Origin of the sequence: Pseudomonas sp. P7779 (assembly GCF_013386315.1) — a bacterium.
GTDB lineage: Bacteria > Pseudomonadota > Gammaproteobacteria > Pseudomonadales > Pseudomonadaceae > Aquipseudomonas.
Window position 1 is genome coordinate 1 of sequence record NZ_JACARZ010000089.1, and the last position, 104786, is coordinate 104786.

Genomic DNA, 104786 nt, shown 5'->3' on the forward strand with positions numbered 1-104786 from the left:
GCTGTTCAAAAGTGAGCCGCTGTAAGAGCGGAACCAATAGCGGCCGTTACCTAAATAACGGATATACACACCCACCCGGCTCCGCATCTTTGATAGGTGTATGTCAGGTGTGTACCCGGACCCAAACGCTGACCAAAATCGTAGCCGCCATCAACCACGCTACCGCCGCCACCGCCAGCGAAGCCTCCAGACGCATCCGGTCAACCATCACATACAACGTCGCCAGGTACACAAAGTACGGAATGATCGACCACATCCCGAACACGATGGTGGTCTTCAAATCCTCCACCGACCGACCCTTGCCGACAATGTAATGCGCAATCAACGCGAACGTGGGAAACAGCGGCACCAACCCGGCGATGTAGTAGTTCTTGGTCTTGGCCAGCGCCGCCAGAATAAGCACCACCCCCGCACCCAATGCCGCCTTCAACAATAAATCCACAATGCGCTCCTAGTGGCTCAGCCCGTACTTCTTGACCTTGTCGAACAACGTGGTCTTGGCCATCCCCAGTTCCTGGCTGGCCTGGGTCAGGTTGCCGCCGCTGCGTTGCAAGGCATCGTTGAGCAGGTTGCGCTCGAACGCCTCCACCGCTTCGGTAAAGGCCAGCCCATGGTTGCCGCTGCTGGCGCCGCTTTTCTTGAACGCCGGCAAACCGAGGGCAAACCGCTCGGCCACGTTGCGCAGTTCACGCACGTTGCCCGGCCAGTCATGGCTCATCAGGCTGGACAGGGTTTGGTTGTCGAGGTCCGGCGCGGTGCGGTCGAAACGCAGCGACGACTGCTGCAGGAAGTGTTCGAACAACTGCAGGATGTCTTCGCGGCGTTCACGCAGCGGCGGCAGTTCCAGGGTCACCACGTTAAGGCGGTAGTACAGGTCGCTGCGAAACTGGTTGGCGCGGCTCAGGTCGTCGAGGTCGGACTTGGTCGCGGCGATCACCCGGCAATCCACCGCCACGCTCTGGTTCGAGCCCAGGCGTTCCAGGGTGCGTTCCTGCAACACCCGCAGCAGCTTGATCTGCAGGTTCATCGGCATGCTTTCCACTTCGTCGAGGAACAGCGTGCCTTCGTGGGCGTGTTCGATCTTGCCGATGCGGCGCTTGCCGGCACCGGTGAACGCGTTGGCTTCGTGGCCGAAGATTTCGCTTTCGAACAGGTTCTCCGGCAGGCCGCCGCAGTTCAAGGCGACGAACTGGTGGGAGTGGCGCCGGCTGAAATCGTGCAGGCAGCGCGCGACCAATTCCTTGCCGGTGCCGGTCTCGCCCTCGATCAACACGTTGGCCGAGGTGTCGGCGACGTTGGCGATCAATTCCCGCAGGTTCTGCATGGCCGGGGAGCGACCGATGATCCGGCCTTCCAGCGAATTGCGCTCGGCCAGTTGCCGGCGCAGCGACCAGACTTCCCGGGCCAAACCGCGTTGTTCCAGGGCGCGGCGGGCTACGTCCACCAGGCGCTCGGGAGAGAAGGGTTTCTCCATGAAGTCATAGGCGCCGTTGCGCATCGCGCCCACGGCCATGGAGATATCGCCGTGGCCGGTGATCAGCACCACCGGCAGGCTTTTATCCAGGGCCTTGAGCCGGGTCAGCAACTCCAGGCCGTCGATGCCCGGCAGGCGAATATCGCTGATGACGATGCCGGCGAAGTTTTCACCGACGAGGGTCAGGGCCTCTTCGGCACTGCCCACGCCCACGCTGGGAATGTCTTCCAGGGCCAGGGCTTGCTGGCAGCCGAGCAATACATGGGGGTCGTCTTCGACGATCAGGACGGTCAGGTCGGTGGTTTTTTCTGCGTTCATTTCGACTCGACTTGTTGAGGGCTCGCCAGCGGCAAACTCAGGACAAAGGCAGTACCACCGCTGGCCGGATGCTCGACGGCGAGGTTGCCGCCGGTCGCCGCCGCGAGGCTGGCCGACAGCGTGAGGCCGAGGCCCAGGCCTTGTTCGCCGGGTTTGGTGGTAAAGAACGGTTCGAACAAATGCTTGCGGGTCTCGGGAGCAATCCCATGGCCGTTATCGCGTACCCGCAGGCGATATTTGCCGTCGGCGATGTCGCCTTCCAGCCACAGTTCGGGGGCCGGTTGCGCCTGCATCGCGTCCAGGGCGTTGCCCATCAGGTTGACCAGGATCTGCTCCAGGCGTGTCTGGTCGATCTGCAACTGCGCGCTGCTGAAGTGGCGGTGCACCGTCAGCGGCAGGGTCTCCAGGCGACTGCCGAGGATCTGGAACGTAGCGTCCACCGCCTTGCCCAGATTGGCTTCGCCCTGGTCATCGCCACGCCGGGCAAAGGAGCGCAGGCTGGCGGTGATGCGACCCATGCGGTCGATCAGTTCGTTGATGGTCTTGAGGTTGGCACTGGCGGTGTCCAGCGCCCCACGCTCAAGGAAGCGCACGGTGTTGCCCGACAGGGTACGCAGGGCGGCCAGTGGCTGGTTCAATTCATGGGCGATGCTGGTGGACATCTGGCCGATGGCCGCGAGTTTGCCGGCCTGCACCAGTTCGTCCTGGGCCCGGCGCAAGGTTTCCTCGGCCTGGCGCCGCTCGCGAATCTGGCTCTTGAGCCGCTCGTTGCTGGCCCGCAGGTCGGTGGTGCGTTCGGCAATCCGTCGCTCCAGCTGGTTATTGGCTTCCTGCAGGGCTTCCCGGGCGGCGAGGCGGGTGGCAATCACCTTGCGGCGCTCGTTCCAGGCAATCAGCAGGAATGCCACCAGCGCAAAGGCTACGGCCACCAGGATGCCCTGGTTGATGGCGGCCCGGCGCAGGTCGTTCAGCGGGGTGAGCAGGGTGAAATTCCAGGGGGTGTCGTTCAGCGGGCGGGTCTGGGCCAGGTAGCTGACCTCATGCTCGTCGGCCACCACTTCGCTGTTGGCCGGGAAGGTCAACTTCTCGGTGCCTTCGTTGAGGCGCTCGCGGGCCAGTGGTTCCAGCTCGTTGAGCGTCGCCCAGTAGTATTGCAGGCTGTGGGCAAGGCGGTCCTTGGTGTCATCGCTCAATGGCCGCACGGACTTGAGGCGACGGGCCGGGTCGCTGGAGAGAATGATGATGCCATTCTCGTCACTGACGAAGGCCTCCAGGCGCGCCCGCTGCCAGCGCTCTTCCAGCGCTTCCAGACGTACCTTGACCACGGCGACGCCGATGATCTTGCCGTGCTCTTCCAGACCATGGGCCAGGTAATAGCCGGGTTCGCCGTTGGTGCTGCCGATGCCGTAGAACCGGCCGGGCTGGCCGCGCACGGCATTCTGGAAATAGGCACGGAAGGACAGGTCTTCACCCTGGTAACTGTCGGCATCGCGCCAGTTGCTGGTCGCCAGCACACGGCCGGTGGTGTCCATCACGTAGATCGCCCGGCTGCGACTGCGCCGGTTCAGGCCTTCGAGGTAGTCGTTGACGGTTTTGCGGGTTTCTTGATTCGGGTCGGCCAACAGCCTGGAGACGCTGGATTCCAGCTCCAGGAGACTGGGCAGGTAGGTGTATTTGCTGAGTTCGCTCTCGACGGTGCGGGCGTGCAATTCCAGTTGGCGTTCGCCGGTATCGCTGAGGGTGCGGATCCCATAGAACTCGCTGATCCAGAAGCCGACGTAACCCAGTCCGATCATCAGGGCGATGATCAGCGGCGGCAGGAACAATTGGCGAATCAGACGAGGCTTCACGGCAAGTGATGGCGGCGCGGCGCGAAAGAGGTTGGGGTCGCATTTCATCACAGATGCCTTGGGTCAACCAGTTGTGGTGAGTGGGGTTGCCCGACCCACCACAACAGGGCAGTGCTTAGTGCTGCAGGATTTTCTCGAGGAAGTGCTGCGCACGCTCGGAGCGGGCGCTGATGTCGCCGAAGAATTCCTCTTTCGGGCAGTCTTCGATGATCTTGCCGGCGTCCATGAAGATCACCCGGTCGGCTACCTTGCGGGCGAAACCCATTTCGTGGGTCACGCACATCATGGTCATGCCTTCCTGGGCCAACTGCACCATCACGTCGAGCACTTCGTTGACCATTTCCGGGTCGAGGGCCGAGGTCGGTTCGTCGAACAGCATGACGATCGGGTCCATCGCCAGCGCACGGGCAATCGCCACACGCTGTTGCTGGCCGCCGGAAAGCTGGCCCGGGTGCTTGTGGGCGTGAGCCGACAGGCCGACGCGCTCCAGCAGTTGCAGGCCCTTCTTGGTGGCTTCTTCCTTGCTGCGGCCCAATACCTTGATCTGCGCGATGGTCAGGTTTTCGGTGATGGTCAGGTGCGGAAACAGCTCGAAGTGCTGGAACACCATGCCAACGCGCGAGCGCAGTTTCGGCAGGTTGGTCTTCGGGTCGGCAATGGAGGTGCCATCGACCACCACGTCGCCTTTCTGGAACGGTTCCAGGGCGTTGACGCACTTGATCAGGGTCGATTTGCCCGAGCCGGACGGCCCGCACACCACGATCACTTCGCCTTTTTTAACCTCGGTGCTGCAATCGGTCAGCACCTGGAAGTCGCCATACCACTTGTTGATATTCTTGATAGAGATCATACGGCAAACCTTTTTTGCAGACGCTTGACCAGCAGCGAGGCGGAAAAGCTGATGATGAAGTAGACGACACCGGCGAAGATCAGGAACTCATTGGAGCGGCCGATGATGTCGCCGTTGGAACGGGCGGAGTTGAGGAAGTCCACCAGGCCCACGGTGTAGACCAGCGAGGTGTCCTGGAACAGGATGATCGACTGTTGCAGCAGCAACGGGGTCATCTTGCGGAACGCCTGGGGCAGGATGATCAGGCGCATGGTCTGGCCGTAGGTCATGCCCATCGCTTGCGCCGCGGCCATCTGGCCCTTGGGGATCGACTGCACGCCGGCCCGCACGATTTCGCAGAAGTACGCCGCCTCGAACATCATGAAGGCCACGACGCAGGAGGTGAACGCACCGATCGGGGTGTCTTCGCCGGTGATCCAGCGCAGCACGAACGGCACCGCCAGGTAGAACCAGGTGATCACCAGCAGCAGCGGGATCGAGCGGAAGTAGTTCACGTAGGCGCCGGCCAGGCGCGACAGCAGTTTGCTGGACGACAGGCGCATCAGCGCGAGGATCGTACCCAGGATGATGCCGCCGACCACGCCCATGACCATCAACTGCAAGGTCATGACCATGCCGTTCCACAGGCCCGGGATGGCGGGGATGATGCCGCTGAAATCGAAGTCCATTATTTACCCCCCACGGAGATCAGGCCGGGCACGGCGACTTTCTTCTCGACCACGCGCATCAGCAGCATCAGGCTCATGTTCAGGGTGAAATAGATCAGCGTGGCCAGGGTGAAGGCCTCGAACAGGTTGGCCGAGAACTCGGCGGTCTGTTTGGTTTGCGCCAGCAGTTCCATCAAGCCGATCAGGGACGCCACGGAGGAGTTCTTGAAGACGTTGAGGAATTCCGAGGTAAGCGGCGGAATGATGATGCGGTAGGCCTGGGGCAGCAGCACGTTCCAGTAGATCTGCGGCAGCTTGAAGCCCATGGCGCGCGCGGCGGATTCCTGGCCCCGTGGCAGCGCCTGGATGCCGGTACGCACTTGTTCGCACACACGGGCAGCGGTGAACAGGCCCAGGCACACCACAACGCTCAGGTAGGCCGAGGTGGTCGGGTTGAGGTCTTGTTTGTACCAGTCCTGCAGGTTCTGCGGCAGCAGGTCGGGTATCAGGAAATACCAGATGAACAGCTGAACCAGCAGCGGTACGTTGCGAAACAGTTCCACGTAGCAGGTCGCGATGCCCGATACGATGCGGTTTGGCACGGTGCGCATGACGCCCAGAATGGACCCCAGCAGCAAGGCGATAATCCATGCCACGACGGCGATGGCAATGGTCCAGCCCAAGCCGGCGATGTACCAGTCGAGATAAGTCTCGCTGCCCACGCCGGTGGACTTGAAGAACACGCCCCAGTCCCAGTTGTAATTCATTAGGGTCTCCCCTCGAGATCGATCGATGTACAAGCACCCGCTTGGGGAAGATCCTTTCCCGCCCGACGGTGAACGCCAGGCACACGCGATCGGCTCGAAAACCGCCAGGTCGAGTGTTCCAAAATTAAAGCCAGCAGGTAGCAACAGACGCCTGAGGGAGGGTTGGCTCCCTCAGGACATAAGCTTAGTCAGGTATCAGATTTTTACGTCAGGCGCTGGCTTGTCGCTTGGGTTGGCGATCAGATCCTTGACCTTGTCGCTCATCGGGAAGTTGAGGTTCAGGCCTTTTGGTGGGATCGGGCTCTCGAACCACTTGCTGTAGATCTTGTTGATCTCGCCGGACTTGTACAGGCCGACGATCGCATCATCCACGGCCTTCTTGAAGGCTGGGTCGTCTTTGCGAACCATGCAGGCGTAGGCTTCGAAGGACTGTGGAGTACCGGTGATGACCCAGTCGTCCGGCTTCTTGGCCTTGGCTTCTTCACCGGCCAGCAGCGCGTCGTCCATCATGAAGGCAACGGCGCGGCCGCTTTCCAGCATCTGGAAGGACTCGCCGTGGTCCTTGGCGGAGATGACGTTCATGCCCATCTGCTTGTCGGCGTTCATCGCCTTGATGATGCGCTCGGACGTGGTGCCGGCGGTGGTCACGACGTTCTTGCCTTTCAGGTCGGCGAAATCGCTGTAGGACGGCTTGCCTTCCTTGTCTTTCTTGACCAGCAGGCGGGTGCCGATTTCGAAGATATTGACGGTGAAGTCAACCTGCTGGGCGCGTTCGGCGTTGTTGGTGGTGGAGCCGCACTCGATATCCGCGGTGCCGTTCTGGATCAGCGGGATACGGGTTTGCGAGGTGACCAGGTTGTACTTGGTCTTCAGGTCGGGTTTGTTCAGGTCTTTTTTCAGGGCTTCAACGATAGCCAGCTGAATGTCGTGGGAGTAGCCCACGGGTTTGCCCGAACCATCCGCGATATAGGAAAACGGAATGGAGCTGTCGCGGTGAGCGAGAGTGATCGTGCCGGAGTCGTTGATTTTCTTCAGTGTGCCGGTGAGTTCGGCGGCGAAAACTGGAGTGCTGATCAGAGCAGCAGCGATAGCTGCGCCCAGGATATGGGGAACGATGCGCATCAATACTTCCTCGACATTTGTTTTTTTTATGAGACCGGTTGGGACGGCCACGTTTTTATATAAACAGTACTGCGAAAGCCTGTGACGGCTCCTGAGGCGCCTCAGGCAATCGCCTACGAGTGTAGAGCATGAGTCGTGCCAGACCAGAAATAAAAGGTTAACCATATGATTTATATAGAGATTAACTTTGTGTTACGGGTTTTTTCTCCTGTTTTGGTCCGGCAAACCGAATAGGTTGAGCTATGGCGTTCGGAAAACCGAATGGCGGCGTGGGCCTGTATCGCCCATGAAAAAGCCCCGGGAGTGTGGCTCCCGGGGCTTTTGGGTGTGGCTCTGTCAGAACGTATAGTCGGCCGACACCACTGCCGCGCGGCCATCGCCGGGCACTGCCCAACCGTTGTTGCGGATACGGGTGAGGTACTCCTTGTCGAACAGGTTGTTGATGTTCAGCTGCAGGTTCAACTGTTTGTTGACCTTGTAACCAAGCATCGCACGCTGCACCGCATAGCCGGGGGAAGTCGGCGAGTTGGCGGCGCTGACCAGGTACTGCTTGGTTTGCGCCGTGATGCCGTAGCCCACCTGGAAGTCGTAGGGCAGGTCGTACACCGTCCAGATGCTGGCTGCATGTTTGGGGGTGAAGGTCAGCGGCTCGCCTTTCTGCACGTCGATGCCGGTGGTCGCCAGGGTGTAATCGCTGGCGCTGCGCAGCACACGAGTGTTCAGGTAGGTGTAGTTGGCGAAGACCTTCCAGCGGTCAGTAAGTTGGCCGCTCAGGCCCAGCGCCACACCGTCTGCACGTGCCTTGCCGTCGAGGGTCTGGGTGCCGCTCAGGTTGCTCGGGTCGTTGTCGGCGACTTTATAGTTGGTGCGGTCATTGCGGAAGATCGCGCCCGTCAGCGACAGGGCGTTGTCGAGCAGGTCCCATTTGGTGCCGATCTCATAGCTGACGGCGGTTTCCGGGGAAACATCGCAGTTGTTGGTGGCGATGCTTGAGCTTTTGGCCGGGGTGTAGCAACCCCCATTGACGCTGGCCTGGGACGGCGTCTTGCTGTTGCCGTAGGCGATATAGAAGCTGCCGTTTTCCACCGGTTTGTAGACCAGCGCCAGGCGGTAGGAGGTCAGGTCATCCGCCTGGCCGTAGCGAGTGCCGGGCGTTTCCACGCCAGTGCTGGAATAGGCATTGGTCACCGAGCTGCCGGCGTTGTGCTCGTAACGCAGGCCGCCGTTGATTTCCCACTGTGGGTTGAGCTTGAGCGTGTCGAAGGCATAGGCGGCGCGGTTGTTCAGCGCGCCGTCAATGTGGGCGGCCCGGGTGAAGTTGACGGGGCCGGACCATTCGGAGTTCGGATCGCTGTAGCTGACCGGTGGTGGGACGATGGTGCTGCCGTTGGCGTTGGTCAGCCATTTACCGGTATCCGCCTCGTATTCCTCGCGGCTGATGGCGATGCCGGTCACCAGCGTGTGGTCGATGAACCCGGTGCTGAAGTGGCTGGTGACGTCGGTCTGGTTGGTGAACATCTTGTTCTGGGTGTTGCGCTCGTTACCCAGTGAGCCGCCGCTTGGCTGGAAGTAGCCCGGCTGCAGGCCTGCGGCGCAAGGGGCGCCGGTGATCTGGGTGCCGCTGGCCAGGCAGCCGGTCAATGCACCTTCGGGGCCTGAGGCGCGCAGGTCCTGGCGCACCCGCTCGACGCGGGTGAAGTTGCGCACGGACACGGCGTCGTTGAAGTCGTGTTCGAGCTTCAGGCTGAACGAGTCCGAGGTGATTTGCTGGTCATTGATGTTGTGGTAGCCGTAGTAGTCACTCCAACCCACGCCCGGCATGGGCTTGCCGTTGTAGATCGGGATGCCGTACTGCGGCGTGTTGTTGTCTTTCTGGTGCTCGTAACTGACGGTGACGCGTGTCGGCGTGCCCAGGCCAAACGCGATGGAGGGCGCGATGCCCCAGCGTTCGTAATCTTCATAATCGCGGCCAGGCACGTCGTTACCATGGGCCATCAGGTTCAGGCGGAACGCGGTGGTGTCGTTCAGCGTCTGGTTGGTGTCCAGGGTGGTGCGCTTGTAGTTATCGGTGCCGATGCCCGCACTGATGGTGGTTTTGTCGCGTAATTCCGGCTGTTTGCTCACCAGGTTGATGGTGCCACCGACCGCGCCGGAGCCGGAATACACCGAACTTGCGCCGCTGACGACTTCGACCTGCTCCAGGTTGAACGGGTCGGTGCGGCTGTACTGCGCGCTGTCGCGCACGCCGTCCACGTAGATGTCGCCGCTGGCGGAGAAGCCGCGCAGGTTGATGCTGTCGCCATACCCGCTGCCGCCTTCGCCGGCCCCGAAGGTGATCCCCGGCACGGTGCTGAGCACGTCGCGCAGGGTCAGCAGGTTCTGGTCATGAATGACTTCCTTGGGCACCACCGTGATGGTCTGCGGCGTGTCGCGCAGGGCCTCGGTGTACTTGGGGGAAGAAGGCGCCACAGGGTTGTAGACGCTCTGGCTCGGGGCCTGGCCTTCGATGCTGGTCGCGCCGAGTTGGATGACCCCTGTGTTGTCTTCTGGTGCGGGCTCCGCCGCGTAACTGAATCCTCCTTGCGCAGCCACTGCCAGGCCCACTGCCGACGCGAGCAAATGCCGCGATGAGAGGGGGGCAGAACTGATGCCGGTAGCCATTGAGTAATCTCTTGTTAGTGTTAGTGAGATGCGATCGTAATTGATAAGCGATCTCAAATGTAATACTTTGTAACCAAATAAATCATGAAACTTTTTGCGGTCCTTGATCGCTACTCGGGGCAGGAATGCAGAGCGCACAGCCAGGCAGCGAGCCCTCGGATATCGGTGATAACCCGCGTGCCTATGTGCGCTGGGTGATGCATGCGGCACAGCTGGGAGATGCCGACGCACAGGCGACCCTGGCCCAGCTGCTGCTCGACGGTCGTGGCGTGCAGAAGGATGAGGCGCTGGGGTTGAGCTGGTTTCGCATCGCTGCGCGGCAGCGTCACCCCATGGCGATCAACATGATCGGGCGCTGCCTGGAGAATGGCTGGGGCTGCGAGGTCGACTTGGAAGACAGTGCGCGGCATTACCGCAAGGCCGCCGATCTGGGGCTGGATTGGGGTTTGTATAACTACGGCCAGTTGCTGACGCGTGGCCGTGGTGTGGAGCGTGACCTTGTCGCGGCATATGAACTGTTCCGCCAGGCTGCGGCCAAGGGGCACGCCAAGTCGATGAACCTGTTGGGTCGGTTCCACCATGAAGGCGTGGTGGTGCCCAAGGATGTTCAACTGGCGCGCCAGTGGTATCAGCGCTCAGCCGAGGCCGGGGATTTCCGCGGGCAATACAACCATGCTGCGGAGTTGGCTCACGACGGCGACGAAGTGCAAGCCTGCCTATGGTTGGAGCGGGCCCTCGCGACGGCCACACCGGGCTTTTTGCAGGCGACTTATCCCGTGTTGCTGGGCTCAGCCTTCAGCGGGATTCGTGAAATGGGCCTGCGCTATCAGCGTCATCTGCAGGCATGAAAAAGCCCCTGGACCTTTCGGTGCAGGGGCTTTTTTACGTCGGGCTGATCAGGCCGCTTCGATCTTGCCGCGGTTGTGCTCAACCTTGGACAGGTAACGCTGCACGTTCTCCTGCTCCTGCGGCGTGGTGAACAGGCCCAGCTTGCTGCGGCGCCACAGGATGTCCTGGGGCTGAGTGGCCCATTCTTCAGCGCACAGGTAATCGACTTCGCGGGTGTACAGGCCGCCACCGAGGTGGTCACCCATGTCCGCCAGCGATTGCACGCCTTCCAGCAGGCGCCAGGTGCGGCTGCCGTAAGTGGTGGACCAGCGACGGGCAATCTCGCTCGGCACCCAGTCGTATTTGCTACGGATTGCATCGGCCAGGGCTTCTGGCGTGCTCATGTTTTCGCCGCCGGGCAGGGTGGCTGTAGCCGTCCAGCTTGGGCGCATCTGCGTGAAGTAAGGCGCCAGTTGTGCCATCGCCGATTCGGCCAGCTTGCGGTAGGTGGTCAGCTTGCCGCCGAACACCGACAGCAACGGCGCCTCGTCCGAGGTGCCGGACAGCGCCAGGGTGTAGTCGCGGGTCACGGCCGACGGGTTGTCGGACTCGTCGTTGCACAACGGGCGCACGCCGGAATAGGTGTGCACGATGTCATCGCGGCTCAGCTGCTTCTTGAAGTGCGCGTTGACCACATTGAGCATGTAGTCGGTTTCACCTTCGGTAATCGCCACTTTCGCCGGGTCGCCGGTGTATTCGCGGTCGGTGGTGCCGATGATGGTCAGGTGATTCAGGTACGGAATGGTGAAGACGATACGCTGGTCTTCGTTCTGCAGGATGTGCGCGTGGGCGCCTTCATACAGCTTCGGTACGATCAGGTGGCTGCCCTGGATCAGACGGATGCCGTAGGGCGAATCCAGCTTCAAGTCATCCTTGATGAACTTGGCCACCCACGGGCCGGCGGCGTTCACCAGCGCTCGGGCGCGGATCGAGAACAGGCTGCCGTCGGCACGTTCCATGTTCATTTCCCACAGGCCTTTGCTGCGGTGTGCGCTGACGCAACGGGTCTGGGTGTGGATGTGCGCACCCTTTTCCCGCGCAGCCATGGCGTTGAGTACTACAAGGCGGGCGTCGTCGACCCAGCAATCGGAGTATTCGAAGCCTTTGGTGATTTCGCTTTTCAGCGGGCTGTCGGGGCCGAACTTGAGGCTCTTGGAGCCTTCGAGTTTTTCCCGCTTGCCCAGATGGTCATACAGGAACAGGCCGGCGCGAATCATCCATGCCGGACGCAGGTGCGGGCGGTGAGGCAATACAAAGCGCATCTGCTTGACGATGTGCGGGGCCTTGGCCAACAGCACCTCACGTTCAGCCAGGGCTTCGCGCACCAGGCGGAATTCGTAATGCTCCAGGTAGCGCAGGCCACCGTGGATCAGCTTGCTGCTCGCGGAGGAAGTGTGGCTGGCCAGGTCGTCCTTTTCGCAAAGGAATACCGACAAACCGCGACCGGCTGCGTCTGCTGCAATCCCGACGCCATTGATCCCGCCACCGATAACGGCGACGTCATAGACTTCGGCAAGCGGTGGGGCAGGCAAGGTAGAAGGGTTCATCGGCTGGCCTCGCAATCTTTTTCGTATTGGAATTCGAACATAAATGTTCATTTGCGAAAATGGTAGCTTATAAACGCAGGTACAGCCAGCCCGCTTCGATTGAAAATACTGATCGAAGGGCGAAGAAAGGAAAATTTGTGAACATCAGGGGGCAGGACTCCCCCTGTATAGGCTTACACCACTTCCAGTCGAATCTTGTGCTGATTCAACAGTTGCACCAGTGCCGGGACCGGCTGCTGATCGGTGACTAAACAATCGATCAAGCTGATCGGTCCCAGGCGAATCATGGCGTTGCGCCCGAATTTGCTGGAGTCCGCCGCCAGGATCACCTTGCGCGCATTGGCAATGATCGCCTGGGAAACCCGTACTTCCTGATAATCGAAGTCCAGAAGGCTGCCGTCTTCATCGATACCGCTGATGCCCACCAAGGCGAAATCGACCTTGAACTGGTTGATGAAGTCAACGCTGGCCTGGCCTACCACACCGCCATCCCGGCGCACGTTGCCGCCGGTCAGGAGTACGTCGAAGTCGTCTTTGGCACTCAGCATCATGGCGACGTTGAGGTTATTGGTGATGATTTTCAGGTGGCTGTGGTTAAGCAGCGCACGCGCGATCGATTCGGTGGTGGTACCGATGTTGATAAACAGCGAGGCGTGATCGGGGATTTGCGCGGCGATGGCTTCGCCGATGCGCTGTTTTTCGTCGCGCATCTGGTCGGCACGCATGGCGTACGCGGTGTTTTCAACGCTGGAATCATAGGCTGCGCCGCCATGGTAGCGGCGCAACAGATTGGCTTCCGCCAGTTGATTGATATCGCGGCGGATGGTTTGCGGGGTGACAACGAAGAGCTGCGCCATTTCCTCGATACTCACATAGCCGCGTTCGCGAACCAGTTCGAGGATTTGTTGCTGGCGGGGAGGCAGATTCATGGTGCGTCCTTTGGGCTGCCGTAAAAAGTGGCCCATGATGACGCAGGAATCTGCTCCCTGCCAGTTACAACCCTATGCGCGTCCGGCGCTTGGCTTATTCAGCGCCTTCGTGGGGTTCCCAGTCGCGGGTGCGGCTGACTGCTTTCTGCCAGCCGGCGTAGAGTTTTTCCTTCGCTGCTTCTTCCAGCTGCGGTTCGAATTGACGCTCGATTACCGCCTTGCCACGCAGTTCGTCCAGGCTGCCCCAGAAACCGCACGCCAGGCCGGCCAGGTAAGCGGCGCCCAACGCGGTGGTTTCGCGCATTTGTGGGCGTTCAACCTGGGTACCGAGGATGTCGGCCTGGAACTGCATCAGGAAGTTGTTGGCGACCGCGCCACCGTCTACCCGCAGGGATTTGAGGCGTTCGCCGGAATCCTGCTGCATGGCATCGAGTACGTCGCGGGTCTGGTAGGCAATCGACTCCAGGGCTGCACGAATGATGTGATCCACGCGTACACCACGGGTCAGGCCGAACAGCGCACCACGGGCATACGGGTCCCAGTACGGAGCGCCCAGGCCGGTGAAGGCTGGCACCAGGTACACGCCGTTGCTGTCCTTGACCTTGCCGGCGAAGTATTCGGTATCGGTGGCATCGGCGATGATCTTCAACTCATCACGCAGCCATTGCACGGTGGAACCGCCGTTGAACACGGCGCCTTCCAGGGCGTAGGCCACTTCGCCACGCGGGCCGCAGGCGATGGTGGTGAGCATGCCGTGTTTGGATTTCACCGCCTTGTCGCCGGTGTTCATCAGCAGGAAGCAGCCGGTGCCGTAGGTGTTTTTCGCCTGGCCCGGTTCTACGCACATTTGGCCAAACAGCGCCGCCTGCTGGTCACCGGCGATACCGCCGATGGCGATACCGCTTTTGGTGCGACCATAGATTTCCGAGGAAGACTTCACTTCCGGCAGCATTTCGCGCGGCACGTCGAGAATCTCCAGCATCTTGGCATCCCACTCCAGCGTGTGGATGTTGAAGAGCATGGTGCGCGAGGCGTTGGTGTAGTCGGTGACGTGGGTCTTGCCGCCGGTAAATTTCCAGATCAGCCAGCTGTCGATGGTGCCGAACAGCAGCTCGCCGTTACGCGCACGTTCGCGACTGCCTTCGACGTTGTCGAGGATCCACTTGAGCTTGGTGCCGGAGAAGTACGGATCGGTGACCAGGCCGGTGGTGTCGTTGATGTATTGTTCGTGGCCGTCGCGCTTGAGCTGCTGGCAGATCTCGGTGCTGCGGCGGCATTGCCAGACGATCGCGTTGTAGATCGGGCGGCCGGTGATTTTGTCCCAGACCACGGTGGTTTCACGCTGGTTGGTGATACCGATGGCCGCGACCTGGTCATGGTGCAGGCCGGCTTGTGCCAGGGCCTCGACCATCACCGCGCTCTGGGTGGCGAAAATCTCCATCGGGTCATGTTCGACCCAGCCGGCTTGCGGGTAATGCTGGGTGAATTCACGCTGGGCGGTGCAGACCACGTTGGCGTCACGATCGAAGATGATCGCCCGGGAACTGGTGGTGCCCTGATCGAGGGCAATGATGTAGTTCTTATTCTGAATGTCGGTCATGTCGATTGCCTTGGACGGAGAATAGGGAAGTCAGTAAACAGCCTGGGCCGCAAAAGGGCAGTACGGTCCAGGCTATCGCATCAGGAAGTACGGGTTTTGGCGGTGGCAGCCGCTTCGGTTGCATCAGTTGTAGCAGGTGCGGCGCTGGGCAGGTGACGGGCAATCAGCCCGCGATAGGCGGCAGCACCGAGGCAGGCGCCGACAATCGGCGCAAAGATCGGAATCAGGAAGTAAGGAATGTCGCGCCCGCCAGTGAAAGCCATTTCACCCCAACCGGCGAAAAAGGTCATCAGCTTGGGGCCGAAGTCACGGGCCGGGTTCATCGCAAAGCCGGTCAGCGGGCCCATGGCACTGCCGATCACGGCAATCAGCAAACCAATCAGCAGCGGCGCCAACGGGCCGCGGGGCAGGCCGTTGTTGTCATCGGTCAGGGCCATGATCACGCCCATCAGGATCGCGGTGATGACCATTTCCACCAGGAACGCCTGGGCCGTGCCCAGCAGCGGATGCGGGTAGGTGGAGAACACCGACGCCAGTTCCAGGCTGGCCTGGGTGCCGCGAATCATGTGGTGGGTTTGTTCGTAATCGAAAAACAGGTTGCTGTAGAGCGTGTAAACCAACGCGGCCGAACAGAAGGCCCCGGCGACCTGGGCGATGATGTAGAACGGCAGTTTGCGCTTGTCGAAATCGGCAAAGATACACAGCGCGATACTGACCGCCGGATTGAGGTGAGCCCCGGAAATACCGGCGCTCAGGTAGATCGCCATGCTGACGCCGATCCCCCAGATGATACTGATTTCCCACAACCCAAAGCTGGCACCCGCGACCTTGAGCGCAGCAACACATCCGGTACCGAAGAAGATCAGCAACGCAGTGCCCAGGAATTCGGCCATGCATTGACTTGAAAGTGAAGGCTGTTGAAGAGCAGTTGTCATGGAAAACCTCTGTTTTTGTTGTTGTCTGGCGTTTTGCCGCAACGGGCAATCGGCGATTTTCACCGTGGCGCGGATCCCCATCCTGTTCGCGGCTTACTGCTGTGAATCCGTAGGTGCATTCCTACAGTATTCGTAAACGAAAAAATATAGACAAGAATGACGGCTGTCAAAGGTCGAAAGTGAACGATCGGTCATTTTGTAATTATTGGTGTGATGAATGATCGTGCCGTGGGCGCGGGAAGCGGCAGGGAAGGTGCGCGTGAGGGCGTGGCAGAGGGCTTCGGACTAGAGCCTTTTGCTTGTTGTTGGCCTAGAATTGGCTGTCTGTTTTTTCACCTTTTTGCCAAGCCTGGAGCCCACATGACGCCCGCATTGGACCTGTTGAAAAAAGTTCGCGCCGAACATCGAATTCACAGTTACGAACATGACCCAAAGGCAGCGTCCTATGGTCTGGAGGCCGCGGAAAAATTGGGCCTGGACCCGGCGCAGGTGTTCAAGACCCTGCTGGCCAGCAGTGAAAAAGCCGAGCTGCTGGTGGCGGTTGTGCCGGTCGTCGGAAGTTTGGATTTAAAGGCGTTGGCGCAGGCGGCGGGGGTAAAAAAGGTCGAGATGGCAGACCCGGCAGCGGCGCAACGGGCCACCGGTTACTTGTTGGGCGGCATCAGCCCGCTGGGGCAGAAGAAACGCCTGCGCACCTTCATCGATGTGACGGCGCAGTCGTTTCCGACAATTTTTATCAGTGCGGGGAGAAGGGGGCTTGAGGTGGAGTTGGCAGCGACAGTGCTGGCCGAACACACCCAGGCCAAGTTCGCGGAAATTGGCCGGGCGTGATGCGTTGACGTCAGGAGGCGGTGTTGTAGCGTCGAACGCCTGACTCAACCTGAGGGATTTGTGCTGCGGTGCTGCCTGAGGCCTGGAACAACACCAGGTGCTCGGCTGCCACGCGAATGCCCACGTCGGCACCGACCTGGTGATCGGCGTGGCTGGGGAAGATCGACTCCAGCTGAGCGCCTGTCGGCAGCTGCAAGCGATACAGGGTCGACGCGCCGAGGAACGTCTTGCCGACAATCCGCGCCTTCAAGGCGCTGTCCGGTGCATAAACGATGTCGTCCGGGCGCAGCAACACATCCACCGCGCCGCCGGTTGGCCAGGTGTAGGCACGATTGCCGCGCAACTCCCCCAGTTCGGTGGTAACCGATTCCGGCGTGTTCAACTGCCCGCGAATGAAGTAACCCTGGCCAATGAAGCTGGCGACAAAGGGTGTCAGCGGTTCGTGATAGAGGTTGTAGGGCGTATCCCACTGCTCCAGGCGACCCTCCTTGAACACGCCGACATGGTCACTCACTGCGAAGGCTTCTTCCTGGTCGTGGGTCACCAGAATCGCACTGGTGCCCCGCGCCTTGAGGATATCGCGTACTTCGTGGCTGAGTTTGCGCCGCAGTTCGCCGTCGAGGTTGGAGAAGGGTTCGTCCAGCAGCAACAATTGCGGTTCCGGCGCCAGGGCGCGAGCCAGGGCGACGCGTTGCTGCTGGCCGCCCGAGAGTTCGTGGGGGAAGCGCTTGCCGAGGTTTTTCAGGTTCACCAGTTCCAGCAATTCAGCGACCACACGCTCTTTTTGCGGGTGCTTGCGAATGCCGAAGGCGATGTTGTCGGCCACGCTGAGGTGTGGAAACAGCGCGTAGTCCTGGAACACCATGCCGATCCGACGTTTCTCCGGAGCCAGTGTGAAACCGGCGCTGGAAATGACTTCGCCTGCCAGGCTGATCTCGCCTTCATGCACCGGCTCAAACCCGGCAATCGCTCGCAGGGTGGTGGTCTTGCCGCAGCCCGAGGAGCCCAGCAGGCAACCGATGTCGCCGGCGTTGAGGTGCAGATTGAGGTTCTGCACCACCCGTTGGTCTTGATAGCCGCATGCCAGATTGCGCAGGTTCAGCAGTAGTGGCTGGCTCATGCAGGACGGTACGCTGGGGCAACCAGAAACTCGAGCAGGGCTTTTTGTGCGTGCAGGCGGTTTTCCGCCTGGGCCCAGGCTACTGAACGTTGATCGTCCAGCAGGTCGAGACTGATTTCTTCGCCACGGTGGGCGGGCAGGCAGTGCATGAACAGCACGTCCGGCGCGGCCAGGTCGAGCAGGGCGCGGGTGACCTGGAACGGGGCGAAGAGCTTGAGGCGCTTGGCGGTTTCCTCTTCCTGGCCCATGGAGGTCCACACGTCGGTGCTCACCAGGTGTGCGCCGATGACCGCCTCACGCGGGTCGCGGACGATGGTCACGCGGTCGCCGGCCTCGGCCAGGAAACGTGCATCCGGCTCGTAGCCTTCAGGGCAGGCAACGCGCAATTTGAAGTCGAACTGGATCGCCGCTTCTATATAGCTGTTGCACATGTTGTTGCCGTCGCCGATCCAGGCCACGGTCTTGCCCTGGATCGAGCCGCGCTGTTCGAGGAAGGTTTGCATGTCGGCCAGCAACTGGCAGGGGTGCAGGTCATCGGACAGGCCGTTGATCACGGGCACTCGGGAGTTGGCGGCAAATTCGGTCAGGGTGCTGTGGGCGAAGGTACGGATCATCACCGCATCCAGCATGCTCGACATCACGATCGCGCAATCGCTGATCGGCTCGCCACGGCCCAGTTGGGTATCGCGAGGTGACAGGAAGATAGCCTGGCCGCCGAGCTGAATCATGCCGGCTTCGAAAGACACGCGGGTGCGGGTGGACGACTTCTCGAAAATCATCCCGAGCACGCGGTTTTTCAAAGGCTCGAACAGTACGCCGCGGTTACGCAGGTCTTTAAGCTCAATGCCTCGACGGAGCACGCTGACCAGCTCTTCGGGCGTGCAATCCATCAGGGAGAGAAAGTGCCTTGCGCTCATCATTAACTACCTTTTTGCAACAGACCGCAGATACTCAAAGCCTGGTTTATTTTGAAAACGGGCGAGACCTGCGGCGAAAGCCGCACGGGGCGACGAAATAGGGGAAGGCGCGATCTTATAATTAAATGTCGCGTCTTACCAATAGGGCTACAGTTTTTAGGGGAGTTCAAGGACGCGGGGAGGGCGCTTTTGAAGCCTGTTTCCTGACAGCAGCGGGTCATTTGTACACTGGCGCTGCGCCACATTGCAATGCGTGAGGGCGGGCTGAGGCCGGGCTGCGTCGGTTTCAGCGGGCTGCCGAAGGCTTCTGAAACATTTCCTGATGTTTCCTCATGGCCTGGCCTGATGCCCCTGGATTCACACGACGAACGTTGCTGGCGTTGCTGCCCCGGGCGGGCCATAGTTTTCGTCCGAAGTGCCTAGCCCACAATAAAAGAGACTGGCCATGACCAAGACTCTCCACCACCGTGCCTGCCATCTGTGCGAAGCCATCTGCGGCCTCACACTGGAAACTACCCAGGGCGAAGACGGAAGCCTGGCGATCACCTCGATCAAGGGCGACCCCCTGGATACGTTCAGCCGTGGCCATATCTGCCCCAAGGCCGTGGCCCTGCAAGACATCCAGAATGACCCGGACCGCCTGCACCAGCCCATGTTGCGGGTGGGCAGCGAATGGCAGCCGATCCCGTGGGAAGACGCCTTTGTACTTGTAGCCGAGCGCCTGGCCGCGATTCAGACGCGTCACGGGCAGAATGCGGTGGCGGTGTACCAGGGCAATCCGAGCGTGCACAACTATGGCCTGATGACCCACAGCAACTACTTCCTTGGCCAGCTGAAGACCCGCAATCGTTTTTCCGCCACCTCGGTGGACCAGTTACCCCACCACCTCACCAGCCACCTGATGTACGGCCACGGCCTGTTGCTGCCGATCCCGGACATCGACCATACCGATTTCATGCTGATCCTCGGCGGCAACCCGCTGGCGTCCAACGGCAGCATCATGACCGTGCCGGATGTAGAGAAGCGCCTGAAGGCCATCCAGGCTCGCGGCGGCAAAGTCGTGGTGGTTGATCCGCGCCGCAGCGAGACGGCGGCGATGGCCGACCAGCATCTGTTCGTGCGCCCGGGCGGTGATGCGGCGTTGTTGTTCGGATTGCTCAATACACTGTTTGCCGAGAACCTGACCCGTGACAGTCACCTGCCGGTGGACGGCCTGGATGACGTGCGCCACGCCGTGGCCGGATTCACCGCCGAGGCCATGAGCCGTCAATGTGCGGTGCCCGCCGAGCAGATCCGCCAGTTGGCCCGGGACTTCGCTGCGGCCGACACAGCGGTGTGTTATGGCCGCATGGGCGTTTCGACCCAGGCGTTCGGCACGCTGTGCCATTGGCTGGTGCAGTTGATCAACCTGGTGACCGGTAATCTGGATCGAGTCGGCGGGGCCTTGTGCACCACGCCGGCCGTCGACCTGGTGGCCTCGACTTCCGGCGGGCATTTCAATCGCTGGCAAAGCCGGGTTTCCGGGCGACCCGAGTACGGGGGCGAGTTGCCGGTGTCGGCGCTGGCTGAAGAAATGCTCACTGAGGGTGAAGGACAAATCCGTGCGCTGGTGACGGTGGCGGGCAATCCGGTGCTCTCCACGCCCAACGGCCGGCAACTGGAGCAGGCGCTGGATGGCCTGGAGTTCATGGTCAGCATCGACCTGTATATCAACGAGACCACGCGTTATGCCGACCTGATCCTGCCGTCCACCTCGGCCCTGGAAAACGATCACTACGACACCACCTTCAATATGTTCGCGGTGCGTAACGTCACCCGTTTCAATCGCGCCATCCTGCCGAAACCCGAGGGTGCGTTGCATGACTGGGAAATCTTCGTCGGCCTGGCCCGGGCGTTTGCCGAGAAGACGGGTAATACACTCAAACCGACGATGCCGCCTGCGCAGATGATCGACTTCGGGCTGCGGGCCGGGCCTTATGGTGACAGGTTGTCCATTGCCGCGCTGGCCGATCACCCTCATGGCCTGGACCTCGGGCCGCTGAAACCCAACCTCGCAGGCCGCCTGAAAACCGCCAATGGCCATCTGCAGGCCGCACCATCGGTAATCCTCGCCGACCTGGCGCGCTTTGCCGCGCAGCCGGTGCCCGAGGTGAATGAGTTGCTGCTGATCGGCCGCCGGCATGTGCGCAGCAACAACTCCTGGATGCATAACTACCACCGGCTGGTGAAGGGCAAGCCTCGCCATCAACTGCTGATGCATCCGGATGACCTTGCCCATCGCCAGTTGACTGACGGGCAGCGGGTACGGGTCAGCTCGCGGATCGGCATGATCGAGGTGGAAGTGTTGGCCAGTCTCGACATGATGCCCGGCGTGGTCAGCCTGCCCCACGGTTGGGGCCACGGCCGCCCTGGCGTGCAGATGACCATTGCCAGCGGGCAGCCGGGGGCGAGCGCGAATGACCTGACGGATGAGCGGCAACTGGATGAGCTGTCGGGCAACGCAGCGTTGAACGGCGTGCCGGTGCAGGTGGCGGCGGCGTAAGGATTGTCTGTCGGGGAGTCCGAGCGTCACGCTGGGGTTTGCGTTACAATGCGCCACCGTGCCGACCCATGAGTCGGAAAGTTCCAGCCGAGGTGTTCCATGGATATCATCGAAACGATCAAAGAGCAGATTGCCAACAACACTATTCTGCTTTACATGAAGGGCGCCCCTAACGCTCCCCAGTGTGGCTTCTCCGCAAAGGCTTCCCAGGCAATCATGCAATGTGGCGAGAAGTTCGCCTACGTGGATATCCTGCAGAACCCGGAAATCCGCGCCAACCTGCCGAAGTACGCCAACTGGCCAACCTTCCCGCAGCTGTGGGTTGCCGGTGAGCTGGTCGGCGGTAGCGACATCATCACCGAAATGGCGGCTGATGGTTCGTTGCAGGCACTGATCAAAGACGCAGCGGCCAAAGCAGCTGCGAAGACCGAAGCCTGATTTGTTTTAGGCCGCGGCAATAAAAAGCCCCGCTTCTCGAAAGAGAGCGGGGCTTTTTAGTGGCCGGGAATTGAAGGGTTATTCACCCATCTGCGATTGCAGGTAATTCTCGATAGTCACTTTGTCGATCAGGCCGATTTGGGTTTCCAGCCAGTCGATGTGTTCTTCCTGGTCTTCAAGGATATCTTCCAGCAGTTCACGGCTGCCGAAGTCGCCCTTGGATTCGCAATGAGCAATGGCGGCCTTCAGGTCGGTGTGGCTCTTGCGCTCGAAGTTCAGGTCGCAGTTGATCATTTCCTGGGTGTGCTCGCCGATGTTCAGCTTGCCCAGGTCCTGCACGTTCGGCAGGCCTTCCAGAAACAGGATGCGTTTGATCAGCGCGTCAGCGTCCTTCATGGCCTTGATGGATTCTTTGTATTCACGCTTGCCCAGCTTTTCCAGGCCCCAATCGTCATACATGCGCGCATGCAGGAAGTACTGATTGATCGCGACCAGTTCATTGGCAAGGATTTTGTTGAGTTGCTGGATGACTGTGATGTCGCCTTTCATGATTGGGGTCCTGCCCTGTATTCGCTGTATATAAGGCGGAGTTTGAGCTGCGCATTTACTACTGTCAAACCTAAGTTATTGAATAATAAATGAAAATTAATCGGAATAAGAATGTTTGTGTTCCGCGTCTTGGCGCTAACTGTTTGAATTTCGGGCATAAAAAAACCGGACACTAAGTCCGGTTCTTTAAAACACGCTGATTAAGCGTGTGTAAATTCTGCTGAGTAGGGGATCGCAGCCTGGGCAGTTTGCAGCTGCGTCAGGGTTTCCCGTACCACTTGCTTGGCGAGGCAGGCGCATTTGCCGCATTGGCTGGCAACGCCGGTGGTTTCACGTACTTCCTTGTAGCTGCAGCAACCTTCGTAGATTGCTTCGCGGATTTGTCCGTCGGTGACGCCAGTGCAAAGGCAGACATACATAAGGGAGAACCATCGCGGTTTAAGGCTTAAGTGCGACGGATCTTAATGTTAACGAGAATGATTGTCAAAGTAGTTTCTCAAGCCTTGGTGTTTGCGCGCGGCTTCACTGACGAACGGCTTTTTTCCGGTATGATGGTCGGTCTTCACGAAGCGTGATCACGTCACAGGCTTGTCGTTTAGCTGCGGCACACTGGGACGGATCCTTTTACTTCAGTCACCACCATCAGGAGATACCCAATGAGCGTACTCGTCGGCAAACAAGCCCCGGATTTCGACGTACCCGCCGTCCTCGGCAATGGCGAAATCGTAGACAGCTTCAAACTGTCTGAAGCCATCAAAGGCAAATACGGCCTGGTGTTCTTCTACCCGCTGGACTTCACCTTCGTCTGCCCATCGGAGCTGATCGCCCTGGATCACCGCATGGACGATTTCAAGGCGCGTAATGTTGAAGTGGTTGCCGTTTCCATCGACTCCCATTTCACCCACAACGCCTGGCGCAACACCGCCATCAATGATGGCGGCATCGGCAAAGTCAAATACACCATGGCTGCCGACATGAAGCACGACATCGCCAAGGCCTACGACGTTGAGTCCGAAGGCGGCGTGGCATTCCGTGGCGCGTTCCTGATCGACGACAAGGGCGTTGTACGCTCGCAGATCATCAACGACCTGCCGCTGGGCCGTAACATGGAAGAGCTGATCCGTCTGGTCGACGCCCTGCAATTCCACGAAGAGCACGGCGAAGTCTGCCCTGCCAACTGGAAAAAAGGCGACAAGGGCATGAACGCTTCGCCAGAAGGCGTTGCGGCTTACCTGACCGAGAACGCTGGCAAGCTGTAAGCCACGTTCGAAGCAAAAAAAACCGGCCTGAGAAGGCCGGTTTTTTTATGTGCGGGATTTGGCTTCAGTCGCCGAAGTCTTCCCAGCCGCCCATCTGTTTCCAACGGTTGACGATGCCGCAGAACAGCTCGGCCGTCTTCTCGGTGTCGTAGCGGGCCGAGTGGGCCTCACGACCGTCGAAGTCGATACCGGCAGCCTGGCAGGCCTTCGCCAGCACGGTCTGGCCATAGGCCAAACCGGCCAGGGTCGCAGTGTCGAAGCTGGAGAACGGGTGAAACGGGTTGCGTTTCATGTCCAGGCGCGCCACGGCGGCGTTGAGGAAGCCCAGGTCGAAGCTGCTGTTGTGGCCCACCAGGATCGCGCGTTTGCAGCCATTGGCCTTCAGGGCCTTGCGTACGCCACGGAAGATGTCGGTCAGCGCCGCTTCTTCACTGACGGCCATGCGCAGTGGGTGATCAAGCTTGATCCCGGTGAACTCCAGGGCCGCCGCTTCGATGTTGGCGCCTTCGAACGGCTCGACGCGGAAGAAGTGGGTGTGTTCCGGGAACACGAAACCCTGTTCATCCATGCCGATGGTCGTGGCGGCGATTTCCAGCAGCGCGTCAGTGGCGCAATTGAAGCCGCCGGTTTCTACGTCGATGACAACCGGCAGGTAGCCACGGAAACGCTCGGCCATCGGGTGACGGGAACCGCCACCACCGCCGCCGTGTTCCTGGTCGTCGTCGTAATGGTCTTCACTCACGGGTGTTCCTCCAGCAGGCGCCAGCGCAGTGTTTCACCGGCGCGCAGCGGGATAACGGTCAGCTCGCCAAACGGCAGGCTGGTGGGGGCGGTCCAGTCTTCACGGACCAGGGTAATGCGGTCGGTATTCGCCGGCAGGCCATAGAAACGCGGGCCGTTGAGGCTGGCGAACCCTTCAAGCTTGTCCAGGGCGTTGCGTTGTTCGAACGCTTCGGCATACAACTCGATTGCCGCATAGGCGGTATAGCAACCGGCACAACCACACGCGGCTTCCTTGGCGTGTTGGGCGTGAGGTGCAGAGTCGGTACCGAGGAAAAATTTCTCGCTGCCACTGGTGGCGGCATCGAGCAGCGCTACCTGGTGCGTGTTGCGCTTGAGAATCGGCAGGCAATAGAAGTGCGGCCGAATCCCGCCCACCAGCATGTGGTTGCGGTTGTACAGCAGGTGATGCGCGGTGATGGTCGCGCCGACGTTGGCCGAAGCCTCGGTGACGAACTGCACGGCATCGGCGGTGGTGATGTGCTCGAACACCACCTTGAGGGTCGGGAACAGCTCGACAACTCGGCGCATGTGCTCGTCGATGAAGATCTTTTCACGATCGAACACATCGACATCGCCACGGGTGACTTCACCGTGGATCAGCAACGGCATGCCCACTTCGGCCATGGCTTCGATGGCCGGCAGGATCTTGTCGATACTGGTGACGCCGGAATCGGAGTTGGTGGTCGCGCCGGCCGGGTACAGCTTGGCGGCGTGCACGAAACCACTGGCCTTGGCCTGGCGGATTTCTTCGGGCTGGGTGCGGTCGGTCAGGTACAGCACCATCAACGGTTCGAAGCGGCTGCCGGCCGGTCGTGCAGCGAGAATGCGCTGGCGATAGGCGTCGGCTTCCGCGGCGTTACGCACCGGAGGTACCAGGTTAGGCATGATTATGGCGCGGCCAAACGTGCGCGCTACATCGGCCACGGTTTGGGGCAACGCAGCACCATCGCGAAGATGAATATGCCAGTCGTCGGGACGCAGCAGGGTCAGGCGGTCGGACATTGGGGATTCCAGGCGGGTCAATCTGGTGGGAATGCTACCGGAAAAGACTCTTGCAGGCACTCGCTATCAAGTTTTGCAGGATGCGACCGATATCCCTGGGTATGCCTTAACGATGTATGACGCCTTGATGTGTTGTAGAAACCAGTGGAGCCTCCCGTGCGCCAGCATTATCTAGCCCTGCTCAGTGTGTTCGCCAGCCTGCCCGCGATGGCCCTCACGTTCCAGACACGTCTGGAGAATATTGAGTGGAAAGTGGAGGGCGATAAATTCGAGTGCCGCTTGACCCAGCCGATCACCGATTTCGGCTCGGGCGAGTTCGTGCGCCGGGCCGGCGAGCAGGCGACGTTTCGCCTGAAAGCCTTTAACGGCTCGTTGGGTGCCGGTTCCGCAACCCTGTTGGCGGCGGCTGCGCCGTGGCAGCCGGGGCGTGGCGATATCAACCTGGGGGCGGTGCGTGTCGGCAGTGGCGATGTGCTGTTCAACAGCTCCCAGGCCCAGGCCGGGCGTTTGTTTACCGGCCTGCTCGAAGGGCGCAGCCCGACGGTGCGCCACTATAGCCGCGACGGCGGTTACTCCGAGATCCGCCTGCTGCCGGCGAAATTCAGCAAGGCCTACAACGACTATCAACTCTGCACCACCAAGCTGCTGCCGATGAATTTCGAGCAGGTCAAACAGACCGAGGTGGGCTTCCCGGGTGGCGGCATCGAACTGGACGCGGCGGCCAGGAAAAAGCTCTCGGTGATTCTCGAGTTCATGAAAGCCGACCCGACGGTTAACCACGTCGAGTTGAATGGCCACTCCGACAACAGCGGCAATCGCCTGACCAATCGCGACGTTTCGCGGCGTCGTGCATTGGCGGTAATGGACTACTTCAAGGCCAATGGCATCCAGGAATCGCAGATTACCCTGCGCTTTCATGGCGAAAGCTATCCGCTGGCGCCGAACACCAACGCGGCCAACCGGGCGAAAAACCGCCGGGTGAATATTCAGCTCGAACGGGTGGCAGCCCCCGAGAAACCGGCGCCCCAGGCCAAGGCGCCAGGCAACGCTGCCGCCACCTCATAAGGTGCGGCGTTTCGTCGCCCGCTCGACATAATCTGTCGCTTTATCTTCATTTGCTGTCGCGCCTCTGTAATTTCACGGTTTTGGTCGGTAGAATCGACGCCTTTCCGTACAACCCCGTGGAGTGATGGCATGGCCGACGTAAACAAGGTCGTTCTCGCGTATTCCGGCGGCCTGGACACTTCGGTGATCCTCAAGTGGCTGCAGGATACTTATAACTGTGAAGTGGTGACCTTCACCGCTGACCTGGGTCAGGGCGAAGAGGTCGAACCTGCACGTGCCAAGGCGCAAGCCATGGGCGTGAAAGAGATCTACATTGACGACCTGCGCGAAGAGTTCGTCCGCGATTTCGTTTTCCCGATGTTTCGCGCCAACACTGTCTACGAAGGCGAGTACCTGCTGGGTACTTCCATCGCACGTCCGCTGATCGCCAAGCGCCTGATCGAAATCGCCAACGAAACCGGCGCCGACGCCATTTCCCATGGCGCCACCGGCAAGGGCAACGACCAGGTGCGTTTCGAACTGGGCGCCTACGCCTTGAAGCCAGGCGTAAAAGTGATTGCTCCGTGGCGTGAATGGGACCTGCTGTCCCGTGAAAAGCTGATGGACTACGCCGAAAAGCACGCGATCCCGATCGAGCGTCACGGCAAGAAGAAGTCCCCGTACTCGATGGACGCCAACTTGCTGCACATCTCCTATGAAGGCGGCGTGCTGGAAGACACCTGGACCGAGCACGAAGAAGACATGTGGAAATGGACCGTCTCCCCGGAGAACGCTCCTGACAAGGCCCAGTACCTGGAACTGACCTACCGCAACGGCGACATCGTCGCGCTGGACGGCGTCGAAATGACCCCGGCCACCGTACTGGCGACCTTGAACCGTATCGGTGGCGAACACGGTATCGGCCGCCTCGACATCGTCGAGAACCGTTACGTGGGCATGAAGTCCCGTGGTTGCTACGAAACTCCGGGCGGCACCATCATGCTGCGCGCTCACCGCGCCATTGAGTCCATCACCCTGGACCGTGAAGTGGCTCACCTCAAAGACGAGTTGATGCCCAAGTACGCCAGCCTGATCTACACCGGCTACTGGTGGAGCCCTGAGCGTCTGATGCTGCAACAGATGATCGACGCTTCCCAGGTCCACGTGAACGGCGTTGTGCGCCTGAAGCTGTACAAGGGCAACGTGATCGTGACCGGTCGCAAGTCCGATGAGTCGTTGTTCGACGCCAACATCGCCACTTTTGAAGAAGATGGCGGCGCCTACAACCAGGCAGACGCGGCAGGCTTCATCAAGCTGAACGCGTTGCGCATGCGCATTGCGGCCAACAAAGGTCGCAAGTTGTTCTGAGTGTTGTAAGTTGCAATGAAAAATGGCCCCTCAAGGGGCCATTTTTTTTGGTTGAAAATACATCCGGAATCATCGGGCGCGCGCCTGTGTTTATTGTTCGCTTCGAAAAAGTTCAGGTACTCCAGGAGATGATCTGGAGTGTTTATATTTTTACGGGGGCAATGTTTATTAATTTCGCTCGATAAGTGATGCATTGTTGAAAGTGAGATTTTTTCTTGTAGGCAGGAACTATGTACTACAGAAAATTCACTCAGAAATGTACCGCGAATATGTCAGATGCTGACATGCCTGTAGGATTTATGGAGCGTTAGTAATTATGTCGAATGGAACTTTTAAAAACCCGGTTTCCCTCCGGGTTCACAGGTCTTCTGACAGCGCACAAGGGGCATTTCCTGAAACTTGTGTACGGCGCGTTTACCCGGGCCCGCGTAATCCTGGGAATTTTCACTCAAAATATGTTTGTGCTCGGAAAGTTCTGAAAGCCCCAACAAAACTGGATAGCTCCGATCTGGCGTTTTTTTGTAGGTTAAATCCTATGTCTTTGTGGGTTAGGTCTCTGCTTGCTGTTGCTTGGGGGGGAGCGCTATGCCAAGCGAGAAACGACTAGGCTATTGTGCTTGCTCTTAATAATTCGAACAGCGAAATTGGACTTGCCCATGAATAAAGTGCTGATCGTGGATGATCATCCCGTCATTCGTCTTGCTGTACGTATGCTAATGGAACGTCATAGTTATGAGGTCGTTGCCGAGACCGATAACGGTGTCGATGCCTTGCAACTTGCGCGCGAGCATATGCCGGACATTGTCATACTGGATATTGGAATTCCCAAACTCGATGGCCTGGAAGTTATATGCCGGCTGTCATCAACCAAACAGGCACATCCCTTCAAGGTGCTGGTGCTGACGTCCCAGGCGCCCGGGCATTTCTCGATGCGGTGCATGCAGGCGGGTGCTGCCGGCTACGTGTGCAAGCAACAGGATCTCACCGAGCTGTTGAGCGCGGTCAAGGCGGTGCTGTGCGGGTACAGCTACTTCCCCAACCAGGCGTTGAACTCGGTGCGCTCCACAATGGGTAACGCCAGCGAAGCGGACATGGTCGAGCGCCTGTCCGGCCGGGAGATGATGGTGTTGCAGCAGTTGGCCCGCGGCAAGACCAACAAGGAGATCGCCGATGGCATGTTCCTGAGCAACAAGACTGTGAGCACCTACAAGACCCGCTTGCTGCTCAAGCTCAACGCCCGCTCGCTGGTGGACTTGATCGAGCTGGCCCAGCGAAACGGCCTGGTGTAGGCCGGCCTCACATTTACATCCAGTCAGAAAAAAGCCTCCGCAAGGGAGGCTTCTGTTTATCGTTGGATCGATTAGAGATCGAAGTCGTAATCGGCCAACTGTTTTTGCAAGCGCCGCTCTTCCAGAAGGTTGTCGATGGTGCGGCGTTTGCTCAAATTGGTCTTGGCCACCTCTACCGGTGCTTCTGCTGCATCATCGTCGGATTCAGCGCCAACAACGTCGTCTTCTACATCCAGTTGTTCTTTGCCAGTGCTCATAAGGTTAACTCCAGGCTAAGACTGCCGTTGGCGCTCCTTATAACGATAATCTCGGGCCTGGTAAAAAAGATTTTTTCAATCGACTCATCGATAAAAGCAATGATGGCTCAATCGTCGGAAGTCTTTTCCTTGTATTCGCACAGGTCTTCGATGCGGCAGCTGCCACAGCGCGGCTTGCGGGCTTGGCAGACATAGCGTCCGTGAAGGATCAACCAGTGATGCGAGTCCAGCAGATACGGCTTGGGCACGAACTTCATCAGCTGTTTTTCCACTTCCACCACATTTTTTCCGCGGGCAATACCGGTTCGGTTGCTGACCCGAAAGATGTGCGTGTCCACCGCCATGGTCAATTGGCGAAATGCCGTATTGAGCACCACATTGGCGGTTTTTCGGCCAACACCCGGAAGGGCTTCCAGGGCTTCGCGCGTTTGCGGTACTTCGCTGCCGTACAGTTCCACCAGTAGCCGGCAGGTCTCGATGACATTCTTCGCCTTGCTGTTGTACAGGCCGATGGTCTTGATGTATTCGGACAACCCCTCAACCCCCAGCGCGTAGATCGCCTCCGGGGTGTTCGCCACCGGATACAATTTAGCGGTGGCCTTGTTGACGCCGACGTCTGTGGACTGGGCCGAGAGAATCACGGCGATCAGCAACTCGAACGGCGAGGAGTAGGCCAGTTCGGTTTTCGGTTCCGGGTTGTCTTCGTGAAGCCGACGGAAAATTTCCAGGCGTTTTGCGGCGTTCATGGGGCGAGCGGTTCCTTGCGGACAGTCAGTGTGGTTACGAAAAACGGGCCCAATAACCCAAGCAGGATAAACGCGGCGTGCACCGGCAGTACACGCTTCATCACGTGGGGCCGGTGCTCAAGGGGTTCAGGTGCGGGCATCAGCCACCACCAGTGCTGCAAGCGCCTGCTCTGCCGTTTCGAAGTGCTGTTGCAGAATGATCAACTGCGACTGCTGTTCAAAGGTCGGCGGGTGGCCGAAAGCTTTCAGGGATTTGTGCAATTGGGCGCGGCTCATGGCCAGGTTGATCTTGGCCTTCTTCAAGGCGGCGTCCATGGCCGCGGCTTTTTGTGCACGAACCCGCTCAATGGCCGCCTGGACCGGGTTGACCGTGGCCGCAGCTACCGGGGCGGCGCGCTTGGAGCGTGCCTGGCGTTCGGCAAGTTTCTGTTCCTCTTCGCGTTGCAGCCGCGCGTTGCGCTGTTCAAACCGTCGCCGGGCCCGGTCGCGCTTGAGGCTGCGTGCCTCGCGTTCATGATCATTGGAGGCCAGCCCGCCGACAATCGGTACCACGGTGCTCAACGGACGCATTTCGATGCAATCAACCGGGCAGGGTGCTACACACAGGTCGCAACCCGTGCACTCGTCGACAATCACCGTGTGCATCAATTTGGCAGCACCGACGATAGCGTCCACCGGGCAGGCCTGGATGCATTTGGTACAGCCGATGCACTCCGCTTCACGGATAAACGCGATCTGTGCGGGCGCTTCCCCTCGAGATGTGTCCAACTCCAGCACCGGGAGCTTCAACAGCTGCGCCAGGCCTGCGATGGTTTCCTGGCCGCCCGGAGGGCACTTGTTGATCGCCTCGCCTTGGGCAATGCCTTCTGCGTAGGGCTTGCAGCCAGGATGCCCACATTTGCCACACTGGGTTTGCGGCAGCAGGGCGTCGATACGTTGAATCAGGCTCATGGTTTGATCATTGCGTTGGAACCCGGAAAAGCCACAGCCAACAACGGGCCGACAGCAAACAGAATCCGATTATCCGGCAAGCGAGGAGGGGGTACTAGCTGAAACCGCCCCATGGCCGAGACCATGAGGCAGTTAGCCATTGTTACTTGATGCGCTGACCCGGCTTGGCGCCGCTGTCCGGGCTCAACAGGTAGATCTCTTCACCGCCAGGGCCGGCCGCCATCACCATGCCTTCGGAGATACCGAACTTCATTTTCCGCGGCTTGAGGTTGGCGATCATCATGGTCAGGCGACCATCGAGCTTGGATGGGTCCGGATAGGCGCTCTTGATCCCCGAGAACACGTTGCGTTGTTCATCACCGATGTCCAGGGTCAGGCGCAGCAGCTTGTCGGCGCCTTCCACGGCTTCGGCCTTGAGGATCAGGGCCACCCGCAAGTCCACCGCAGCGAAGGCGTCGAAGTCGATTTCCGGCGACAACGGATCTTTCGCCAGTTCGCCATTGCCCGCAGGTGCAGCGTCGCCGGTATCGGTCTTGCTGGCCTCGAGGTCTTCTTTCGATGCGTCGGTCATGGCCTGCACTTTTACCGGGTCGATACGGGTCATCAGCGGCTTGAACTCATTCAACTGATGGTTGCCGAGCAGTGTCGCGTGGTCATTCCAGGTCAGCGGCGGCACATTGAGGAACGCCTCGGCGTCGGCTGCCAGCAATGGCAATACCGGCTTGAGGAAGATCACCAACTGACGAAACAGGTTGACGCCCGTGGCGCAGATCGCCTGGACTTCAGCCTGCTTGCCTTCCTGCTTGTTCAGCGACCACGGCGCCTTGTCGGCGATCCAGGCGTTGGCGCGGTCGGCCAGGCCCATGATTTCGCGCATGGCCCGGGCAAAGTCGCGAGCTTCATAGGCATCGGCGATGCTCGGCGCGGCGGCCAGGAATGCATCGGTCAACTCAGGTGCGGCATTTTCAGCCACCAGCACCCCGGCGTTGCCCTTGTGGATAAACCCGGCGCAACGGCTGGCGATGTTGACGACCTTGCCCACCAGGTCCGAGTTGACCTTCTGTACGAAGTCTTCCAGGTTCAGGTCCAGGTCGTCGACACCACGGCCCAGCTTGGAGGCGTAGTAGTAGCGCAGGTATTCCGGCGACAGGTGGTCCAGGTAGGTGCGCGCCTTGATAAAGGTGCCACGGGACTTGGACATCTTCTGGCCGTTGACCGTCAGGTAACCGTGCACGGCAATGCCGGTTGGCTTGCGATAGCCCGAGCCTTCAAGCATTGCAGGCCAGAACAGCGCGTGGAAGTTGACGATGTCCTTGCCGATGAAGTGGTACAGCTCGGCCGTGGAGTCCTTGTTCCAGAACGCGTCGAAGTCCAGCTCCGGCGTGCGGTCGCACAGGTTCTTGAAGCTGGCCATGTAGCCGATCGGCGCGTCCAGCCACACGTAGAAGTACTTGCCTGGCTCGCCCGGGATCTCAAAGCCGAAGTACGGCGCATCGCGGGAGATGTCCCACTGTTGCAGGCCGGCGTCCAGCCATTCGGCGATCTTGTTCGCCACGGCGTCCTGCAGGGTGCCGCTGCGGGTCCAGGTTTGCAGCATCTGCTGGAAATCCGGGAGCTTGAAGAAGAAGTGCTGGGAATCCTTGAGTACCGGGGTGGCGCCGGAGATGGCCGACTTCGGATCCTTCAAGTCGGTGGGCGCGTAAGTGGCGCCGCATTTCTCGCAGTTGTCGCCGTACTGGTCCTCAGTGCCGCATTTCGGGCAGGTGCCCTTGATGAAGCGATCGGCCAGGAACATTTTCTTTTCCGGGTCGAAATACTGGGTGATCGAACGCGTGGCAATGTGCCCGGCGTCCTTGAGGCGCAGGTAGATCTGGCTCGACAGCTCGCGGTTTTCGTCGGAGTGGGTCGAGTGGAAGTTATCGAAATCCACCAGGAACTCGGCAAAGTCGGCGCTGTGTTCAGCCTGGACATTGGCGATCAGTTGTTCCGGGGTGATCCCTTCCTTCTCGGCGCGCAACATGATGGCCGAACCGTGGGCGTCGTCCGCGCAGACATAAATGCATTGATTGCCGCGATGCTTCTGGAAGCGCACCCACATATCGGTCTGGATGTACTCAAGCATATGGCCAAGGTGGATGGAACCATTGGCATAGGGCAGGGCGCTGGTGACGAGGATCTTGCGTGGCTCGGACATGGGGCTCGGCTACTTGATGAAACGGAGGTCGGCCACTATAAAGCGCCGGGAAATTTATTTCACCCCGTGCGGCTGTTTCCGGATTTTCCCGCAGGCCGAAAGCGTGCCGCTGGGGCGCTGGAACGGTTAGGATAGCCGCCTGTTTTAGTCAGTCTTTTTTCGGGAGTAGCCCATGAGCGCCGTCAATCGCGCAGCGGTGGAAGCCGTTCTTCGCCAGTACACCGACCCCTACCTGAACCAGGACCCGGTCAGCGCCGGGTGCGTACGCGCCATCGACGTGCAGGGTGACAAGGTTTTGGTCCAGCTTGAGCTGGGCTACGCCGCAGGCCTGTTCAAGAGCGGCTGGGCGCAGATGCTGCAAATGGCCATCGAAGGCCTGGACGGCGTCAGCTCGGCCAGGGTCGACATCCAGTGCGTGATCGCCCCGCACAAGGCCCAGGCGCAGATTCCGGGCCTGGCCAACGTCAAGAACGTGGTGGCCGTGGCTTCCGGCAAGGGCGGCGTGGGCAAATCCACCACCGCCGCCAACCTGGCCCTGGCCCTGGCCCGGGAAGGCGCGCGGGTCGGGATTCTCGACGCCGACATCTATGGCCCGAGCCAGGGCGTGATGTTTGGCATCCCGGAAGGCACGCGGCCGAAGATCAAGGACCAGAAATGGTTCGTGCCGATCGAGTCCCATGGCGTGGAAGTCATGTCCATGGCCTTCCTGACCGACGACAACACACCGATGGTCTGGCGCGGCCCGATGGTATCCGGTGCGTTGCTGCAACTGGTCACCCAGACCGACTGGGGCAACCTGGACTACCTGGTGATCGATATGCCGCCCGGCACCGGCGATATCCAACTGACCCTGGCGCAGAAAGTGCCGGTGGCCGGTGCGGTGATCGTCACCACGCCTCAGGACCTGGCGCTGCTGGATGCCCGCAAGGGGGTGGAGATGTTCCGCAAGGTCAACATCCCGGTGCTGGGCGTCGTGGAAAACATGGCGGTGCACATCTGCTCCAACTGCGGCCACGCCGAGCATCTGTTCGGTGAAGGCGGCGGCGAGAAGCTCGCGACCCAGTACGGCGTTGAACTGCTGGCGTCGTTGCCGCTGTCCATGGGGATTCGTGAGCAGGCTGATGGCGGCAAGCCAACGGTCGTTGCCGAGCCCGATGGCCAGATTGCCATGGTCTACCAGGAGCTGGCGCGCCACGTAGGCGCGCGAATCGTCCTGCAGGAAGCAGAGGCCCAGGCGATGCCGACGATTACTGTCAGCGACGACTGATCCACCGGATGGGAAAAAAGCCTCGACCTTGTCGGGGCTTTTTCTTGCCTGATGAACAGCAACGAGGCGTTTTTTACTCTTTTACGTAATTGCTGGTGTAAGCATTCACTTACTTTTTCGTAAGCGTTTGGGTTTTTTCGTCGGCGGGGGCGTCTTGAATTGACTACCTATATTTCTATCTTATTGAAATATAAGGATTATTTATTCTCGTTTGAGCGCGTAAATCGAAAACCCGGCGGGTTGGATCCCGTTGAACTTCCCCGTGAACTCTCTAAGATCAGCCCTGTGTCCACGGATTGACACAGTCATCAAGGAACGATGATTCAGGGAACCTCGCAGGATGCGATTCATCAGGACGATGAAAAGGAACACAGGGACTAGGGAAAAAATGTGGGCGGGTCATACCGCCCCTTTTTTTTGCCTGTAGAAAAGTGAAACCCTGCCCCGCAGAAATGCAAAAAGGCCCGCAAGGGGCCTTTTGGAGGGCATCGACGCTATCAGCGTTCGAGGTCGGCAATCTTGCCTTTTTTGCCATCCCACTCTGCCGCATCCGGCATCGGGTCTTTGCGCTCAGTGATATTCGGCCAGATTTCCGCCAGCTCGACGTTCAACTGAATAAATTCCTGCATCTCTGCCGGGACTTCGTCCTCGGAGAAAATAGCGACGGCCGGGCATTCTGGTTCACACAGCGCGCAGTCAATGCACTCGTCCGGGTGGATGACCAGGAAATTCGGGCCTTCGTAGAAGCAGTCCACCGGACACACTTCTACGCAGTCGGTGTACTTGCACTTGATGCAGTTGTCGGTGACGACGAAGGTCATTTCTAATTTTCTCCTCAGGCGGCGGCAGCGAAACCCTTTGTGGCAGGGCTCGCGAGGTTTGGGAGCGATAGTCTGCAGGCCAGGCTAAAAGCCCGCAGCATCCCAAACCGCGCGAGAGTCTACCAGCTTGCAAGCGTCTGCGTTATATCCGAGTCTTCAGTGCATATAACATTTCGAGCGCTTTTCGCGGCGTCAAGTCATCCAGGTCAAGCTTAGCCAACTCATCCAGTACCGGATGAGGCAGGCTGGCGAACATGTCGCTCTGGTGCGGCGCGCTCGGTTTGTTGCTGGCCTTGGCCGGGCTGGCCACGGGAATCTCATGGGGCAGCGCGGTTTCTTCCAGGCGGCTCAGGTGCTCGCGAGCACGGGTAATCACCTCGGCCGGCACCCCCGCCAGTTGCGCCACGGCCAGGCCGTAACTCTGGCTTGCCGGGCCGGGCAGCACGTGGTGCAGGAACACGATGCGCTCGTTGTGCTCGGTGGCATTGAGGTGCACGTTGGCTACCAACGGCTCGTTTTCCGGCAGCACGGTCAGTTCGAAGTAGTGCGTCGCGAACAGCGTATATGCCCGCAGGTGCGCCAAACGTTCGGCCGCCGCCCACGCCAGGGACAGCCCGTCGAAGGTGCTGGTGCCGCGGCCCACTTCGTCCATCAGCACCAGGCTGCGTTCGGTGGCGTTGTGCAGGATGTTGGCGGTTTCGCTCATTTCCACCATAAAGGTCGAACGGCCGCCGGCCAGGTCATCGCTGGAACCGATCCGGGTGAAGATGCGGTCCACCAGTGACAATTCGCAGCTTGCCGCCGGCACGAAGCTGCCGATATGCGCCAGCAGCACGATCAACGCGGTCTGACGCATGTAGGTGGATTTACCGCCCATGTTCGGACCGGTGATCACCAGCATGCGGGTGTCGTCGTCCAGCGACAGGTCGTTGGCGACGAACGGCGTGGTCAACACCTGCTCAACCACCGGGTGGCGACCTTGCACGATGCGCATGCACGGCTCGCTGACAAAGCGCGGGCAGTTCAGGTCAAGGTTCAGGGCACGCTCGGCCAGGTTGCTCAGTACATCCAGCTCGGCCAGGGCGGCGGCGGTGTCCTGCAACGGCGCCAGCTTGTCGATCAGGCTTTCGAGCAAGGCTTCGTAGAGCATTTTCTCCCGGGCCAGGGCGCGGCTTTTGGCCGACAGCGCCTTGTCTTCGAATTCTTTAAGCTCCGGAGTGATAAAGCGCTCGGCACCCTTGAGGGTCTGGCGGCGCTGGTAATCGATCGGCGCCTGCTCGGCCTGCTTGCTTGGCAACTCGATAAAGTAGCCGTGCACGCGGTTGTAGCCGACTTTCAGGTTGGCCAGGCCGGTGCGGGCTTTTTCACGGGCTTCCAGGTCAATCAGGAACTGCCCGGCGTTCTCGCTCAGGGATTGCAGCTCATCCAGCTCGGTGTCGTAACCGGTCTTCAACACGCCACCGTCACGGATGATCGCGGGCGGGTTGTCGATGATGGCTTTTTCCAGCAGCGCCGCCAGTTCCGGGTAGGTGCCGGTGGTGACTGCCAGCTGCTGCAGGTGCGGTGCTTCCAGTTCGGTCATCGCCGCTTGCAGTTGCGGCAGGGCGCCGAGGGCATCGCGCAGGCGTGCCAGGTCGCGAGGCCGCGCGTTACGCAGGCCGATCCGCGCCAGGATCCGCTCGATATCGCCGATTTCCTTGAGCTGCGGTTGCAGCTTTTCAAAGCGGTAGCGGTCGAGCAGGCAGGTAATAGAGGTCTGGCGGGCTTGCAGCACGGTCAAATCCCGCAGCGGGCGGTTCAACCAGCGGGTGAGCAAGCGGCTGCCCATGGCGGTCTGGCAACGGTCGACCACCGATTGCAGGGTGTTGTCGCGCCCGCCGGCGAGGTTGGTGTCCAGTTCCAGGTTGCGACGGCTGGCGCCATCCAGCACCACGGTGTCGTCCAGGCGTTCATGACGCAGGCTGCGCAAATGCGGCAGGGCAGTGCGCTGGGTTTCCTTGGCATAGCTGAGCAGGCAACCGGCGGCGCCGATGGCCAGGGTCAGGGTTTCGCAACCGAAGCCCTTGAGGTCTTGCACGGAGAATTGCTGGCACAGGCTTTTCAGCGCCGAATCACGCTCGAAATCCCACGGCGCACGACGCTTGGTCCCACGGCGACGTTCCGCCGGCAGGTCCTTTGGCCAGTCGTCCGGGATCATCAACTCCACCGGATTGACGCGCTCAAGCTCCGCCAGCAGATTCTCCCAGCCCTTGATCTCCAGCACCGTGAAGTTGCCACTGGTGATATCCAGGACTGCCAGGCCGAACAGGCGTTCGTCCCCCAGTACTGCCGCGATCAGGTTGTCGCGACGCTCATCCAGCAGCGCCTCATCACTCACCGTACCCGGCGTGATGATGCGCACCACCTGGCGTTCCACCGGGCCCTTGCTGGTGGCCGGGTCGCCGATCTGCTCACAGATCACCACCGACTCGCCCAGCTTCACCAGCTTGACCAGGTAACCTTCCAACGAATGATATGGAATCCCGCACATCGGAATTGACTGCCCGGCCGACTGCCCGCGCGCGGTCAGGGTGATGTCCAGCAACTTGGCCGCCTTCTTCGCGTCTTCATAGAAGATCTCGTAGAAATCGCCCATGCGGTAGAACATCAACTGATCAGGGTGCTGGTTTTTCAGGCGCCAGTACTGCTGCATCATCGGGGTGTGGGAGGACAGATCGGAAGTGTTTTTACTCATTGGATAGTTGGCAAATTCGTTGAAAGTGATGGGGCAAAGGGGGCGCTTGGCCCAGCATTTTTTGCAATGGGCGCAAGGTTAACACGCGCGGTCGGGGCTTCGCAGTGCACAAACGGTCAGGTCAAATTCGCTGCTCCATGCATTAAATATGCAAATTAGCATTTGCCAAGCATCAAAACTGCCTGCACTATCCGCGTTATGCAAAAACGCAACGTTTCTATCGTCTTAAGAGAGCTGCTGGACCGCGACCGGATCTCCCCCACGGAGCTTCACCGGCGTACCGGCGTGCCTCAATCCACACTGTCCCGGATCCTCAGCGGCAAGATCGTGGATCCGTCGGACAAGCACATCTCGCGCATCGCCGATTACTTTCAGGTCAGTACCGATCAGCTGCGCGGGCGCGCAGGGCTGGTGCCGGCGCGGTCGGACGAGCGTGACCCGATGCATTCGGAACTCAAGGACATAAGCCTGTGGGACGACGAAACACCCGTTAATGATGACGAGGTGTCGATCCCCTTTCTGCGCGAGGTTGAATTGGCTGCTGGATCAGGAAGATTCGTCATCGAGGAAAGCGAGAAGGCCAGCCTGCGATTCGGCAAGCGCAGCCTGCGGCATAACGGTGTGCAGTTCGACCAGGCCAAGTGCGTGACGGTGCGCGGCAACAGTATGTTGCCGGTGCTGCGCGACGGCGCCACCGTAGGTGTCAATGCGGGTAAATGCGGGATTGGTGACATCGTCGATGGCGATCTTTACGCCATCAATCACAACGGCCAGCTACGGGTGAAACAGCTCTATCGCCTGCCTTCCGGGATTCGCCTGCGTAGCTTCAACCGCGATGAACATCCGGACGAGGACTACAGCTTCCAGGAAATCCAGGATGAACAGATCAGCATCCTTGGTCACGTTTTCTGGTGGGGCATGTACGCCCGCTAACCCTTCTGTGTAAGACAAAGCCCGCCAGTGAGCGGGCTTTTTTTTCGTCTGCGTAAAACCACCAAACCCTTTGCCTGCGGGGCTATAAATGCACCTGTGCATTTCTTGCGCAAAAATAAATGCATTTGTGCATTGACTGTATATGCATACATGCATATTCTTCATCTCAAGCCAGCCAAGAAGGCCTGGTGGAGGCGGCAAGGATGCTGCCAAGGAAGACAAGGACGTTACGCAACACCGGCAAGGACGCCATCGAAGCGATGGCAAGGATGCCAGGCAATACCGGCAAGGATGCCGACGCTCTTTAGTTTCAAACCGCTTCAAGAACAGGCAGCGATGAACCGGCCTTAACGGTTCAGAGGGTTGGCAACTGGCCCGGGTGTGCAGCGTAAAGCACCAGAAGCAGTTATCCGGCAGACAGGGATCGTGGTCGGAAAAACATTGAGGAAAGAACCGTACCGCGCCAGTAGCGCCGAAAGTTCGAGGACATCATTACTGAAAAGCCCGGGCAACCGGGCTTTTTGGAATGCCTACCTAGAGAACCCATTCAAATTGAAACAAACACCTACAACCGGCGACCTGCCGGTATCACTCATTCCAGGAGGCGTGACATGACAAACGAGCAGCAAGCGTTGGCGGAAATGCCTATCTGGCTGGTCATCGTATTGGCGGTGATTGGCGGGGTTTCCGGAGAAATGTGGCGCGCCGACAAGGAAGGCGCCCGCGGTTGGTCGCTTATGCGGCGCCTGGCCCTGCGTTCGGGGGCCTGCATGGTGTGCGGGGTATCAGCCCTGATGCTGTGCTACGCCGCCGGCATGTCGATCTGGACGGCCGGCGCCATTGGGTGCCTGACCGCCATGGCCGGCGCCGACGTGGCCATCGGCCTTTATGAACGCTGGGCGGCCAAGCGCATCGGCGTCAACGAAGGCCCTGGCCGGGACCCGCAGTAACCGTTGCAAGGACGCTACTTAAATGACACTTATCGAAAAACCCTCCCAATTGCCCCAGGCCATCAGCGAGGCACTGCGCAGGGCGTTTCCGGAACTTAAGGTCGGCACTCATCAGGACTTTCAGGGCGGCGCGAACGACACCGGCGTGTTGATCACGGTCGAAGGCAATGGGCCGGGCCTTCGCTCCCGCGAGGGGCGCAAGGCCCATGCCCTGGGGATTTCACTCAAGGCCTTGGTGGCCCCGGGTGCCTTGCCCTTTGATGCCTGCGACCTGGCCAGCCAACTGATGGACCTGGTGCTGGATAACCGCTGGAACCTGCCGCAGGCGCAGTGCGACCTGCCGACCAGCATTGTCGCTGCGCCTTCAATACGCACCAGCGCGGAGACGGACTACGACACCTGGACCGTCACCTTCACCCAAACCCTCTATATCGGGCCGCCGTTGCTCAACGATCCCACAGGCAAGCCGCTTTTTGCCTGCACCTGGGACGTGTCGAACATCGACGACCCCGACCAATACAAGCCGCTGGCGGAGTAGCCCATGTTCGACGCGCTGTTACGCATGCAACTGGGGCCGATCGTGGAGCGCCTGGCGGAAATGGAAAGCCAGCTCGAAGACCTGTATCGACGCGCCGAAAGTTTCTGCCGAATCGGCGTGTGCCAGGAGGTCGACGCCGCCAGCAATACCTGCAAGGTCAGCCACGGCGAACTGCTCACCCCGGCGATCCGCTTTTTCAACCCCAGCGCCGGGGCGCAGACGGAAACCCGCATCCCGTCAGTAGGCGAGCAATGTTTGCTGCTCAACTACGGCGCCGGGGAGGGCGGGGCGCAATCGGTGGCCTTGTTCGGCTTGAACAGTGACCGTTTTCCACCGGTCTCCAGCGCTTCGACACTGACCCGGCGCCGCCATCAGGACGGCACCCAAAGCGACTACGACGACGCCAGCCATACCTTCAACTGGGTCAATGGCCCCACCACGTTCACAGGTTCCCGCGAACAGGTCGACATCAAGGTCGGCGCCGCCAGCCTCACGATGAGCGCCCAGGGCGTCACGCTGCAAGTCGGCGGCACCAGCCTGTTGCTGGATGCAGGCGGCGCGCACTTCAGTGGCCCGGTGGTGGACCACCAGGGTCGAGTCATCAGCCCCTGACAAGGACATCCCATGATCGGAATCGATAGAAACACCGGGGCGGCGGTCGATGACTGGCTGCAATTTGTGCAGCGCGCTACCCGAGCGCTGACCACGCCCTTGGGCACTCGCCAGAAGCGCCCGCTGTACGGCTCGATGATCCCGCAGCTGCTCGGGCAAAACCTCGGCGATGACCTGCTGATTCTCGCCCAGAGCCATGCCGCCCAGGCGTTCTACAACCCGCAGAACGGCATCGCCGACTTCGAGCCGCAAGTCATCGTCGCCAACCGCCAGGGCGCCGGCCTGTTGCTGCGCTTCGCCGGCACCTGGAAAAACCGCAAGCAATCCTTCGAGGTGGTGACATGAGCATGCTGATACCCGGCCAGAACCAGCTGGCTGAGCCAGCGATCATTGCCGTCGATGAGTTCGAACCGTTGCTGGCGGAGTTCAAGGCGTTTGTCGTCGATTACGTCGCCACTCGTGCACCAGAAAATGCCGCCAAGCTGAAGGTCAGCCTGGAGAACGAGAGCGAGTTGCTGACGTTGGCGCTGGAAGCTTTTTGCGTTCGCCTGCAAACCCACGAGCGCAAATACAACGCCCGCATCAAGCAGATGCTGGCGTGGTGGGCTACCGGCAGCAACCTCGATGCGCGCCTGGCGGACATGGGCCTTGAGCGCCAGGTGCTCGACCCTGGTGACCCGGCGGCTTTCCCGCCGGTACCGCCAACATTGGAGAGCGACGATGACGCCCGGTTGCGTTATTACCTCGCGCCTCACGCTCCGGCGGCGGGTTCGCGGATGCAGTATCGCCGGGAGGTTTTCACCCTCGGTGAGCGTCCATCGGTGAAAGTGCAAAGTGCTACCCCGGGTGTGGTGACGGTCACTTATACCTTCGACCCGGACGGCTACGCGGCACGGGTCAAGGATGGTAATGGCCGTCGAACCGCGCCCGGCGAAGTGATGGTCACGGTCCTGTCCAGAGACGGGGATGGCACACCTTCTGCTGATCTGCTTGACGGTGTACGTCGGCATTTCGCCCGGCCTGACGTGCGACCGGAAACGGATCTCGTCACGGTGCAGGCGGCTCAGATCCTGCGCTACAAAATCCGCGTGGTGGCCAAGATCAACGCCGGCCCGGATTCCGGGCTCACTCAAGTCGCCGCCCAGAAACTGCTGCAAGACTATGCAGAGTCCTGTCATCGCCTGGAAGGGCGGGTGGACCCGAGCTGGATCGACTACGCCATCCACTCGGCGGGAGCTGCACAACTGCAAATCCTTGAACCGCTGGAGCCGATCGTCACCACGGCATTCCAGGCCCCATATTGCACGGGTGTCGAGGTGGAGGTGCGCACGCTATGAACGAGCCCAAAGGCAGTTTGCTGCCCGCCAACAGTTCGCCGTTGGAGAAGGCGCTGGACCTGGGTTTCGGGCAATTGCTCGATCGGGTGACGCCCCCTTTTCCCGCCCTGATGAACCCGCTGCAGACGCCGGCTGAATTCCTTCCCTACCTGGCCGCTGATCGCGGCGTCAGTGAGTGGGACGCCGCTGCCAGCGAGTCGGAGAAGCGCCTCACCGTGGCCTTGTCCTGGCAAATCCAGCGTCAGGCCGGTACGCCCAAGGCGCTGAGCTACGCCGTCGAATCCCTGGGATTCACCCCCAATATCAGTGCCTGGTATCAACAGCGGCCAACCGGTCTGCCTTACACCTTTGATGTGCAGGCAATCATCGGTCGCAGTTGGTCCAGTGGCGATCACAACCGTTTGATCCGCCGCATCAACGCGGCCAAGAGCGAGCGGGACCTGGCCACCATCACCATCGTGCACGAGACCTCCCAGGGTTTACGTGTTGCTGCAGCCGCTGATCCAGGGTTGAGCATCGGTGATGAGGGCCAGCCCGGGGCGTTGCCCGAAGTGAAGCTGCACGGGGTACTTGCTTGCAGCAGCGTGGCGCACACACCGCTCAGCGATGGCGAGTTGCAGTTGTGCGGCGTACTGCCTGAACTCGGGCTGGCGGCCCGGCTAAACAGTGCCGGGGTTGCCCGGCACTACACCATTAACGACTACGACCTCAGGGCGCAGCCATGACAGATGAAATTACACGCCTGGTGCGCTTCACCTCCAAGGGATTGGATGAAGTGCTGCAGGCAAAGAACCAGGGCTTGAAAGGCGAGATCACCCACATTGGCGCCGGTACTGGCCGCTACAACCCCGACGGCACCGAAGTGGCCCTGCGTGACGAGCGCCAGCGGGTCGCCATTGTGGACTACGAGGATCTGGGCGACCGGCAACTCCGGATGGCCGCGCTGTTTGATGGCGAGGCCGAGTATGAGATCGGCGAGTTTGGTTTTTACCTCGCCAGTGGCACGTTGTTGGCGGTGTATTCCGTGGAGGGGAAGCTGCTCACGTACAAAGCGGCGGCGGCTCGGGTACTGCAGAAGTTCACGTTGGATATTTCGCCGTTGCCGGCGGATAGCGTGACGATTGTGGTGGGGAGCGAGAATTTGAATGTATTGATGGCTGAAGAAATCGCAATCATGGCGGCGGCTTCGGTTGGCAATATGTCCCGCCACGTTGATCTGATGTTGCGGGTTATGCATCTCGAAGCGAAGTAGTTGCACTGACAAAAGTGCTGGAAAGACTAATTGACAGGGAGTTGATGATGGGAATTGAAACGACTATCACGAAAGTGGTGGATGCATGTAACAAGCTGACAGAAACGGTGACTAACCAGATTGGCAAAATTGATGCACGGGTAGAGGCCGCGTCGAGTCAGTTCACTGCGTGGCGTAACGGTGTACAAGCGAAAGACATCAATGGCCGCGCGCTTTACAAGCAGGATATTGACCTAACCGGCTTGTCCACGGACGTGCTTTACCCAGTGTGGTGGAGCATGCCCGGTAACGATGGGGGAGAAACCGAGCTTACTATCTCTCGAATTTTTTCTCGAGATAGCGAAAAGGCGCCCTTTGGTGAGGGTATCTATCATATCGCCGGCTTGAACCTGCAATTGGAAGGTGTTGGTTTTCCATGGAATGGTGATGCCAACTTCCTGTCGATCAAACGAATATCGCAAACCTATCGCGAAACGGTTCGGGGCATCTCGTTTGGCATGATTTGCACGGCTCGTGCCGTTACAGGGCTTAAACCCATGTATGTCGGTTTGGTCGCTGGTCAGCTGACCACGTCCCCACAATTCTCCGGGATGTACCTAAGAGGTGGGTTGAGTTACACGATCACCAAAACGTTTGATTACCCTGTGAGCTTCAGCAAGGTGGATACCGAAGTGATCATGAAAGATGACGTTACGGCTGATTGGGAGGTGCGTTGGGTAGTGAAGCCTTATGCGCTGGCCCAGGCAGATGCCGTGCTTGGGAAGACCTATGAAGAGAAGCGCTTGGCTTATTCCTACGACAACGACACTCGGTATACCGCCAAGGTTTAAGGACTGATCAAATGACTTTGTTTATTGAAAAACTGGAAACCCCCGCTGGTGACGCGCTGATCAACGTACCTGCCAGCGTGCAGACACTTAAAGGTCTTGGCTTTAGTGATGTGGCCGCTCAAGCGCTGATCGAGAAAGCCGCTGCCGCTGCAGCGCTCGCTAGCACTATTGCTGCTCGCCGCTCTGCCTATGTCAGCGAAGCGGACCCGATGTACCTCGAGTGGCAATTCGACGGTACGCCTGAGAAGGAGAAGGAATGGCGAGCCAAAGTGGCCGAAATCAAGGCGCGGTTCCCGTTGCCGGAAGATAAATAATCACCCACCGCGAAAGCGGTTTTTTTTCGCCCGCCCAAAGCCCCTCTCGCAGGGGCTTTGGCGTTTTCCACCCGGAGAATCCCACTCATGTTTAACCGCCAAACCTACACCGTCCTCATTCCATTCCCCACCGGCAACGGCCACTGGTCTACCGCCGGCGAGGAACTGGAACTGCTGGACGTCGAAGCATCCGCCCTGCGCACCGCTGGCCGCCTGGAACTGACCAGCGTCCTCAACTCCACCCCGAAGAAGGCTGACTGATCATGGCTGAGGTTTTGAACTTCGAACATAACGGCATCACCGTGAATGCCACTGAATCCCCCGAGGCCATGGGTGGCCTGGGCGATAACGTCATCGGCCTGGTGGGCACTGCCCCCAACGCCCATGCGTCGATTCCGAAAAACGCCCCGTTCCGCATCAACAGCTTCACCACCCAGGCGCTGCTGGACCCTACCGGCGCTGAAACCGGCACGCTGTTCCACGCCGTTTACCAGATCCTCAAAGTGGTCAAGGTGCCGGTCTACGTTGTGATCGTCGACGAGGGCACCACCCCGGCCGACACCATCAATAACGTAATCGGCGGTGAAGAGCCGGTCACCGGCCGCAAACTGGGCCTCGCCGCCCTGGCCAGCGTCCCCGAAGACCTGACCATCATCGGCGCCCCGGGCTTCACCGGCACCAAGGCCGTGGCCGGCGAATTCGCCTCCTTCGGCAAGCGCATCAAGGCCCGTGTGGTGCTGGACGGCAAGGACGCAACCGTCGCCGATCAGGTGACCTACAGCGGCGAACTGGGCGGTGCCGATCTCGGTTTCGACCGTTGCCTGCTGGTGCACAACATGCCGTCGGTGTACTCCAAGGCCGCGAAGAAAAACGTGTTCCTGGCGCCGTCGTCCCTGGCCATCGCCGCGCTGGCCAAGGTCAAGCAATGGGAAAGCCCGGGCAATCAGGTGACCTTCGCCGAAGACGTGTCCCGCGTGGTTGAGTACAACATCCTCGACACCTCCACCGAAGGCGACCTGCTCAACCGCTACGGCGTGAGCTACTACGCCCGCACTATCCTCGGCGGCTTCTCGCTGCTGGGTAACCGCTCCATCACCGGCAAGTTCATCAGCTACGTGGGCCTGGAAGATGCGATCACCCGCAAGCTGGTCAAGGCCGGCCAGAAAGCCATGGCCAAGAACCTCACCAAGTCGTTCATGGACCAGGAGGTCAAGCGCATCAACGACTGGCTGCAAACCCTGGTGGCCGACGAGACCATTCCAGGCGGCAGCGTGTACCTGCACCCTGAACTGAACAGTGTCGAGAAGTACAAGAACGGAACCTGGTTCATCGTCATCGACTACGGCCGCTACGCGCCGAACGAACACATGATTTATCAACTCAACGCCCGCGATGAAATCATCGAGCAGTTCCTGGAGGACGTTCTCTAATGTTTACCAACCGAATCAGACAGGCCATGGCGGCCACCCTTCAAGGCCTGCCGTTGTCGGCGACGGTCACCTCGTTCGCACCGCCGAAGATCGACTTCGACATGGAACAGATGACCGGCGGACGTTTCATCGCCGAAGAAATGGCCAAGAGCGCCAAAGTGCTCAACGCCACATTGGAGCTGCAAGGTGCGGGTCCGGAAATCATGCTTGCCCTGGGGGTGCGCCTGGGCGATGACATTTTGTTGAACGTGCGTGAAGCCGGCCAGGACCAGGACGGCAAGACTTACTTCACCTACCACACCATCGGCGGCAAGCTGAAAACCCTGACCGAGACAACCCTGAAGATGGGCGATAAACCCGCCCTCACCCTGGAGTTCTCCTGCCGCACCTACAACCGCCTGGAAAACGGCATCCCGGTGATCGACATCGACGTGCGTACCCAGAAGTTTGTGCTTAACGGCGTCGACATCCTCGGCGATGCCCGCCGCGCGGTACTGATGCCTTAAGGCCCCGGGAGCGGGTTTTCCCGCTCCCATACTTCACCAAGGAATTGACTCATGGCCTGGATGCCTCCGCTGCACATCCTGCTGTCGCCGATCACCGCTGATACCGGCGCGCTGATCGAGCAGATTCAACTCAAGCCGTTGTTCTACGCCGCGCAAAAAGACGCGCTGGCCCGGGCCGGTGATGACGAGGACGATCAGTTCTTCGAACTGGCCAAACTCGCCACCGGCCTGTCGGAAAAAGAACTCGACCAACTCAAGCGTCCGGACTATGTGAGCATCGCCCAGTACGTGCACGACATGTCGACCCGGCCTGCCTCGTACTTCCTCGACGCCGACGAGCAGCCTCGCGAATCGGCGACCAGTGAGCACGTCTCGCTGCTGTTGCCGCTTGACACCGCCGGCCGCCGTCTCACCAGCCTGATCCTGGAAATGCCCGCCCTGCGTGCCACCAAGGCGATGAAAAAACTCGCCACCAACAAAGAGCGCGCCGAGTTCATCACTGCCCACTGCACCGGCCTGATGATCCCGGATCTCGCCGACCTCAGCGTGCCCGACTGGACCGAACTGCAGGGGCGCATCGACGATTTTTTAAACAAACCGGCGGACTTCTTTCGGAGCGCGACATCGAAGTAATTCTCGACATCGTGCCGCTCATTTACTCGGTAAATGAAGCGGAAATCCTGGACTGGGACGCCGGAAAAGCATTGCGCCGCTACGACATCGCGATCACTCGCCTTGGCGTCAAACAGGAGTAGAGCGGATGGCAGACAGTAAATTTGGATTGAGGTCGCTCATCGCCAGGGACGGCGAGGCGATTTACGGCTCGCTTGAAACGGCCGGGGCAGGCGCCAGCATCCAGCCGATTGCGCCGATGCTTGCCGGCCCGTCCTTGCTTGATACCGTACCCAAGGCCGTGCCGGGCCAGGAACTGGCGAATGTCGGTGCGCAACTGACGCAACTGGTCACGGGGCAGACCCGGCTCATCGACACGCTGGAGAGGTTCAACGGCTCATTGCTCGATGTGATGGGTGCCCTGAAAACCGGCAAGGGCAATAGCAAGGGCGGCGCCTCATCCGATACCGTCAAACCCTCGCAGGCGCTGGAAACGGCGATGACCGACCTGCATGAAGTGGTGGGGTTTGCCGGGCATGAGCGCACACAACTGCGCGAAGCCAACCTGGCCTTGGCGTCAGACCCGATGGTTGCCGCAAGTGGCGCAGATGCTGTCGACCTGGCAAGGGTGGAGCAGGTGGGGGCCCGGTCCGGCGTAGGCAAGGACCTTGAAACTCGCCAGGCTGATTTGCTGCAGTTCGCCCGCGATAGCGCGCTCATCGCCGCGGCCTTTCAGACCGATATCAAGACGGCCGGCGAGATGATGGGCGGCTGGCGTGGGTCGATGAAGCTGGATCGCCCGCAGGCGCTGGATCTGGCTGACGCCACCAACGTGCTGGGTTCCCACGCTTCGCTCAAGGCCGATGCGGTGGATATTGGTTCGATTGTGCGCCAGAGCACTGCGGCGAGAACGTCGGGCATGAGCCCCGAGCAGGTAGCGGCGTTTTCGGCGGCGTTGCTGACGGTTGGTAACAACCGGGCGTCTGCCGGGCTTGCGGTGGAAAAAGTCGGCGCCGCGCTGGCCAAGGGTGACGGTGCGTCCGAGGGGCAGCGTGCTGCCTGGGCAGAGCTCAAGCTTGACCCGAAGGTGCTTGCGGCAGGCATGAAGCAGGACGCACCGCAAACAGTGCTGACGGTCCTCGAGGCGCTCAAGGTGCAGCCCCAGGAAAGGCAGGCGGCACTGGCCACGCAGTTGTTCGACGGTAACCGCTCGATTCTGAGCCTGGTGCCGGTAATCGACACGCTGAAGCAGGCCTTTACGGCGGTGGCCGACAAGTCGACTTACGCGACTTCGGTCCTGGGAGACCAGGGCTCGGTCATGCGTTCGGCGACCGGGCGGGCAGACTCCACGCAAGCTCATGAACAAGCCTTCCAGGCCAGCACCACCCGCCTGGAGACAGCTTCCGATACGGCGATTGCCCCCCTGAAAAACGGCGCACTGACGGTGCTGACCTCAGTGGTCAATGGCTTGGGCTGGCTGGCTGAATCGCTGCCCAAAGCCACGGCCGCCCTCACATTGGCCGCGGTGGTGATGGTGCCGCTGGCGAAGAAGCTCGGCGGCACTGTCGTGGACAAAGTCTTCGACAAGGTCGCCGGGAAAGTCCTGGGCGAGGGTGACGCGCCCCGCGATGCCGGTGGCAACAAGTCCGACCCGTCCGGCAGCAAAGGGAAGTCACAAGGCAACGACACACGCCAGGGCGAGCGCACGCCAGGCAAAAAATCAGGCCCTGATGCGCCCACGAAAACCAACAGAGCCAGCCGAATCGCGAAGCGCGGTTCGTTGGCGTTGGTGGTGGCAGACGCGGGTGTCAATCTCATCAAGGGCGCGAGCAATGGCACCCTGAAAGAGTCCGTTGGCGCCAGTGTGGGGTCGATAGGCGGTGGCGTCGCGGGTGGTGTGGCCGGCGAGGTTGCAGGGCTGGCCATTGGGCGAGCCGTTGGCACGCTCGCCGGGGCGGCGCTGGGTTCGATTATTCCGGGCGCCGGCACAGTGTTGGGCGGTGTGATCGGCGGCTTTGCCGGCGGTGCAATCGGTAAGGTGGTGGGCGGCGTCGTCGGCACGTTCGTCGGCAGCGACGTCGGGGCGAGCCTGGGCGAGAAAGTCATGAGCAGCGACGACCGTCTCCCGCCACCTGAACAGGTCAGCCAAAGCCTTCCCAACGCTCAAACAGACAACCGGCAAATCAACTTCGCCCCGCAGATCAACATTACCGCACCCGAGCAGACCAGTTACCAGGCGCTGGCGGCGCTCGTCGTGCAACAGATCGAGGCGCAGTTTACGCCGCTGTCGATGGACAACCTGCTGGCGACGCGACGCGACGCGGCACTCACCGATGGAGCGGTTTAATGCGACAACAAATGGTGTTGGGCAGCTTTATTTTCGGGCTGTCGCGCGGGTTTGCCTACGCGACCCTCGACCGTAATAGTAGCGGTGGCTGGGTCGCGCTGGACATCATTGCCGGCAAACCCAAGTCCAGCCAGACCGGCCAGGCCCTCGAAACATTGACCTTTGCCGGCAAGGCGGCGCGTGGCATTGGCATGGCCAGGCTCGACGAACTGCGCGACTTGCAGGCCTTGCGTACACCGCTGCCGTTGGTGGACGGGATTGGCCGTAACTGGGGGCTGTGGACGATCAAATCGGTGGACGAGAAACAAGCCAACGTGATCGACGACGGCACCGCCATGCTGATCAATTGGACGTTGATACTGGAGGAATTCGTCAATGCGTAGAGTCCGAAGTATTGCCGGTGACTCCGTCAACCTGCTGCTCTACCGCGAACTGGGTCGCAGCGACGACGCTGCCGAGGAAGCACTGTGGCATCTCAACCCGGACCTCGCGGAACACGGGGCGGTATTGCCGGCCGGCATCGGTGTAATCGTACCGGAGCTGGACGCGCGGCCCGCCGCAAAAAAACCGGTTTCGGTTTGGGATTAAGGAGGAACCATGGCACTTGGATTCACACCGGCGGTGGAAATTTACGGGACCAATGCCGCGCTGCTCAACGAGCGATTACTGGAGTGGGAACACACCGATGCCGCAGGCTTCGTCTCCGACCAGCTCAAGCTGACCCTCGACATCGAAGGGCTTGAGGGATTGCCCAGCCTGGGTGGGAGGATCGGCCTGCGGGTCGGTTACCTGGAGACCGGCCTGGAGGACAAGGGGCTCTTCAAGATTACCCAGCGCACCCCGTACCTGTTACCCCTGCGCCTGGTGCTGGTGGCCACGGCGGCGCCGTTCGACCAGGACGAATTCAAACAGCGCCGCACAGCCAGCCATGGGCCAACCACCCTGGGCGCACTGTTCCGCCAACTGACCATACGTTATGGATTCTCACCCAGGGTCGCGCCGGATCTGGACGCTGAAACGATCGCTCACATCGACCAGACCAACGAAAGCGACATGAGCTTTCTGACCCGGCTTGCCAAGCGTTTTGATGCGGTGGCCAAGCCTGTCGACGAGCTGTATGTGCTGGGCCGTAAAGGCCAGATCACCTCGCTGTCGGGCAAGCCGCTGCAAGAAGTGCGGCTGTCGGTCACCCGTGATAACCGTCCGGGCGACCGCGCGTTTATCAGCGCCAGTTTTACCGAGACCAGCCGGGCCAAGTTCGAAGGGGCCAAGGCGTCCTGGTGGGATGCCGCTACCTGCAAGAAACGTGAGGTGGAGGTGGGCGGTGCGCCGTTCAAAGTCCTTGCCCAGCGCTACCAGAGCGAAGACGAAGCCAGGACGGCGGCCGAAGGCGAGATGCGCCGGGTTAGCCGTGAAGGCCTGCAGATCAATGTCATATGCCCCGGCAACCCGGCGTTCCAGGCCGAAGGGCTGCTGGTGCTGGATGAAACCTGGCCCGGCTTCATGCAGGGGCGCTGGTCCATCGACACGCTGACGGCCGTCGGCAAACGCAAGGAAAGCTACCGATGCACGATCAAGGCGAACGGATTGTCGTCACCGCAATGACGTGCTCGATCGGTTCCTTCTACCCACCCGCTTCGGCGGGTTTTTTATTGCCTGGTGAGATGCCATGAAGATAACCCCTCTGGTCAGTCATCTTCGGGATCACTGCCCATCGTTCAACCAACACATCCGCGCCGGCCTCGACCTCGACGCGCTGCAAAACCTGCCAGTGCTCGACTCACCCCAGGCGGTCGTGACGCCGATCAGTGACAAGGCCAGCCCTAACGCTGCGCAAAACAGCAGTCGCCAACCCCTGCGCGAACATTTTGGCGTGGTACTGGTGCTGGATTTGCCGGAGGGCCAGCAAGCCCAGGCGATGGACCAGCTGCATGCCTTGCGCGCCGAGGTCTGGCGGGCGCTGGTGGGCTACAGGCCCGAGGGGTTCTACGAGCCCATCCAGTACGACGCTGGCGAATGGCTGTTGCTCAGCAAGGTTCGCGGGTTGTACCGGCTGCGGTTTTTTCTCGAGAGCCAGTTGGGACGCAACCTCAGCACGCAGCCGGCGGAAACCTGGCTCGAGCTTGAACTGGACGCTTTGCCGTCCTTCAACGGGGTGACGGTGCGGGTCGATGCCATCGACCCGGCTGACACCAATCTGCAACGCCCAGGCCCCGACGGGCGCCTGGAAATGACGTTTTCTGCCGAGGTAAAACCATGAGCAAACGCATCACCGTACTGCCGGTTTCCGGCCGTGCCGTACCTGACCCGGAGGCGGGCGATCTGTTGCCGGCCGAAGGTCGCGAAGTCCCGGACAACGCCTGGTGGCGTCGACGTCTGGCCGATGGCGACATCACAACCAAAGCCGTCAAGGCGGCAAAAACACAGGGAGCCAAGTAATGGCGATCGGATTCAGTCATATTCCGGCGGACATTCGTGTGCCGCTGTTCTACGCCGAGATGGATAATTCGGCAGCCAATAGTGCGTCGTCGGCCCTGCGCCGATTGATCGTGGCCCAGGTCAACGACAACGTCACCAGCCCGGAAATCGGCAGCCTGGTGCTGGTATCGAGCGCGGCCATGGCCAAGCGTATCGGTGGCCAGGGTTCGATGCTGGCGTCGATGTACGAGACGTTCCGCAAGAGTGACCCGGTGGGCGAAATCTGGTGCCTGCCGCTGCACGGCACCGAAGGCAGCGCGGCCAAAGCCGAGCTCAAGCTGACCGGCGCCGCGACTCAAGGTGGCATTCTCAGCCTGTACGTCGGCGGCACCCGGGTTCAAGCGACCGTGATCAATGGTGCGACGGCTGCCGTGGCTGCCACCGCCCTGGCGCTGAAAATCAACGCCAGTGCCGACCTGCCGGTCAGTGCGGTAGCCGCCGATGGCACCGTCACCCTGACCGCCAAGTGGACCGGTGAGAGTGGCAACGACATCAGCCTGCAGCTCAACCGCCTGGGCCAGAGCAACGGCGAACAAACCCCCGACGGCCTGACCGCCGTGCTCGGCAAAATGGCGGCGGGCGCCGGTGTGCCGGACCAGCTCGCGGCATTGGCTGCGCTGGGCGACGAGCCGTTCGAGTTCATCTGCATGCCCTGGGCCGACACCACCAGCCTCAACGCCTGGCAAGCGGTGATGGATGACAACAGCGGTCGTTGGTCGTGGGCCAAGCAACTGTTCGGCCACGTCTACACCGCCAAGCGCGGCACTATCGGCACCCTGGTGGCGGCCGGGCAAGGGCGAAATGACCAGCACGTGACCATCCAGGCCATGGAGCCGGGCGTGCCGCAACCGTTCTGGGTCCAGGCCGCAGCATTGGCTGCACGCACGGCGGTGTTCATCTCTGCCGATGCCAGTCGTCCGACCCAAAGCGGCAGCTTGCCGGGCCTCGATCCGGCCGACGCGAGCGAGCGCTTCACTCTGACCGAGCGCCAATCGCTGCTCAACTACGGCATCGCCACCGCTTACTACGAAGGCGGTTACGTGCGCATTCAGCGGGCGATCACCACTTACCAGAAGAACGCGTTCGGCCAGGCGGACAATTCCTATCTGGACAGCGAAACCCTGCACCAGTCGGCCTTTATCGTGCGCCGCCTGCAGAGCGTGATCACCAGCAAGTACGGGCGCCACAAACTCGCTGCTGACGGCACGCGCTTTGGCGCCGGCCAGCCGATCGTCACCCCGAGCACTATCCGCGGTGAGCTGATTGCCCAGTACGCCAAGCTGGAACTGGAAGGTCATGTGGAGAACGCCGAGCTGTTCGCCGAGCACCTGATCGTCGAGCGCGACAGCCAGGACCCGAGCCGGGTCAACGTGCTGTTCCCGCCGGATTACGTCAACGGGCTGCGGGTGTTCGCGCTGCTCAACCAGTTCCGTTTGCAGTACGACGCGGCGGTGTAGGCCCCGCGCTTTTCGCAACTGATTCCAGCCCGCCGAGTGCGGGCTTATTTTTGGGAGAAACATCATGGGTCAACTGATTGCGGGCACCTGCTACGTCAAAGTGGACGGCGCTCAACTGACCATCAACGGCGGCTGCGAAGCACCGTTGATGGCCGTCAAGCGGGAAACCGTGGTGCCGGGTTTCTATAAGGAAACCGACATCACCCCGTCTTTCAAAGTTACCGCGCTGCACACGCCGGACTTTCCATTGAAGCAACTGATCGCCGGCACCGACATGACCGTCACCTGCGAATTCAACAACGGCAAGGTCTACGTGCTGGCCGGTGCCTACCTGGTGGAAGAGCCGGTGGCCAAGGGCGACGATGCCGTGATCGAGCTGAAATTCGAAGGCATCAAGGGGACCTGGCAATGACCGATACGGTGAAGCTGCAAGCGGCCATCGAGGCCCACGGCGAGTCATTGACCGAACTCACCCTGCGCCGCCCGACGGTGCAGGAGGTGCGGGCAATCAAGGCGCTGCCGTACAAGATCGACAAGGGCGAAGACGTGAGTCTGGACCTTGACGTCGCCGCCAAGTACATCGCCGTGTGCGCGGGTATCCCGCCGTCGTCGGTCAACCAGCTCGACCTGATGGACTTCAACGCGCTGAGCTGGGCCGTCGCTGGTTTTTTCATGAGTGCGGCGCAGGCTCCGTCGCCGAGCTGATTGCGGTGGCCTATGACCTGGCCTGGTTCTGGAAGGTTGATCCCGAACAGATGCTGGCCAGGCCTTTGGATACGCTCCGGGAATCCCTGGAGCATGCGCAACGGATCAATGCGATGCAGCAGGTGCAGTGATGGCAGAAGCTCAGAAAGTAGAAAGTACCGCCGTGCGCCTGACCGGCATCGAACAGCTGTCGCCCAAGCTTGCTGCGCTGCAGGCCATGGTCGGGCGCTTCAGGCAAAACCTGGAACAGACCGGTCTCGGCAAACTCGACGTCGCGGGCCTGGTAAAGGGCGGTGGGCTGGCGGCACCGTTTATCAGCGGTATCAATTCGGCGCTGGCGTTCAAGGCTGAGGTCGGCGAGGTCAATGCCGCCGTGGGGCAGGGCGTTACCGAAACGGCGGCGCAAGGGCTGAAGGATTTCAACGCGTCGCTGGACAAGGTGTCGGTGGCGTTTGGTACTGCGCTGTTGCCGGCCGTCACGGCGGTGGTGGTCGGGTTGGAGCCGTTGCTGACGACGGTGGCCCAGGTGCTCACCGAAAATCCGCAACTGGTGCAGGGCCTGGCTGCCGGCGCAGTAGCGTTTACCGCGATGCAGGCGGCCGTCACCGGCGTGTCTCAGGCACTGGGCTTGATGCAGCTGGTGCTCAGCGCCAATCCGATAGTTTTGGTGGCTGTAGGCATTGCCGTGGCGGCAGGCTTGATCGTTGCCAACTGGAAGCCGATTTCGGCATTTTTTGTCGGGCTCGGCGAACGGGTGATGGCGGCGATTGGAACCTTGGGCGATTTTTTCCAGACGGTCTTTGCGTTTCGTCCGCTGGAACAGGTGATGCGCTTGTGGGGGCCGATCACAGGCTTTTTTGCAGGGTTGTGGACGTCGCTGAAGGTAATGGCGCAGCCCTTGGTCGGCTTTTTCACCACACTGTTTTCCTGGTCGCCAATGGGTTTGATCGTCAACAACTGGACGCCGTTGAGCGGCTTTTTTGCGGCCCTCTGGGACTTGCTCAAGGCACTGAGTGTGCCGGTGGTCGAGTTCATGAAAAGCCTGTTCAGTTGGTCACCCCAAGGGCAAATCATTGCCAACTGGGGTGTGATCAGTGAGATGTTTGCGGCGATCTGGAGTGACTTCAAACTCACCGCGCTGGCGGCTTTTACCATCGTCAGCAGTTACTTCGATTGGTCGCCCCTGGACAAGGTTTCTGCCGTCTGGGGTAGCGTCAGCGGTGCATTCGCCTCGATCTGGGGCGATATCAAGTTGCAGGCCCAGGACGCCTTTGTAGTGTTGAGTGGCCTGTTCGACGACTGGCATCCGATGGAGCAACTTGAAGCCATGTGGGCACCGGTGCTGAGTTGGTTCACCGCGCTGTCGGAGAAGCTTGCGGTGATCACCGCACCGATTCGCAAGCTGTTCAACGGTGGGCTGGGTGAAGTGATCAACCAGGCGACCGGCAGTGTGCTGGAGTTGACCACCGAGCAACAGGAACGTAATGCCGAAAGCGCGCGCGATCCGTCCTGGTTCCGCAAGGGGCCTGGCTTGGTGTCACCGCTGGCGTCCAGCTCCAGTTCGCTGCTGCAACAAACCGCTGCCAACAACCGCACGCAGCTCAACGGCGATTTGCGGGTGAGCTTCGACAATGCACCGGCGGGCCTGCGGGTCGACCAACCCAGAACCAACCAGCCCGGCCTGAGCGTCACCCCACGTGTCGGCTACCGTTCCCTGTCCCTTGGAGGCTCCAATGAGCTGGCGTGATCGTTTGTTGCCGGCGTCGTTTCGTGGCGTCGGGTTTTGGGTTGACCAGGCGAAAGTCCCGGTCGGCAAGAAGGGCCAGTTGCACGAATACCCTCAGCGCGACCTGCCTTTTTTTGAAGGGCTGGGCCAACAGTCCAGGGTGCATGAGCTGACGGCATTTGTAGTGGGCGAGGATTGCCTGGAGCAACGCGACAAGTTGCTCAAGGCCCTGGAGGAGGGCGCCGGCGAGCTGGTGCACCCGTGGCTTGGACGGTTGCAGGTCAAGGTCGGCGAATGCGAGATGACCCAAACCCGCCAGGACGGCGGGCTGGTGACCTTTGCCCTGAAGTTCTATCCCGACGAACCTTTGAAGTTTCCCACTACGGCGGTCAATACCCGCCAGCTGTTGCTGGTGTCGGCCGACAGTTTGCTGGGTTCGGCGGTGCTGCGCTTTGAGCAGGCCGTCGCACTGGTGAAGCAGGCGCGGGTGGGCATCCAGGCGTTGCGCAATGGCCTGGCAGAGGTTTACCAGGTAATTGAGCAGCAGTTTGCCCCACTGATTCAGTTGTATGGCGACCTGAATGCCTTGGTCAAAGCCATCAAGGAAGTGCCCAAGGAATTGAGCGCCGAGTTCAAGGGCTTGCTCGGTGATGTGAAGGAGTTGAAGGCATTTGCCCGCAGCGGCTATCGTGGCATGTTGGCCAACCTCTCGCAGCAGGTGGAAGCGGCTCGCACTATCGACGTGCCGAAGCTGACCACCGGCAAGGACAGCGTGGCGGCGGTGCAAGCCACTGCCAACCTGGTACAGGATGCGTTGTGGGTGAAGATCGCCCATTGGCTGGCGGACGTACCGGTGGCGACCAAAGCGGTGACCCTCAGTACCACGCCATCCGTGGCGCAACAGGCGGCACAGCCGGTGCAGCGCCGCGAAGTGCCGGTGGCCGACGATGTGCTGGTGCTGCGTGACCTTCTGAACGAAGCCATGTGGCACGCCGCATTGAAGGCCGACGCCGGGCACTATGTTGCGCTGAACGACCTGCGCCAACAGATGTTCGCGCATCTGACGGCGGTGGCTTCGTCCGGTGTCCGGCTGGTCAATCTGACGCCGATGCGCAGCATGCCCGCCTTGCTGTTGGCCTATCAGCGCTTCGGTGACGCGACGCGAGTGGGCGAGGTGGTGCAGCGCAATCGGGTGGCCCACCCGGGCTTCCTGCCACCGGCGGACCTGCAAGTGGTCAGGGAGTAACCCATGAACGAGTTGGACAATGCCGTCACCCTGACCGTGGACGGCCTGGATTATGGCGGCTGGAAAAGCGTGGAAATCAGCGCCGACCTGGAGCGTCAATTTCGCACCTTCACCCTCAACATCACCTGGCAATGGCCCGGGCAAACCCTGGCGGCGCCGATCAAGCCCGGCGCCCGTTGCCAGGTACGCATCGGTTGCGACCTGGTGCTCACCGGCTTTGTCTTCAAGGCGCCCATCAGTTACGACGGCCGACAGATCAGCCTGAGTATTCAGGGCGGCTCAGTGACCCAGGACCTGGTGGACTGCGCAGCGATAAACCAGCCCGGCCAGTGGCGCGGGCAAAGTGTGCTGAGCATCGTCCGGGCGCTGACGGCCGCCTATGGCGTGGAGGTGCACAGCGAGATTGCCGAAACCGCGCGCCTGCATACCCACAGCATCGTGCCCGGGGAGACGGTATTTCAATCCATCGACCGCTTGCTGACGTTGTATCGGGTGTTCTCCACCGACGATGCGGATGGGCGCCTGGTATTGGCATCGCCCGGTAGTGCAGGGCGTGCGAATGACAGCCTGGAACTGGGCCAGAACATCCTTTCGGCTAACGCACCGATGGACTTCAGCTCGGTATTTTCCGAGTACCGCGTCATCGGCCAGCACAAGGGCGATGATCAGAAAAGTGCAGCGGCGGTCAGTGAGGTTTCAGGGATTTCCCGGGATGAAAAAGCCACGCGAAAACGCGTCACGGTGATCAGCGAACCGACGCAGTTGACCCCCGAGCTGGCCCAGCAACGCGCCGACTGGGAACGCGCCACCCGTACCGGAAAAGCCCTGACCACCACCTACACCGTGCAAGGCTGGCGGCAGTCCAACGGCGATTTGTGGCGCCACAACCTGTTGGTGCGGGTGATCGATCCGGTGCTGGGCTTTGACCAGGACATGCTGATCTCCAAGGTCACCTGGTCGCTCTCCGACCAAGGTTCGATCACCACGCTACAGGTGGCGCCGCCGTCCACCTTTGATGCCAATCCGTTGCCATCCGCTTAACCACCAAGGAATTTCCATGAGCTTACTGACTCGCCTGCTGGCGCGCGGCACTGTCGTGCTCGCCCACTCGGCCACCAAGCTGCAATCGCTGCAAATGCGCCTGACGGCAGGCGAAGTGAACGACGACATGGAGCACTTCGAACCCTACGGTTTTACCAGCAACCCTCTGGCGGGTGCTGAAGGCATCGCCACCTTCCTGGGCGGTGACCGCTCCCATGCCATCGTGCTGGTGGTGGCAGACCGTCGCTATCGCTTGCAGTCCCTGGCGCCGGGTGAAGTGGCGATCTATACCGACGAAGGCGACAAAGTTCATTTCAAGCGCGGGCGGGTAATCGACATTGAAACCGGCACCTTGAATATCCGCGCCAGCCAGGCGGTGAACATTGATACGCCGACCCTGACCCAGAGCGGCAAGATCATCTCCCAGGGCGACCAGATTGCCGGCGGCATCAGCCAGATCCGGCACGTGCATGTGGGCGTCCAGCCCGGCAGCGGTCAGACCGGTGCGCCGGCGGGAGGCCAGTGATGTTTGTCTCCGACAACCTGAAAAAGGCCCTGACCCGCTCGGTGCTGATCAGCCTGTTCACCTGGCGCCGTGCCGCACCCGACGATGCGGTTGACGATGACGAGCGCTTCGGCTGGTGGGGCGACAGTTTTCCCAGCGTGGCCGACGACCGTATCGGCTCAAGGTTGTGGTTGCTGCGCCGGGTCAAGCTGACCCGCCAGACGCAACTGGACGCCGAATTCTATGCCCGCGAAGCCTTGCAATGGCTGATCGACGACGGGCATTGCAGCGCCATCGAAGTCCTCAGTGAGCGCCTCGACGCCCAGCGGCTCAACCTGCGCACGCAGCTGACCATGGCCGATGGCGAGCGCCTGGACATCAACCCTGATAACAGTTGGCAGGTGATCTATGCCGTTTGAAACCCCTTCGCTGCCGGTGCTGATCAAACGCACCCAAAGCGACCTGGCCAGCGATTCGCTGCGCCAGTCCGATGCCCAGGTCCTGGCGCGCACACTGAGTGGCGCTGCGTTCGGCCTGTACGGTTATCTCGATTGGATCGCTGAGCAGATCCTGCCGGATACCGCCGATGAATCCACCCTGGAACGCATCGCTGCGCTGCGTTTGAACCAGGCACGCAAGGCGGCGGTAGCCGCCAGTGGCACCGTGAGTTTTACCGCAGCGGCGGGCGCGGTGCTGGATGTGGACACGGTGCTGCAAGCCAGTGATGGTCGCAGCTTCAAAGTCACCGCTGCCGGTACCACCCATGCAGGCCTCAACACCGCCACGGTGCAGGCGATTGATGCCGGCACGCTGGGCAACGCTGATGCCGGGCTGAGCCTGATCGCGGTCCAGCCGCTGCAAGGTATTGGTTCGACGTTTACCGTGCTGGCGCCGGGGTTGACCGGCGGTGTGGCACGAGAAACCCTGGAGTCGCTGCGGGCGCGGGTGATTCGTTCCTATCGCGTTATTCCCCAGGGCGGTTCGGCACAGGATTACGAGACCTGGTCCCTCGAAGTGCCCGGCATTACCCGCGCATGGTGTCGCGGCAATTACCTGGGGCCGGGGACGGTGGGGGTGTTCGTGATGCGTGACGACGACCCGCAGCCGATCCCCAATGCAGCGCAGTTGGCGCAAGTTCAAGCCCATATCGAACCGCTGCGGCCAGTGACCGCTGATGTGTATGTGTTGGCGCCGGTGATGAAACCAGTGGCTTATCAACTGCGCTTGACCCCCGACACCAGCGCCGTGCGTGCGGCCGTCGAGGCCCAACTGCGAGATTTGCACAATCGCGAAGCGGGGCTGGGCGACAGCTTGTTGCTGACCCACATCGCCGAAGCCATCAGCACCGCCACCGGTGAGACCGATCACACACTGACAAGCCCGCTGGCGGACGTTACGGCGGCGACAAACCAGTTACTGGTGTTTGGAGGTATCACATGGCTGGGATAAGGACGGCTGGCCAGTACGAGGAGCAACTGATCGCCCTGTTGCCCAGCGGTCCGGCCTGGTACCTGGAGACCATGCCGCAGTTGCAGACGGTGCTCAAAGGCATCGCCGAAGAACTTACGCGCATCGACGCCCGTGCCTGCGACCTGCAAAACGAAATGGACCCCGTGACCGTCAGCGAACTGGTGCCGGAGTGGGAAAGGGTGATGCAACTGCCCGACCCTTGCCTGGGCTTGAGCCCGCTGTACGACGACCGTCGCCTGGCGGTGCGTCGACGTCTGTTGGCGGTGGGCAGCCAGCGCGCCGCGTACTACATCGAAATCGCCCGCAGCCAGGGTTATCCCGACGCCAGTGTCACTGAACATCGCGCCCCGCGCATGGGCCGCTCACGGTTTGGCGCGGCGCATTTTGGCACCTGGCAGGCGCACTTCATGTGGACGCTCAACACCGGCGGCCGCCAGCACTTGGGGCGGCGGTTTGGGGCGAGTTATTGGGGAGAGCGGTTTGGCGTCAACCCGGGCAATGCCCTGGAGTGCCTGATTCATCGCAGCGCACCTGCTCATACGCAGGTGCACATCAATTATGACTAGAGGATAGAAGCGTGGATTATCCAAAGAGTGTGCCCAGCGTTGGGCTGGTGAATGGCAAGTTTGTGGATGAAAACCCGGTGACCGGGACGCCGGGGAGTTTGATTCCGGCGGCTTGGGGGAATGGGGTTACGCAGGAGATTTTGAATGTGCTGGCGGCGGCGGGGATTGCGCCGGATGAGACGAAGACCGATCAGCTGGCGCAAGCGTTGAGTGTGTTGAGTGATTGGTTGAAGTTGAGGAATAAGCCGACGACGTTGGCAGGTTACGGCGTGACAGATGCGCTTGGCATTGGCCAATATGGATTGGGGAGCAACGTTGCGCCCACCGTCGCGATTGACGCTGTTGGGCTACCCGGTGGTTTTTACTATTACGGCTCCGGCAATACCAGTTTTGTCAATTACGTTGGGCTGGTGAACATCCCGTATGGAGATGGAACCTACGCCGGGCAGATCGGTTTTCAGCAGGGCAATACAGAACCGGATATCTACGTTCGCGGGTGTTCTCAGGCGAAGGTTTGGAGTCCGACGCGAAGGCTTTGGCATTCTGGAAACCTTGATCCTGCATCGATGGTGGTTCCGGTCGGTACGACGATTCAGTATTGCGGTGCCGTAGCACCGACCGGCTTTTTGAAAGAAAACGGGGCGGAAATCTCACGCACCGTATATGCCAAGCTTTTTGCCGTTATTGGAACAACTTACGGTGCAGGAGATGGCAGCACTACATTCAACTTGCCCGATAGTCGAGGCGAGTTTATCCGCGGCCTGGATGATGGCCGGGGCGTTGATCCAGGCCGCAAAATCGGCAGTTATCAAGGTGATCAAATTCAGGGGCATCGCCATAACCTAACTTGGGGGCAAGGGACCACTGGTTCGGGTGTTGTAGGGAATAATATCGCCAATTTTCCCAGTGGCTCGACACTGACGCAGATAACCGCTCCGGTGAGTGATGGAGTTAACGGGGAGCCACGAGTTGGACTTGAAACCCGGCCTCGTAATACTGCCCGCCTTATGTGCATAAAATATTGAGATTAGTTATGAATGAGCTATCCCTTGTTGTTTATCAAGCCCATCCGGTTACAGGTGAATATGTCGGCAGCGTGTACGCTGACCCGGATCCTCTTACTTCTGATTGCTGGATTGTTCCGGCGATGGCGTTTATAGAGGCTCCGCCTGTAGTGGGGGAAGGGTTTACCGTTGTTCATATTGCTGGTAGCGACAGTGCCTGGAGCGTTGTGGCGGACTTGCGTGGTGATGTTTATCACACTGATACAGGTGAGAAGGTTCAATGGCAGCAGCTTGGTGAACTGCCGGAGGGCGTAACTTCCAAGCCATGGCCTGGCCCTGGTTATGTCTGGAAAAACGACAAATGGGTGCTTGATGAAGCACAGCATACTTTTGCATTAGCTGATATCGAGCGTCGCTGGAGAGATTCAGAGATCGATAATGTCAAGTGGTTGCGGGAGCGCCATCGTGATGAGACAGACCTGAACCTGGACGCTGCAACGCTGACAGAACAACAGTTTTCCCAACTGTTGGAATATCTTCAGGCCCTGCGTAATTGGCCGCAGGGTTCGAAGTTTCCAGTCTCCGAGTTTCGGCCGGTTAGGCCGGACTGGATAGTTGGCCTTGTTCAATAGTGCTGTGCTCATGAGTTCGGAGGTTTTTTCATGCCGATAACCCAAAATGATCTTGTGCGAATCATGCCTAACGCCCGCTCCCAAGCGGGCGTTTTCGTATCTGCGCTGAACACAGCCATGTCCAACCGCCAAATCACCACACCCAAACGCATCGCCGCCTTCCTCGCCCAAATCGGCCACGAATCCGGCGAACTGCGCTACGTACGTGAACTGGGCAGCGATCAATACCTGAGCAAATACGACACCGGTACCTTGGCCGCCCGCCTGGGCAACTCCCCAGAAGCCGACGGCGATGGCCAGAAGTATCGCGGCCGCGGCCTGATCCAGATCACCGGCCGGCGCAACTACCTGGCGTGCAGTCAGGCATTGTTCGGCGATGAGCGTTTGTTGCACCAACCGGAGTTGCTGGAGACGCCGCAATGGGCGTGCGAATCTGCCGCGTGGTTCTGGCAGAGCAATGGCTTGAACGAACTGGCTGACAAGGACCAGTTCACCACGATCACCCGGCGCATCAATGGTGGCCTCAACGGTCTGGAGAACCGTATGCAACTGTGGGCGCGGGCGAAGGCGGTGTCATGGGCTTCCTGACGTCGTATCGCCTGCTTGGGTTTTGCCTGTTGTTCGCAGTTTCGGCGGGTGTTGCCTGGCAGGTACAGACTTGGCGATATGGCGCACAACTCGAGCACCTGCAGGCTCTGCATGCCGCAGCACTCAGCCAGCAACAACAGGCCGAACAGGACAAACGGCTGGCACTGGAGCAACAACTCAGCGTCAGCGACCAACAACACACCCGGGAGCTTTCCGATGCACAACGCGCTCAGGCTCACCTGCGGGATCGCCTGGCCACTGCTGATGTGCGGTTGTCAGTCCTTCTCGACGCCAGCGATTCAGCCAGCGGCTGTGCAATGCCAGCCACCGCCCCCTCCGGCAGCCTGGTTCATGGCGCCCCGCGAGCCCGACTTGACCCGGCGCATGCTCAACGAATTATCGGCATCACCGACGACGGCGATAACGCAATGATCGCCTTGCGCGCCTGCCAGGCGTATGTCCGGGCCGTCGCGCGTTAGTCTCTTGTAACTTGCATGGCCCATGGGCTCCTGTAGGGTAGGCAAACGCCCGTCCACTCCAGGAGATGACCGTGAAGGAAATTACTCAACTCGCCGCTGAACTTGGCCGACGCTTGCAGGTTCTCAATGCCCACGTCACGACGGCCGAGTCGTGCACCGGCGGCGGTATCGCCGAGGCAATCACGCGGATTCCCGGGAGTTCGGCCTGGTTCGAGGCGGGCTATGTCACGTATTCCAATCGCCAGAAGACGCGGCAACTGAATGTGTCGGAAGCTCTGTTCCCCAAGGTCGGTGCCGTCAGCCGCGAAGTGGTGGAGGCGATGGTGCGGGGTGCCCAGGAGAAGAGCCTGGCGCGTTTTGCCGTGGCCGTCAGCGGCGTGGCCGGGCCCGATGGCGGTTCGCCGGACAAGCCGGTGGGCACCGTATGGCTGGCCTGGGGCGTGGGCGATGAGGTTACCGCCGAGCTCGAACACTTCCCCGGCAACCGCGACGAGGTCCGCCGACAAACGGTAAAGGCCGCGCTAGAGGGCTTGTTGCGACGAGCTGCAGCAGAAATAGAAAATCAGGGGTAGGCGATCACGGATCTTTGTGGAACAATACTGTCTACTTATACAGGTGTTGGCCGCCAGGCCTTATTGATTACGTGAGGACTTTAATGGACGACAACAAGAAGAAAGCCTTGGCTGCGGCCCTGGGTCAGATCGAACGTCAATTCGGCAAGGGTGCCGTAATGCGTATGGGCGATCACGACCGTCAGGCGATCCCGGCTATCTCCACTGGCTCTCTGGGTCTGGACATCGCGCTCGGCATTGGCGGCCTGCCAAAAGGCCGTATCGTTGAGATCTACGGTCCTGAATCTTCCGGTAAAACCACCCTGACCCTGTCGGTGATTGCCCAGGCACAAAAAATGGGCGCCACCTGTGCGTTCGTCGATGCCGAGCACGCCCTGGATCCTGAATACGCCGGCAAGCTGGGCGTCAACGTTGACGACCTGCTGGTTTCGCAACCGGACACCGGTGAGCAAGCGCTGGAAATCACCGACATGCTGGTGCGCTCCAACGCCATCGACGTGATCGTGGTCGACTCCGTGGCAGCCCTGGTACCCAAGGCTGAAATCGAAGGCGAAATGGGCGACATGCACGTGGGCCTTCAAGCCCGCTTGATGTCCCAGGCCCTGCGTAAAATCACCGGTAACATCAAGAACGCCAACTGCCTGGTGATCTTCATCAACCAGATCCGGATGAAGATCGGCGTGATGTTCGGCAGCCCGGAAACCACCACCGGTGGTAACGCGCTGAAGTTCTACGCTTCGGTCCGTCTGGACATCCGTCGTACTGGCGCGGTGAAGGAAGGTGACGAGGTTGTCGGTAGCGAAACCCGCGTTAAAGTCGTGAAGAACAAGGTGGCCCCGCCGTTCCGTCAGGCCGAGTTCCAGATTCTCTACGGCAAGGGTATCTACCTGAACGGCGAGATGATCGACCTGGGCGTGCTGCACGGTTTCGTCGAGAAATCCGGTGCCTGGTATGCCTACAACGGCAGCAAGATCGGCCAGGGCAAGGCCAACTCGGCCAAGTTCCTTGCGGATAACCCGGATGTTGCCGCTACGCTCGAGAAGCAGATCCGCGACAAGTTGCTGACCCCGGCACCTGACGTCAAGGCTGCCGCCAACCGCGAGCCGGTTGAAGAAGTAGAAGAAGTCGACACTGACATCTGAAGCAAACGATGAGCGTTGTCCTGGATACACCCGTCGCCGTAAGGCGCACTGCAATGGACCTGCTCGCACGGCGCGAGCATGGTCGAGTCGAGCTGACGCGTAAGCTGCGTCAGCGTGGCGCAGATCCCGAGATGATCGACGCAGCCCTTGACCGTTTGACGGAAGAAGGGCTGCTGTCGGAGTCCCGTTACCTCGAAAGTTTCGTCTCCTACCGAGCCCGATCCGGCTATGGCCCTGCACGAATTCGTGAAGAGCTGAGCCAGCGTGGCTTGCAGCGTGCTGATATCGAACTCGCGTTGCGTGAGTGCGGCATCAGTTGGCAGGCACAACTGGAAGAAACCTGGCGGCGCAAGTTTGCCGGTCATCTGCCTATTGATGCGCGTGAGCGGGCTAAGCAAGGTCGCTTCCTGAGTTATCGCGGGTTTTCGATGGAGATGATCAGTCGCCTGTTGAGCGGTCGGGATATGGATGACTGAAGGCTGCGCCTGGTAAATGGTTGCTCTGATCACTACGGGGCTTGGTGTGGCGAGGGAGCTTGCTCCCGCTGGGCTGCGCAGCAGCCCCAACCTGCGCATCGTTCTACCTGACACAACCCAAAAGGCCCGCTATGAAAATAGCGGGCCTTTTTTCGTTTCAGTGTCAGGTCACGCCGTCTCCGTCACCCGCTGCTGCGTTTTCCCCTGAGCCTGGGCCCAGTTTTCCGGCAAGTTGATGTAATCCACCAATTCCCGCAACCGTCCCTGATCACGCCCGTTGAAGTTGAACACCAGCCGCGTCAGATGGCTGAAGCTTGGCTCGTCATGCTCTTCGCCGGTGTACGCGATTTGTTGGAAGTCGCCACTGAGGCGAAGGCTGGCGAACGCCTCCTGCAGGTGGGCCAGTGCGCGGTCACTCAACGGATGATTCATGCGAATCACAAACTGGCGCTTCAGCCAGCGGGTGGAGTGGAAGTTGGCGTAGAACTGGTTGATTTCGTCCACCGCCTCTTCGGCGCTGTACACCAGGCGGACCAGCTTGAGGTCGGTGGGCAGGATGTAGCGATTGGCCTCAAGCTGGCTGCGGATAAAGTCCAGTGCGCCTTGCCAGAAGCTACCGCCTGGTGCATCCAGCAGTACCACCGGTACCAGCGGGCTTTTGCCGGTCTGGATCAGGGTCAGCACCTCCAGCGCTTCATCCAGGGTACCGAAACCGCCCGGGCACAGGATCAAGGCGTCGGCTTCCTTGACGAAGAACAGCTTGCGGGTAAAGAAGAAGTGGAAGGACAGCAGGTTCTCGGTGCCATCGATGGTCGGGTTGGCGTGCTGTTCAAAGGGCAGGGTGATGTTGAACCCCAGGCTGTGCTCCAGGCCGGCACCCTCATGGGCCGCCGCCATGATGCCGCCGCCACCGCCGGTGATCACCATCAGATCCGAACGGGCCAGGACCGCGCCCACCTCCCGGGCCAGTGCGTACAACGGGCTTTCCACCGGCGTGCGCGCCGAGCCGAACACCGTGACTTTGCGCCGCCCCTTGAACTGTTCGAGCACGCGGAAGGCGTGGTCCAGTTCCCGTATCGCCTGCAAGGTGATCTTGGCATTCCAGCGGCTGCGGTCGTCCTGGGCCATGCGCAACACGGTGAAGATCATGTCGCGATAAAGGGGAATATTCGGGCTGTTGGGCGCAATCAAATGGAGTTGCGCGTCGACCTGCTGCGTGAGGTCGGTGCCGTTTTCTTCAAATTGACGGATCAGGAGTTCATTCGGTTCGTAAGGCATTCAACTTCTCCTTCTTCACAGAACCCTGGGTGCCGGCGAGAAATTCGTCGGGACCACGACACTGCATGTGTCGTTGCCTCTGATTAACGAGGTGGGCGAAACCGGTTCTGTATATTCCTTATGATTAAAAACCTTTGCATTGCACGCTCAGGAGGGCAACCCTCTTTTGCCCTGAAAATGTTACAGGACGGTGTGAAAACCCGATGTTCCAGGCGTTCAGGATGAATTGATCATGAGCCTATAAAGTCTTGGCTGGCAACCGCTTATTGATCACTTCTGAGGGAGTTTAGACGCTGCCGCGAGCGGACAATGGCGGAGAGTGCAGAGGGGGATATTGCGCGCCGCTGGTCAGCGGCGCGCGACAGGAGGTGTCACTTACTTTTTCTTCTTCGCGGCAGCCGGTGCCGGGCAATCTGCTTCCTGGAACTTCACCGAAGCTACCGGGCGGTTGGTTTTGTTCTCGGTGATTTCATAGCGCATGATCGCGCCCTTGGCCATCAGCTCGCGGTAACCCTTGTTCAGGCACACACTTTGGCCGAGCTGGAAGTACACAGCCTTGGGGTTGGCGCGCATTTGCTCGGCGCGGTCGGGCAGTACGCTCAAATGGTCAATCAGCTGCAAGCCTTCAACGGTGTAGGCAACTTCCAGGGTCTTTTCGTCAATTTCCCGTGGCAGTTCTTTGTTGGTTTCCTCTGCGACGCTTTGCAGCTTCCTGTTCAGTTGAGCCTCCAGCAACGAGGCCGCTTGGGCACCCAGAGGCAACACCAGCGCGAGGGCGACGGACGGAACTACAAGGCGTGGCATAAGACGCAGCATGAAACTCTCCTGATTCGGTTACTGGTGCATAGACCAGCCACTGCGCTGTGCGTTCAGTGGCGCGGGATTATAGGTGACCGCTTGCCCCTAGGGCCAGCCTATTGCCGGGAAGTGCAGGTGGCCGGGGGCGGCTCTGGTAAACTGCGGTAACTTTTGCCTTCCGAGTTCTATCCGTGTCGATTTCCACTTCCCTGCGGCGCACCCGATGAGCCATGCCGTCTCCCGTTTGCGCACGCAGCGCCTGGCCCGTGCCGTAAAACCGTTTGTAGCGCGAGGCTCGCGGGCCGAACGCTGCCCCGGCTGCCGGGTGATTCCCGAGTACTGCCTGTGCGCCTGGCGGCCCAAGGTCCAGGCCAGATCCGGCATGTGCCTGCTGATGCACGACGTAGAGCCGATGAAACCCAGCAACACCGGCTGGCTGATTGCCGATGTGATCAACGACACGACCGCGTTCCCCTGGTCGCGCACTGAGGTTGAGCCGGAGTTGCTGACCTTGCTGGCCGACCCGCAATGGCAGCCATACATCGTCTTTCCCGGGGAATTCGTGGCCCCGGAGCGGGTGGTCCATCAGGTCAAGCTGGAGGAGGGCAAGCGCCCGCTGTTCATTTTGCTGGACGGCACCTGGAGCGAGGCGCGCAAGATGTTCCGCAAGAGCCCGTACCTGGAGCACTTGCCGGTGCTGAGCCTGGCGCCCGAGCAACTGTCGCGCTACAAGCTGCGTCGCTCCAAGCGTGATGACCACTTCTGCACCGCCGAAGTCGCCGCGCTGTGCCTGGAGCTGGCTGAAGATGCCGCAGCCAGTGAAGTCCTGGATGCCTATCTGGACGTATTCAGCACTCACTACCTGGCCGCCAAGTTTCAACTGGCGCTGGACCCGGCCGATGTCGTCCATACTCGCCTTGCACCTTATCTATAGGTGTCATTGCCAGCCGACCTTTGCATGATGGCCGCGCAAACGCGCAGCCCGCTAAAATAGCCACGGGCGTAGCGCTTGACCACCCAGGCTACGCTGGGCATGCTTGGCGCCGATTGGGGCGCTGTCACAGATTGGATACGTCGCTTTTTGACGTTGAGCGCGCCCTTTGGTGACTGCTGGCCTGGCAGCCACCTTGCGCGTTGGCGAGCACTGAACCCATCAGTGCCGCCCTAAAAAACAGGATCATTTAATAAATGGCCACATACGAAATCCTGATTGCCGATGACCACCCGCTGTTTCGCAGTGCGCTGCACCAGGCGGTCACGTTGGGCCTGGGGCCGGATGTACGCCTCGTCGAAGTCGCCAGCATTGCCGAGCTGGAAACCCGCCTTACCGAAAAGTCCGACTGGGACCTGGTCCTGCTGGACCTGAACATGCCGGGTGCCTACGGTTTTTCCGGGCTGGTGCTGCTGCGTGGGCAATACCCGCAGATACCGGTGGTGATGGTGTCGGCCCAGGAAGAGGCGTCGGTGGTGGTGCGCTCCAAGGAGTTCGGTGCCAGTGGTTTCATTCCCAAGTCCAGCTCCATGGAAGACATCCAGAAAGCCGTGCGCACGGTGCTGGATGGCGATGTCTCCTGGCCGCCGCAGGCCTTTGAAGAGATCAACGTCTCCGACGAAGCCAAGGCCGCGCGTGATGGCCTGGCCAGCCTCACGCCCCAGCAGTTCCGCGTATTGACCATGGTCTGCGAAGGTCTATTGAACAAACAGATTGCCTACGAGCTGAGCGTGTCGGAAGCGACCATCAAGGCTCACGTCACGGCGATCTTCCGCAAGCTCGGCGTACGTACGCGAACCCAGGCGGCGCTGCTCTTGCAACAACTTGAGTCAATTTCGCAGCATTAAGACGCTGTTCATTCACGTTTTTTTGACTTTGCTTGCTCTAGTTTCCCCACACCTTTTTGCTCAGTTGCCTACTCTATGTCGCCTTTCAAGGGTCAAACCGGTATCAAACGTATTTTCAACGCAGGCGGATATTCCCTGGATGGCCTGCGTGCGGCTTTCACCGGCGAGGCGGCGTTTCGTCAGCTGGTGTTGCTCAATGTCATCCTGATCCCGCTGAGTTTCTTCCTTAACGTCAGCCGGGTAGAGCGGGCGCTGCTGATCGCCGTGTGCCTGCTGGCATTGATCGTCGAGTTGCTCAACTCCGCCGTCGAAGCGGCGATCGACCGGATTTCCCTGGACCTGCACCCCTTGTCGAAAAATGCCAAGGACATGGGCAGCGCCGCGCAGTTCGTAGCGCTGACCATGATTACCCTGGTGTGGGCCGTGATCCTGATCTAGGCAATGGTCGGCAGTACGATCTCGTCGCTGCGCTGCACCCCGGCGGTGAACGACCGGCACAGCTCGAGGAATTCGCGCATCGCCGAGGTCTGGTACTTCTGCTTGTGCCAGATGAAGTAGAACTGCCGGGCCAGGTCCAGGTCCGGGGTTTCCACCGGTACCAGGCTGCCACGCCGGAAGGCGTCGCGCAGCGCCAGCCGGGAAATGCAGCCAATCCCCAAGCCTGATTCCACCGCGCGTTTGATTGCCTCGGTGTGTTCCAGCTCCAGGCGGATATTCAGCGCGCTGCGGTGATGCCGCATGGCCTGGTCAAAGGTCAGGCGTGTTCCAGAGCCTTGTTCCCGCAGGATCCACGCTTCATGGGTCAGCTCTTCCATGGTCGCCTGGCCGCGCTTGGCCAAGTGATGCTGGGGTGCGCAGAACACCACCAGTTCATCTTCCACCCAGGTTTGCACCTCGATGTCCGGGTGGCTGCAGTCGCCTTCGATTAGACCCAGATCAATTTCGTAGTGCGCCACCTGATGCACGATATGCGCAGTGTTCTGCACGTGCAGCTTCACCTGGCTCTCGGGATGCTGCTGCATGAAGCTGCCGATCAGCAGCGTGGCCAGGTAGTTGCCGATGGTCAGCGTGGCCCCGACCGCCAGGGAGCCGAAGCCCGACTTGCCGTTGAGCAGGTCCTCGATCTCCTTGGCCTGGTCCAGCAGTGCCACCGCCTGGGGCAATAGCTGGTGACCGAGGGCGTTGAGGCTCAGGCGTTTGCCCGCGCGGTCGAACAACTGGCAGCTGGATTGACGCTCCAGCTCGGTAATCGACGTGCTGGCGGCGGATTGAGATAAGGCCAGAAGGCCAGCAGCGCGCGAGACGCTTTCCTGCTGGGCGACGGCGACGAAGACTTGCAGTTGACGTAGAGTAAATCGCATATCGATATAACCGATAACCCTTATCTTAATAATCCAGTTAACAGATATTGTCGCCGCCATTAGAATGCTGTGCAATTGCGCATCCATCATTTGGCGCAGACCCATTTCCAGGAGTCCCCCGTACATGAGCAACATGAACCACGAGCGTGTCCTCAGTGTTCATCACTGGAACGACACTCTGTTCAGCTTCAAGTGCACCCGCGATCCGGGCCTGCGCTTCGAGAACGGTCAGTTCGTGATGATCGGCCTGCAACAGCCCAACGGCCGCCCGCTCATGCGCGCTTACTCGATTGCCAGCCCGAACTGGGAAGAGCATCTGGAGTTCTTCAGCATCAAGGTGCCTGATGGCCCGCTGACTTCCCAATTGCAGCACTTGAAGGAAGGCGACGAGATCATCATCAGCAAAAAACCGACGGGCACCCTGGTGCTTGACGATTTGAAGCCGGGCAAGCACCTGTACCTGCTCAGCACCGGCACTGGCCTGGCGCCGTTCATGAGCGTGATCCAGGACCCGGAAACCTACGAGCGTTTCGAAAAAGTGATCCTGTGCCACGGCGTGCGTTACGTCAACGAAGTCGCCTACCGCGAATTCATCACCGAGCACCTGCCGCAGAACGAGTTCTTCGGCGAGGCCCTGCGTGACAAGTTGATCTACTACCCGACCGTGACCCGCGAGCCGTTCGAAAACGAGGGCCGCCTGACCGACCTGATGCGCAGTGGCAAGCTGTTCAGTGACATCGGCCTGCCGCCGATCAATCCTGAAGACGACCGCGCCATGCTGTGCGGCAGCCCAAGCATGCTGGATGAAACCAGCGAAGTGCTCAACAGCTTCGGTTTGAAGGTTTCCCCGCGTATGCGTGAGCCGGGCGACTACCTGATCGAGCGTGCGTTCGTCGAGAAATAAGCGCGACGCAAAAAAATGTGGGAGCGGGCTTGCTCGCGAAAGCGGTGTAACAGTCACCAGATATATTGACTGATCCACCGCTTTCGCGAGCAAGCCCGCTCCCACATTTGTTTCCGGTTTACCCGGCCGACACGACTTCCAGCACACAAATCATCCCGGCTTCGGGATAGTGCCAGCGCACATCAACATCCCAGAACTGCGCCCCGTATTCCCGCTCCGGCCCCGGCGTCTGGTACGCCGGCCGCGGATCCTGCGCCAGGCACTGCTCGATCAACGCCACCAATGGCTCGCCAAGGCGCTGAGCGTGGCCTTCTGCCTGTTGCAGCGCAGTCTTCAGCCACTGCACGGGAATCAGCTGTGGCGCAGCGCTGGCGATGCTGTTGGTCGCAGTGTCAACTATGTCTGCGTACGGCACGTACGGCTTGATGTCGAGAATCGGTGTGCCATCCAGCAGGTCGATCCCGGATATCCACAGGCGCCCATCTTCCACCTTGTCCAGCTTGACCACTGACTGGCCGATGCCGTTGGGCCGGTGCGTCGCGCGGGTGGCGAACACGCCCATGGACGTGTTGCCACCCAGGCGCGGCGGGCGCACTTTCAGGCGGGGCTTGTCTTCCAGCGCCTGGTGGAACAGGAACAGCAGCCACACATGGCTGACCTGTTCCAAACCCTGCACCGCCTCACCCTGGTCGAATGGCGCCACCAACTCCAGCACGCCCCGGGCGGCAGGCGCCAGTTGTGGCTGGCGCGGGATGGCGAACTTCTCCTTGAAGCAGGAGCGGACAAAGCCGATGGGCGAGACGCTGTAGTTCACGGGTTTAGGCGCGAACGCGCAGGGTCAAGCCCTTGAGGAAGTTGCGCAACAGCTGGTCACCACAGGTGCGGTAGTTGGTGTGGCCGAACTTGCGGAACAGTGCGCTCAGCTCAGGCTTGGACACCGGGAACTCGGAGGCCTTGAGGATTGCGTGCATGTCGTCTTCCTTCAGTTCGAAGGCCACGCGCAGTTTCTTCAGGACGATGTTGTTGGTCACCGGCAGTTCGATCGGCTGCGGTGGACGGCTCTCGTCCTTGCCGCGCTTGAAGATCACCAGGCCATCGAGGAAATGCGCCATGACTTCGTCCGGGCAGAACACGAAGCCTTCTTCCTCGTCTTTCTTGAGGTAGGTCAGCAGGTCGTCCTTGGTGACTTCCATGCCGCCGAGCTTGATGATCTCGACCATCTTGTTGTCGCTGATGTCGAGCATGTAGCGCACGCTGCGCAGTACGTCGTTGTGAATCATGGTGGGCAATCCTGGTCATTCAACTGTGGACACCGCCCAGGCAGGCGGTATCGAGAGATTCGGCGGCGAAAAAAGTCTTAGAACTTTTCTTTGCCGGACAGATAGCGCCATTGGCCTACCGGCACTTTGCCGATGGAGACTCCGCCAATGCGGATGCGTCGAATGGCGACGACTTTCAGGCCGACGGCTTCGCAGAACAAGGCAATCACACCCGGTTGCGGGTTTTTCAGCGCAAAGCGCAGGCGGTTCTCGTTCTGCCAGCTGGCTTTCACCGCCGGCAATTCCTTACCTTTGTAGGTCAGGCCATGGTTGAGGCGGTTCAGGCCGTGGGCGACCATGTCGCCGGACACCTCCACCACGTATTCCTGTTCGATCTTGTTCGCGTCAGCGGTCAGCTTGCGCAAAATCTTCCAGTCCTGGGTAAACACCAGCAGGCCGCTGGCCTTGGCTTGCAGGTCACTGCTGGCGGTCAGGCGCAGGAAGTGGCCCTTGAGCGGGCGCTTGCTGAAGCGGTGTTCTTCCGACAGGGTCTCGGCGTTGATCGACGCCATGGCTGTCTCGGCATCCACGCCGGCGGGGGCGTGGAACAGGATGGTCACCGGCTCCGGCGCTGTGGCCTTGGCCTCAGGGTCAAGCTCGACCTTCTGGGTGGTGACCTTGAACTGCGGCTCGTCGATCACTTCGCCGTCCACCGTGACCCAGCCGCCTTCGATGAACAGCTCAGCCTCCCGACGGGAGCAACCGACCAGTTCGATGAGGCGTTTGGAGAGGCGTAGGGGTTCAGTCATGACAAGGGCCGAAACAAAAGGGGGCGGCTATTGTACCTGTGTGGCGCCGGTTAATCCCGGCTCCATTTCATTTAGCCGCGACGCGCCTGTGGCTGGGCCTGGCGCAAACGCATGTGCAGCAACGGATAAGGCTGGCCCATGCCGTCATGGTCCGTGCGTCCGATCACGTCAAAGCCCTGCTTGAAGTAAAAGCCCAGGGCCTGCGGGTTCTGTTCGTTGACGTCCAGTTGATCGGCATTCATCGACTCGATGGCATAGCGCAGCAATTGCCGGCCCAGGCCCTGGCCACGGTGCTCGGGGTCGATAAACAGCATCTCGACCTTGCCCGCGGCCACCCCGGCAAACCCGGTGATGCGCTGGCGCGAGTCCTTGGTGCAGATCAGCATCACCGCGTCGAGGTAGCGGGTCAGCACCAGGTTTTTCAGCAACTCGATGTAACTGTCCGGCAGGAAGTCATGGGTGGCCCGCACCGAAGCCTCCCAGATGCGGGTCAGTTCCTGATAGTCGCTGGATTTGGGTGTATGGATAACCGAATGCTGACGCATGCCCGCTGCCCCTTGCCGATGATTGGCGCCGATGGGCAAAACGATAGACCTAAAAAAGCCCCGCATCTTGTCCAGAGGCAGGGCTTTTTCAATTCTTTACACCTTATGCGCGTTTTTCAGCCCACAGGTCGTACTCGTCGGCGTCGGTCACGGTGCACCAGACCTTGTCGCCCGGCTTCAGGCCGCTGGCATCGTCGATAAACACGTTACCGTCGATTTCCGGTGCATCGAAGAAGCAGCGGCCTACAGCGCCTTGCTCGTCGACTTCGTCGATCAGTACTTCGATCTCACGGCCGATGCGCAGTTGCAGGCGCGCCGAGCTGATGGCCTGCTGGTGCGCCATGAAGCGCTCCCAACGGTCCTGCTTGACGTCGTCCGGCACGATGGCAGCGTCCAGCAGGTTGGCCGGAGCACCTTCCACCGGCGAGTACTGGAAGCAGCCGACGCGGTCCAACTGGGCCTCGGTCAGCCAGTCCAGCAGGTACTGGAAGTCTTCTTCGGTTTCGCCGGGGAAGCCGACGATGAAGGTGGAGCGGATGATCAGGTCCGGGCAGATCTCGCGCCAGTTCTTGATGCGCGCCAGGGTCTTGTCTTCGAAGGCCGGGCGTTTCATGGCCTTGAGGATTTTCGGGCTGGCGTGCTGGAACGGGATGTCCAGGTACGGCAGGATCTTGCCGGCGGCCATCAGCGGGATCAACTCGTCAACGTGCGGGTACGGGTAAACGTAGTGCAGGCGTACCCATACGCCGAGGCTGCTCAGGGCTTCGCAGAGTTCGGTCATGCGGGTTTTCACCGGCGCGCCGTTCCAGAAGCCAGTGCGGTATTTGACGTCGACGCCGTAGGCGCTGGTGTCCTGGGAGATCACCAGCAGCTCTTTCACGCCGGATTTCACCAGGCGCTGGGCCTCGTCCAGTACGTCGCCCACCGGGCGGCTCACCAGTTTGCCGCGCATCGACGGGATGATGCAGAAGCTGCAGCTGTGGTTGCAGCCTTCGGAAATCTTCAGGTAGGCGTAGTGGCGCGGCGTCAGCTTGATGCCCTGCGGCGGCACCAGGTCGATCAGCGGGTTGTGGTCCTGGCGCGGCGGCACTACGTCGTGCACGGCGTTGACCACTTGCTCGTACTGCTGCGGGCCGGTCACGGCCAGCACGCTTGGGTGCACGTTGCGGATGGCGCCTTCTTCCACGCCCATGCAGCCGGTGACGATCACCTTGCCGTTTTCCTTGATGGCTTCGCCGATCACTTCCAGGGACTCGGCCTTGGCTGAGTCGATGAAGCCGCAGGTGTTGACCACCACCACGTCCGCGTCCTGGTAGGTGGACACGACGTCATAGCCTTCCATGCGCAGTTGCGTAAGGATGCGTTCGGAGTCGACCAGAGCCTTTGGGCAACCCAGGGATACAAAGCCGACCTTGGGGTTGGCTTTTGCGATGGTGGTGGACATGTCTAACCTCGGTATTGAATGACGCCGCCCGTCGTGCACGAAAGGTGGCGGATGGGCACTTGGTGTGCCTCTGATCAAAAAGTGCGCAATTCTAGCGACGGGAATCGCTCTTGACCAGCTTTATGCAGGGAAATACGACGAGTGCTGCGCTATGCTTCGCGCCGTTGCACCTGAGTGAATTTCCTCGGTCAATAAATCGTCTGTAACGAGAAGTAAAACAGCGCATGCTGTGGACAGCATAGGCGCCCGCAGCAGGCGCGCTGTTTATAAAAGACCGCAGGTCAAAGGGCAGGAGTGGTTGATGGGTCAGGCAAGTAGTCAGGCAGCAGGTGCCGAGCAGTCCAACGCAAAGCCGATCGGCATGCTGGTGGCGGCAGTGGGGGTGGTTTACGGCGATATCGGCACCAGCCCGCTCTACACCCTTAAAGAGGTGTTTACCGGTGGTTATGGGGTTCAGGTCAACCATGACGGTGTGCTGGGGATCCTGGCGCTGATCTTCTGGTCGCTGATCTGGGTGGTCTCGATCAAGTACATGCTGTTCGTGTTACGCGCCGATAACCAGGGCGAAGGCGGCATCATGGCCTTGACCGCGTTGGCGCGACGAGCGGCGGGTGAGCGCAAGCGGCTGCGCAGTTTCCTGGTGGTCTGTGGCTTGTGCGGCGCGGCGCTGTTCTACGGCGACAGCATGATTACCCCGGCGATTTCCGTGTTATCGGCGGTGGAAGGTCTGGAACTGGCCTTCGATGGCCTCGAAAAATGGGTGGTGCCGATCGCCCTGATTGTGCTGGTGGCCCTGTTCCTGATTCAGAAACACGGTACCGACCGCATCGGCAAGTTGTTCGGGCCGGTGATGGTGACCTGGTTCCTGGTGCTGGGCGGCCTCGGCGCCTACGGCATCACCCAGCATCCGGAAGTACTCAACGCCATGAACCCGATGTGGGGCGTGCGTTTCTTCGAGGCTCACCCGGGCATTGGCGTGGCCATCCTCGGTGCCGTAGTGCTGGCGTTGACCGGTGCCGAGGCGCTGTACGCCGACATGGGCCACTTCGGCCGCAAACCCATTGCCCGCGCCTGGTTCATGCTGGTGTTGCCGGCGCTGGTGCTGAATTATTTCGGCCAGGGCGCCTTGTTGCTCGGCGATCCTGAGGCCGCGCGAAACCCGTTCTACCTGCTGGCGCCGAGCTGGGCACTGATCCCGCTGGTGGTGTTGTCCACGCTGGCCACAGTGATCGCGTCCCAGGCCGTCATCTCCGGCGCGTTCTCCCTGACACGCCAGGCCATCCAGCTCGGTTACATCCCGCGCATGCATATCCAGCACACCTCCAGTGCCGAGCAGGGCCAGATCTACATCGGTGCGGTGAACTGGTCGCTGATGGTCGGCGTGATCCTGTTGGTGCTGGGCTTTGAGTCCTCCAACGCACTGGCCTCGGCCTACGGCGTGGCGGTGACCGGCACGATGCTGATGACCACTATCCTGGTGTCGGCAGTGATGCTGCTGCTGTGGAAATGGCCACCGATATTGGCGGTGCCGGTATTGGTCTGCTGCCTGCTGGTGGACGGCCTGTACTTCGCGGCCAACGTGCCGAAGATCGTCCAGGGCGGCGCCTTCCCGGTACTCGCGGGGATTGTGCTGTTCGTGCTCATGACCACGTGGAAGCGCGGCAAGCAATTGCTGGTGGACCGTCTCGACGAGGGCGGCCTGCCGTTGCCGATCTTTATCAGCAGTATCCGTGTACAACCGCCTCATCGCGTGCAGGGCACCGCGGTGTTCCTGACGGCGCGGCCAGACGCCGTGCCTCATGCGCTGTTGCACAACCTGCTGCATAACCAGGTACTGCACGAGCAGGTGGTGCTGTTGACGGTGGTCTATGAAGACATTCCGCGGGTGCCGGTCGCACGCCGCTTCGAGGTGGATGCCTACGGCGAAGGCTTCTTCCGGGTGATCCTGCACTTCGGCTTTACCGACGAGCCGGACGTGCCCGAAGCGCTGAAGCTGTGCCATCTGGATGACCTGGACTTCAGCCCGATGCGCACCACCTACTTCCTCAGTCGCGAAACCGTGATCGCGTCCCGCATCAAGGGCATGGCGCGTTGGCGCGAAGGGTTGTTCGCGTTCATGCTGAAGAACGCCAACGGCAACCTGCGCTTCTTCAAGTTGCCGGTTAACCGGGTGATCGAGCTCGGCACTCAAGTAGAAATGTAAGCCCAACAAAAAGCCCCCGGTGCCTTGCGGCAGCGGGGGCTTTTTTGTGGGCGCTTATTCGGCCGGGGTCTTGCCCTGGCGCTTCTCGATGATGTCTACCAGACGCTTGGCCAGCGCCGGGTAGTTCTCGTCGAAGTGATGGCCGCCAGGCAGCTTCACGGCTTCGCCGACAGCGGTCTTGTCGGTGCAGCCACTCTCGTCGACTTCTTCGGCACCGTAGATGCACACCACCTTGTCGGCCGGCAGCTTGGCCATTTCCGGGCCGGTCGCAGCTTCCTTGCCGGCGTTGCCCAGCCAGCCTTCCACTTCGATCTCGAAGCTGCCGGTGCGGGCGAAGGCCAGCAGGATGATCGCGTCTACACGCTGCTGCTCGTTTTCCGGCAGGCGGTTGTAGATGGCCGGCAGCACATCGGCGCCGAACGAGTAGCCGGTCAGCACGAAGCGCTTGGTGCCCCATTTCTGCCGGTAGTGCTGCATCAGCTCGGCGAGGTCCTTGGCGCTTTGTTCCGGGGTCTTGTGCTGCCAGTAGTAGCGCAGGGTATCGATGCCCACCACCGGGTAGCCGATCTTGGCCATTTCACCGGCCACGTCGCGGTCCAGGTCACGCCAGCCGCCGTCACCGGAGAGGAACAGGGTGACGGTGTCCTTGGCCTGCCCAGCCGGCACTTCGACCACCGGGATCGCCAGGCCGCCGTTGTCCGAGCCCACCAGTTGCTTGCGCAACTCGTTGTTCAGCACTTGCGGGTAGTGAACGTCGTAGTCGCTGATGCTGGTGGTAGCACGCGGCGTGTCGCGTACGAAACTGGCAGCATCATCGTCAGGGTTATCGTTCCAGGCCACCAGCCAGCTACCGTGGGCCGAAGTCTTCGGCAGCGGGTCGTTGCAGCCTGGCTGCGCCAGCGCGAAGCCGACGGAGATGGCATTGGCCTTGTCGTCGTTCTGTGCGGCCAGCCAGCGCCAGGCCAGGGCTGCGCCAGGGCCGATGCCGCTGACCAGTGTCGCCGGGCCGGCGAGCTGGCCGAGGGCGGTTTGCAGGGCCTGTTCCTGCAGCTTGCAGTCGTCCTTGGGCAGGATCACCTGGACGATCTGCGCTGCGCCGCCCTGGCTCAGGGCGATCAGTTGGCTGTCGGTCAGGATTTCGTCGGCCAGCACGGCCACGGCCACGCGGGCCTTGGGCGCGGTACCCGGGGTGACGCGGGTCAGGACCGTGCCATCGGCCTGGGGCAGTTGTTCCAGAGTCGGTTGCGGTGCAGGGCGGTTCCAGTACCAGTAGCCGCCACCGAGGATCAGTGCCAGTACCACCAAAAATGCCAATACATACCGCCAGGAGCGTCGAATCATCAGCGTTTCACCAATCCAGTCAAGCCGCCCGCAATCAGGGCGGCGGTGTCGGCCAGTGCCACCAGCGGATCAAGTCCTGCGGGCACGGCCATATAACGGGGTTCCCAGTCAGGCTGGAACTTGTCTTTGAAGCGGCGCAAGCCTTGGAAGTTATACAGTTGCTCGCCACGGCGGAACACCATCGAGCCCAGGCGTTGGGTCAGCGGGGCGCCACGTCGTGGTTGCAGGCCCGACAACGGCACCATGCCGAGGCTGAAGCGGGCGTAGCCATGGTTCTTATAATGTTGAATCAGGCCGACCATCATGAATTCCATGGTCAGTTTCGGCGCGTCCGGGTGCGCACGCATCAGGTCGAGACTGGCCAGGTCGTGGCTGTAGGTCTCAAGCAGGTTCGCAAACGCTACCGGGCGCCCTTCGAAGCGAATGATCGCAATACGAAAGTGCTTGAGGTAGTCGTCGCTGAATCGTCCAAGGGAAAAGCCTTTTTCCCGCACGTTCTTGCCGGTCAGCCATGCGTCGGAGATGACTTTCAACTCCTCCATCGGGGCCTGGCCGGGTTCGTGGATCTCCAGGGACAAGCCATCACGGGTCCCGCGGTTCCAGGTGTAGCGCAGGTCCTTCATCTCTTTGCCCTTGGCTTCCAGGTCAAAGCGTTTGAGGTCGACCCGGGCTTCTTCACCCAGTTTGATCGCGGTGAGGCCGATGTCCATGTAGTACGGCAGGTTCTCCGCGCGCACCTGGTAGAACACCGGGCGGGCGTGGTGAATGTCGCACAGGTCGCGGAACTGCCAGATCATCTCGGCCCGTTGCAGGGTCGGGCCAATCGGATCGTACAAGGCCACCAGGCTGCGACCGCGACGAGCGTACATCAGGAACGCTTCGTCGTTGGGGTGAAACAGCAGGGCCTTGTCGCCGGTCAGCGCCAGGCCGCCGTCGGGTTGTGCGGAGTTCATCAGGATCTTGGTGGCGCGCTCCAGCTCATCCGGTGTCGGCAGGTGGATGATCGGGCGCGCGGTACGCAGCAGCCAGGTCAGCGACACCACCACCAGCACCACGGCCGCGCCCAGCAGCGAGCGCAGGCCACGCGGGGCGTTGGCGTCGAGGGTGAACTGCCACCACAACTGATGGCTGTAGGGCACGTCCTGGTAGGCGAACAACAGCAGCCAGATCGACGCACCGAGTACGCACACGCTGGCCACCAGGTACAGCGGCGAGAACGGCAGTTCGGTCAGGCGGCTGGCGCGGTAGAACGAGCGCCGGAAGATCGCCAGCAGCACCGCCGTCATGGTCATCAGGCTGGCTTCTTCCCAGTCGAAACCCTTGAGCAGGGAGAGCAGGGCGCCGGTCAGCAGCAGCACCATGGTCAGCATCCACGCCGCGGACAACCGTCGACGCAGGCCCTGGGCCAACAGAAGGCAGAGCACGCCGATCAGGCTGGCACCAAAGTGCGAAGCGTCAATCAGGCGATGAGGAATCAGGAAGCCGATGTTTTCCAGGCGTGAGTCGATTTCCGGGGTTGCGCCGGAAAACAGCAGGACCACGCCTGACAAAAAAACCAGTACGGCCAGGATCGGCGCAGCGAGGCCCGAGGCCGCGCGCAGGCTTTGTTGCGTATGGAACAGGCGCTGGGCTTCATTGACCAGCAGGAACACACAAGCGATCAACAGCGGCAGCACCACATAGATCATCCGGTACAGCAGCAGTGCGGCCGCCAGTGGCGCGGCACCGAGCTTGTCGGCGAAGGCAGCCAGCAGGATTGCTTCGAACACCCCGACGCCACCGGGTACATGGCTGAGCACACCGGCGGCCAGGGCCAGCAGGTACACCAGCAGGAACGGGCCAAAGGGCGGTGCTTCCGGCAGCAGCATATACAGCACGGTAGCGGCCGCAGCCACGTCGAGGGCAGTGATGATCAGTTGCAGGAAGGTCAGGCGACGGCCCGGCAGGCGCAAGGTGCGACGCCCGGCCCTGACCAGCAGGTTGTCCGGATACGGTTGTTCCGGCAGACGGCGGCGGTAGATGCCGATGCACAGTGCGGCTGTTAACAGCAACACAGCGCCGGCGATGCCGCCGAGCAGGCTGGCGGGTAGATGCAAGGCATTGGACGCGGCAGGCAGGTTGCTCAGGGTGGCCAGCGCAGCGAGCGGCGGCAGGGCGCAACCCAGGGCCAGGCTGGCAAACACGGTCATGCGTGCCACTTCCGAAGCGCCGATGCCATACCGTGCATATAAACGGTAGCGTACCGAGCCGCCCGAGAGCATCGACAGACCAATCGCGTTACCGATGGCGAATGCGGTAAAGCCGCCGTAGGCCAGAGTCTTGGCAGGCAGCTTCACGCCGGCATAACGGGCACCGGAAAATTCATAGCCCAACAAAATGATAAAGCCGGCGACAGCAGCACCGAACGCACCCAGCAGTGCAGGCTTGGGTACTTCAAGGATTGAATCGTGGAGCGCGTACAGATCCAGTTCAAGCAACAGGTGGCGACAGGCGATAAGGGCGATTGCGAACAGCAACAAGGTGACGGCCAGCCCGATGGGTTGGCGGTATTTGCTCAACAGATCCAGCCAGCGCAAACGGGTGGGAGTGATCGGTTGTGTCGCTGTGACAGAGTCTTGTGGTTCAGACGAGTTGGCGCGCATCAATCACCTCGTGGATTGTGCGCGACAGGATGGAGGTATCCAGCCAAGTTACCAATCCCTATGGACAAAATAATTACAAATATTAACGCGTATCGCGAAGTGCGGCGACAGCGCCCATTGGTCGTAGAAGGACAGTGCTTGAAGACTTAGCATAGCTTGCAATGAGATGGACTCTACAAACCGTGTACGGTTTCATGAAAGATGCCATGCCATTGTTTCAAAAGGACTTTTTCGTCAGATACAAAAAAGGCCACTCTTTCGAGCAGCCTTTTTTGATGTTTGGTTGCGGGAGCCGGATTTGAACCGACGACCTTCGGGTTATGAGCCCGACGAGCTACCAGACTGCTCCATCCCGCGTCTGTGTGGCGGCATTCTACAGAGCAACGGCGGGGTGTCAACCGTTAATCGAACGATGGGTCAAATAAGTGCAATTTAGCGTCGGATTGTCACGCGGGTGCGGTAAGTGCGCGATTGGGAAAGGTTTTTTGTCAGACAATCGAAACGAGGGCTAAAACAGACAGGCACAAAAAAGGCCACTCTTTCGAGTAGCCTTTTTTGATGTTTGGTTGCGGGAGCCGGATTTGAACCGACGACCTTCGGGTTATGAGCCCGACGAGCTACCAGACTGCTCCATCCCGCGTCTGTGTGTCGGCATTCTACAGAGGAACGCGAGTGTGTCAACCGCTGATTCAAAGAAAAGCGCTTGTGGTTCAATCGGTTAGCTCTCCAAGGTGGCCCCTTGATAGGTCGCGGGGCCAGTCTGGCCGAGGCTTTCAGCTCTATTGGGGGGTGTGTTTCGATTGAGAAAATGAATTCACCTGCGAATTTTCCTACCGCTTAAGCGGAAGATTCAAACTACTGGTGCTATATACAGGTGTGAGTGAGATACTGCCGGCCTGTCCGTTTTCTGCCCAGAACCACTGCCTTATATATGACGCAGCGCAAAATCATCCACGTCGACTGTGATTGCTTCTACGCCGCCATCGAGATGCGCGACGACCCGACCCTGGCGCAAAAGCCCCTGGCTGTCGGTGGCTCGGCAGACCGTCGCGGGGTGATCGCCACCTGCAACTATGAAGCACGGGCCTATGGTGTGCGTTCGGCCATGTCGTCCCGCCATGCCCTGAAGCTGTGCCCGGACCTGACCATCGTCAAGCCGCGCATGGATGCTTATAAAGAAGCATCAAAGGAAATCCAGACGATCTTTCGCGACTACACCGACCTGATCGAACCGTTGTCCCTGGACGAAGCCTACCTGGACGTCTCCGACAGCCCGCATTTCGGCGGCAGTGCCACGCGCATTGCCCAGGACATTCGCCGGCGGGTCTCCAACCAGTTGCACATCACCGTTTCCGCGGGCGTGGCGCCGAACAAGTTTCTCGCCAAGATCGCCAGCGACTGGAAAAAGCCCAACGGACTGTTTGTGATCACCCCCGACCAGGTGGAAGACTTTGTCTCGGCGCTGCCGGTGAAAAAGCTCCACGGCGTGGGCAAGGTGACGGCCGACAAGCTGGCGCGGCTGGGGATCGAGGACTGCCTGCAACTGCGGGAGTGGAACAAGTTGGCGCTGGTGCGAGAGTTCGGCAGTTTTGGCGAGCGGCTTTGGAGCCTGGCGCGTGGGATTGATGACCGTGTGGTGCAGAACGACAGCCGCCGGCAATCCATCAGCGTGGAAAATACCTACGATGTCGACCTGCCGGACTTGCCCAGTTGCCTGGAAAAACTGCCGGAGCTGATGGACACCCTGGCCGGGCGCATGGCGCGCATCGACAGCAGTTATCGGGCGGGCAAGCCGTTCGTCAAAGTGAAGTTTCACGACTTTACCCAGACGACCCTGGAGCAGGCGGGGGCAGGGCGGGACCTGGAGAGTTACCGGCAGTTGCTGACCCAGGCGTTCAATCGCGGCGACAAGCCGGTGCGATTGCTGGGAATAGGCGTGCGTTTGCTGGATTTGAGCAACGGCAACGAGCAGCTCCAATTTCCCTGGTAGAAACCGAAAGCCAAATGTGGGAGCGGGCTTGCTCGCGAATGCGGTGTGTCAGTTGACGCATGTGCTGGCTGACACGCCGCATTCGCGAGCAAGCCCGCTCCCACATTTAAAGGCTTCAGCGTGCTCCGGGATCCGCCACCAGGCGTCCGGCATCCTTGGTCAAGGCCTGCAGGAATTCCTGCTGCAACTCCGGATCATTGCGGGTCAGTTCGATCAGGCTCTGTTCCAGCTCGCTGGCTTCTTCTTCCAGGCCCAGCTCCGACAGGCGCTTGACCCGGTGCACCCACTCGTTGACCTCGTCGTCTTCCAGGTCGTCATAGATCAAACCGTGAGCTTCGAGCAATTTGCCCCGCAGGGTGCCGCTGATGGCCAGGGATGAGTCCGAGTGCACGTCATCCTGGGCATCTTCAACACTGATCTTCAGGGTGCTGATGCGGTTCAGGTCCTGCTCGGCAAACGGGCTGTCCAACAGGTTCAGGCGCAGCACGCCATCGCGGTCGGTGGTCAGCTCATGGGTTTGCTTGCCGGCAGTCACCTGTACCGGGCGCTCGCTCCAGGGCAGGCTCGAATACTCCACGCGCTTGTCGCGCTGGACTTCATCGATACCCGCCAGGTTCTGTTGCGCACGGCCGTTGGATTGCACGTTCATGAACGGGTTGAGACCGTCCACGCCATAGCTGAGCCAATCCCGGGTCATGCTGGCAGGCAGGTTGCCCAGGGCAAACACATTCGCCACGTTGGCGCCGACGCCCGCCACGAGCGCGACCGCGCCCAGGGGCATCTCATAGAGTTTGCGCCAGGGCTGGTAGGGCGTGTAGCGGTCGTAGCGACGGGTAACTTCGAACTCGGTGACCTCAAAGGTCTTTTGCTCGTGAATGCGCACCCGGCGTTGCGGCAGCTCCAGCACCTTCGGCTCGCCCACGTCGATCTGCAGGCTGTGATCGAGCAATTTGCGCTCGATGCGTTCCTCGTGCTCGCTGCGTTGCGACATTTGGTTGGCGCAGCCGCTGACCAGCAGGGCGCCACATAACGTGGCGCCCCCCAGGGCTATGGTGTTTCGCTTGAACATGACGACTCTTGATCTGGTTTTCAGCGACGAATACGCGCCTGAAGGAAAGACAGCACGTCAGCCACCGGCAACGGTTGGGCCTCGGCTTCGGTCCGGCTCTTGTATTCCAGATTGCCATCGGCCAGGCCGCGGTCACTGACCACGATCCGGTGCGGGATGCCAATCAGTTCCATATCGGCGAACTTGATGCCCGGGCTGGTTTTCTTGTCCCGATCATCCAGCAGCACTTCAAAACCGGCAGCCGTGAGTTCGGCATACAGTTTGTCGGTGGCTTCGCGTACTTGCTCGGTTTCGTAGCGCAGCGGTACCAGGGCAACCTGGAATGGCGCCAGGGCGTCGCTCCAGATGATGCCTTTCTCGTCGTTGTTCTGCTCGATGGCAGCCGCAACCACGCGGGATACGCCAATGCCGTAGCAGCCCATTTCCAGGGTGATCGGCTTGCCGTTCTCGCCCAGCACTTCGCACTTCATCGCCTTGCTGTACTTGTTGCCCAGCTGGAAGATGTGCCCGACTTCGATGCCGCGCTTGATTTCCAGGGTGCCCTTGCCGTCCGGGCTCGGGTCGCCTGCAACCACGTTGCGCAGGTCGGCCACGGTCGGAACCGGCAGGTCGCGTTCCCAGTTCACGCCGAAGTAGTGCTTGTCATCGATGTTCGCACCGATGCCGAAGTCGCTCATAAGCTCTACCGAACGGTCGATGATGATCGGCAGTGGCAGGTTCAGCGGGCCGAGGGAGCCAGCGCCGGCGCCAATGGCATCACGCAGTTCTGAGTCGGTGGCCATGACCAGCGGGCTGGCAACGCCTGGCTGCTGGGCGGCCTTGATTTCGTTGAGCTCGTGGTCGCCACGGATTACCAGGGCGATCAGCTTGCCTTCTTCCTCGGCGCGCACGATCAGCGTCTTGATGGTCTTTTCAATCGGCAGATTGAATTTCTCCACCAGGGCCGCGATGGTCTTGGTCTCGGGTGTGTCCACCAGGCGCAGCTCTTCGCTTGGCGCAGGGCGGGAAGTTTCCCGTGGCACGGCTTCGGCTTTCTCGATGTTTGCCGCGTAGTCGGAACCGTTGCTGAACACGATGTCGTCTTCACCGGACTCGGCCAGCACGTGGAACTCGTGGGAGCCGGCACCGCCGATGGAGCCGTTGTCCGCTTCAACCGGGCGGAATTTCAGGCCCAGGCGCGTGAACACATTGCAGTAGGCGGTGTGCATGCGGTCGTAGGTGACCTGCAGGGACGCCTGGTCAGCGTGGAACGAATAGGCGTCCTTCATGATGAATTCGCGGCCGCGCATCAAACCGAAGCGTGGGCGGATTTCGTCACGGAACTTGGTCTGGATCTGATACAGGTTGAGGGGCAGCTGCTTGTAGCTGCTCAACTCGTTGCGCATCAGGTCGGTGATCACTTCTTCGTGGGTCGGGCCGGCGCAGAAGTCCCGGCCATGACGATCCTTGAAGCGCAGCAATTCAGGGCCGTACTCTTCCCAGCGCCCGGATTCCTGCCACAGCTCAGCCGGTTGGGTGCTCGGCATCAACACTTCCAGAGAGCCGGCAGCGTTCATTTCTTCACGAACGATGGCTTCGACCTTGCGCATCACCTTCAAGCCCATGGGCAGCCAGGTGTACAGGCCCGAGGCCAGTTTGCGGATCATGCCGGCGCGCAGCATCAGCTGATGGCTGATCACGACCGCGTCGGAAGGCGTTTCTTTCTGTGTGGCGAGCAAATATTGACTGGTGCGCATGGTAGGCCGTTGTCGGTTGCTTGGACTTGAAATGACTTGGGATTGTACGGGCGCTTGCTGCCGACGTACAGGCATCTGGTTGCTGGAGCAGGGCTTCTGTGGGAGCTGGCATGCCTGCGATGCAGGCAACACGGTGTGTCAGTTACACCGCGGTGATGCAATCGCAGGCAAGCCAGCTCCTACAGTGATTCGTTTTCCTCGGGAGGATTCAAGCGAATCCGCCGGCTTTCCTGAAACCAGTGCAAGGCGATCAGGACCAGCGTCGGCACACCCAGCAGGCAGGTGATCATGAAGAAGTTGTGGTAACCGAACTTCTCGACCATGACCCCCGAATACCCGCCGATCAAGCGCGGCAGCAGCAGCATGATCGAGCTGAGCAGGGCGTATTGGGTGGCGGAGAACTTCAGGTTGGTCAGGCTCGACAGGTACGCGACAAACGCCGAGGTCGCCATGCCTGAACTGAAGTTGTCCAGGGAAATGGTGAAAATCAGCATCTGCAGGTCCGGGCCCATGTCGGCGAGCATCACGAACAGCAGGTTGGTGCCGGCCGATGCAATGCCGCCGATGAACAGGATCGGCAGAATCCCGAAGCGCACGATCAACAGGCCACCCATGCCGGCGCCCAGCAGGGTCATGATCAGGCCGAAGACTTTGCTGACACCGGCGATCTGGTCCTTGGTAAAGCCCTGGTCGATATAGAACACGTTGGCCATTACGCCCATTACCGTGTCCGACATGCGGTAGGTGGCAATCAGCCCCAACAGCAGGAAGGCCTGCCAGCGGTAGCGCAGGATAAAATCGTTGACCGGCGTGAGCACCGGCGCCAGGCCCCGGCGGCCCATGGTCGACAGGCACAGCGTGGTCAGGATGATGTAGAGGATGGCCCGCAGGAACGCGCGATCTTCCAGCAGCAGGTCCAGCAGGCTGACCCCATGGAACAGCACGCTGGCGAAGTCAGTGTTGTACAGCTGGGTGAACATCGCCGGCACCGACACCAGCAGCACGATCAACACGAACACCGAGACCAGCTGGTGAGCAAAGCTGTAGCGCCCGGCCTGCAATTGGGTACGCAGCGGCACATTGGGTTCGCGCATGAACAGCGTGGTCAGCAGCGCAGGCACCATCAATGCACCAAACAGCACGTACGTACCGGCCCATGCCGAATGCTTGTAGTTGAACCCGGTGGAACCGAAGCCTTCGGCAAAAAACAGCGCACCTGCGGTGGCAAGCAGCGCGGCCACGCGATAACCGGACATATAGCTGGCGGCAAGCGCGGCCTGCTGGCTGTCGCTGGCGATTTCCAGGCGGTAGGCGTCTACGGCGATGTCTTGCGTGGCGGAAGCGAAGGCCACGATCACGGCAATGGCGATCAGCCAGGACAGATGCTTTTGCGGATCACAGAAACCCATGCCGATCAATCCGAGGATCACCAGCGTCTGGGACAGTACCAGCCAGGAGCGACGACGTCCGAGCTTGCCGAGCAGTGGCAGGCGCCATTGGTCGAGCAGGGGCGACCAGACCCACTTGAAGGCATAGGCCAGGCCGATCAGGCTCGCATAACCGATGGTTTCGCGGGCCACGCCGGCCTCGCGCAACCATACCGAGAGCGTCGAGAACACCAACATGTAAGGCAAGCCGGCAGCAAAGCCGAGCAGCAACAGCACTAACGTCGAGGGGCTGGCATAGGCGGCGAGCGCGGCGCGCCAGGTTTTACGGGGCATGGGCTGGAGTCTGCCTCAGAATTACGCAAATAAAGCGCGCACTCTAACCGCTGTGCTCTACCGGGCGCCAGCCATGACGCTGAATATCAACACGATTGTTCAGGATGCTGACGCCTTCGCCGCGCAAACGCGCACGTTGCTCGTCACCCGAGGCACTGCCCACCGGCAGACTTATCCGACCACCGGCACCCAGCACGCGATGCCAGGGCAGTTTGGTGTCCTCGGGCAGTTGGCTCAGGGTGCGACCCACCCAACGTGCGGCGCGACCCAAACCGGCGAGGTGTGCCAGCTCCCCGTAGCTGATCACGCAGCCTTCGGGCACTTGGGCGAGGGTCAGGTACAGCACAGTGCGGCGCATTTCAGCGGGGCTTTGCGGAGCGTCGGTCAGTTCGTTCACGGTGGCATATCCGATGAAAATATCCGTCTATTTGTAAGAAATTTCTGCAAAATGGGGGGCTGAGAGCGGAACTCGATACGAATACCCGAGTCAGTCCTTGCTAAGAAGTTATCCACCCCGATAATGCCCGTTTTTTCGTCAAACTCGAGCCCCATATCCGCTTATGTTGTCCAGAACCCTGCTGTGCCTCGCTGTCTTCAGCGCCTCCACCCCGTTGCTCGCCGACACCGTCTGGTTGAAGAACGGTGACCGCCTGACCGGCAAGATCAAGGTTTTCGACGGTGGCAAGCTGCTGATCCAGACCGACTATGCCGGCGCGATCCCGGTGGACTGGAAGCAGGTCAAGACCCTGGAGAGCGATCAGGAATTGCTGGTCAAGCAGGATGCCTACAGCGGTGAGAAGGCCAAGTCCCTGCAGCCGGCCGACGATGGCAAGGTCATCCTGGCCAACGGCGAGGCGCCCAAGACCGTCGAGCTGGCGAGCATCCAGCAGATCATCAAGCCCAAGCCGGTGATCGAGGACCTGGTGTGGAAGGGCAATGTCGATATGGCGCTGGACTACAAGCGCGCGGAAAAAGACACCAACGACTACGACATCGACTTCAAGACCACTGCCCGCCATGGCCAGTGGCGCCATACCGCCGAGGGCGAGTACAACCGCGAATTCCAGGACGACGTGACCACCACCGACAACTGGGCGCTGGAGTACGACCTGGACCGGTTTATTACCGAACACTGGTTCTGGCAGGGCCGCTTGACCTACAAGCGCGACAAGGTCGAGGACCTGTCCCGCCAGCGCACCGTGGGTACCGGCCCGGGCTACCAATTCTGGGATGACGAACTGGGCGCGTTCTCCCTCGGTTCGCTGGTCAACCGCACCGACTATGAATACCAGGACGGCGGCAAGGACAACTTCTATTCGCTGGCCATGAAGTGGAACTACAACCGCTACCTGGTGGGCAAGACCGTTGAATTCTTCACCAATGGCGAAGTGGGCAAACCGCTGGCCGGGCCGTCCGAGTACTCCCTGGATGCGGAAATGGGCTTGCGCTACAAAGTCACCGAGTGGGCCTCCCTCAACCTCAAGGCCGAGCGCGACATTATTAGTGGCGACTCGGAAAGCGCGTTGAGCAAGACCCGCTACACCGCAGGGTTCGGCGTCGCCTGGTAACGAGCCGCCTGGTAACGAGCCGCCTGGTAATTAAAGGCGTAACCCGCCGTCCATTTCCAGAATCCGCCCGGTGTAGTAGTCGTTCTCGAAGATATACGCCGCTGAATGGGCAATCTCCTCAGGCCGCCCCATGCGCTTGAGGGGAATGCCGGCGGTCATCTTCTCCAAGGCCTCGGGCTTCATGCCCAGCGTCATCTCGGTCTCGATAAACCCCGGTGCGATGCCCGCCACGCGGATGCCGTAGCGCGCCAACTCCTTGGCCCAGGTCACAGTGGCGGCCGCTACACCGGCCTTGGCGGCGGAGTAGTTGGTCTGCCCGACATTGCCGGCCCGCGAGATCGACGAGATATTGATAATGGTGCCCTGGTTCTTCAGCTCCACCATTTTTGCCGCCACCTCACGGGTGCACAGGAACACCCCGGTAAGGTTGACATCGATCACCGCCTGCCACTGGGCCAGGCTCATCTTGGTCATCTCGCCGTCCTTGACCTTGAGCAGCAAGCCGTCGCGCAAGATTCCGGCGTTGTTGATCAAGCCGTTGATGGCACCGAAGTCTTCGGCGATCCGTGCCACGGTGTGGGTCACCTGCTCTTCATTCGCCACGTTGCACAGATAGGCGCGGGCCTTCACTCCATGGGCCTGGCAGGCGGCCACCGCCTGGTCGAGTTTTTCCTGATTGAGGTCCACCAGCGCCAGGTTGGCACCTTTGGCGGCAAAATACTCGGCCATGGAGCGGCCCAAACCCTGGCAACCGCCGGTGATAATGATTACTTTGTCGTTGAGATGCATTCGCAAGTCCTGTGGGCAGAATTAAGCGGCTATCCAAGTTTGTTTTTTGACGAAATTTATCGAAGGAGTCATAAGTTGAGCGCGCACGTTGCCAAGAATGCCCGAGAACTACTGCTCAAGGAATACCGTGGGGCACTCGCCACCTTGTCCAAGGCCATGCCCGGTTTCCCGTTTGGCTCGGTGGTGCCGTATTGCCTGGACGCCGAGGGTCGGCCGCTGATCCTGATCAGCCGTATCGCCCAGCACACCCACAACCTGCAGAAAGACCCCAAGTGCTCGTTGCTGGTCGGTGAGCGTGAGGCGGACGACGTGCAAGCGGTAGGGCGCCTGACCTACCTCGCCGAGGCCGAAAAGCTCGAAGACGGCGCTGCGATTGAAGCCGCCGCCGAGCGTTATTACCGCTATTTCCCGGACTCGGCGAACTACCACAAGGCCCATGATTTTGACTTCTGGGTGCTCAAGCCGGTGCGCCATCGTTATATCGGCGGGTTCGGCGCGATCCACTGGGTCGACCAACTGACCCTGGCCAATCCGTTTGCCGGCAAGGCCGAGCTGAGCATGGTCGAGCACATGAACAGCGACCACACCAAGGCGATTGCCCACTATGTCGAACTGGCCGGCCTGCCGACCTCCGAGCCTGCGCAACTGGCCGGTATCGACAGCGAAGGCATGCACTTGCGCATTGGCCAGGCCCTCTACTGGCTGCCCTTTGCCGAGCCTTGCAACACGCCGACACAAGTACGCGAAGCCTTGGTTTTCCTGGCTCACGCCGAGGTCTGGCCGAAAAAAGCAGCCGCTGAAGCTTGAATTCACGAAACGGCGACGTCATCTAAGGTGGAGTAGCAAGGCATTCTTGCGTTGAGGAACCATTTGATGCGCCCTTTTTTGTTGCTCTTTTTGTTGTTTCCGGTGCTTGAGCTGTTCGTATTCGTACAAGTCAGCGGGGCAATCGGGTTTTTCCCGGCGCTGCTGCTGATCATTCTCGGCTCGATGCTCGGCGTACTGGTGCTGCGCGTCGCCGGCCTGGCCACGGCGCTGCGTGCCCGTGAAAGCCTGAATCGCGGCGAGCTGCCGGCCCAGACCATGCTCGAAGGCCTGATGATGGCATTGGCCGGTGGCCTGCTGATCCTGCCGGGCTTTATCAGCGATGTGGTTGGCCTGGTGATGTTGCTGCCATTCACTCGCAAAGTGCTGGCGGGCAAGATGCGCCAGCGTGCCGAAGAGGCTGCCATTCGCCAGCGCGCCTTTGCCGATGACCTGCAACCCCGTGGTGGCCCGGCCCCGCGCCAGCCCCTGGGGCGCGAAGGTGACGTGATCGAAGGTGAGTTCGAACACCGCGACCCCAAGTAATCCCCTCACTGGCACGGCACCCGCGGGTGCCGTGCGGCTTTTGAAGACGCCCCCCGACACAAAAATTTTCATCTCGGTACCCTTGTAATAAGCTTATGCGCCCTTATGTAACGGTCACCGCAAGGTTTCTGGTGGCGACACCAGACAGACTTCCGCGTTTCGCGCCGCGAACCGCGACCGGCACCGCCGGAATTTAACTAGCCGGAATTGACACCGGCCGATGAAAAACACAATTAGGAGAGATCGACAATGAGCAAGCTTCGTCCTCTGCATGACCGCGTCGTCATCCGTCGCAGTGAAGAAGAAAAGAAAACCGCTGGCGGTATCGTGCTGCCAGGTTCGGCTGCTGAAAAAGCCAACCACGGTGTGATTGTCGCTGCTGGCCCAGGCAAGACCCTGGAAAACGGAGAAGTACGTGCGCTGGCTGTGAAAGTGGGTGACAAGGTTGTGTTCGGCCCTTACTCCGGCAGCAACACTGTGAAAGTCGACGGCGAAGACCTGCTGGTAATGGCTGAGAACGAGATTCTCGCTGTTCTGGAAGGCTGATTTCCCCGTTCATCTTCCCGTTACTACAAAGTATTTAAGGAATATCGATCATGGCTGCTAAAGAAGTTAAATTCGGCGATTCCGCCCGTAAGAAAATGCTCGCCGGTGTGAACGTCCTGGCTGACGCAGTAAAAGCGACCCTGGGCCCTAAAGGCCGTAACGTGATCATCGAGAAGAGCTTCGGCGCTCCGACCATCACCAAGGACGGCGTTTCCGTCGCCAAAGAAATCGAGCTGAAAGATCGCTTCGAAAACATGGGCGCGCAGTTGGTCAAAGACGTTGCCTCCCGTGCCAACGATGACGCAGGCGACGGCACCACCACCGCTACCGTTCTGGCTCAGTCGATCGTCAACGAAGGCCTGAAAGCCGTCGCTGCCGGCATGAACCCGATGGACCTGAAACGCGGCATCGACAAGGCGACCATCGCCATTGTCAAAGAGCTGAAGTCCCTGTCCAAGCCATGCGCTGACACCAAGGCAATCGCTCAGGTCGGCACCATCTCGGCCAACTCCGACAGCTCCATCGGCGACATCATTGCCGAAGCCATGGAAAAAGTCGGTAAAGAAGGCGTGATCACCGTTGAAGAAGGCTCGGGCCTGGAAAACGAACTGTCGGTTGTTGAAGGCATGCAGTTCGATCGTGGCTACCTGTCCCCGTACTTCGTCAACAAGCCAGACACCATGACCGCCGAGCTCGACGGCCCGCTGATCCTGCTGGTTGACAAGAAGATCTCCAACATCCGTGAACTGCTGCCAGTTCTGGAGGCTGTTGCCAAGGCCGGCCGCCCACTGCTGATCGTTTCCGAAGACGTTGAAGGCGAAGCCCTGGCGACTCTGGTTGTGAACAACATGCGCGGTATCGTGAAAGTGGTTGCTGTCAAGGCACCTGGTTTCGGCGATCGTCGCAAGGCAATGCTGCAGGACATCGCTGTCCTGACTGGCGGTACCGTTATCTCCGAAGAGATCGGCCTGAGCCTGGAAAGCGCTACCCTGGAACACCTGGGTAATGCCAAGCGCGTCACCGTGACCAAGGAAAACACCACCGTGATCGACGGTGCTGGTGTTGAAGCTGACATCCAGGCACGTGTTACCCAGATCCGCGCTCAAGTGGCTGATACCACTTCCGACTACGACCGTGAAAAACTGCAAGAGCGTCTGGCCAAGCTGTCCGGCGGCGTTGCAGTGATCAAGGTTGGCGCGGGTTCCGAAGTTGAAATGAAAGAGAAGAAAGCCCGCGTTGAAGACGCCCTGCACGCTACCCGTGCAGCCGTTGAAGAAGGCGTGGTACCTGGCGGTGGCGTGGCGCTGGTTCGCGCTCTGCAGGCTATCTCCGAGCTGAAAGGCGACAACGCTGACCAAGACGTCGGTATCGCTCTGCTGCGTCGTGCTGTTGAAGCACCTCTGCGCCAGATCGTTGCCAACTCCGGCGACGAGCCAAGCGTAGTGGTCGACAAGGTCAAGCAGGGTTCGGGTAACTTCGGTTACAACGCTGCTACCGGCGAATACGGCGACATGATCGAAATGGGCATCCTGGACCCGGCTAAAGTGACTCGTTCGGCTCTGCAAGCGGCTTCGTCGATTGCCAGCTTGATGATCACCACTGAAGCAATGATCGCCGAGATCAAAGAAGATGCTCCAGCTGGCGGCGGTATGCCAGACATGGGCGGTATGGGCGGCATGGGCGGCATGATGTAAGCCAGCCTTACCCCGATACTGAAAAACCCCGCCTGCAGCGATGCAGGCGGGGTTTTTTTATGCTGATCGTTCCCACGCTCTGCGTGGGAATGCCGCCAGGGACGCTCCGCGTCTCTCTTTACGCGCACGCCTCAGCTGACGCCGCGACGCCCCAGCAGTTTCTTGAACATGAAGCCGCGAGCCAGCATCAGGTGCGAGGCGGGCGGCAAAGATGCCACGGGTCCCGGTGCCGCAGAGCCGGATGACGGATGGACAGGCACGTGTGCGGTTTTTTTGAGGGGCGCCGGTTGGGGCCGCTCCCAATGGCCGGACATGACCACCATGCCCAGCAGTTTGAGGGTATTGCCGTAATAGTCATGGTCACGGATGGACCGGCGTTGCAGGTTGTCCCAAAGGTTATTGAGCCACAGCTGATTGTCGGGGTTGATCATTGCGCTGACCCCGAGTGCCGCCACAAAGGCCGGCTCATTGTGCGCTTCCTCGATCGCACTGCCGTCGATTCGGTAGCCACTGTTGAAGTTGCCCGGCTCATCGTGGGTGGTGGCGCGTGCCCAGCGGTTGAAGGTGGTCAAGGTGTACAGCGCACGCGGGTCACCGTACATCAGGTAATCCAGGCCGATGCGCCACGGGTAGCGGGCCGCGTTCCACGAATAGCTGCCGTCGTATGGGCCTTCCACCAGATCGGGCCGCGCCGGGGTGATCGAGGTGTCCAGGTGGCTGATGAAGTCCGGCACCAGCCCGCTGTTGGCGCTGTACCGTTGGGTAAAGTCACTGATGATCGAATAGGTCTTGTCGCGCACCGCCTGCCAGCGCTTGTCCCCGGTCATGGTGAAAAAGCTGTAGAGGTGCGACTGCATGAAGTCCGAGCTGCGGGTGGTGTACTCAAGCTCTGCGTCACCGTCGGTACCGGCCCAGTCGCCGAGCATCAGGTGCTGAGTCCTGGGGTGCACCTCGTGTTTCATGATCGCCGCCATCACCGTGTTGGCCTCGCTGCGATAGTCAATGGAGCCCTCGCTGCCCCATTTCTGATCGGCCAGCAGCAGGGCGTAGGCGATGTCCAGGTCGCCATCGGTGGCACTGACGTCGCCACGGAAAGGGTCGGTGGAGTCGCCGCATCCCTCGGTCTGGTTCCAGGCCATCAGGCCGGGATCGGACGCTGCCGGGTGATCCTGGAAGTAGCGCACCATGCCGTCGAAAGTCCGTTGGGCCTGGTCATCGTAGTCGGCCATCATCACAGTGAGCAGCATGCCGTAGCCATGGGCCTCGGACACGGTGATGGTGTTGGGCGCGGCGCCACCACCCACGGGTTTGTGGTCGGCGTTGACCTTGATGAAATACCGGCCGCTGCCGCATTCCCCCGACAGGTAAACCGCCTTCCAGTCCTTGTAGAACGTGACCAGTTGTTGATCCATGATCGCCTGGGGCTGGCGATTGGGCAGGATGGTGCCGGGGTAGTAGGGCGCTTGGACATTCTGGGCCGCAACGCCGCCTGACCATGAACCGGCGGCCATGCACAGTGATAACAGCAGCGTGGGCAGATGCCGTCTAGGGTGACGCATGAGCTGACTCTCCAACCTGATCCAAAGGGCAAGGTCGCGAGGTTAGCGGCAGCGCGGATGTTCCACTGTCACAGGCTGTAACAGCCTAGGCCGGGCGCAGTGCGAGGGTCAGGGTCAGGCGTGCGCCGCCCAACGGGCTGCGGGTGATCGACAGCTCACCACCGTGCCAGTGGGTGGCGCGCTTGGCCAGTGCCAGGCCGAGGCCAAATCCGCTGGGCTCGTCGCCGCCCATGGCCAGGCGCACGAAGGGTTCGAAGATCTTTTCGCGGTTTTCTGGCAGTACGCCCGGGCCGTCATCATCCACATGCAGCACCAGGTGCTGGCCCTGGCACGCAGCGCTGACGTTCACCCGTTCGCGGGCGTAGTTAATGGCGTTGCTTAACAGGTTGCGCACGATCAGATGCAGCAGGGCGCGGTCGCCGATCAGTTCCAGGTCGGCCGGGTCGGTGTCCAGGGTCAGCAAGCGATGGTGCCCGTCCAGCAGGGCAAACTCCTGCTGCAGCCAGGCATAGAGATTGATTGGCTCATGCTGCAGGTCGCTGGGTGCATCGGCCAGCCGGGCAAAGGCGAGGCTGGCGCGAACCAGCGACTCCAGTTCTTCGATATCGGTGTGCAGGCGCTCTTGCAGGCGGGTGCGGGTGTCGGGGTCGGCGCTTTTACTCAGTAGTGCCAGGGCAAAACGCATCCGCGCCAAGGGTGTGCGCAGTTCGTGGGACACCGCCTGGGAAACCTCCCGGTGGCGTTCGCCCATCGAGCTGATATCCAGCGCGTGCCGTTGCAAGGTCAGCAGCAGCGGCGCCCACTCCTGGCTCATCGCGGGCAGCAGCGTGTTGGGCGAGCGGGCGAGGGTAGCAATGCAGGCATTAAGGGCATCGAGGTCATGGGTGTATTTGCGCCGGGAACGCAGGGCAATCCAGAGAAACAGCAGTACCGGCAGGCCGGCGACACAGGCGGTCACCCAGTACACCGGATATTGCAGCAAGTCCTTCACTTCGGCGGTTCCCCACAAGGGGCCGAATTGAATCACCGTGTCATCGTCCAGCGGGAAGTAGGTGACGTCCTCATCACTGTTCTGCGCCGGCTGATGGTGGTCGAGCATCACAATAGCTTCAGGCGGCAGCTCGATATCATCCTTTTTCACCAGGCTCACCGGGTACTGAAAGCGTGCTTGCAGTGACTCGATGCGCGCTTCCCGTTGTTCGGCGGGCAAGGCCTTGAGTTGCTCGGCAACGAGATAACCCGGCCCGGCCATCAGCCGCAGAAAACTGTAGTCCCCGATAAACACCGAGGCGTTCGAGCACAACCACAACAGGTAAAAAGTGAGGGCGGCCCAGCTGGTGCCGGCCGCGATGGCCATCCACGGGCGAACTTTAGACAGCATGCTGGCTCCCCGTCGGGATTTCGACGAACAGGTATCCCTGCGCCGTGATGGTCTGGATGGTCACGGGGCACTCAAGGCTCATCAGTTTTTTGCGCAAGCGCGACACCCGCATATCAATCGACCGGTTCAGCCCGTCGTACTCCAGGCCGCGCAGGCGCTGGAGCAGTTTTTCCCGGGTCAGCAATACGCCGCAATGGCGGGCAAAGATGGCGAGCAACTCGAATTCGGCCACCGAAAACTGCAAGGGCGCCTCGCCAAGCCAGGCGAAGTGGTTGTTCAGGTCCAGCCGAAAAGCGCCCCACTGGTAGTAACTGCGGGGGGCCTGGGGATGGCGGCGCAGCAGCGAGCGGATCCTTGCCAGCAACAGTTGCGGGTCGATCGGCTTGACCACGTAGTCGTCGGCCCCGGCGGCAAACCCCACCAATTGTTCGGCGTTCTCGTCCAGGGCCGTCATCATCAGGATCAGCCCGGGGTAGTGGTCGCGAATCTGTCGGCACAGGGTAAAACCGTCGATGCCCGGCAGCATCACATCGAGGATCAACAGTGCCGGCTGTTCATCCTGGATACGCTGGGCGGCGCGGTCGCCACGGTGTTCCACTGCAACGCTAAAGCCTTCGGCGCGCAGGAACTCGGCCGTCAGTGCCGCCAGGGGCAGGTCGTCTTCGATCAGCAACAGGGTATCGGACATGGCTCAGCAGGATCGTTGCCAAAAAGTGCGCAGAGTGTTGCGCCCTTGCCCCCGGCTAGGCAAGGGCTGTTCATCACGGCATCACGGGCTGCTTGCGGAAGGCGGGCTGCGGTGTTTTCACCGGCCGGTACAGCAGGAAGTAATAGGCGCCCAAACAAATCAGCCAGCTGAAAATTGCCGTCCACACGTTGTGGGAAAGAAAGTGCGCCCCTTGCATCGTGCGGCTCACCGAAAGCACCGTGCCCAGGCCCAGCGCAAACAGGAACGCCGAGCGCGCCATCCGCGGTCGGCGATCCCTCAGGGCAAAAAACAACGCAAACAGCGCAAACCCGGTCGCCGCATGTCCGCCCGGCCAGCAACGGCCAGGCTTGTCGGTCGGCGGCCTGGGGCTCAGCAGTTCGCTGTACGTCTCCTGGCCGCCAAACTCCTTGACGCTCCACGGGCATTGCACCCCGGTCACCGTCTTCAACGGTGAAACGAACGAGGTGGCCAGTGCCAGCGACAGCACCAGGCAGCCCAGTTCTCGGCGATAGGGTTTGAGTCGCTCAAAGACAAAGGCCCCGGCAAACCCGGCGATTGCCAGCACCGAAAACACGATCACCATCTGCTTGGCGCGATCGTGAAGAATGTCCTCCAGAAAAAAACTGTGCCGGCCCACGAAGCCGCCTTCGGACGCGTCGTAAAACAGCCTGGCGATGTCCATGTCCAGCGACGTCAGCTCCAGCAGCAACATGGCCACCGCCAGAACGGCAGGCACACCGAGGCACAGCCAGAAGTTGAGGGGTTGGGATAACGGACGAACAGCGATTGCGTGCATGGCGAACTCAGACTCTAAAAAAAGCCCCGGTCAGACCTGGCCGGGGCATTTTGGTTAGCGTGTACTCACTTGGGAAGCCTCGTCCTTGGGCACCCTCCAGCTCAGCAACTGTTGCTTGTAGTCATAACTGGCGCCCTGGTAGTAGGTGATGGCCCGTTGGATCAACGGGTCATCGCTGCCAACGCGGATTTCGTGGCTGTCGCCCAGGGCCTGGTCATGCCGACGCAAGCCTTGGCGCGGGCTGAGAATCGCCAGGTCCTTGCCGTCGAACAACCCCAGGTACTGGTAATTGCCGACTACTACCCGTGGCGGCAGGGGGTTGTCCTGCAGCAGGTTGCGGCCAAAAAACGTCGACTCGTAGCTCAGGTTCAGCAAGCCCAGCAGGGTCGGGGCGAGGTCGATCTGGCTGGCCAGCTTCGCGTTCTCGCCGGCGTCTACCAGTTTGGGTGCGTAGATGAACAGCGGGATCTGGTAGTTGACCATCGGCAGGTCTTCCTTGCCGGCGCTGCCCGCCGTGTGGTCGGCGACGAAAATAAAGATCGTGTTGTCGAACCAGGGTTTCTGGCGCGCCGCCTCCAGGAACTGGCCGATGGCATGGTCGGTGTACTTCACCGCGCCGTCGCGACCGTCACCGGATTTGATATCAATGCGGCCAGCCGGGTAGGTATACGGACGGTGGTTGGAGGTGGTCATCAGTTGCAGCAGGAATGGTTGCTGCTTGGCGTAGTCGGCGTCCGCCAGTTTCAGCGTCTGTTTATAGAGGTCTTCGTCGGCCATGCCCCAGGCGTTTTTAAAGCTGATTTCGGATTCGGGCACGCTGCTCTGGTCGACCACGCGGTAACCGTTGCCGCTGAAAAACGCGTTCATGTTGTCGAAGTAGCCCCGGCCGCCGTAGACAAACACGCTGTCGTAGCCGATGGCGTTGAGCTGCTGGCCGAGGCTGCCGAAACCGCTTTCCCGGCCGATACGCTTGACGATGGAACGCCCGGGCGTCGGCGGGATGGCCAGGGTGATGGCTTCCAGGCCGCGGTCGGTGCGGGTGCCGGTGGCGTAGAAGTTATTGAAGTACAGGCTCTGTTTGCGCAGCGCATCGAGGTTGGGCGTGAGGTTATTCGGGTCGCCGTTGCTGCCCATGTACTTGGCACTGAAGCTTTCGATGGTCACCAGCACGATGTTGGGTTTGCGCAGCGTGCCCGGGTTGGTAATGGCGCGACGGATATCCAGCGGATCCGTGCCGATAAACCGTGCGTTGGGCTCGCTGAGTTCTGCGCGCAACTGCTTGGCGACTACATCCGCCGGCAGGCTCTTGTAGAACTGGGTGTAGTCCAGTTCGTTGTTACGGAAAGCGGCGAAGAACTGATAGGGGCCGTTGCTGGCCAATTCGTTGTTGTAGGCGTTACCGCCCTGGCTGCGCGGGCTGTCCTGGTTGATCAGTTGCAGGCTCAGGCCGGCCAGCAGCAGCAGGCCAAGGGCACTGAGCAGACGCTTGCGCATCGCAGGCAACGGCGCGTCCATGGCCGCGTTGAACGGTTTACGCAAGACCACGCTCAAGACGATCGCCATCACGGCCAGCAGACTCAGCAGCTTGCCGATCGGATACGACTCCAGCAGGTTGTTCAGCACTTCCTTGGAGTAGACCAGGTAATCCACGGCAATGAAGTTGAAGCGCACGCCGAACTCGTCCCAGAACAGCCATTCGGCCACGCTGGTGAAAAGCATGGCGAACAGGCTGACGGTGAGTACCGCCTGCAGGAACCAGCGATGGCCGCGACGGCGCCACAAGCCTGGCGGGCACAGCAGCAAATACAGGCCCAGGGGCAGGGCGGCATAGGCGAGGAAGCCGAGGTCATAGAGCAGGCCCACGCCGAATACCGGCAGCAGGTTACCGCTCACCTCATCCAGATGGGTTACCAGCAGCACGCTGCGGGTCAGTAGAAAAACCACCAGCCAGGCACCGGTCACCAACAGCAAATAGCGCATTGGCGCCGTTTTTGGAAAACCCATGTCAATGTTCCTTATTTACGATGGGCGCGATCTTCGCGCTGACACTGTAGTCAGCTTGTGAACCTATAGTGAAAAACTCGTTAAGTTCCCCAATCGGTTGAAAACAGTAATCGGTGCGGCCTTCAGGCCTAGCCGTGAGCCATACTTGGCCTTAAGCTGCGCGAGCCAACACGGCCGTTACCGCGTACGGAGACACTGCCCATGCGAATTTTATTGGTTGAAGACAACCGCGATATTCTGGCCAACCTGGCGGATTACCTGGGGCTGAAGGGCTACACCGTAGACTGTGCGCAGGACGGTTTGTCGGGCCTGCACCTGGCTGCCACCGAACATTACGACCTGATCGTGCTCGACATCATGCTGCCCGGCATTGACGGCTACACCTTGTGCAAACGCCTGCGGGAAGACGCGCGCCGCGACACGCCGGTGATCATGCTCACCGCCCGCGACCAACTGGATGACCGGCTGCAGGGCTTCAAGTCCGGCGCTGATGACTATCTGCTCAAGCCATTTGCGCTGTCGGAGTTGGCCGCGCGCATCGAAGCGGTGCTGCGTCGTGCCCAGGGCGGCGGTCGCCGTGCGCTGCAAGTCGGTGACCTGAGTTACGACCTCGACACCCTGGAAGTCACCCGCGAAGGGCGCCTGCTCAAGCTCAACCCGGTCGGCCTGAAGCTGCTGGCGGTGCTGATGCAAAAAAGCCCCCATGTGCTGCGCCGCGAGATTCTCGAAGAAGCCCTGTGGGGCGATGACTGCCCGGACAGCGACAGCTTGCGCAGCCACGTCCATCAACTGCGTCAGGTGATCGATAAACCCTTCGCCAAGCCGTTGCTGCAAACGGTGCACGGTGTGGGTTATCGCCTGGCCGAGGGTCGTGATGGAGTTTAAGCAAAGCCTTGCCCAGCGGATCATCATCGCCTTCGCCTTGATGAGCGCGCTGGTGGCGGGGGCCTTCGCCATGGGCATCGTCGCTACGGTGCACCTGGTGGAAGAAAAACTCATATCGGCAGGCCTGGGCGGTGACTTGCAACGGCTGTTGCTGATGGACAGCGTCGAGGACTGGAGCCATCGCCCGGAGCCCGACCAGTTGTTCTACTTCAGCGGCGGCCCCGGCGATTTCGAACTGCCCAAGGACTTGCGTCATCTGGAGCCTGGTTTTCACGAGGTGTTTCGGGAGGCGCTGTCCTACCATGCCATGGTCGAGGTGGTCGACGGCCGCCGTTATGTCCTGCTGCAAGACCAGAGCGATTTCGAAGAGCGCGAGCGCGTGCTGTTTGCCGTGGTGCTGGTGGGGTTTGTACTCAGCCTGGCGTTGGCGGTATTCCTCGGCTGGGTGCTGGCGCGCAAGGTAATGGCGCCGGTGGTGCGTCTGGCCCGCCAGGTGCGGCACCGCGACCAGTTACTCGGACTGGCACCACCGCTGGCGCCGGATTACGCCGCGGATGAAGTCGGCGAATTGGCCGTGGCCTTCGACGCCACCCTGGGCCGTTTGCGCCAGGCATTGTCCCGGGAGCAACTGTTTACCAGTGACGTGAGCCACGAATTGCGCACCCCGCTGATGGTGCTCGCCAGTTCCTGCGAGCTGTTGCTGGAGAACCCCGCGATTGACCAGCGCGGCCGCAAGCAGGTCGAGCGCATTGCGCGGGCCTGTGAAGAAATGCGCGAACTGGTGCAGACCTTCCTGATGCTGGCCCGTGCCCAGCGCGAGGAGGCCGGCATGTCGCCCCAGGCCAGCCTGGCCCAGGTGGCCGAGGACTTGCTGGGGATCTGGCGTGAGCCGATCGAGCGCAAAGGCCTTGAGCTGATCTATCAACCGGGCAATCCACTGGATACCCGCTACAACGCGACCTTCCTGCACGCGGTCATGGGCAACCTGTTGCGTAATGCCCTGCACTACACCGAGCATGGCTTGATCCGCCTTACCCTGGAACCGAGCGGTTTTGTGGTGGAAGACACTGGCGTGGGCATTCCCGAGGACAAGCGCGAAGCGATGTTCGAACCGTTTGTGCGTGGCAGTGAAAAGCGCGGTGAAGGCCTTGGCCTGGGTTTGTCCTTGGTTCAGCGCATCTGCGAGAACCAGGGTTGGAGCGTCAGCCTCAGCACCATGGAGCCCAACGGCTGCCGCTTTCACGTCGAATTGAGTCAGGTCAAAGCCTGATGCCTGCCCTGCCGCTAAGCTGCGGCAGACTTCCTGATTTTCGCCGAAGATGGCATCATGCCACGACTTGTGTCTGCAAAGTTTTGTAATGTATACGATTCGACAGGACAAGTTTTTCACAACGTGTTGACCTGTTGATCACAGGATTCTTTTTAAGGTTGTAGGCATCAGTAACTGGAGACCCGGTGATGCCTACCCCGATCAAGCTCGAATTTTCCGAAAAGTACGACGATCAGCACGCGCAGAATTATTTACTCAAACACCAGGACAATCTGGCTCGCCGGTTGTCCCACAAACGCGACGAGCAATTGGCCCGTGGTGCGCTGGCCATGGCCGGTGAGCCTGGCCTGGTGCTGGATTTGCCATGTGGTGCCGGGCGTTTCTGGCCGTTGCTGGCAGAAAAGCCCAACCGCGTGATCATCGGCGCCGACAACTCCGCGTCGATGTTGAAGATTGCCACCGTCGCCCAGCCGGCGGATGTGGTGAAACGGGTACGCCCCTTGCAAACGTCTGCCTTTGATATCGATTTGCCAGATAATGCGGTCGACAGTATTTTCTGCATGCGCTTGATGCACCACATAGGTGACCCCGAGCACAGGCTGGCAATACTGCGCGAATTTCAGCGTGTTACCCGTGACAGCGTGATTATCTCGCTGTGGGTGGACGGCAACTTCAAGGCGTGGAAACGCAAGCGTGCCGAAGTGCGGCGTCGCAACAAGGGTGAGCAGGAAGGTTACCAAAATCGGTTTGTGTTACCGGCTGCTACTGTTGAGGCAGAGTTTGAGCAGGCCGGTTTCCGTGTTCAGGAATCTCTGGACTTCATACCGCTCTACGCCATGTGGCGAGTGTATGTATTGCGCAAGAGGTAACAGGATGGCTGTCGAGTGTTTACCAGGTAGTGAAGTAGCTCCCGAGGAGCGATTTGATTATTTCTGGCGCCAGCAGGGCGAGTGGGTCGAAGAGCCCAATCGTCGTCGCGGCGGTGAAAGTGGTGTGCAACGGGTGACGGGCACCAATGGGCGTTTGCTCTACAGCAAGCGCCAGACCGGTCATATCTACCGTAGTTGGCTCCATCCGTTTGGGCGCCCGACTGTGTTGCGTGAGCGTGACGCCCTGAAGGGCCTGCGCTTGCTGGATGTACGCGTGCCGGAGTTGGTGTTCTGTGAGGCCCGTCGCGATCCTGAGCACCAATGGAAGGCGTTGTTGGTCACGGCGTCGCTGGACGGTTTCGACGAGATCGAAAACTGGTACGCCGCCGGTGGTCGTGAGCAGTATGGCGAGTTGGTGCATGAGCGTTTGCTCAAGGAACTGGCTGGTACGTTGGCGCGGATGCACAAGGGGCGTTGGCAGCATGGTTGCCTGTATATCAAGCATATCTTTGTGCGGGTGACGGGTGAGGGTGACGCGGCGAAGGTTGAGGTGGCGTTGCTGGATTTCGAGAAGTGCCGGCAGCGCTTGACCGCTTTGCGGGCGGCCCGGCATGACATGTTGCAGTTGCGCCGCCATTCGTCGTGGAATGCTACGGACTGGCAAAAACTGAGCTACTTTTACGAGACGGCGTTTGGCAGCGCTATCAAGGGTTTAACGTAATGAAGCTAGAAATTGCACGAGGTTTGTTTCTGTTGGGGGCTTTGGGCATAGCTGCCTTGGCCCTGGCTGCCTGGGAGCAGCCCCGGACACAAGTTCTCAGTGCGGTGCAGGGTGTCGGGCAGCAATGCCCGATGCCGCGGATCGCCAAGGTCGGTGTCGCGGCCAAGCCTGATCATGAGTTGTTGTTGTTCATGTTTGGGATGTCCCAAGGGATGAGGCCACAGAGTTGAAGAGATTGAAGCCCAAATAAAAGGCCTC

106 protein-coding genes, 2 tRNA genes and 1 pseudogene are annotated in these 104786 nt (G+C 60.4%); 63 read left to right on the plus strand and 46 right to left on the minus strand.

Going from position 1 to position 104786, the window contains the following annotated elements:
• Positions 1-103: 103 nt before the first annotated feature.
• From HX869_RS24120 to HX869_RS24155, 8 genes are all read right to left on the minus strand, one after another.
• A complete protein-coding gene (locus tag HX869_RS24120; protein ID WP_178903787.1) occupies positions 104-433 on the minus strand; it encodes a GlpM family protein in 330 nt (109 codons plus the stop codon).
• A gap of 18 nt (positions 434-451) precedes the next feature.
• Positions 452-1792, minus strand: coding sequence for a sigma-54 dependent transcriptional regulator (locus HX869_RS24125; protein WP_178903761.1), 1341 nt, complete (start codon positions 1790-1792; stop codon positions 452-454).
• Positions 1789-3690, minus strand: a complete 1902-nt coding sequence (locus HX869_RS24130) for a sensor histidine kinase (RefSeq protein ID WP_178903762.1) — start codon at positions 3688-3690, stop codon at positions 1789-1791. Before HX869_RS24130 ends, HX869_RS24125 begins: the two co-directional genes overlap by 4 nt.
• A 67-nt stretch (positions 3691-3757) precedes the next feature.
• Positions 3758-4492 (minus strand): amino acid ABC transporter ATP-binding protein, encoded by a 735-nt coding sequence (locus tag HX869_RS24135; RefSeq protein ID WP_003208734.1) that lies wholly within the window; start codon positions 4490-4492, stop codon positions 3758-3760.
• Entirely contained in the window at positions 4489-5160 is a 672-nt protein-coding gene (locus HX869_RS24140) for an amino acid ABC transporter permease (protein ID WP_003208733.1), read from the minus strand. The genes HX869_RS24135 and HX869_RS24140 overlap by 4 nt, the downstream gene beginning before the upstream one ends.
• On the minus strand, positions 5160-5906 hold the full coding sequence (locus tag HX869_RS24145) for an amino acid ABC transporter permease (protein ID WP_003208731.1): 747 nt from the start codon (positions 5904-5906) through the stop codon (positions 5160-5162). The genes HX869_RS24140 and HX869_RS24145 overlap by 1 nt, the downstream gene beginning before the upstream one ends.
• A gap of 195 nt (positions 5907-6101) precedes the next feature.
• Positions 6102-7028 (minus strand): glutamate/aspartate ABC transporter substrate-binding protein, encoded by a 927-nt coding sequence (locus HX869_RS24150; RefSeq protein ID WP_008433481.1) that lies wholly within the window; start codon positions 7026-7028, stop codon positions 6102-6104.
• 336 nt (positions 7029-7364) lie between these two features.
• Positions 7365-9689 (minus strand): TonB-dependent siderophore receptor, encoded by a 2325-nt coding sequence (locus HX869_RS24155; protein WP_177044494.1) that lies wholly within the window; start codon positions 9687-9689, stop codon positions 7365-7367.
• A gap of 125 nt (positions 9690-9814) precedes the next feature.
• On the opposite strand from HX869_RS24155, the gene HX869_RS24160 reads away from it, so the two are divergent.
• Positions 9815-10537 carry a tetratricopeptide repeat protein gene (locus HX869_RS24160; protein ID WP_178903763.1) on the plus strand — a complete coding sequence of 241 codons (723 nt, stop codon included), beginning with the start codon at positions 9815-9817 and terminating at the stop codon, positions 10535-10537.
• Between the two features lie 48 nt (positions 10538-10585).
• Here HX869_RS24160 and glpD read toward each other — a convergent pair whose 3' ends face one another.
• The 4 genes from glpD to HX869_RS24180 all read right to left on the minus strand — a co-directional run bounded on the left by glpD (position 10586) and on the right by HX869_RS24180 (position 15588).
• Positions 10586-12124 carry a glycerol-3-phosphate dehydrogenase gene (glpD, locus tag HX869_RS24165; RefSeq protein WP_178903764.1) on the minus strand — a complete coding sequence of 513 codons (1539 nt, stop codon included), beginning with the start codon at positions 12122-12124 and terminating at the stop codon, positions 10586-10588.
• 173 nt (positions 12125-12297) lie between these two features.
• Positions 12298-13053 carry a DeoR/GlpR family transcriptional regulator gene (locus HX869_RS24170; protein WP_003208723.1) on the minus strand — a complete coding sequence of 252 codons (756 nt, stop codon included), beginning with the start codon at positions 13051-13053 and terminating at the stop codon, positions 12298-12300.
• 94 nt (positions 13054-13147) lie between these two features.
• The gene (gene glpK, locus HX869_RS24175; RefSeq protein ID WP_003208721.1) at positions 13148-14653 is read right to left on the minus strand and encodes a glycerol kinase GlpK; all 1506 of its coding nucleotides are present in this window, start codon (positions 14651-14653) and stop codon (positions 13148-13150) included.
• Positions 14654-14733: 80 nt separating this feature from the next.
• Positions 14734-15588 carry an MIP/aquaporin family protein gene (locus HX869_RS24180; protein ID WP_008433490.1) on the minus strand — a complete coding sequence of 285 codons (855 nt, stop codon included), beginning with the start codon at positions 15586-15588 and terminating at the stop codon, positions 14734-14736.
• Positions 15589-15948: 360 nt separating this feature from the next.
• Between HX869_RS24180 and ybaK the strand changes: the two genes are divergently transcribed.
• Positions 15949-16419 (plus strand): Cys-tRNA(Pro) deacylase, encoded by a 471-nt coding sequence (gene ybaK / locus HX869_RS24185; RefSeq protein ID WP_003208718.1) that lies wholly within the window; start codon positions 15949-15951, stop codon positions 16417-16419.
• A 10-nt stretch (positions 16420-16429) separates the two neighbouring features.
• On the opposite strand, the gene HX869_RS24190 is transcribed toward ybaK, so the two are convergent.
• Both HX869_RS24190 and argF read right to left on the minus strand, forming a co-directional pair.
• Positions 16430-17539, minus strand: coding sequence for an ABC transporter ATP-binding protein (locus HX869_RS24190; RefSeq protein ID WP_003208716.1), 1110 nt, complete (start codon positions 17537-17539; stop codon positions 16430-16432).
• A complete protein-coding gene (gene argF / locus HX869_RS24195; RefSeq protein ID WP_134327267.1) occupies positions 17536-18456 on the minus strand; it encodes an ornithine carbamoyltransferase in 921 nt (306 codons plus the stop codon). Before argF ends, HX869_RS24190 begins: the two co-directional genes overlap by 4 nt.
• Positions 18457-18901: 445 nt before the next feature.
• On the opposite strand from argF, the gene HX869_RS24200 reads away from it, so the two are divergent.
• Both HX869_RS24200 and grxD read left to right on the plus strand, forming a co-directional pair.
• Positions 18902-20998 (plus strand): molybdopterin oxidoreductase family protein, encoded by a 2097-nt coding sequence (locus HX869_RS24200; RefSeq protein WP_178903765.1) that lies wholly within the window; start codon positions 18902-18904, stop codon positions 20996-20998.
• 99 nt (positions 20999-21097) lie between these two features.
• Entirely contained in the window at positions 21098-21436 is a 339-nt protein-coding gene (gene grxD, locus HX869_RS24205) for a Grx4 family monothiol glutaredoxin (protein ID WP_003208710.1), read from the plus strand.
• Positions 21437-21514: 78 nt separating this feature from the next.
• Here the strand turns inward: grxD and bfr are convergent, their stop codons facing one another.
• Positions 21515-21985 carry a bacterioferritin gene (bfr, locus tag HX869_RS24210; protein ID WP_008433502.1) on the minus strand — a complete coding sequence of 157 codons (471 nt, stop codon included), beginning with the start codon at positions 21983-21985 and terminating at the stop codon, positions 21515-21517.
• A gap of 200 nt (positions 21986-22185) precedes the next feature.
• Entirely contained in the window at positions 22186-22404 is a 219-nt protein-coding gene (locus HX869_RS24215; protein WP_003208706.1) for a bacterioferritin-associated ferredoxin, read from the minus strand.
• 237 nt (positions 22405-22641) lie between these two features.
• Here HX869_RS24215 and HX869_RS24220 point away from each other — a divergent pair, with 237 nt between their 5' ends.
• The gene (locus tag HX869_RS24220; RefSeq protein WP_003172097.1) at positions 22642-23244 is read left to right on the plus strand and encodes a peroxiredoxin; all 603 of its coding nucleotides are present in this window, start codon (positions 22642-22644) and stop codon (positions 23242-23244) included.
• Positions 23245-23308: 64 nt separating this feature from the next.
• On the opposite strand, the gene rnt is transcribed toward HX869_RS24220, so the two are convergent.
• Both rnt and pyrC read right to left on the minus strand, forming a co-directional pair.
• Entirely contained in the window at positions 23309-23986 is a 678-nt protein-coding gene (gene rnt, locus HX869_RS24225; RefSeq protein WP_003208704.1) for a ribonuclease T, read from the minus strand.
• Positions 23983-25029: a dihydroorotase gene (pyrC, locus tag HX869_RS24230; protein WP_003208703.1), complete on the minus strand. Its 1047-nt coding sequence runs from the start codon at positions 25027-25029 to the stop codon at positions 23983-23985. The genes rnt and pyrC overlap by 4 nt, the downstream gene beginning before the upstream one ends.
• A 156-nt stretch (positions 25030-25185) precedes the next feature.
• Here pyrC and HX869_RS24235 point away from each other — a divergent pair, with 156 nt between their 5' ends.
• The 3 genes from HX869_RS24235 (at position 25186) to HX869_RS24245 (ending at position 28730) form a co-directional block, all read left to right on the plus strand.
• Complete coding sequence (locus tag HX869_RS24235) at positions 25186-26094, plus strand: OmpA family protein (protein ID WP_087695280.1); 909 nt, start codon at positions 25186-25188, stop codon at positions 26092-26094.
• A 129-nt stretch (positions 26095-26223) separates the two neighbouring features.
• Positions 26224-27441 (plus strand): argininosuccinate synthase, encoded by a 1218-nt coding sequence (locus tag HX869_RS24240; protein WP_003208700.1) that lies wholly within the window; start codon positions 26224-26226, stop codon positions 27439-27441.
• Positions 27442-28097: 656 nt separating this feature from the next.
• Positions 28098-28730 carry a response regulator transcription factor gene (locus tag HX869_RS24245; RefSeq protein ID WP_003208698.1) on the plus strand — a complete coding sequence of 211 codons (633 nt, stop codon included), beginning with the start codon at positions 28098-28100 and terminating at the stop codon, positions 28728-28730.
• 71 nt (positions 28731-28801) lie between these two features.
• On the opposite strand, the gene HX869_RS24250 is transcribed toward HX869_RS24245, so the two are convergent.
• From HX869_RS24250 to metG, 4 genes and pseudogenes are all read right to left on the minus strand, one after another.
• Positions 28802-28987, minus strand: coding sequence for a PA3496 family putative envelope integrity protein (locus HX869_RS24250; RefSeq protein WP_003208696.1), 186 nt, complete (start codon positions 28985-28987; stop codon positions 28802-28804).
• Positions 28988-29094: 107 nt separating this feature from the next.
• Positions 29095-29733: an endonuclease III gene (nth, locus tag HX869_RS24255; protein WP_178903766.1), complete on the minus strand. Its 639-nt coding sequence runs from the start codon at positions 29731-29733 to the stop codon at positions 29095-29097.
• A gap of 150 nt (positions 29734-29883) precedes the next feature.
• Positions 29884-30705: pseudogene (rsxB, locus tag HX869_RS24260) on the minus strand (electron transport complex subunit RsxB); the annotation flags it as partial.
• Between the two features lie 121 nt (positions 30706-30826).
• On the minus strand, positions 30827-32878 hold the full coding sequence (gene metG / locus HX869_RS24265) for a methionine--tRNA ligase (protein WP_003208690.1): 2052 nt from the start codon (positions 32876-32878) through the stop codon (positions 30827-30829).
• A gap of 172 nt (positions 32879-33050) precedes the next feature.
• Between metG and apbC the strand changes: the two genes are divergently transcribed.
• Complete coding sequence (gene apbC / locus HX869_RS24270) at positions 33051-34145, plus strand: iron-sulfur cluster carrier protein ApbC (protein ID WP_178903767.1); 1095 nt, start codon at positions 33051-33053, stop codon at positions 34143-34145.
• Between the two features lie 497 nt (positions 34146-34642).
• Here the strand turns inward: apbC and fdxA are convergent, their stop codons facing one another.
• Together fdxA and mutS are read right to left on the minus strand one after the other, a co-directional pair.
• On the minus strand, positions 34643-34966 hold the full coding sequence (fdxA, locus tag HX869_RS24275; protein ID WP_003208688.1) for a ferredoxin FdxA: 324 nt from the start codon (positions 34964-34966) through the stop codon (positions 34643-34645).
• A gap of 142 nt (positions 34967-35108) precedes the next feature.
• Positions 35109-37700 carry a DNA mismatch repair protein MutS gene (gene mutS / locus HX869_RS24280; RefSeq protein WP_178903768.1) on the minus strand — a complete coding sequence of 864 codons (2592 nt, stop codon included), beginning with the start codon at positions 37698-37700 and terminating at the stop codon, positions 35109-35111.
• A 198-nt stretch (positions 37701-37898) separates the two neighbouring features.
• Between mutS and HX869_RS24285 the strand changes: the two genes are divergently transcribed.
• The 38 genes from HX869_RS24285 (at position 37899) to recX (ending at position 65448) form a co-directional block, all read left to right on the plus strand.
• Entirely contained in the window at positions 37899-38633 is a 735-nt protein-coding gene (locus tag HX869_RS24285; protein ID WP_023659216.1) for an XRE family transcriptional regulator, read from the plus strand.
• Between the two features lie 611 nt (positions 38634-39244).
• A complete protein-coding gene (locus HX869_RS24290; protein WP_003208680.1) occupies positions 39245-39583 on the plus strand; it encodes a phage holin family protein in 339 nt (112 codons plus the stop codon).
• Between the two features lie 22 nt (positions 39584-39605).
• The gene (locus tag HX869_RS24295) at positions 39606-40121 is read left to right on the plus strand and encodes a hypothetical protein (RefSeq protein ID WP_178903769.1); all 516 of its coding nucleotides are present in this window, start codon (positions 39606-39608) and stop codon (positions 40119-40121) included.
• Between the two features lie 3 nt (positions 40122-40124).
• Positions 40125-40733, plus strand: coding sequence for a phage baseplate assembly protein V (locus HX869_RS24300; protein ID WP_003208676.1), 609 nt, complete (start codon positions 40125-40127; stop codon positions 40731-40733).
• A gap of 12 nt (positions 40734-40745) precedes the next feature.
• The gene (locus HX869_RS24305) at positions 40746-41078 is read left to right on the plus strand and encodes a phage baseplate protein (protein ID WP_003208675.1); all 333 of its coding nucleotides are present in this window, start codon (positions 40746-40748) and stop codon (positions 41076-41078) included.
• A complete protein-coding gene (locus tag HX869_RS24310) occupies positions 41075-42070 on the plus strand; it encodes a baseplate J/gp47 family protein (protein ID WP_177022714.1) in 996 nt (331 codons plus the stop codon). Before HX869_RS24305 ends, HX869_RS24310 begins: the two co-directional genes overlap by 4 nt.
• Positions 42067-42795, plus strand: a complete 729-nt coding sequence (locus tag HX869_RS24315; RefSeq protein WP_177081948.1) for a phage tail protein I — start codon at positions 42067-42069, stop codon at positions 42793-42795. The genes HX869_RS24310 and HX869_RS24315 overlap by 4 nt, the downstream gene beginning before the upstream one ends.
• Positions 42792-43322, plus strand: coding sequence for a hypothetical protein (locus tag HX869_RS24320; RefSeq protein ID WP_177019258.1), 531 nt, complete (start codon positions 42792-42794; stop codon positions 43320-43322). The genes HX869_RS24315 and HX869_RS24320 overlap by 4 nt, the downstream gene beginning before the upstream one ends.
• Positions 43323-43369: 47 nt before the next feature.
• Positions 43370-44152, plus strand: coding sequence for a phage tail protein (locus HX869_RS24325; RefSeq protein WP_177041844.1), 783 nt, complete (start codon positions 43370-43372; stop codon positions 44150-44152).
• 11 nt (positions 44153-44163) lie between these two features.
• Positions 44164-44466 (plus strand): hypothetical protein, encoded by a 303-nt coding sequence (locus HX869_RS24330; RefSeq protein ID WP_177019260.1) that lies wholly within the window; start codon positions 44164-44166, stop codon positions 44464-44466.
• Between the two features lie 87 nt (positions 44467-44553).
• A complete protein-coding gene (locus HX869_RS24335; RefSeq protein WP_003208665.1) occupies positions 44554-44727 on the plus strand; it encodes a hypothetical protein in 174 nt (57 codons plus the stop codon).
• 2 nt (positions 44728-44729) lie between these two features.
• A complete protein-coding gene (locus HX869_RS24340; RefSeq protein WP_178903770.1) occupies positions 44730-45896 on the plus strand; it encodes a phage tail protein in 1167 nt (388 codons plus the stop codon).
• Positions 45896-46402 (plus strand): phage major tail tube protein, encoded by a 507-nt coding sequence (locus HX869_RS24345; RefSeq protein WP_102604880.1) that lies wholly within the window; start codon positions 45896-45898, stop codon positions 46400-46402. Before HX869_RS24340 ends, HX869_RS24345 begins: the two co-directional genes overlap by 1 nt.
• 51 nt (positions 46403-46453) lie before the next feature.
• Positions 46454-47035, plus strand: coding sequence for a phage tail assembly protein (locus HX869_RS24350; RefSeq protein WP_177022715.1), 582 nt, complete (start codon positions 46454-46456; stop codon positions 47033-47035).
• A 127-nt stretch (positions 47036-47162) separates the two neighbouring features.
• Positions 47163-49361 carry a phage tail tape measure protein gene (locus tag HX869_RS24355; RefSeq protein ID WP_178903771.1) on the plus strand — a complete coding sequence of 733 codons (2199 nt, stop codon included), beginning with the start codon at positions 47163-47165 and terminating at the stop codon, positions 49359-49361.
• Complete coding sequence (locus HX869_RS24360; RefSeq protein WP_003208656.1) at positions 49361-49744, plus strand: phage tail protein; 384 nt, start codon at positions 49361-49363, stop codon at positions 49742-49744. Before HX869_RS24355 ends, HX869_RS24360 begins: the two co-directional genes overlap by 1 nt.
• Complete coding sequence (locus HX869_RS24365; protein WP_003208655.1) at positions 49737-49949, plus strand: tail protein X; 213 nt, start codon at positions 49737-49739, stop codon at positions 49947-49949. Before HX869_RS24360 ends, HX869_RS24365 begins: the two co-directional genes overlap by 8 nt.
• A 9-nt stretch (positions 49950-49958) precedes the next feature.
• Positions 49959-50966, plus strand: a complete 1008-nt coding sequence (locus HX869_RS24370; RefSeq protein ID WP_178903772.1) for a phage late control D family protein — start codon at positions 49959-49961, stop codon at positions 50964-50966.
• A 64-nt stretch (positions 50967-51030) separates the two neighbouring features.
• Entirely contained in the window at positions 51031-51621 is a 591-nt protein-coding gene (locus tag HX869_RS24375; protein ID WP_178903773.1) for a hypothetical protein, read from the plus strand.
• A complete protein-coding gene (locus HX869_RS24380) occupies positions 51618-51800 on the plus strand; it encodes a DUF2635 domain-containing protein (protein ID WP_087695298.1) in 183 nt (60 codons plus the stop codon). The genes HX869_RS24375 and HX869_RS24380 overlap by 4 nt, the downstream gene beginning before the upstream one ends.
• Entirely contained in the window at positions 51800-53296 is a 1497-nt protein-coding gene (locus HX869_RS24385; RefSeq protein WP_178903774.1) for a phage tail sheath subtilisin-like domain-containing protein, read from the plus strand. Before HX869_RS24380 ends, HX869_RS24385 begins: the two co-directional genes overlap by 1 nt.
• Before the next feature lie 64 nt (positions 53297-53360).
• Positions 53361-53708 (plus strand): phage tail tube protein, encoded by a 348-nt coding sequence (locus HX869_RS24390; protein ID WP_010170089.1) that lies wholly within the window; start codon positions 53361-53363, stop codon positions 53706-53708.
• Entirely contained in the window at positions 53705-54001 is a 297-nt protein-coding gene (locus HX869_RS24395; RefSeq protein ID WP_102369827.1) for a phage tail assembly protein, read from the plus strand. The genes HX869_RS24390 and HX869_RS24395 overlap by 4 nt, the downstream gene beginning before the upstream one ends.
• A gap of 5 nt (positions 54002-54006) precedes the next feature.
• On the plus strand, positions 54007-54132 hold the full coding sequence (locus tag HX869_RS31625; protein WP_010170085.1) for a hypothetical protein: 126 nt from the start codon (positions 54007-54009) through the stop codon (positions 54130-54132).
• Positions 54132-55748, plus strand: a complete 1617-nt coding sequence (locus HX869_RS24400; RefSeq protein ID WP_178903775.1) for a hypothetical protein — start codon at positions 54132-54134, stop codon at positions 55746-55748. The genes HX869_RS31625 and HX869_RS24400 overlap by 1 nt, the downstream gene beginning before the upstream one ends.
• Entirely contained in the window at positions 55735-56973 is a 1239-nt protein-coding gene (locus HX869_RS24405; protein ID WP_178903776.1) for a DNA circularization protein, read from the plus strand. Before HX869_RS24400 ends, HX869_RS24405 begins: the two co-directional genes overlap by 14 nt.
• Positions 56974-56976: 3 nt before the next feature.
• The gene (locus HX869_RS24410) at positions 56977-58014 is read left to right on the plus strand and encodes a phage baseplate assembly protein (protein WP_178903777.1); all 1038 of its coding nucleotides are present in this window, start codon (positions 56977-56979) and stop codon (positions 58012-58014) included.
• A 16-nt stretch (positions 58015-58030) separates the two neighbouring features.
• The gene (locus HX869_RS24415; RefSeq protein WP_017480159.1) at positions 58031-58540 is read left to right on the plus strand and encodes a phage baseplate assembly protein V; all 510 of its coding nucleotides are present in this window, start codon (positions 58031-58033) and stop codon (positions 58538-58540) included.
• Positions 58540-58938 carry a phage GP46 family protein gene (locus tag HX869_RS24420; RefSeq protein WP_178903778.1) on the plus strand — a complete coding sequence of 133 codons (399 nt, stop codon included), beginning with the start codon at positions 58540-58542 and terminating at the stop codon, positions 58936-58938. The genes HX869_RS24415 and HX869_RS24420 overlap by 1 nt, the downstream gene beginning before the upstream one ends.
• The gene (locus tag HX869_RS24425) at positions 58928-59968 is read left to right on the plus strand and encodes a baseplate J/gp47 family protein (RefSeq protein ID WP_178903779.1); all 1041 of its coding nucleotides are present in this window, start codon (positions 58928-58930) and stop codon (positions 59966-59968) included. The genes HX869_RS24420 and HX869_RS24425 overlap by 11 nt, the downstream gene beginning before the upstream one ends.
• Positions 59956-60555: a YmfQ family protein gene (locus tag HX869_RS24430; RefSeq protein WP_177122739.1), complete on the plus strand. Its 600-nt coding sequence runs from the start codon at positions 59956-59958 to the stop codon at positions 60553-60555. The genes HX869_RS24425 and HX869_RS24430 overlap by 13 nt, the downstream gene beginning before the upstream one ends.
• Before the next feature lie 11 nt (positions 60556-60566).
• The gene (locus tag HX869_RS24435) at positions 60567-61580 is read left to right on the plus strand and encodes a tail fiber protein (RefSeq protein ID WP_178903780.1); all 1014 of its coding nucleotides are present in this window, start codon (positions 60567-60569) and stop codon (positions 61578-61580) included.
• 8 nt (positions 61581-61588) lie between these two features.
• Positions 61589-62191, plus strand: a complete 603-nt coding sequence (locus HX869_RS24440; protein ID WP_178903781.1) for a hypothetical protein — start codon at positions 61589-61591, stop codon at positions 62189-62191.
• A 63-nt stretch (positions 62192-62254) separates the two neighbouring features.
• A complete protein-coding gene (locus HX869_RS24445) occupies positions 62255-62779 on the plus strand; it encodes a glycoside hydrolase family 19 protein (protein ID WP_372241985.1) in 525 nt (174 codons plus the stop codon).
• Positions 62767-63258, plus strand: a complete 492-nt coding sequence (locus tag HX869_RS24450; protein ID WP_178903783.1) for a lysis system i-spanin subunit Rz — start codon at positions 62767-62769, stop codon at positions 63256-63258. The genes HX869_RS24445 and HX869_RS24450 overlap by 13 nt, the downstream gene beginning before the upstream one ends.
• Positions 63259-63329: 71 nt before the next feature.
• A complete protein-coding gene (locus HX869_RS24455; RefSeq protein WP_177022729.1) occupies positions 63330-63830 on the plus strand; it encodes a CinA family protein in 501 nt (166 codons plus the stop codon).
• Positions 63831-63913: 83 nt separating this feature from the next.
• Positions 63914-64972, plus strand: a complete 1059-nt coding sequence (gene recA, locus HX869_RS24460) for a recombinase RecA (protein WP_003208645.1) — start codon at positions 63914-63916, stop codon at positions 64970-64972.
• Between the two features lie 8 nt (positions 64973-64980).
• Positions 64981-65448, plus strand: coding sequence for a recombination regulator RecX (gene recX, locus HX869_RS24465; RefSeq protein ID WP_003208644.1), 468 nt, complete (start codon positions 64981-64983; stop codon positions 65446-65448).
• A gap of 168 nt (positions 65449-65616) precedes the next feature.
• Here recX and HX869_RS24470 read toward each other — a convergent pair whose 3' ends face one another.
• Both HX869_RS24470 and HX869_RS24475 read right to left on the minus strand, forming a co-directional pair.
• Positions 65617-66726: a TIGR00730 family Rossman fold protein gene (locus tag HX869_RS24470; protein ID WP_003208643.1), complete on the minus strand. Its 1110-nt coding sequence runs from the start codon at positions 66724-66726 to the stop codon at positions 65617-65619.
• Positions 66727-67101: 375 nt separating this feature from the next.
• The gene (locus tag HX869_RS24475) at positions 67102-67542 is read right to left on the minus strand and encodes a PA3611 family quorum-sensing-regulated virulence factor (protein ID WP_003208640.1); all 441 of its coding nucleotides are present in this window, start codon (positions 67540-67542) and stop codon (positions 67102-67104) included.
• Between the two features lie 205 nt (positions 67543-67747).
• Here HX869_RS24475 and HX869_RS24480 point away from each other — a divergent pair, with 205 nt between their 5' ends.
• From HX869_RS24480 to HX869_RS24490, 3 genes are all read left to right on the plus strand, one after another.
• The gene (locus HX869_RS24480; RefSeq protein WP_177019277.1) at positions 67748-68458 is read left to right on the plus strand and encodes a tRNA-uridine aminocarboxypropyltransferase; all 711 of its coding nucleotides are present in this window, start codon (positions 67748-67750) and stop codon (positions 68456-68458) included.
• Between the two features lie 254 nt (positions 68459-68712).
• On the plus strand, positions 68713-69363 hold the full coding sequence (gene erdR, locus HX869_RS24485; RefSeq protein WP_003208636.1) for a response regulator transcription factor ErdR: 651 nt from the start codon (positions 68713-68715) through the stop codon (positions 69361-69363).
• A 75-nt stretch (positions 69364-69438) separates the two neighbouring features.
• Positions 69439-69801 (plus strand): diacylglycerol kinase, encoded by a 363-nt coding sequence (locus HX869_RS24490; protein WP_003208635.1) that lies wholly within the window; start codon positions 69439-69441, stop codon positions 69799-69801.
• Here HX869_RS24490 and HX869_RS24495 read toward each other — a convergent pair.
• On the minus strand, positions 69798-70724 hold the full coding sequence (locus HX869_RS24495) for a LysR family transcriptional regulator (RefSeq protein WP_003208633.1): 927 nt from the start codon (positions 70722-70724) through the stop codon (positions 69798-69800). The genes HX869_RS24490 and HX869_RS24495 overlap by 4 nt on opposite strands.
• A 124-nt stretch (positions 70725-70848) precedes the next feature.
• On the opposite strand from HX869_RS24495, the gene fpr reads away from it, so the two are divergent.
• Complete coding sequence (gene fpr / locus HX869_RS24500; protein WP_003189055.1) at positions 70849-71628, plus strand: ferredoxin-NADP reductase; 780 nt, start codon at positions 70849-70851, stop codon at positions 71626-71628.
• 118 nt (positions 71629-71746) lie between these two features.
• Here the strand turns inward: fpr and tsaA are convergent, their stop codons facing one another.
• The 5 genes from tsaA to rimO all read right to left on the minus strand — a co-directional run bounded on the left by tsaA (position 71747) and on the right by rimO (position 75685).
• The gene (gene tsaA, locus HX869_RS24505) at positions 71747-72442 is read right to left on the minus strand and encodes a tRNA (N6-threonylcarbamoyladenosine(37)-N6)-methyltransferase TrmO (RefSeq protein WP_003208631.1); all 696 of its coding nucleotides are present in this window, start codon (positions 72440-72442) and stop codon (positions 71747-71749) included.
• A gap of 4 nt (positions 72443-72446) precedes the next feature.
• Entirely contained in the window at positions 72447-72908 is a 462-nt protein-coding gene (locus HX869_RS24510) for a DUF1456 family protein (RefSeq protein WP_003208629.1), read from the minus strand.
• A 77-nt stretch (positions 72909-72985) separates the two neighbouring features.
• The gene (locus HX869_RS24515; protein WP_003208627.1) at positions 72986-73696 is read right to left on the minus strand and encodes an rRNA pseudouridine synthase; all 711 of its coding nucleotides are present in this window, start codon (positions 73694-73696) and stop codon (positions 72986-72988) included.
• A gap of 71 nt (positions 73697-73767) precedes the next feature.
• The gene (locus tag HX869_RS24520; protein WP_178903784.1) at positions 73768-74241 is read right to left on the minus strand and encodes a GNAT family N-acetyltransferase; all 474 of its coding nucleotides are present in this window, start codon (positions 74239-74241) and stop codon (positions 73768-73770) included.
• Positions 74242-74344: 103 nt separating this feature from the next.
• Entirely contained in the window at positions 74345-75685 is a 1341-nt protein-coding gene (gene rimO, locus HX869_RS24525; protein WP_003208624.1) for a 30S ribosomal protein S12 methylthiotransferase RimO, read from the minus strand.
• A 301-nt stretch (positions 75686-75986) separates the two neighbouring features.
• On the opposite strand from rimO, the gene HX869_RS24530 reads away from it, so the two are divergent.
• On the plus strand, positions 75987-77888 hold the full coding sequence (locus tag HX869_RS24530; protein WP_010170040.1) for a potassium transporter Kup: 1902 nt from the start codon (positions 75987-75989) through the stop codon (positions 77886-77888).
• A gap of 54 nt (positions 77889-77942) precedes the next feature.
• Here the strand turns inward: HX869_RS24530 and HX869_RS24535 are convergent, their stop codons facing one another.
• The 4 genes from HX869_RS24535 to HX869_RS24550 all read right to left on the minus strand — a co-directional run bounded on the left by HX869_RS24535 (position 77943) and on the right by HX869_RS24550 (position 82511).
• Complete coding sequence (locus HX869_RS24535; protein WP_177122734.1) at positions 77943-79229, minus strand: virulence factor family protein; 1287 nt, start codon at positions 79227-79229, stop codon at positions 77943-77945.
• Positions 79229-81871: a bifunctional lysylphosphatidylglycerol flippase/synthetase MprF gene (gene mprF / locus HX869_RS24540; RefSeq protein ID WP_008433574.1), complete on the minus strand. Its 2643-nt coding sequence runs from the start codon at positions 81869-81871 to the stop codon at positions 79229-79231. Before mprF ends, HX869_RS24535 begins: the two co-directional genes overlap by 1 nt.
• Positions 81872-82151: 280 nt before the next feature.
• A tRNA-Met gene (locus tag HX869_RS24545) sits at positions 82152-82228 on the minus strand.
• A gap of 206 nt (positions 82229-82434) precedes the next feature.
• A tRNA-Met gene (locus HX869_RS24550) sits at positions 82435-82511 on the minus strand.
• A 291-nt stretch (positions 82512-82802) separates the two neighbouring features.
• Between HX869_RS24550 and dinB the strand changes: the two genes are divergently transcribed.
• Complete coding sequence (dinB, locus tag HX869_RS24555; RefSeq protein ID WP_003208617.1) at positions 82803-83861, plus strand: DNA polymerase IV; 1059 nt, start codon at positions 82803-82805, stop codon at positions 83859-83861.
• 115 nt (positions 83862-83976) lie between these two features.
• Here dinB and HX869_RS24560 read toward each other — a convergent pair whose 3' ends face one another.
• The 4 genes from HX869_RS24560 to HX869_RS24575 all read right to left on the minus strand — a co-directional run bounded on the left by HX869_RS24560 (position 83977) and on the right by HX869_RS24575 (position 88745).
• Positions 83977-84930: a hypothetical protein gene (locus HX869_RS24560; RefSeq protein WP_003208616.1), complete on the minus strand. Its 954-nt coding sequence runs from the start codon at positions 84928-84930 to the stop codon at positions 83977-83979.
• A 20-nt stretch (positions 84931-84950) separates the two neighbouring features.
• A complete protein-coding gene (locus tag HX869_RS24565) occupies positions 84951-86666 on the minus strand; it encodes a proline--tRNA ligase (RefSeq protein ID WP_003208614.1) in 1716 nt (571 codons plus the stop codon).
• 179 nt (positions 86667-86845) lie between these two features.
• Complete coding sequence (locus HX869_RS24570; RefSeq protein ID WP_008433581.1) at positions 86846-88387, minus strand: AmpG family muropeptide MFS transporter; 1542 nt, start codon at positions 88385-88387, stop codon at positions 86846-86848.
• Between the two features lie 43 nt (positions 88388-88430).
• Positions 88431-88745, minus strand: coding sequence for an MGMT family protein (locus tag HX869_RS24575; RefSeq protein WP_218166212.1), 315 nt, complete (start codon positions 88743-88745; stop codon positions 88431-88433).
• A gap of 202 nt (positions 88746-88947) precedes the next feature.
• On the opposite strand from HX869_RS24575, the gene HX869_RS24580 reads away from it, so the two are divergent.
• Positions 88948-89955, plus strand: coding sequence for a DUF481 domain-containing protein (locus tag HX869_RS24580; protein ID WP_003208606.1), 1008 nt, complete (start codon positions 88948-88950; stop codon positions 89953-89955).
• Between the two features lie 30 nt (positions 89956-89985).
• On the opposite strand, the gene HX869_RS24585 is transcribed toward HX869_RS24580, so the two are convergent.
• Entirely contained in the window at positions 89986-90744 is a 759-nt protein-coding gene (locus HX869_RS24585; RefSeq protein ID WP_102369815.1) for an SDR family oxidoreductase, read from the minus strand.
• A gap of 75 nt (positions 90745-90819) precedes the next feature.
• On the opposite strand from HX869_RS24585, the gene HX869_RS24590 reads away from it, so the two are divergent.
• The 4 genes from HX869_RS24590 to groL all read left to right on the plus strand — a co-directional run bounded on the left by HX869_RS24590 (position 90820) and on the right by groL (position 94334).
• On the plus strand, positions 90820-91551 hold the full coding sequence (locus HX869_RS24590) for a HugZ family protein (RefSeq protein WP_003208603.1): 732 nt from the start codon (positions 90820-90822) through the stop codon (positions 91549-91551).
• A 66-nt stretch (positions 91552-91617) separates the two neighbouring features.
• On the plus strand, positions 91618-92094 hold the full coding sequence (locus HX869_RS24595) for an FxsA family protein (protein WP_003208601.1): 477 nt from the start codon (positions 91618-91620) through the stop codon (positions 92092-92094).
• Positions 92095-92343: 249 nt separating this feature from the next.
• Positions 92344-92640 carry a co-chaperone GroES gene (gene groES, locus HX869_RS24600; protein ID WP_017846112.1) on the plus strand — a complete coding sequence of 99 codons (297 nt, stop codon included), beginning with the start codon at positions 92344-92346 and terminating at the stop codon, positions 92638-92640.
• Positions 92641-92690: 50 nt separating this feature from the next.
• Entirely contained in the window at positions 92691-94334 is a 1644-nt protein-coding gene (gene groL, locus HX869_RS24605) for a chaperonin GroEL (protein WP_003208597.1), read from the plus strand.
• Between the two features lie 131 nt (positions 94335-94465).
• Here groL and HX869_RS24610 read toward each other — a convergent pair whose 3' ends face one another.
• The 5 genes from HX869_RS24610 to HX869_RS24630 form a co-directional block, all read right to left on the minus strand.
• On the minus strand, positions 94466-95893 hold the full coding sequence (locus HX869_RS24610) for a glycosyl hydrolase family 8 (RefSeq protein WP_177049764.1): 1428 nt from the start codon (positions 95891-95893) through the stop codon (positions 94466-94468).
• Between the two features lie 85 nt (positions 95894-95978).
• Positions 95979-97274 carry a HAMP domain-containing sensor histidine kinase gene (locus tag HX869_RS24615; protein WP_178903785.1) on the minus strand — a complete coding sequence of 432 codons (1296 nt, stop codon included), beginning with the start codon at positions 97272-97274 and terminating at the stop codon, positions 95979-95981.
• Entirely contained in the window at positions 97264-97962 is a 699-nt protein-coding gene (locus HX869_RS24620) for a response regulator transcription factor (RefSeq protein ID WP_003208592.1), read from the minus strand. Before HX869_RS24620 ends, HX869_RS24615 begins: the two co-directional genes overlap by 11 nt.
• Positions 97963-98035: 73 nt before the next feature.
• Positions 98036-98779, minus strand: coding sequence for a phosphatase PAP2 family protein (locus HX869_RS24625; protein WP_134327250.1), 744 nt, complete (start codon positions 98777-98779; stop codon positions 98036-98038).
• 54 nt (positions 98780-98833) lie between these two features.
• On the minus strand, positions 98834-100783 hold the full coding sequence (locus tag HX869_RS24630; protein ID WP_178903786.1) for an LTA synthase family protein: 1950 nt from the start codon (positions 100781-100783) through the stop codon (positions 98834-98836).
• A gap of 201 nt (positions 100784-100984) precedes the next feature.
• Here HX869_RS24630 and colR point away from each other — a divergent pair, with 201 nt between their 5' ends.
• From colR to HX869_RS24655, 5 genes are all read left to right on the plus strand, one after another.
• Positions 100985-101668, plus strand: a complete 684-nt coding sequence (gene colR / locus HX869_RS24635) for a two-component system response regulator ColR (protein WP_003175870.1) — start codon at positions 100985-100987, stop codon at positions 101666-101668.
• Positions 101658-102938: a HAMP domain-containing sensor histidine kinase gene (locus HX869_RS24640; RefSeq protein ID WP_102606183.1), complete on the plus strand. Its 1281-nt coding sequence runs from the start codon at positions 101658-101660 to the stop codon at positions 102936-102938. Before colR ends, HX869_RS24640 begins: the two co-directional genes overlap by 11 nt.
• Before the next feature lie 188 nt (positions 102939-103126).
• On the plus strand, positions 103127-103807 hold the full coding sequence (locus tag HX869_RS24645) for a class I SAM-dependent methyltransferase (RefSeq protein ID WP_008433602.1): 681 nt from the start codon (positions 103127-103129) through the stop codon (positions 103805-103807).
• Between the two features lie 4 nt (positions 103808-103811).
• The gene (locus HX869_RS24650) at positions 103812-104528 is read left to right on the plus strand and encodes a lipopolysaccharide kinase InaA family protein (protein ID WP_023659223.1); all 717 of its coding nucleotides are present in this window, start codon (positions 103812-103814) and stop codon (positions 104526-104528) included.
• The gene (locus tag HX869_RS24655; RefSeq protein WP_008433604.1) at positions 104528-104758 is read left to right on the plus strand and encodes a hypothetical protein; all 231 of its coding nucleotides are present in this window, start codon (positions 104528-104530) and stop codon (positions 104756-104758) included. Before HX869_RS24650 ends, HX869_RS24655 begins: the two co-directional genes overlap by 1 nt.
• Positions 104759-104786: the final 28 nt, after the last annotated feature.

Coding starts and splice junctions, on each gene's coding strand:
- HX869_RS24125 (WP_178903761.1), bottom strand. CDS start 1,792: ATGAACGCAGAAAAAACCACCGACCTGACCGTCCTGATCGTCGAAGAC.
- HX869_RS24130 (WP_178903762.1), bottom strand. CDS start 3,690: ATGAAATGCGACCCCAACCTCTTTCGCGCCGCGCCGCCATCACTTGCC.
- HX869_RS24135 (WP_003208734.1), bottom strand. CDS start 4,492: ATGATCTCTATCAAGAATATCAACAAGTGGTATGGCGACTTCCAGGTG.
- HX869_RS24140 (WP_003208733.1), bottom strand. CDS start 5,160: ATGGACTTCGATTTCAGCGGCATCATCCCCGCCATCCCGGGCCTGTGG.
- HX869_RS24145 (WP_003208731.1), bottom strand. CDS start 5,906: ATGAATTACAACTGGGACTGGGGCGTGTTCTTCAAGTCCACCGGCGTG.
- HX869_RS24150 (WP_008433481.1), bottom strand. CDS start 7,028: ATGCGCATCGTTCCCCATATCCTGGGCGCAGCTATCGCTGCTGCTCTG.
- HX869_RS24155 (WP_177044494.1), bottom strand. CDS start 9,689: ATGGCTACCGGCATCAGTTCTGCCCCCCTCTCATCGCGGCATTTGCTC.
- HX869_RS24160 (WP_178903763.1), top strand. CDS start 9,815: ATGCAGAGCGCACAGCCAGGCAGCGAGCCCTCGGATATCGGTGATAAC.
- glpD (WP_178903764.1), bottom strand. CDS start 12,124: ATGAACCCTTCTACCTTGCCTGCCCCACCGCTTGCCGAAGTCTATGAC.
- HX869_RS24170 (WP_003208723.1), bottom strand. CDS start 13,053: ATGAATCTGCCTCCCCGCCAGCAACAAATCCTCGAACTGGTTCGCGAA.
- glpK (WP_003208721.1), bottom strand. CDS start 14,653: ATGACCGACATTCAGAATAAGAACTACATCATTGCCCTCGATCAGGGC.
- HX869_RS24180 (WP_008433490.1), bottom strand. CDS start 15,588: ATGACAACTGCTCTTCAACAGCCTTCACTTTCAAGTCAATGCATGGCC.
- ybaK (WP_003208718.1), top strand. CDS start 15,949: ATGACGCCCGCATTGGACCTGTTGAAAAAAGTTCGCGCCGAACATCGA.
- HX869_RS24190 (WP_003208716.1), bottom strand. CDS start 17,539: ATGAGCCAGCCACTACTGCTGAACCTGCGCAATCTGGCATGCGGCTAT.
- argF (WP_134327267.1), bottom strand. CDS start 18,456: ATGAGCGCAAGGCACTTTCTCTCCCTGATGGATTGCACGCCCGAAGAG.
- HX869_RS24200 (WP_178903765.1), top strand. CDS start 18,902: ATGACCAAGACTCTCCACCACCGTGCCTGCCATCTGTGCGAAGCCATC.
- grxD (WP_003208710.1), top strand. CDS start 21,098: ATGGATATCATCGAAACGATCAAAGAGCAGATTGCCAACAACACTATT.
- bfr (WP_008433502.1), bottom strand. CDS start 21,985: ATGAAAGGCGACATCACAGTCATCCAGCAACTCAACAAAATCCTTGCC.
- HX869_RS24215 (WP_003208706.1), bottom strand. CDS start 22,404: ATGTATGTCTGCCTTTGCACTGGCGTCACCGACGGACAAATCCGCGAA.
- HX869_RS24220 (WP_003172097.1), top strand. CDS start 22,642: ATGAGCGTACTCGTCGGCAAACAAGCCCCGGATTTCGACGTACCCGCC.
- pyrC (WP_003208703.1), bottom strand. CDS start 25,029: ATGTCCGACCGCCTGACCCTGCTGCGTCCCGACGACTGGCATATTCAT.
- HX869_RS24240 (WP_003208700.1), top strand. CDS start 26,224: ATGGCCGACGTAAACAAGGTCGTTCTCGCGTATTCCGGCGGCCTGGAC.
- HX869_RS24245 (WP_003208698.1), top strand. CDS start 28,098: ATGAATAAAGTGCTGATCGTGGATGATCATCCCGTCATTCGTCTTGCT.
- HX869_RS24250 (WP_003208696.1), bottom strand. CDS start 28,987: ATGAGCACTGGCAAAGAACAACTGGATGTAGAAGACGACGTTGTTGGC.
- nth (WP_178903766.1), bottom strand. CDS start 29,733: ATGAACGCCGCAAAACGCCTGGAAATTTTCCGTCGGCTTCACGAAGAC.
- metG (WP_003208690.1), bottom strand. CDS start 32,878: ATGTCCGAGCCACGCAAGATCCTCGTCACCAGCGCCCTGCCCTATGCC.
- apbC (WP_178903767.1), top strand. CDS start 33,051: ATGAGCGCCGTCAATCGCGCAGCGGTGGAAGCCGTTCTTCGCCAGTAC.
- fdxA (WP_003208688.1), bottom strand. CDS start 34,966: ATGACCTTCGTCGTCACCGACAACTGCATCAAGTGCAAGTACACCGAC.
- mutS (WP_178903768.1), bottom strand. CDS start 37,700: ATGAGTAAAAACACTTCCGATCTGTCCTCCCACACCCCGATGATGCAG.
- HX869_RS24285 (WP_023659216.1), top strand. CDS start 37,899: ATGCAAAAACGCAACGTTTCTATCGTCTTAAGAGAGCTGCTGGACCGC.
- HX869_RS24290 (WP_003208680.1), top strand. CDS start 39,245: ATGACAAACGAGCAGCAAGCGTTGGCGGAAATGCCTATCTGGCTGGTC.
- HX869_RS24295 (WP_178903769.1), top strand. CDS start 39,606: ATGACACTTATCGAAAAACCCTCCCAATTGCCCCAGGCCATCAGCGAG.
- HX869_RS24300 (WP_003208676.1), top strand. CDS start 40,125: ATGTTCGACGCGCTGTTACGCATGCAACTGGGGCCGATCGTGGAGCGC.
- HX869_RS24305 (WP_003208675.1), top strand. CDS start 40,746: ATGATCGGAATCGATAGAAACACCGGGGCGGCGGTCGATGACTGGCTG.
- HX869_RS24310 (WP_177022714.1), top strand. CDS start 41,075: ATGAGCATGCTGATACCCGGCCAGAACCAGCTGGCTGAGCCAGCGATC.
- HX869_RS24315 (WP_177081948.1), top strand. CDS start 42,067: ATGAACGAGCCCAAAGGCAGTTTGCTGCCCGCCAACAGTTCGCCGTTG.
- HX869_RS24320 (WP_177019258.1), top strand. CDS start 42,792: ATGACAGATGAAATTACACGCCTGGTGCGCTTCACCTCCAAGGGATTG.
- HX869_RS24325 (WP_177041844.1), top strand. CDS start 43,370: ATGGGAATTGAAACGACTATCACGAAAGTGGTGGATGCATGTAACAAG.
- HX869_RS24330 (WP_177019260.1), top strand. CDS start 44,164: ATGACTTTGTTTATTGAAAAACTGGAAACCCCCGCTGGTGACGCGCTG.
- HX869_RS24335 (WP_003208665.1), top strand. CDS start 44,554: ATGTTTAACCGCCAAACCTACACCGTCCTCATTCCATTCCCCACCGGC.
- HX869_RS24340 (WP_178903770.1), top strand. CDS start 44,730: ATGGCTGAGGTTTTGAACTTCGAACATAACGGCATCACCGTGAATGCC.
- HX869_RS24345 (WP_102604880.1), top strand. CDS start 45,896: ATGTTTACCAACCGAATCAGACAGGCCATGGCGGCCACCCTTCAAGGC.
- HX869_RS24350 (WP_177022715.1), top strand. CDS start 46,454: ATGGCCTGGATGCCTCCGCTGCACATCCTGCTGTCGCCGATCACCGCT.
- HX869_RS24355 (WP_178903771.1), top strand. CDS start 47,163: ATGGCAGACAGTAAATTTGGATTGAGGTCGCTCATCGCCAGGGACGGC.
- HX869_RS24360 (WP_003208656.1), top strand. CDS start 49,361: ATGCGACAACAAATGGTGTTGGGCAGCTTTATTTTCGGGCTGTCGCGC.
- HX869_RS24365 (WP_003208655.1), top strand. CDS start 49,737: ATGCGTAGAGTCCGAAGTATTGCCGGTGACTCCGTCAACCTGCTGCTC.
- HX869_RS24370 (WP_178903772.1), top strand. CDS start 49,959: ATGGCACTTGGATTCACACCGGCGGTGGAAATTTACGGGACCAATGCC.
- HX869_RS24375 (WP_178903773.1), top strand. CDS start 51,031: ATGAAGATAACCCCTCTGGTCAGTCATCTTCGGGATCACTGCCCATCG.
- HX869_RS24380 (WP_087695298.1), top strand. CDS start 51,618: ATGAGCAAACGCATCACCGTACTGCCGGTTTCCGGCCGTGCCGTACCT.
- HX869_RS24385 (WP_178903774.1), top strand. CDS start 51,800: ATGGCGATCGGATTCAGTCATATTCCGGCGGACATTCGTGTGCCGCTG.
- HX869_RS24390 (WP_010170089.1), top strand. CDS start 53,361: ATGGGTCAACTGATTGCGGGCACCTGCTACGTCAAAGTGGACGGCGCT.
- HX869_RS24395 (WP_102369827.1), top strand. CDS start 53,705: ATGACCGATACGGTGAAGCTGCAAGCGGCCATCGAGGCCCACGGCGAG.
- HX869_RS24400 (WP_178903775.1), top strand. CDS start 54,132: ATGGCAGAAGCTCAGAAAGTAGAAAGTACCGCCGTGCGCCTGACCGGC.
- HX869_RS24405 (WP_178903776.1), top strand. CDS start 55,735: ATGAGCTGGCGTGATCGTTTGTTGCCGGCGTCGTTTCGTGGCGTCGGG.
- HX869_RS24410 (WP_178903777.1), top strand. CDS start 56,977: ATGAACGAGTTGGACAATGCCGTCACCCTGACCGTGGACGGCCTGGAT.
- HX869_RS24415 (WP_017480159.1), top strand. CDS start 58,031: ATGAGCTTACTGACTCGCCTGCTGGCGCGCGGCACTGTCGTGCTCGCC.
- HX869_RS24420 (WP_178903778.1), top strand. CDS start 58,540: ATGTTTGTCTCCGACAACCTGAAAAAGGCCCTGACCCGCTCGGTGCTG.
- HX869_RS24425 (WP_178903779.1), top strand. CDS start 58,928: ATGCCGTTTGAAACCCCTTCGCTGCCGGTGCTGATCAAACGCACCCAA.
- HX869_RS24430 (WP_177122739.1), top strand. CDS start 59,956: ATGGCTGGGATAAGGACGGCTGGCCAGTACGAGGAGCAACTGATCGCC.
- HX869_RS24440 (WP_178903781.1), top strand. CDS start 61,589: ATGAATGAGCTATCCCTTGTTGTTTATCAAGCCCATCCGGTTACAGGT.
- HX869_RS24445 (WP_372241985.1), top strand. CDS start 62,255: ATGCCTAACGCCCGCTCCCAAGCGGGCGTTTTCGTATCTGCGCTGAAC.
- HX869_RS24450 (WP_178903783.1), top strand. CDS start 62,767: ATGGGCTTCCTGACGTCGTATCGCCTGCTTGGGTTTTGCCTGTTGTTC.
- recA (WP_003208645.1), top strand. CDS start 63,914: ATGGACGACAACAAGAAGAAAGCCTTGGCTGCGGCCCTGGGTCAGATC.
- recX (WP_003208644.1), top strand. CDS start 64,981: ATGAGCGTTGTCCTGGATACACCCGTCGCCGTAAGGCGCACTGCAATG.
- HX869_RS24470 (WP_003208643.1), bottom strand. CDS start 66,726: ATGCCTTACGAACCGAATGAACTCCTGATCCGTCAATTTGAAGAAAAC.
- HX869_RS24475 (WP_003208640.1), bottom strand. CDS start 67,542: ATGCTGCGTCTTATGCCACGCCTTGTAGTTCCGTCCGTCGCCCTCGCG.
- HX869_RS24480 (WP_177019277.1), top strand. CDS start 67,748: ATGAGCCATGCCGTCTCCCGTTTGCGCACGCAGCGCCTGGCCCGTGCC.
- erdR (WP_003208636.1), top strand. CDS start 68,713: ATGGCCACATACGAAATCCTGATTGCCGATGACCACCCGCTGTTTCGC.
- HX869_RS24490 (WP_003208635.1), top strand. CDS start 69,439: ATGTCGCCTTTCAAGGGTCAAACCGGTATCAAACGTATTTTCAACGCA.
- HX869_RS24495 (WP_003208633.1), bottom strand. CDS start 70,724: ATGCGATTTACTCTACGTCAACTGCAAGTCTTCGTCGCCGTCGCCCAG.
- fpr (WP_003189055.1), top strand. CDS start 70,849: ATGAGCAACATGAACCACGAGCGTGTCCTCAGTGTTCATCACTGGAAC.
- HX869_RS24510 (WP_003208629.1), bottom strand. CDS start 72,908: ATGATTCACAACGACGTACTGCGCAGCGTGCGCTACATGCTCGACATC.
- HX869_RS24515 (WP_003208627.1), bottom strand. CDS start 73,696: ATGACTGAACCCCTACGCCTCTCCAAACGCCTCATCGAACTGGTCGGT.
- HX869_RS24520 (WP_178903784.1), bottom strand. CDS start 74,241: ATGCGTCAGCATTCGGTTATCCATACACCCAAATCCAGCGACTATCAG.
- rimO (WP_003208624.1), bottom strand. CDS start 75,685: ATGTCCACCACCATCGCAAAAGCCAACCCCAAGGTCGGCTTTGTATCC.
- HX869_RS24530 (WP_010170040.1), top strand. CDS start 75,987: ATGGGTCAGGCAAGTAGTCAGGCAGCAGGTGCCGAGCAGTCCAACGCA.
- HX869_RS24535 (WP_177122734.1), bottom strand. CDS start 79,229: ATGATTCGACGCTCCTGGCGGTATGTATTGGCATTTTTGGTGGTACTG.
- mprF (WP_008433574.1), bottom strand. CDS start 81,871: ATGCGCGCCAACTCGTCTGAACCACAAGACTCTGTCACAGCGACACAA.
- dinB (WP_003208617.1), top strand. CDS start 82,803: ATGACGCAGCGCAAAATCATCCACGTCGACTGTGATTGCTTCTACGCC.
- HX869_RS24560 (WP_003208616.1), bottom strand. CDS start 84,930: ATGTTCAAGCGAAACACCATAGCCCTGGGGGGCGCCACGTTATGTGGC.
- HX869_RS24565 (WP_003208614.1), bottom strand. CDS start 86,666: ATGCGCACCAGTCAATATTTGCTCGCCACACAGAAAGAAACGCCTTCC.
- HX869_RS24570 (WP_008433581.1), bottom strand. CDS start 88,387: ATGCCCCGTAAAACCTGGCGCGCCGCGCTCGCCGCCTATGCCAGCCCC.
- HX869_RS24575 (WP_218166212.1), bottom strand. CDS start 88,745: ATGCGCCGCACTGTGCTGTACCTGACCCTCGCCCAAGTGCCCGAAGGC.
- HX869_RS24580 (WP_003208606.1), top strand. CDS start 88,948: ATGTTGTCCAGAACCCTGCTGTGCCTCGCTGTCTTCAGCGCCTCCACC.
- HX869_RS24585 (WP_102369815.1), bottom strand. CDS start 90,744: ATGCATCTCAACGACAAAGTAATCATTATCACCGGCGGTTGCCAGGGT.
- HX869_RS24595 (WP_003208601.1), top strand. CDS start 91,618: ATGCGCCCTTTTTTGTTGCTCTTTTTGTTGTTTCCGGTGCTTGAGCTG.
- groES (WP_017846112.1), top strand. CDS start 92,344: ATGAGCAAGCTTCGTCCTCTGCATGACCGCGTCGTCATCCGTCGCAGT.
- groL (WP_003208597.1), top strand. CDS start 92,691: ATGGCTGCTAAAGAAGTTAAATTCGGCGATTCCGCCCGTAAGAAAATG.
- HX869_RS24610 (WP_177049764.1), bottom strand. CDS start 95,893: ATGCGTCACCCTAGACGGCATCTGCCCACGCTGCTGTTATCACTGTGC.
- HX869_RS24615 (WP_178903785.1), bottom strand. CDS start 97,274: ATGCTGTCTAAAGTTCGCCCGTGGATGGCCATCGCGGCCGGCACCAGC.
- HX869_RS24620 (WP_003208592.1), bottom strand. CDS start 97,962: ATGTCCGATACCCTGTTGCTGATCGAAGACGACCTGCCCCTGGCGGCA.
- HX869_RS24625 (WP_134327250.1), bottom strand. CDS start 98,779: ATGCACGCAATCGCTGTTCGTCCGTTATCCCAACCCCTCAACTTCTGG.
- HX869_RS24630 (WP_178903786.1), bottom strand. CDS start 100,783: ATGGGTTTTCCAAAAACGGCGCCAATGCGCTATTTGCTGTTGGTGACC.
- colR (WP_003175870.1), top strand. CDS start 100,985: ATGCGAATTTTATTGGTTGAAGACAACCGCGATATTCTGGCCAACCTG.
- HX869_RS24640 (WP_102606183.1), top strand. CDS start 101,658: ATGGAGTTTAAGCAAAGCCTTGCCCAGCGGATCATCATCGCCTTCGCC.
- HX869_RS24645 (WP_008433602.1), top strand. CDS start 103,127: ATGCCTACCCCGATCAAGCTCGAATTTTCCGAAAAGTACGACGATCAG.
- HX869_RS24650 (WP_023659223.1), top strand. CDS start 103,812: ATGGCTGTCGAGTGTTTACCAGGTAGTGAAGTAGCTCCCGAGGAGCGA.
- HX869_RS24655 (WP_008433604.1), top strand. CDS start 104,528: ATGAAGCTAGAAATTGCACGAGGTTTGTTTCTGTTGGGGGCTTTGGGC.